Origin of the sequence: Saccharobesus litoralis, assembly GCF_003063625.1 — a bacterium.
In the GTDB taxonomy this organism is placed as follows: Bacteria; Pseudomonadota; Gammaproteobacteria; order Enterobacterales; family Alteromonadaceae; genus Saccharobesus; species Saccharobesus litoralis.
Genome location: NZ_CP026604.1, coordinates 1,153,427 through 1,268,769 on the forward strand (window position 1 = coordinate 1,153,427; position 115,343 = coordinate 1,268,769).

Below are 115,343 nucleotides of genomic sequence, written 5' to 3' on the forward strand. Positions count from 1 at the left end.
CAATTGCTTTAATTCATTGGCTTTTAGTCGCTGTTGATAAGCCTCTGGTTCAGGATCAACAATCAAATTGACTAAGGCATTGTCGTGTAAATACTGGATCACCTTAGCCGAGGCTTCGGATTGTACTTGGTCAATATAATGTAATTTAATTTCCGCTTTATTCATTAACTCCATTGGGTAACCAATGCCAGTTAATAAAATGACTGGAAAAATATAGCTAAAGAATAACGCCGTTTTATCGTATCTCAGTTGCAGCATACGTAACTTAAAGAAAATCCAGGTTTTAGTCATCGCGCAGCGCTGCCCCCGTGTTGGAAATAAATACGTCTTCTAAATTCGGTAATTGCACATCAAATTCGGTAATTTCAATTTGCCGTTCTTCAGCGTGATTAAACAAAGATTTGATTGTTTCGAGTGACTTAACTGTACTGACCACAATCGAATCACCATGATCTTTATGATCAACCACACCTGCGGCATGTTTGACAAATTCGCCATCAAACTGACCATTTTTGTATTTCACAACAATATTTTGATGACGATTAAGTGAACGGACTAACTCAGACGGTGAGCCTTGCTGAATAATTTTGCCGTGATCCATAATCAATAACTCATCACACAAACGCTCTGCTTCATCCATATGGTGCGTGGTGAGTAATATGGTTTTGTCTTTATCTTGTTTAATCTGCTCGATAAAGTCCCATGTATAACGGCGGTTTTGTGGATCTAAAGCTGAGGTTGGCTCGTCTAAAAATAGAATTTTTGGATCTTCTAGCATGGCGATGGCTATCGACAAACGTTGCTTTTGACCACCAGATAACTCTTCAACCTTAACCTTTTTCTTATCCAGTAAAGAGACTTTATCCAGCATGGCGTCAATGGCTTTTTTATCTCGATACTTATTGTTAATCGATGCCGCGCGGAGCTCTTGGAAAAAGTCTAACAACTGTTCGACATTTAAAAATTGAAAGTAATTGTTGGTTTGTAACTGCACCCCTAGCAACGGCTGAATTTTCGCCAGCTCGGTAGCAACATCCAACCCAAGAATTTTAATCTGCCCGCTGCTAATTTTATGGATCCCTTCCATCATACCGAGCAACGAGGTTTTGCCTGCACCATTAGGCCCTAAAATACCAAAACAAGTGCCAACCGGAATTTGAAAACTAACCCCTTTCACGGCTTGAAAATCGCCGTAACTCTTTTTTACATCTATCGCTTCAATTGCGTATTGCATCGCTAATACCTCTACTATCCCTGTTCTTTTGTTGATACAAATTGCTGGCCTTGATGCTCAACGGCAAATATCTCAACAAAAGCTTGGGCGATTTGCTCAACATCCTCTGCACTAACACCAGAATGAAATACCGCACGATAGGCAATCTGGTTCGCCAACAAATGTACGCCATATTTTTCAAACTCAGGAATGTACTCAGTGGCGGGTTTCGCTGGATTGCGCAAAAAGATATACACAATGTTTGTACCCTGTTCAGTGGGTTTAACATCAAACTGCGCATAAGGAGATAACAGCTCAACTAATTTTGCTGCATTGGCGTTGTCAACACTGAGTTTGGCTTGGTAATTTTGTAATCCTTTTAGCGCCATGTGTGCCATAACTGAAGGTTGGTTTAAGCTACCACCCAGTAATTTTCGAATACCTTTGGCTTGCTCAATAAAATCGGTTTCGCCGATTAATAAAGCCCCCATCGGCGCACCTACCCCCTTGTTTAAACAAATCATGATACTGTCGGCACAATTAGCAAAACTATTTGCCGCTATATCATATTTGGCACAGGCATTTAACAAACGCGCACCATCAAGATGGACAGGTATATTGTTTTGTTGGGCAAGTTGGTAGATAGGCTGTAACGCGTCAGGTTTATGCGCGATACCGGCTTTATCGTTATGAGTATTTTCAAGGCAAATTAAACCGGTTTTGGTCGAAAAAAAAGCACCATCACTGATTGCTTCAGCCAGTTCGTTTAAATCAAAAATGCCGCCTTCATCGTCAACGGGTTTAAGTGGAATACCGCCTAATACCGAAGCATTGCCGCCTTCATGGGCAAAAATATGCGAACTTTTCCCGACTATAGCTTCTTGGCCTTTTGGGGTATGCACTATCAAAGCCGCTAAATTAGCCATGACACCGGTAGGAAATAATAACGCCGCCGGTTTACCAAATAAGTCCGCTGCGTAGTTTTGTAATAAATTAACCTGTTCATTTTCGCCAAACACGTCAACGCCATAATCTAGGCTGGCTAAGTCTGGCAGCATATCAGCGCTCGGCTCAGACATGGTGTCTGAGCGTAAATCTATCTTTTTGTTTTGCACTTGTTTGTCCATATTGTTGTTGTATTTGCCTTTGCAATGTCGGTATGACCAAGCAGCGTCAGGAACAATGCTCGGAGACCGACATAAAATCCCAACCGACTTAATCAGTATTTTTTACTAGTTTGTCGTAAGAAAAATGGCCTTTTAACTCTTCCATATTACGCTCTCTAAATGCCGCGTCTGACAAACTACGGATCGTAAGAAACTCGTCATCAATGGCTACGTTAAATACAATTTGTTCTTTATCTAAAATCGAGATGCGTTTGGTGATTTTGTTGTTCATTATGGTTTTACGTGAATACCAAATATCACCTTGTTGCTGCCAACCGACTTGGGTTTTCTGTTTTACGTAAACGCCTTTACGGTCGTAATACTGCACCTTGTATTCTTGAAAACGCTCACGGTCGACCCAAACCACCATTTTGCTGTAATTACTGTTGCGCGCACGTTTTTCAGTTGGCGTCATTTGAATAATCCAACAAGGACGTTGGTTATAGGTAACCTCTTTCAAAATGCTGTAGGTGTAGTCTTTCGGGCGCACTTTTTCCATGTCTTCAAGTGAAAATTCAGAGCCAAACAAACTACCTTTTTTTGGCTCATCTTCATCATCCGCATTCCCCGTTGCCACGCGCTTAGGTTTACCTAAAGCCGATAAATATATCCACTGATCTGAATCGCGACTCACATCACCATAGTCATATTGCAAAATACCAATACCACGCTCGGCAGCCGGCTCAATTAAGACAGTGAGTGATTTAGCGTCTTCACCGTTGTCACCAAAGTCTTTGCCGTAGCTTTCCGATACCTTAATACGCGGCGTTTCTGAACAAGCAATTTTGCGATTACTAATGCCGTACTTACAGGTTGAAATACTTTGACGACTCACCCGTGTTTCACCATCGTATAAGGTGTAAACCTTGTGCATAATTTCTTCGGGTAAAAGTTGATCCGCATTGGCAACATGGCTAGCACTTAGGCCAAGTGTTGCGACTAAAAACCAAGTTAACTTATTCATATGCTTTTTCTAATCCTTGCTCTTGTGCATCTTGTTGTTTGTCGTTGTCTATTAATACGGATTGGCTAGGTTTAATTTTGCTGAGTAGGCATAGCGCTGGGAATAAAAATAAGTCAGCGATTAAGGCAACAAAAATAGCCACCGCACCTAATAAACCTAAGAAAGTAAAGCCCATATGCGAGCTGTACATCATAAATAACAAGCCGCCGCTTAACGTACAGGTTGTTACAATTAACGCTTGCCCCACTTCACGAATAGCTGAGCCAACCGCTTTTTCAATATCGCCTGTTTCTTTCATAACTAGGTTGTAATGGGTAAAGAAATGAATGGTGTCATCCACCACAATACCAATCACAATTGGCGCAATAATCAAGGCGACAATATCTAGCGGTATGCCAAACCAGCCCATTAAACCAAATGTCACTAACACAGGGATCACATTAGGCACCATAGCAATTAAGCCTAATTTCCATGAGCCAAATAGTAACAACAGCACTAAGGTGACAATAATAAAGGCTAAGCTAAAACTCTTGATTTGCGCCCAGCTCATCATGTCGTACATTTCCATTTGCACGGCTAAGTCACCGGTAAATTGCACTTGCATATCAGGGTATTTTTCGTAGAGCGGGGCAAACTTGCGCGCCGCTTCAGCTTTTAAATCGGCGATCACATCCACATACGAGGCCGAACCTTCATTAGTCAAAATAATGCCAATATGCGCTAGGCTATAATCTTCACTCACCAACATCCGATTAGACTCGGGATCGGCGTTTTGGAATAAGAAGAATAATTGATTGGCCAGTTCCTGAGTTTCAGGCATACGGTAGTAAGTTAAATCGCCATGATTTACCGCTTTATAACTATTTTTCAGCGCGATAAGTAAAGAGCCAGCGTCAACCAAATACTCTGACTCATGATTAATGACATACTGCTCCATATCTTCAATCACTTGCAGCACTTGCAGATCACGAATACCGCCAGACACCTTAGTATCGATCAAAATATGCATACTCTGACTGCCACTCATCGCGCCTTCCATCACTTCAAAGGCTTGGCGGACTTCGGTGTTTTCTTTTAACGCTAATATCGGATTAGTATCCACCTTGACCATAGTGACACCCGGAACCAAAACAACAATTAATGCAAAAGAAACCGCAACTATGGTTTTCGGCCGCGCTATAACAATGGCATTAACCTTAGCCAACATTTTTTGAATGAAAGAGCTTTTACTAATGGCTGACGCGGTAAATTGCGCGTCTTTTTTCATTGGTGCCCAAAGATCCAGCATAAGCGGTAACATGAGTACGGTTAAGAAAAACGCCCAAAAAATGCCTACGGCGGCATACACACCAAATACCCGTAATTCAATTAAATCAACCGAGGATAGCGCAACAAACCCTATGCCTGTGGTTACCGTGGTTAAGAAACAAGCCACACCTGACTTACGCATAGTCGCGCGTAATGATTGCCTATGGTCGCGGTTCAGCTTACGCGAGAACATATAACCCGAAATAACATGCACCGAATCGGCAATACCGACAATTAAGGTAAGAAGAATAATTGGGTTAATCAATTCACTCATGGTTGTACCGACCCACCCCATGGTACCCATCAACCAAATAACCGCTGCGACATCTATGACTAACGCCCAAACAATCGCACTACCACGGCGGAATAAAACCGCAAGAATGACAAAGAATAACAAAATGGTACATGAGAAAATCATGCCCACTTCCGGACCAATTACATCATGGTCGAAGGCGTACATGGCAATATCGCCAACATAGTAAATATCAAAGACTTGTTTGTATTCTGGCTTTTCCAATATGGCGCGGATCTCAGCCATAAACTTAGAACACTCTTCGTTATCAATTTCTTCAAATTCGACTTTTTCTACTACGGCATTTTCGTTTGAAACGCTCATGTTACCCAGAGCAAATTCTTCTTCTTCAAAAAACACCTGATCTTTGTCAAATCCTTTGGGAATTGCACCAAAATCTGTGGTTAAGAAGATCAAACCATATTCATTGTTCTTGTCGAAAAAGGTTTTCGGGTAGTCTTTGTGCTCATTGGCTTGAAAACGGATAAAGTCACGCCCAGCTTGATCATTGGGTAGATCCTTACCAATAAAGTGACGCGATTTCATCACGGTTTCTTGACTGCTTTCTAAAAAGCTAACATTGATTAAATCGATAATTTGGTCGATATGTTTTAACGCAGACGTTTCCCGTAGCTCAGGATTGTCACGATATTCAACCAAATCATAGTGCATGGCATGCAAGGTTTTCAGTGATTGCTCAGAGAATATATCGCCATCTTTTGCACGATATAAAATACTCAAAACCTTATCGCTACCAAACTGCTCGCGAAACTCGATATAGCTTTCCCGTACAGGATGCCCTTCAGGAAATACCGAATCCATTGAGGTATCAACGGTTATTTTACTAATACCGGCAGCCATAAACACAGTACCAGCAATAAAGAATGTCCAAATTGCCGCTTTATAGCGCAACGACCAATCTGGCACCTGCTCGAAAAAATTTCGCAATGTCACCAATAATTTCATTGCTTAACTCCAAACTTATTCATTTTGTATTCCTTAGTGTTATTAGGCTTCGTCGTGCTGACAGAAGCCGGCAATGACTTGTTGAAACGTGTCTAAATTAATTGCTAGGTCAGTTTCTAAGCTGATGTGTAACTCGTCATCGACTTGTGCGACTTCACACAATAAACCGCCTAGTTGCCGTGATGGATTAGGCGTATTGCTATCCTCAGTTTCAAGTGAACTAGTGACAGCGTCATTTGCATAATTGGCCATCTCCGGCAATTGCCCTTGATAGTTAAAACGCAATAAACAATTAGCCGCATTTTGTGCATAAAGCAGTTGGCTTATTTGCTGCCACGCTGGATTTTGCTTAACTATTGACGCCGATTGCAAAGCAAAGAAGTTAACCCCAGCCCCCACAGATTGAGCTAAATGACTTTGTAATAAATCTAGTTGCTCGGTTAATGGTTGGCTGCAATCAAAAATGCTTGGCACATGATCCAAAAACTCACCAACCACATGATAGTAAGCTGGGTCATGGTATTTACGAGTATCAGTCACCAAGGTAATGGGTAACCTATCTAACCCTGTTAATTGTTTTGCAAACTGGCTAAATAAGGTCAATGCCCGAGTAAAACCATTGCCATTGTCATTACTGAGATCGTCTGCTTTGAGTTGCTTCGCGTCATGTTCGATATCATGTGTTATGTCATGCGCACAATTATGTATTAAGGCCTCATTTAACGGCACAACAAATTGCACTTGTTGACTCGCCGGAACAAGATGTGAACTTGGATTAGCGCGAGTTTGTTCAACCCAAGTCAACCAAGCATTCTGAGCTTGAGCAAACTTGTCAGCAAAACTGTGCATACTGGCCGATACCATCTCTGGGAGCCTGCTAGAATCCAGTGCGTAGTCAAAATAGCTAAGCTGTTTTTTACCCTTATTAGTACTGCGACTAGGATCACTTTTAGTCACAACACCAAGTTGTTTATCGTTTGCCAGCTCGCCATATAAGGTTTGCACCCGAGCGCGTATAACATCTAAACTTCTAGCATCTGTAATTAAGTGGTCAGCCGCAAATAATAATTGATGCTGTCCTGTCGCCATTTTCACCACGAGCAAGTAATAAGGTAAATTGTAGTCTTGAGCTGTGCTATTTTCAGCGATATAACCTTGCACAAAACACTTACCGAGTTCAGATCCAACGTACTGGGCGATTCTCGTCAACAAACTGTGTTTTTGTTGTTCAGTAACATTGGCTAAATCCAGATAAGGCACAGCAATTCTAGGCTGGCGGTCTTTTTCAATGTCTTTAGCACTATCTTGAGCGCCTAATTGCAACATAGCTGATTCGCCACCGGAAGAGTCAAGAACCGTTGGGTAATAATGCCAACTGGCCTTTTGTAACTCGTCTGCTTTATCCGTCACCAGAATACTGGTTAATAATTGCTGTTCTGCAACCGTAAACTGCACCGCTTTTATTAACGCTTCACTATCAGGGGTGTAACCTAAATCCAAAACCCCGCCCGATAATCTGTCAGCCAAACTAAGATGTTTTTGCTGTACAGCGCTTAGCGCGAATTGTTCAACGGACGAAGATGTTTGACATATGCTAGCGTTGAAATGTGTAAACATTGTCAAAGTTTCAGCAAATAACGCATCAATATCTATGCTCTGACTAACGAGTGGTTGGTTTTGCTCTGGCATTACTTGGCAGCTACCTTGCGCAACACGCTGATCGACTAACTGAGCTAACTGCCGTACGCTTGGGTATTGGAAAATATCAACCAGACTAACTGGCAGATCTTTTTGTTTACTTAACTTAGATGCGATCGCAATCGCATTTATCGAATGACCGCCAATTTGGTCAAAAGCATCCGTCACGCCTATACCGTCACGGTTTAGCACTTCTAACCAAGTATCAAGAATTAACTGTTCAGTTTCTGTCTCAGGCGCGACAAATTCTCGTTCTGGCTCTTGATATAAAGGATCCGGTAATTGTTTACGGTCGATTTTACCGCTGATATTTAACGGCATTTCATCCATTTTAATGAAGAAAGATGGCACCATATAATCGGGTAATTGCTTAGCCAGCATGCTTGCCAGTTCATCATTGAATACCAAAGCGTCAACCGGATGATTACAAGTGTAATAAGCCACTAATGCTTGGGTTGCATCGTTAAGCTTAATCGTCTTAACCAAAGTTGAACAAACATTGGCATGGCTTTGTAAAACTTGCTCTATTTCTGCAATTTCAATTCTAAAACCGCGAACTTTGACCTGAAAATCTAGTCGACCGCTATAAACAATTTCATTGTTAGCATCAAAATTAACTAAATCGCCAGTTTTATAAACTCGCATAGCCAGTTGTTCAAGCTCAACAAAACGCTCCGCTGTCAGTTGCGGGTTATTGATATACCCACGTGCAACTTGAATACCGCCTAAACACAACTCACCAACAACGCCGTGCGGGACAAATCGTCCTAATGGGTCAAGAATAAAGCAGTGACAATTGTCAATCGGCTTACCTATCGTCACCTTGGTATCTTCAGGGTAAACCTGACTGGCTGTCACTTCGATAGCCGCTTCTGTCGGCCCATACAAATTGTGTATCGCAACATTAGGCAAGACACTAAAAGCCAAGTTTTTATCGGCTACTGTTAAGGCCTCGCCACTACAAAGCATAAATTTGAGGCTGCTGGTTGCCCGCTGAATGTCATCTGCCAAATGTCCGTTTTGTCCGGCGTTTTGTCCTGCGTTATGAGCTAAGCCTTGCGCCATATACTGGGTAAAAGCATTTAGCATTGACGGTACAAAATGGATAATACTGACTTGCCATTTTTGTACTGCTTGTAGCAAGGCTTGAGGCTGCTTTTCCGCTCCCACTTCAGGTAGAGCCAAGCTAGCCCCGCAAATGAAAGGCACAAACAATTCAAAAACCGAAACATCAAAGGTGAATGCCGTTTTTTGCAAAAAGACATCTTGCTCAGTCAATGCAAAACTGCGCGCCATCCACTGTAAACGGTTAATAATAGATTGATGCTCTACCATCACCCCTTTAGGGCGGCCTGTCGAACCAGAGGTATAAATAACATATGCCAGCTGCGCAGGTGTGACTTGCGGTAATAAACTCGCTAAACGCTCACCAACACTCGGGATCTGCCGTTGTATATCGAAAATTTGCCCGTTAAATATATTGGCGGCCGCCATAGGTCGTGAAGTAATAAGCGCAATAGCATCAGCATTGCTCAGCATGTAACTTACACGATCATCCGGCAATTTAGGATCTAACGGCAAGTAAGCCGCACCCGCGCGTAATATACCTAAAATACTCACCATCATTTGTTGGCAACGCTCAGTCATCAAGCCAATAACGGCATCCGGTGTTACATGCAATTTTGCGCGTAATTCAACAGCCAAATCGCCAGCCTGTTGCCAAAGCTGCTGATACGTCATTTGCTGATCAGCAAAATGTAAGGCTATCGCATTTGGCGTTTTTACCACTTGTTGGGCAATTAAAGAGACTATGCTTTGTCCTGCCGGATAGTCGTAATGACTGGCATTTAAACTAACTAATTCATTAATTTGCGCGTGACTCAGCAATTGCAGATCTTTGCACAACAAGGTTGTTTGCTCGCTAATGGCGTTGAGCAATCTATTGAGCATTTGCTGTAAATGACTTTGAATATTAATAATGCTCTGTTGACTAAAGCGATTACCATTATATGAGTAACGAACTTCCAGTGACTCGCCCGGCACAACGACAATATTAAAGTCGTAGTTAACCTGCTCTTTGCCACCAAGCATTTCGATTTGTAAGGCTTGATCAGCTTCGTCTTCAACCACTCCAACTGGATAGTTTTCAAATACGAAAATATGATCCAACCAATCGGCCGGTAAAGACGCCTGATCTTTTATTTGGTTAAGGCCAACAAATCCTTTGGCTTCACCTTGTTTAAAATCCGCTTGAATAGCGCGAGCTGTATCAACAAAGCTATCATCGGCGCTTAATTGCACCCGTAATGGAATCGTATTAACAAATAAGCCTATGGTTTGATCGGCACCGATAAGCTCAGTTGGCCGGCCAGAAATAACATTCGCAAATACCACATCAGAGCTAGCGTTATAGTTAGCTAACTGCAATGCCCAAAGGGTTTGCATTACCGTGTTTAACGTAACCCCTTGTGTTGCCGCCCATTGCTCTAGTTGTTGAGTTTGCTCTGGCGCTAAGCGCAAAACTTGTTGCTTAACTAGGTAATCATCTTCATTTGACTTGGCTATTTCATCCTTAATTGGCTTAGCAATTACCTCACTAGTTTGATGCTCAATAAAAGGAACATGAGAGACTTGCGCAAAATCGCCTAATTGCTTGCGCCAATAATTAAGTGCCGCAGGCTGATTTTGCTCGGCAAGCCAACTTAAGTAATCACTGTAGTGATACACTTGAGGTAAATCAGCTGCCATGTGCTGAGTATTGGCCTGATATAGCTCCATTAGCTCGCTAAAGACAGCACCAATACACCAGCCATCCATCATAATATGATGGCTAAGCATAATCAGGCGGTATTCTTGTTGTTTAAGCTTTAGTACAGCAACTCGAGTTAAATTATCAGTCGCTAAATTAAAGCCTCGCGTCCAGTCTTCCAGCTTAAAGTTTTCAATATAATCTTGTTGCGATTGCTTGCTTAAATCACTAATGTCAAAAAAGACAAACGGCATTTGCCGCTCACGTAAAATCACTTGGCGTGGTTGTTTAAAACCATCATGTAATACCGCGGTGCGTAAAGCTTGATGACGGGCATTAATCGTTTGAAAAGCACTTTTCAGATGCTCAACTTCGACTTCACCGCGAATAATTACTTCATTCTGGATCAAATAATCGCCACGGCTAGCATCCAACACATAGTGATACAACATGCCGGCTTGCATAGGCGTCAGATTATGAATGTCTTCAATCTGCTGCTGTGGGTATTGCTGGCCAATAAGATCTAATTCGTAAGCGTCTAGTCCTGATGCACTGTAGTCAGATGCCGTGCGTAGGCTTTGTTCTTGAGCGCAACACAGTGCCACTATAGCCTGTAATTCTGTTGAAAATGCCTCTGCTACCGCATCTATCCACTGTTGACTCACTTGAGTTGGATCGTAATCCCAGCTAAATGACAATTGGTTATTAAAAATTGAACCATTGATATTGAGCGCACAGATGGCTTCACTTTCTGCGCTCATTTCAAAACCAGTCGATTTATCAGAAACCTGTAGGCCTGACTCTTCAGCATCTAGGTTAAACTCACCTAGATAGTTAAAACTAATTTGCGGCTCGGCCTTTAACTCAGCATAGAACCCGTTATTTACTGGCGTATTGCTAGCAGAGTCAGTGGTAAATTCAGAGTCAGAATTTAGAGCTCTTAAATAACGCAAAATGCCAAAGCCAATACCTTTATTTGGGATCTGGCGCAGTGACTCTTTCGTCGTTAATAAATGTTCAATCACGCGCTTATCATTGCTAAGGTTATTATTAGCTACCTCAACGTTTCGCGTTGTCAGTCGCACTGGGTAAGCCGAGGTAAACCAACCTACAGTGCGGCTGATGTCAGCAGCAAAACCTAAAGCTTCGCGGCCATGTCCTTCTAAGTTAACTAGGAAATGACCAACACCACTAACCTTGCCAACAGCGGCGGCTAAAGCGGTTAATAACAAATCATTGGCATCAGTATTGAAAGCTTGGTGGGCAGCACTGATAAAAGTTCCCGTAAACTCAGGGGCAAATTGCTGAGTGACATTAGCTAAATCGCCTAACTTACCTCTAGTACTAGCAGCGCCTTGCTTTTCGCATTGCTCATCACTTGGGTTAAATAGCGGTTCGGTTGTTTTGCTATTACACACATTACGCCAGTAGGCTAATTCACTACGAGCCTGACTATCCAAACTATAAGTTTTAAGTTGCTCTGCCCAATACTGCATAGAATGGGTTTTGTTTGGCAATTGAATGGCTTTATTGGCTAATACATCAGCATAAGCTTGCTTAAAGTCATCAAATAAAATGCGCCACGACACACCATCAACCAAAATGTGATGAATAGAAATTAGCAAATAATCTTGTACTGCGGATGCGCCCTCTGGTGACTTAATCAGGGCTACCGCCATTAAGGGACCACGCTGAAAATCTAGGCTGGCATGAACTTGTTGACCAATTGTTTCTAATTGCTGATTGACATCCTGATCGTTTGTCGCATCCAACTCAAACAACTTCACGCTCAGCTGGCATTGCTCCACTGGCATAATATGCATTTGCTGGTTAGCAAAGTCAGGAATAGCCCGCAAATTATCATGATGGGCCAAGATGGACTGCATTGCTTGTTCAACCGCAGCCAGCTCTATATTGTCAGCAGACAATAAAGCAGATTGATTCCAATGATGTGCCTGACTAAACGCTTGTTCACTAAACCAATGCTGGATCGGCGTAAACGGATAGGTGCCCGTAACCGCTTGTTGGTCGATAGCTTGATGGCTTAACTCAATATGCTCAGCCAAAGCTTCGATGGTCGGAAATTGAAATAGCAAACCGACTTCCAACTTGTAACCTAGGGTATTTAAATGTGCTGCTATTTGAATGGCTTTAATTGAGTCGCCACCCAAACTAAAGAAGTTATCGGTAATGCTGATGGCTTGCAGATTAAGCACTTTTTGCCAAGCATCGACCAATACCTGCTGCTCAACAGTTTCAGCCGCTACTTGTAAGTCGGCTTGCTGCGCTAATACGCTTTGTGGATCGGGCAACGCCTGTTTATCGACTTTACCATTGCGATTAATAGGGAACGCATCCAACTCCAGTAAATAAGCTGGCACCATATAATCTGGCAATTGTTTTAGCATAAACTGGCGAATTTGCTGGTTGCTAACCTTAGCACCCGCCAGCAAAGTATAATAACCAGCTAAATAGGCATTACCTTGCGCATCTTGACCTGCAACAACATAGGCCTGACTAATATCCTTATGTTGTTCAAGATGAAAGTTAACTTCGCTTATTTCAATACGAAAACCACGGATCTTGACTTGATCATCAACCCGACCCAGGAAAATAATATTGCCATCCGCCGTCCATTTACCCATATCGCCCGTTTTATAAATCAGGCCTTTGTTTTGCGGTAAAACATCACTAAAACTATCACTAATAAACTGGCTGGCGTTTTTTTCTGGCTCATTAACATAACCACGCGCAACACCCAAGCCACCAATACAAATTTCCCCTTCAACCCCAATCGGTTGTAACTGATTTGCCTTGTTTAAAATATATACCTGAGTATTGGTAATAGGTTTACCAATACAATTACTGGCGATCAAATCGCGATCACTACGCCATTCGGTAGATACCACTGTGGTTTCAGTTGGCCCATAGGCATTAACATAAACCAGCTGGTCTTTAAGCTTGTCGATGATTTCAGGGTTAGACGAAGAACCCGCAGCCAGCAATACTTTTAAATCTTTGGCTTGGCTAAAGTCGACGTTAGCTAAATACGGCGGCGGTAAAGCCGTAAAATGAATAGCACGCTCAACCAAATATTCTGCATATAACTCAGGGTTGGCGATCACCGACATTGGCAATACATGTAAACAAGCACCATTCAATAAAGTGGTGAAAATCTCACCTGCCGAAGCATCAAAGGTATAAGGTGCAAATTGCGTGATATTATCGCCAGCACTAAATAAGCTCGAAAAATACAAACCAAGGTTAACCACAGATCTGTGCTCTATCATTATGCCTTTCGGTTTGCCGGTACTGCCCGATGTATAAATAACATAGGCCAAGTCATCGGATTTAATGGCGGGCAATTCAACATCAACAGGCGAGCTATTGATTAATTGTGCAACGTCCAAACACAAGCAAGTATCAACATAAGCGGACACAGCATCAGCTACGTCACTACTGTATAAAATACGTTCAGCATTAAGCTCATTTAATATGACTTGAATACGCTCTTGCGGGTAATCAGCGCCAAGCGGCACATAAGCAGCACCAGCTCGTACAACACCCAGAATAGCGGCAATCATATTGGTGCTACGCCCCATAATTAGGGCTACCACGTCACCTTTATTAACGCCATTAGCTAACAGGTTTTTAGCGACATTTGCCGAGGCAATATCCAATTCAGCATAAGTTAAAGATTGCTCTTGATACACCACTGCCGGTAAATGGCTAAACTTGGCGGCCACGGCATTAAACTGGCTAACAATATCGCTAAATGGCAAGGGTTGAGAAATCGGATTAAATTCAGCAACTAAGCGCTTGGTTTCGTTTTCTGCCAAAAATTTAACTTGGTTGATCAGCGTTTGCGGCTGCGCAATCACTTGACTGACAAAGTTAACTAAATGCTGGGCAAAGCTCTTAATAGCTTCAGCATCAAATAGTGGTGTTGCATACTCAATAAATAAATTAAAGCCCGTGCTAGCATCTAACTCGGTTATCGCTAGTAGCAAATCAAATTTTGCGACTGGGTTGTGGCTGTCTAACGCGGTAAATTTAGCTTGTCCTAGATCCTGCATTTGAGCGGCTTGCAACTCGTAAACAAACATACAATCAAACAAAGGGTTACGGCTTAAATCACGCGGCGGATCCAACTCATTAATCAAAGTTTCCAGCGGATAGTTTTGATTATCAAACCCAGCAAGCATAACCTGCTGAACCTGATTTAGGTATTGAACAAAGTTAGTACTTGCATCTAACTGAGTTTTGATTGGCAAAGTATTAACCAACATACCCACAATCTGGCTTAAATCACTATGGTTACGCCCTGTTACCGGCGTGCCCACCACCACTTCATCAGCTGCACTATAACGGCTTAACAAAGCTTGATAACAAGCCATAAAAAATATAGCTGGCGTGACTTGTTGCTGCTGGCAGAACTGACGAATAGTAGCACCAAGTTCGTCACTAAATTGCGTTTGATAATGAGCGGCTTGATATTGAAATACCGGCCGACGGGCTTGCGCATAGGGCAGATTGAGTACCGGAATACCCGTTTTAAATTGCTTAAGCCAATAATACTGCTGACGTGCAAAAACTTGCTGATTGGCTGGTTGTTTCTGCCAAACACAGTAATCATGATAATGCAGTTCGCTCGGTTCTAAGTCACCCTGTTGATAAGCAACCGCTAAGTCTTTTATAAGCAACTCAACCGAGGCACCATCGGTCACGATATGATGCATATCCAATAATAACCAAGTCTTGCTGCTATCATGAGTAACGACAAGTTGCGCGCGCACCAAGGTATCTTGGTTTAAATCAAACGGTTGAATAAAGTCGTCTAATAAGCTTAACGCTTGAGCGTCGTTAGCCACTTGCCGCTGCGGCAAGACAAAGTTAATTTGTGGACGAATTTGCTGAACGATTTCACCGTCTTGCAAGGTAAAACAACTTCGTAAAATTTTGTGTTTACGTATAGTGAGTTCAAAAGCATGTTGCAGTTTATCTGCGTCAATATAGCCATTTATCTCAAACACGTCAGGCATATTATACGCGGTACTTTGCGGCTCTAAGGCTTGTAATGAATATAAACGCTGCTGCTGCGATGATGTTGGATAAAAAGCCAAATTATCAGCTTTAATAATCGGCAAGCTAGCAAATATATTACTGCTATTAACGCTGGCTTTTTCTTGTGCTTTAGTGGTCAATTTAGCCACTAAATTATTAATAGTCGGATTTTGAAAAATATCACTAATATTTAAACGCCAACTGTATTGCTTTTTCGCTAAATTAACCAAGGTCATTGCCATAATAGAATGACCTCCGAGCTCAAAAAAGTCGGCGTTATAATCAACAGAATCTCTGTGTAACAATTCACACCACAGGCCATGCATTTGCTCAAGTACGACTTGTTGATCTTGGGTTAAATCAGTTTGCGTTGACTCTAATATTTTAACCAGTGCGGCTTGGTCGATTGTTTGGCCATCCTGACAATAGGGAATAAAATCGACTTCAACAATATGCTTAGGCACAGCATAGCGCGGCAAATAGGGTTGAATTAACGCTGCGACATCCAGTTCTTGACCGGCAAGATAAAAACAACATAACTGCGGCTTGCCTTGATAATCTAGCAAACAAGTTTCCGAGGTAATCACCCCATCAATCGAGTTGACTAAGCTTTGGATTTTGTTTAAATCAACAGAGAAACCATCAAGTTCTACTTGGTTGTTGCTGTTATTTTCACAGCTGTTATTTTCACATTTTTCAATTAACTGCTTAGAATTAAAATAATCATTCACTTTGCCAGCAAGCAAGTTAACTTGCGCTTGCGGCGCTGTCACCATAATACGCAAGATCAACTCTAACGCACCGCCAAGACTCTGCACTAAGTCAACAGCGTAAAGAGCCGGATTAAAGTCAAACAGAAACTGATATTGCTCGCCCGGAAAAATCGTTAAATTAAAGTCGACACTGGTTTGATCCAAACCATCTCGCTCAGTGATCACAAAACCAAGATCAGCATATTTGCCCGCAAACAAGCTGGCATCAATTGGATAGTTTTCGAATGTCAGTAAATGATCAAATAACAGGTGATTAGCTCTTTGCTGAGCTTGTACGTCCGCCAGTGGTATATAACTGTGCTTTTCGAGTATTTTGGCTTGCGCTTGCATTGCCTCAAGCAAGGTCTGTAGATCTTGATATTTATCCAGTTGGATACGCAATGGTAAGGTATTGATCATCATACCCACCATATTTTCCACTTGCTTAATATCTGGATTACGTCCCGACACAACATTACCAACACAGACATCCGTTTTGCCAGTTAAGCCTTGGATCAATATTGCCCAAGCAGCTTGAATTAAAATATTGTTGGTGATGCCTAGGCGTTGGCTTTTCGCTTCAAGTTGACGACTCAGTTCACTAGCTAGTTGATATTCAATGCTTTGCGAAGCGGTTTTAGTAGCCGTTTGACCTTGGGTTTGCTCCTGATTACTTTGCTTAAGATCTGCTTGTACCTGTTGCAATTTAGGTAACTCAGCAATAGCACCATAACCTGCAAACATGGATTTAAATTCAGCCAAAGCTTCGGTCTTATTAGCTTTAGTCACCCATTGAATATAGTGTTTAAACGCAACTGGCGGCGCTAACTCTGGCTTTGTATTATGTTGAATAGCCCAATAACATTCGATTAATTCGTCCAGCAAGATACTTAAGCTCCAACCATCCAGAATAATGTGATGGTTAGTGATCACCAGCTGATAACGTTGCGCTGCCGTTTTTATCAAAGACATACGTAATAGCATATCTTTCATAAAGTTAAACGGCGTAGTCAAATCGACTTGATATATAGCTTGGCAACGTTGTAACGTTTCTGCAGCCGATAACTCTTCTGTCGTTAAATCAATATAGTTCAGCTTAGCGGTTCTAAATTCAACAACGACCTGCTTAGGTTTCTTAATATCATTGTGTACAAATACGGTGCGCAGGGCGTCATGCCTGTCGACGAGTACTTGCCATGCTTGCTCTAACCAGTCTGGATTGATGTCTCCTTCAATTGGCAACACACCTTGAGTAATATGATCCTCGTTGCCAGAATGATGAAGATGATCAAATAGCATACCTGCCTGCAAAGGCGATAAACCATAAATATCTAGGGCTTTATTTTTTTTCTTGCTGTCGTTCATAAGCGTCCGGCTAACTATTTTGAAGATGCGCATAACCCAAAGGGGTGGCTATGCAGCATCAAGTCACATTTTTTCCTATAGTCTTCTCGCTCAGGCCTTATGGTTCATTGTCAGCGCTTACTCTCGACTTTGGCTCCTGCGTCGTCCTACTACCTAAATCCCTTTAGGCAGCCCCAATCACATAGTAGAGCATATGCTCATGGGGTCTCGAAGCTTGACGGCTTTGCCTACATGGATGTAGGTACTTAGGTTTCGTCTGGAACTAGAAACCTGCCACTAAAACCTGATCGCTTTGACTATCTTTCTATTATTCGATGGCATCTAATATCGACGACAAATCATCCATATCTATCTCGTCATCTGTGAAATCGCTCGGCGTGTATTGAGTTTGTTCCTGACTCATACAAAAGTTGATTACATCCACTATTGCTTGACGATATACAGTCATAAAATCTGCCATTTTCTGCTGCTCAAAACTCAAGCCATCAAAAGTCACCGCCACCTGTAAAGCGCCACGCTCGATAAGTGCGGTAATTTCTAACGGATAGAGTAATTCGCTATTCAAGCTAACATCTTGCCCAGCTAAACCTTGCGCTATGCGATAGTCCGACTGGATATGGCTTTCAATTTGGCCTAAATAGTTAAATAAAATATCACTGCTATTATGCTCAAACATTTGAGTCAAATAGGTCAGAACCCCAAAGCCAACGCCTTTATTAGGCACTTTGCGCAAGTGTTCTTTGGTAGTGATAATGATTTCGCCTATTCCATTGGCGTCAGGTTTCTTAAGTAATACTGGATAAAGTGAGGTAAACCAGCCCACCGTGCGGCTGACATCAAGCTCGACTCCTATATTTTCTCGACCATGCCCTTCCAAATCGACTCGATAACAACCTGATTTACACCATTGTTGTAACGCGACATTCAAGGCTGCCAACAATAGCTCTTGCGTATCTGTTCCAAAAGCTTGATTAGCCTGTTGTAACAGTAGTTCACTATTGTGTTCATCCAGAACAAAACTTAATTTTTTACCTTCGGCGACTGCGGGCGGCATATTAACACTAGGTATCAGTGGATTAACGGAAGTAGTTAACACTTTTTGCCAATAGTCTTGCTCATTTTGCAATTGAGCTGATTGACTGTACTGCAATAAACCTTGATACCAGTCTTTAACTGAATGACTTTTTGCGGGTAACTCAATAGTCTGCTGTGAGCGGGCAGCAGAATAAGCAGTAATAAAGTCTTCCACTAATATTCGCCAAGAATAACCATCAACTAAAAGATGATGAATAAGCATAACCAAGTGCGAACAATCCGCTTGCTCAACAATAACAAATTTATATAAAGGGTTATTTTCTAACTGAAAAGCGCTTTGATATTGGCTTAACCTAGTTGCCAAGTCTTGTGCAGTTTGGTCCTGCGCACTAATAACAGTCATTTCGACTTGGCTTTCAGCCACGCTATTAATAAACAGTTGGTCATCTAGCAAATTAGCTCGTAACCCATCGTGATGCGCAACCAAGGCTTGCAAAGCTCGCTGACAAGCTTGGTGATCAAGGCTTTGTTCACTGATTAAGGTCAAGCTCTGATTCCAATGATGCTTAGCGGTTTTGATATTGGTATTGAACCAAGTTTGCATTGGGTTTAAACCAAGCTGGCCGGTTAACTCGCTTTGATCCGCTTGCACAACTAAAGGTTCGATATAGTTCGCCAATTCACGAATGGTTGGGTAACTAAATAAATCTTCTAGGTTTAACTTGTAACCCTTATTCTGTAAACGAGACGCCACTTGGATAGCCAAAATAGAATCGCCGCGAATACTGAAAAAGTTATCATCTATACCGATTTCTAAATTGCTTAACACTTGTTGCCAAACTTCTAATAAAGCGGCTTGCAACTCGTTTTCCACTTCGGCAATTGGCTTAGCTATTTTTTGTTCTTTAACTTGAGCTAACGCTTTGCGGTCAACCTTACCGTTTTGGTTTTTCGGAATTGACTCTAATGCAATCAGCACCGAAGGCACCATATAAGAGGGTACATTCACCAATAATTGCTCACTAATATATTGGTAACTTAATTCGCTTTCAGCTGTATAGAAAGCCACTAAGTAGTACACACCAAATTCATCTTTACGCGCCATGACGACGGCATCTTGAATTTGACTAATTTGGCTTAAGCGGAATTCAATTTCACCCAGTTCGATCCGAAAACCACGGATCTTCACTTGGTCGTCCATACGCCCGAGATACTCGACTTCACCCTGTGTGGTCCAACAGGCTAAGTCACCCGTGCGATATAAAATTTCACCTGTTTCAAATACTTCTCGGGTAAAGCGTTCAGCCGTCAGTTGCGGTCGGTTCAGATAACCTCGCGCCAGTTGCACACCGCCAAGGAATAATTCGCCAGCGATACCAACAGGTACAGGCTGATTCCATTTATCCAATATATGTAATTGCGTATTAGCCACTGGCTTACCAATAGGAATAGTCGGTGACTCAGGTTTAACCGCAAAGTAAGTGACATCAATCGCCGCCTCAGTTGGGCCATATAAATTGTGCAATTCAGCGTTGGGTAACAGCGCATAAAAATCATCGGCTTGCTGTTTACCTAACGCTTCACCACTACAGAAGCAACGACTTAAGCTGGCCATTTTAGCGACCAGTTCAGGTTGATCAAACATAGCCTGATTCATCACTGATAGCATTGCCGGTACAAAGTGCATTATGGTGACCGCATTATCGGCGACCGTTTGGGCAATTTGCTCAGGTAATTTTTCATCACCTGGCAATAATAAACACAACTCAACACCTTTAATAATAGGTAAAAATATTTCCCAAACCGAGACATCAAACGCAAAGGTGGTCTTTTGCAAAATAACGTCGGCATCCGAAATATTGTACTCCGCGGCCATCCATAACAAGCGGTTAATTAAGGCTTTGTCTTCCAACATGACACCTTTCGGCTTACCGGTAGACCCAGAGGTATAGATAACATAAGTTAAACTATCGTCTTGGCGTTGAACTTGAGCTAAGCGCGCTTTTTGCGACTCAGAAACCGCTGACAACTCAGCTAAATTAACCACCGATAGAACCGAAGCTAAATCTTGATTTTGCGCTAACCACTCTTGTTGCCAAACTAGGCCAATTGACGCGTTTACATCATCTATCAAGAAGCGAATACGATCACCTGGCAAGCTAGGGTCAATTGGTAAATATGCCCCACCGGCTTTATTAATCGCGACTATGGCAATCATCATTTCAAACGAACGTTGCGCGATTAATGGCACGACAACATTTTTACCAACCCCGGCAGCAAGTAACTTAAGCGCTAAGGCATTTGAGTAGGTATCAAGCTCAGCATACGTCATTGTTTGGCCAGCAAAACGTAACGCGGTTTTATCTGGGTGTTCGGCAACACAGTCGGCAAACATCTCGCTAATCGAGCGGGTTTCCTGATAGTCAATCTGAGTTAAATTAAAGCTTTGTTGCTGCGCGAGTTCATCCGAACTGAGCAATTTAACCTCAGCCAAACTGAGTTTAGGTTGGCTTAACAACTGATTGATTAAATTTTCAAGATGGCTAGCAACCCGCTGCATAACCTGAGCCGTATACACCTCAGGTTTATATTCAAAGGTAAACACCAGATCCGGCTGCTGTTGAACTAAAATCGTTAAGTCAAAGTTAGTCGGCGAGCCACCCTGTATATCCTTGAACTCAAAGCCTTTTACCCTTGCTGTTTGATTGAGTTCAGGCAAAGAAACTGGGTAGTTATCAGACACTAATACATGGTCAAACAAAGCTGCATTAACTTGAGCCACTTTTTGCACCTCAGCTAAGGATACATAACCAACCGCTTCAGCTTGTTTAAAGGTATTTTGTACTTGCTTGATTAACTCCAGCACTGACTCATGCTGACTCGCGTTAATCCGCACAGGTAAAGTATTGATCAAGGATCCTAAGATCTGCTCCACTCCGTCAATTTCAGGGAAACGACCAGAAGTCACGCAACCGACTACCACATCATCGCTGTAGGTGTAGCGTTGCACCAACATACCCCATAGCGTTTGAATGATGCTATTTACCGTCAGGTGATGTTGTTTGGCAAAAGCCGCTAACGCTTGCTGAGTTTCTGTCGCTAAAGCGACTTGATATTGTTCAACGCCTAACTCGGGGCGCACAACCACTTGTTCGTTGTCTTTAAGTTGCAGTGGGTTTTGCACAGTTGGTAATTTTAACGTTACCGGCTCAAAATCAACTAATTGCTGGGCAAACACATCTAATGCTTGCTGCTGGTCTTGACTGACTTGCCATTCAAGATAACGATGGAAACCAATCGCTGGTGCTAATTTAGCCTTACTATCACTACTGGCGCTGCCGGCGATACTTTCGATTTTGTTATTGCTGACGCAATCGTCTTGATAAAGCGCGACCAACTCCTGCAATAAGTTATTGACCGACCAGCCATCCAATACAATATGATGGCTAGTGACTAACAGTTTAAATTGCTGTTCACCAAGTTTAACCAACTTAACTCGCAACAAAGCATCAGCTTGCAAGTCAAAAGGCTGAGCAACGGCTTGAGTGACTAACGTATCGAACTCTGTTTGTTGCTGAGCATGGTCAAACTGGCTCAAATCTATTGTGGCAAATTCGATTTCACGGTGCGTTAACACAACTAACACAGGTTTTGTTAAACGCTCGTGGATCACACAAGAACGCAACGCTTCATGACGCTTAGTTAAGGCAAGCAAAGCCTGTTGCAATTTATCAACATCTAACTGACCGGCAACATCCAAAGTATAGCGACCGGTATAGGCGCCTGTCACTTCAAGCAAGTGATGGAATAAAATACCTTCTTGCAATGCCGATAACGGACAAAGCAAAGCAATATTGTCTGGGGCAACCGCTTTAAAAGCTCCCGACTTAATCATTAATTGATCCGTCGTCGATATCCAATCAGGAAGATTTAACTGCCGATTTAACTGCTGAATAGCATGAGAAGATCCGCCAGTCGCTGGAGCCGAACCACTATTTACCAATTGAATATAATTAGCCAATTGATTTAGCTCAGGGTGAGCAAAGATTTTATCTATGGCTAACTTAGCTTGGCTTAAACCTGACTCACGTCCCAGTTTAGCAACGAGAGCTGATAACTGAATGGCTTTAATTGAATCGCCACCTAACGCAAAAAAGTTATCGTCCCAGTTAATTGGCTGGCCATGAAATACTTCAAGCAAGGCTTGAGATAACAAACTTTGCTGAGGTTTTACTGATTGGGCTGTCATTGCCTGACTAGCAATGGCACCATCAATATTTTTGCTACTCTGTTGACTAATTAAATTACCCTTAACAGAATCTGCCATAGCTTGTGGTACAGCCATTTTGGCTAATATCTTGCGGTCGATTTTGCCATTATTATTAGTAGGCAATTCCGCCAAAAAGTTAAAGCGATGTGGCACCATATAACTAGGGACACGTTGCAGCATATGCTGACGCAACGCACTAGTATCAAGCGCCTGCTCTGCGCTATACCAAGCGACTAAACTTGACCCACCACTGTTATTGGCTTGCACAACAACCGCAACATCATGAATTTGCGCAAAATCAGCTAAGTGGTTGTCTATCTCACCTAGTTCAATTCTAAAGCCATTAACTTTGACCTGATGATCTTTGCGGCCATAAAATTCCAGTATGCCGTCTTCACGCCAGCGCCCTAAGTCGCCAGTCCGATACATGCGCACCGTGTCGCCTGTTTCGGCCAAAATAAAAGGATCAACAGCAAAGACCGCCGCAGTGCGCGTTGCATCATTGATATAACCACGACCGACACAAATACCAGAAACACAAATCTCACCCACAGCGCCAATTGGACAAGGTTGATTTTGTTCATCTAGCACATAAATGTTGGCATTTTGCGTTGGCTTGCCAATAGGAATGATTTTATCGGCTGGCAGCTCAGTAAATGTATGATGCGAAATGTCGTCCGATGCTTCCGCTGGACCATAAGCGTTAACCACAGGAATATTGGGATAGCGCGTCATCCATTGTTCAAGCAAGCTATATTTCAACGCTTCCCCTGTAATCGACAACATACGTAAGTGAGATAAATCAGGTTGCTTTTGATCGAGGTACTCGAATAACTCGGTAATGTAAGACGGTACTAGCTGTAAATTAGTCACCTTATCGTTTATAAAACATTGCTGAATAAACAACTCGGCATCTAGCTGTAATGCCTTGTTATAAATGACGGTTTTAGCGCCGACAACAAAACCTGAAAACAACTGCCACACAGATACATCGAAACACTGTGAAGCGGTTTGCGCAATGACACTATCGCTATCTAAGTAAAAGTCGTTCACTTCCGATTGGATGTTATTCATCATGCCAGCGTGTTCAATCATCACGCCTTTTGGCGTGCCAGTTGAACCAGAAGTAAACAACACATAAGCCAAATAGTCAGCGCGATAAGGCAAGTTGATATTTTCTGTGCTCAGTGAGGCAGCCATTTGACTGGCCAGATCAAAGCGAATAATCGAACTTACACCCGTTAATTTGTCAGTCGCTATGCTGTTTTCTTGATCAATAAGCGTAAACGCACAACGTGCATTGTTAATCACAGTATCAATACGTTCGATTGGAAAACTCGGTTCAACAGGCATATAAGCCGCGCCGACTTTCCAAACGGCTAAAATCGCTACCACCATATCCACTGAACGCTCCATGACAATAGCAACCGGTTGATCCTCAGCTACGTTCAATGTTTTTAGATAACGCGAAAATTGATTAACCCGATTGTTCAAAGCTAGATACGTCAGGCTTTGCTTGTCATCGCGGATCGCCAAGGCATTAGGTGTTTGTTGCGCATACTGTTCAACAAATTGATAAATAGTTTGATCAGGATAAGGTGCGCTAAATCCTGCAAATTGTTTAATTTGTTGCTGTTCATCATGACTGACAGCTTCAAGTGCCAGCGCTTTGTGTTCAACGGTGCAGCTGGTCATCGCCGCCAATAAATTCTGTAAATAGTTAGCCCAGCGCTTAACTGTGCTGGCTTTAAATTGATCGGGTGCGTAAGTCAAACGCAGACTTAATCCAGCCTCTTCTTCAATCACGTTTAGCTCTAAGCCGTAGTTGGTCATTTCAAAACCAGAGACAATCTGTGGTCGTGCAACTTGGGCTTGTGGATCGCTAGCACCCGCAGCGACATGACGATAACTTTCGAAATCGTAGGTGCAATCAAACAATTCCGTTAACTGATAATCGCCACTGGTTTGGCGTGCCATATTGGCCACTTCAGATAATGGGAATAAACAGTTGTCCAGTAAACCCGTCATTTGCTTATGGGTAAGCTGTAATAGCTCCGCCACGGATAGATCATGATTTAATTCAGCAACATAAGGTAAGGTGTTTAAACAACAGCCGACTATGCTATGACTATTCGCGACGGCGTCTGTACGACCCGAAGTAATCAGGCCCAAATTAATTTGGTTTTGTTGTTTAACAACCCGCAGCAACAGTAAGAAAGCGGTTAAGGTTACTGTATTTAACGTGACCCCTTGTTGCTTAGCTAATTGTTGCAATTGCTGATAACGCCCATCACCAATATTAACTGTGACTAATTGGCTTTTGTTTTCTGCTAGGCCCGCGTTGTTATTTGTTAGGCCAGAATCACTCAGTAAACCGACGCGCTCAAAATTGATTAATTGATTAACTTGCTGTTGCCAGTAATAGCGAGTGCTATCTAGCTGTGTAACTTGCTGCTGACCAACAATATAATCAACATAACTTGCGGTCACAGGAGGCAGTGATACAGGCTTATTAGCCAGTAAGCTAGCGTAGATAGCAGCAACTTCATCCAAAACAATGGCTAAGCTCCAACCGTCATGAATAAGATGATGAACACTGAGCAATAATCTAAATTGCTCGCTCTCATCTATATTGCTATCCGAACGGTTTTCTAAACTATGGGTCGGAAAAGCGGTTAAACGCAATAAAGGTTCAGCTTCTAAGCCAAATCCGCGTTGGCCATCTAACGCAAGGTAATCAGCAATAGTTAAGTCGATATCCTCAGCGCTCATGGCGCGCAAATCAACCTCACTAATAGCTAACTCTAGTTGACTTAATACCCCTTGTACCGGATGCGACAAACCGCTCGCGAAAATTTGTGTGCGTAGCGCCGGATGACGCGCAATCACGATTTGCCAAGCTTGTTGTAGCAAGTTGAGGTTGTAAGCTTGATTAAATTGATAAACCACTTGCACTTGATACATTTGCGAATCCGGTGCTGAAACACTTTGCAAGTAAATGCCAGACTGAATATCGGATAGAGGCAATACATTTTGCAAATTAGCCGGTAATGTAGCCAACTCTTCTGTGCTGAGCTTTGCTAGAGGAAAATCGCTCGGGGTACGTTGCGCACAATGCAAACTCTCGCAAGTTGTGGTTAATTCATTAAACTGTTCAACAATTAAATCCGCTAGTAGATTAGCTGATTGGTTATCGAAATAAGCCTGATGAAAATACAATTCAAAATGTAGCTCGCCATGACTAATAAAGGCCTCAATCGCTAACTCATAAGGGGTACGATTATCGGCATGGCTTTCAACCGCTGACATGTCTAAACGTTGCCAACCATCGGTTGGCGTATCTATAACACCTGAATAGTTAAAGATCACGTCGCTAGCTTGGTAGTCGGCAAAAGCCGTGTTTACCCGTTCAGAATTGACTTTTTCAGCTTGAGTTAAATAGCGTAATACACCAAACGAGGCGCCGTTACAGATTTTGGCACGCTTAGCTTCTTTTACCGCTAGCAAGGTGTCCGATAAACTTTGGCCTTTGGCAGTATTCACAGCTAATGGAAAAATACTGGTAAACCAACCAACCGTTTGATTTAAGTCTATCTGATCATTACCAAAGGTTTGTCGTCCATGCCATTCAACATCTAAGCAAACTTGGCTGCGCGCCATTAATATACTTAACGAACGATACACTGCCGCTAGGGCTAACTCTTCATTACTCGCGTTAAAATATTCACGCGCTAACTTAACCACTTGCTGACTTTGCTTTACAGTTAATTTAACCGTTTTACGTTGCAAACTAGCCGTTGTCGATAACCCTGGTGCTTGTTGGGCACGGATAATTTGTTTATTGCTTACGGCTAATTCTGGTTGCCATAAAGGTAAATAGTTTTCAACAAAGTCATCTTGTTCTGCTAATTGGCTTAAAAACAAAACCCAACTTGCATAAGCACTGGTTTTATCGACCAATTGTGCGGGTTTGTTGTCAATGAGAGCTTGATAACAGGTTTGTAGATCTTTGCTAATAATATACCAGCTCACGGTATCCACTAACGCGTGGTGCATCACCCAAATCAGTTGATAGCTTTGCTCCGCCAATTGACACAAGGCGATACTATGCATGGGTTTGTCTAGGCGAATATCACGGCGCAAACCTTGGCTGATTTCCGCAATCTGCGCTTGCTGATGCTCACGACTGAACGAGCATAAATCAACAAATTGAATGCTAAGCGGATCAGCTGAGTGATCATCAAGTAGAGCAGCTTGGTCTATAGTTTGTTGTTGTTGCTTAAGATCAATAATACTAAGTAACTGCTCATGGCGCTTAACAACCGTATTCACGGCTTGTTGCAACAAAGGTAAATTGACTGCTTGCTCTATCTGCCAAGCCATAGACTGATGATAATAACTAGGCTCAGCAAAGTTTTGTTCTGTAAACCACAGTTGAATGGGGGCTAATGGATAGGCCGTTGTTGGCGCGCGACTATCGATTTTCGCCTGTTGCTGTAACGGTTTTAATTGCGTCACTAGTTGGCCAACTTGAGGAAAATGTCCTATATCCGACTGACTAACAGCAAAGCCCAAATCGTTTAAAGCCGATGCCAAACGTAGTGCCGAAACAGAGTCACCGCCGAGTAGATAAAAATTATCCTGAGCTGTGACCTCTGCGACATTTAACACTTTGGCCATTGCTTGGCACAGTGCAACTAACGCCGCGGTGGATGAAACAGTCATATTACCATCAGCAGTGCTGGCAGATGTCGACCATTCGATGTCAGGCAAGCGGGCTTTGTCCACTTTACCACTGGTCGTCATAGGGATTTCATCTAGCCATTGGTAATGAAATGGCACCATATGCTTAGGCAAGTTCTGGTGACAAAAGGCCGCAATATCCTGCGTATCGATTTGTTGAGCTAAAGGGTTAACAACCAAGTAAGCAACTAAACGCTTAGTTTGATTGCTATCTGGGGTATAAACCACAAAAGCATCTTGCACTGCATTATGGGTTTTGATCAACTCACGTATTTCGCCTAGCTCAACACGCATGCCATTGATTTTAACCTGTTGGTCGGCACGGCCCACTATGGTCGCATTGCCATGCTGGTCTATCGATCCCAAATCGCCAGTACGGTAATAGGTTTTGCCTGCTAGCTTAATAAAGGCCTTGCTAGTTTGTTCGCTAAGCCCGAAATAACCCTGTGAAACACAATCACCGGCAATTAAAATCTCACCTGAATTATCGGTGTCTTTGCTATTTTCTGGGGCACTATTGTCTGTGTAAGTATGGACATCCAATACCACCAAATCTTGTTCGGTATCATGAGACACAATGAAACTAGCAATGACCAACTCACTATTAGCCACGGGTTGACCAATTGGCAATATTTGACTATCGGGCCATGCGTTAATTACAGCACTTTCAATTTCATAAGCAGTACAATAGACAGTGGTTTCGGTTGGCCCATAGATATTGACCAAGCGACACGGTGACAACACATCAAGATAATGTTTTGCCAAGCCAACCGGAAATGGCTCGCCGCCAACCAGCATGATCCTTAGCGTTGGCATTTGCGCCTTTAAGTCGGAAGTTAAATAGGATTTAACCATCTCTAGCGCTGTCGGTGAAAACGTCGCGACACTAATAGATTTGTCAGCCAACAATTGCACTAGATGCTTAGGCTCTGTGGTTTTCAACGAAGGGAAAATCACGACGTGAGCAGCATTTAGCAGCCCTGAAAATAGTTCGCCAATTGATGCATCGAAACTAAATGATGGGATCTGCGAAACAACATCGTTTACACCAACTTGATAAGCTTTTTGATAATGCAAAGCGAGATTTAAAATTTGCTGATGGCCGTTAACTACGCCTTTGGGTTTGCCTGTGGTACCAGAGGTAAACAGTAAATAAGCCGGATCTTGACCTTTAGTAACTGGCATTGGAAGCGAATCAATACTGGCAGGCACAGTATATTCGAGTTGTTGCCACCATTGACTAACATTAAAAAGACGGGCTGAGCTGTTGGCGTTAGCTAACGCCACGCTTGCTTTTTGATCGGATAAAATCAACTGACTTTGGCTAATCTCCAGCATGGTCGCGATCCGCTCGGCGGGATATTCAGGATCAATCGGCACAAAAACCGCGCCGGCTTTCAATGTTGCCAACACCGCCACGACATAATCTAAACCTTTGTCAAAAGCTAATGCCACATGGTCGCCTAGCTCAACACCTTGGGTTATTAATTCGCAGGCTAAGCAATCTGATAACTCATCCAATTGCTGATAGGTTAATCGCTGACTGCTAGTCGTATTTGCCGCAAAACTCAGCGCAACTTGCTGGCTGTGTTGTGCAACAATCTGCTTAAAAAGCTTAATCACTGACCATTCACGATTATACTCGTGCGATCGACCTACTAGTTGCGACTGTTCTTGATTCGGATTTGCCTGTAAACTTTCCATTGTAATTACTCTCCTATTACGACTTTGATTGCATCGCGTAAAATATCTAACCCTTGCATCAATACGCTTGATTCTGTGGTTAACGGCGGCATAATTTTTATCGCAGTGTCGTTACGCCCTGCACGCTCAACAATCAAGCCATTAGCAAAGCAGATATTTAAAATGGCACTGGTAGTTTCTTCGGCAAAAGCACTGCAATCCAACGCCCAGATCATGCCAATGCCGCGCACTGCAAGTTGCGGATTTAACACACTGATCTGGGTATCGATATATTCAGCAATCAAACGCTCATTGCTCTTGACCAAGCTACTTAAATTGTTGTCGTCGGCAAACTTCAACGCGGCAGTTGCCGCAACAAAAGCTAATTGGTTGCCGCGAAAAGTACCGTTGTGTTCTCCCGGTAACCAATTTTTGTCGAGCTCTTCGGTTAAACACAACAAAGAAACGGGTAGGCCATAACCACCCAATGATTTGGATAAAACCACCATATCCGGTTTGATATTCGCGCGCTCAAAAGAGAAGAAATCACCACTGCGATAGCAGCCGACTTGGATGTCATCGATAATTAAATAAATGCCAAACTTGTCGCATAACTTGCGTAGCCCTTGTAACCATTCAACTGGCGCAACGACTACGCCGCCCTCAGCTTGCACAGTTTCAACAATAACTGCAGCCGGTAAATCAACCCCAGATGAAGGGTCGCTCAGTACGGCTTCCATATAGGCTAGCGTATCAAATGACTTCATAAAGCCATGCGGGTAAGGCATAAACGTCGTGTCGGAAACAGGGAAGCTTGGATCTCTATGGTATTTATTGCCCGTGAGCGCAAGTGCACCCAAAGTCATGCCGTGATAAGCGCCCATAAAAGCAAAAACGTTGCGACGGCCTGTGGTTTTGCGCGCTATTTTTATCGCGGCTTCGACTGCATTAGTGCCTGTCGGGCCACAAAATTGCAATTTGTATTGTAAATCGCGCGGCTTAAGAATGAGTTCATCAAAGGTTTGGATAAACTCGGCTTTAGCTGAGGTATGCAGATCTAAGCCATGAATAATATTGTCTGAGTCTATGTAGTCTTTAATTTTTTGCTTGATCGCATCATTATTATGACCGTAGTTAAGTGAACCCGCTCCTGCTAAAAAGTCGATATATTGGTTACCGCTTTCTGAATATAAAAAACTACCTTTTGCTCGATTAAATGTAACCGGAAAACTTCTGCAATAAGAGCGTACTACCGATTCTTTCGCTTCAAATACCGTCATAATTTTATTCTCTAACTTACTTGTTAATCTGCTAATAATTCCACTGTCTGCTGCAGTGTTTCGCGGTTGCGACCAAACTGGTTGATCAGGGTAAATGCCTTAACATGGCGTGAGTCGCCAACACCATGTTTAACTAAACTCGCCAATGAACCAGTGGCACTCATATCGATTAAATTAAATTGGCCTATATCAATCGCGTTCACCGTGCTGATGAAGTGCACAGGCTCGCTAATCACTTGCCATAAATGTTCTGGGGTAAATTGTTCGACTTGTGCTTGGCTTAAGCAGGAGTGCAATGCAATTGCAGGATCGTTAAATTCAACCTTGGCCAGCTCTGCCAAATATTCACTTTCTATCGCTTTAATCGCATTACTGTGAAATGCATATTGCACCGGCAGTATTTGACTATGAATAGATTGACTGTGAATAGATTGACTATGAGTAGGCTGGCCATCAGTAATGGTACTGCTTAAGCTAGCTTGGATTTGGCTTAATGCTTGGCGATCACCACTTATCAATAAGTTGCCTTGATGATTAACGCCAGCAATATAAACATCTGGCCGCTGGCCAACTAAACGTTGCCAGGTTTGCTGATCTGTCATCACCGACATCATGGCGCCTTTTTCGGCTTTTTGTTCCAGCAACTGCGCTTGTTTTACCACTAATTTTAGCCCAGTAGTAAAATCAAACACGCCAGCAACAGTTGCCGCGACAAATTCGCCTAAGCTATGACCTAACACAGCATCGGGTTTAATCCCTTCGGCCAGCAAAGTTTGATACAAGGCGTAGCTGACGCAATAAATCGCTGGATGGCTACTTGCCAAGTAATCAAACTCATCACTCGCTGGTGACTGGTAAATTTCATCAATTAATGAATAACCAGCTAGCTCAATAAACGCTTGATCGCACAACTCTAGCTGACGTTTAAACTCTGGGTGATATTGATAGAGCTCTTGTGCCATGCCAAAGTATTGCGAACCTTGACCGGCAAACATCAATAGATTTTTACGTTGGCTGGCTGGCAACACAGGGCGTTGTTCAGATATTTGTTTAGCACGCTGTTGCTCTAGCAAATTAAGCTGCGACTTCGCCATCGGTGTGTCTTTAATAGTGCGCACCATTTTCGACAACACCATACCTGGGCCAATTTCTTCAAACTCTTTATAGCCTTGATCTAATAGCCATGAGACAGATTCATACCACAGCACTGAGCCAGCAATTTGTTGCTGGAGTAATGGGAAATAGTCTTGCTCTGGGTAAGGTCTGGCAGTGACATTAGCGACCACAGGTAGTTGTAATGGTTTGAATGCAAATTGCTTAGCAAATTCTGCGAACTCAGTGGCAACCGACGCCATATAACGCGAGTGAAATGCCGCACTGACTTTTAACGGTACGTAGCGCGCACCTTGTTCGCTAAACAGGCTCTCGGCGGCGCCAATATCATCAAATAAGCCTGAAACAATAATTTGTTCTCGGCTGTTGATATTAGCAATGTCGATGCCATTAAATTGCGAACCTTGCAAAGTGGTTACAACTTGTTCAAGCGGTAACGACATAACAGCAGCCATTGCGCCTTTCGGTGCCTGCGCCATAAGCTCGCCACGTTTTTGCACTAGCTTTAAGCCCGTAGCTAAATCAAACGCGCCGGCTGCATATAAAGCTGCGTACTCACCTAAGCTATGACCCGCCAAATAATCTGGCTGCTGACCGCCATTTTGCAAATAATCGTGATATTGCAACGCGCTAACAAAGAACAAAGCTGGCTGTGTGTATTGGGTTTGATTTAGCACGCCATTAGGATCCTGTAAGCATAATTCGACAATCGAATAGCCTAAAATCTCATCTGCTATTAACACCCAATCTGGATAACGTTCGAATAACGCTTCACCCATACCCACATGTTGCGAACCTTGGCCGGGAAAAACAAAAACCTGTGACATAACTAACCCAAATCTATAACATCATTTATTAAGTGGTCTAAATAAGTATCTTGACTTAGGCTGTCGCTTCGGCCATTTTCTTGGCGAAAACATCAATCACGTTTTCCAATGTGTAGATGTCACGTTTTTCGTAATCGTGAACTTCAACTTCTAATTTCTTTTCAATGTCGTACCAAATTTCCAGCATTTCACGCGAATCGATCCCTAAGTCGCCACCTAGGTAAAAATCTAAATCGACATTGGATTCGTCAAAGGCGGTTTTCTTGCATTCGTTTATGGCTGCGAATACGGTGTTGATAATGGTTTGTCTAACTTGGCTCATGATTTTTTTCCTTAATTATTAATATTCAGACTAAGCGCGAAATAGTCGAAGGCTTGGCTTTTTTATGGCCTTTCACTTCGACAGACTCAGCAAGAACTAAATGTTATTTTTTACTGTTAAGCAGGTTCTGCTTGTTTGATTGACTCTTTGGGCTCAGCCTCTAACACACCAAACTCGTTAGCCACTTGCTTAATCAAAGCTAATGCTTGTTCCATCTCTTGTTTGGTGTGCGTCGACATAATAGACAGGCGCAAACGCTCCAACCCTGGCGGCACCATAGGGTATTCCATAATATTGGCGAACAAACCAAGCTGGTATAAACGGCGGTTGAGTTGACGAGCGATACCATCTTTTAAGAACACAGGAATAATGCCTGACTGACCGCGAATGATGTTAAACCCTTCTTGTTCTAAACGGTCTTGCATATAGCGTACGTTAGCGTGTAACTGACCAACCCTGTCTTCTTGGCGATCTTCTAAAATATCTAAAGCGGCATTAATCGCTGCAATCGTTGGCTGGGCTAAGCCGGTAGTAAACACATAAGGATAAGAGAAGTTACGCAGCATAAAGATCAGCTCTTTACTGCCCGACACAAATGCACCTTGCGCGCCTAAAGACTTACTACAAGTCGACATACGTAAATCAACTCGGCCCATTAAATCTAAATGCTCCAACGTGCCTTTACCGGTTTTACCAACAGAGCCAAGACCATGAGCATCATCTAAGATGGTGATCACCTCAAACTCTTGACACATTTCGAGATAGCCAGCTAAATCGATAATAGTGCCATCGATTGAACGCACCCCTTCAACCGTTGAGAAAATTTGTACATCCGGTGTGCGGCGACGAATACGCTCAAGCAAGGGTCGTAAGGTATCTAAGTTATCCGGATCGAATGAATAAAAAGGTACGCCCGTCATTTTAATCGCATTGATTACGCTAGCATGACTATGCTTGTCGTAAACGATAACGTCGTTTTTGTTCATTAAGCCGTTAACCCAACACAAATTAGCCATGTAACCACCGGGTAATAACACGGCGTCCTCGTGGCCTGCTAATTTAGCCAAACGTTGTTCTAACTCTTTGTGTTGTTTGGTGTAACCAGAAAAAGCGGGCGAGCCACCTGAGCCAATACCATATTGCTCAATCGCTTCACATACTTTGCGTTTTACGTAGGGGTCGTTTGAACAACCTAAGTAGCTATTTGAACCAAAGACCAACACCTCTTTAAACTCGTCTGAGTGCAAGTCTTTGTATTGCATTTTGCTGGCAACAGGGCCATGACCTTCACGGCCATTGAGATAACCTTGCTCAACTTCATCAAGATAAAATTGATATTGTTTTGCAACCCTTTCTTTGAAAGGCATACGCTCTAGTTCAATTAACGTTTTAGAATCCATGTTGTCCTCTTATTTCTTACTCGTTCCAGAAATTACAATTAAAATTGCTCTTGTTTTATTCACTTTGGGCTGGTGGCAAAATGCCATTCGCTCGATACCAAGCAACACAATTACCTATCATTTGTTCTAGCTTGATTGGCTGATAACCCAGATCTTGTTCAGCCTTGGCTGACGAAAAATAATACTGGCCGCCAAATACACGAATGCGGTAGGGTTCAACCAAAGCATCTCGACCCAACAAGGGGTACAACCACTCTTTTAACTTTTCCCGCCAATACAAACGGCTGTAGTTGGTATTGGGTAAATCAAATTTAGTTTGTAAGCTGTCAGCGATAAGCTGCAAAAAGCTGCGATAGTCTCTGTCATCGCCAGCCAAAATATAGCGCTCGCCAGATTTGCCTTGCGTTAATGCATTAACATGGGCTTTGCCAACTTCGGCTGCACAGCAAAAGCTTGCCGCGCCGGGCGGTAAAAATGGCACTTGATTAGCAAACACCGCCATCACCAAACGCCCCCATTGAAAGTTATGATCAAACTCACCAATAATTTCAGCTGGGTTTAAAATCACCACTTCTAAGCCCTGTTTTTGTGCAGCCAACACAGCTTGTTCTGCCAAAAGTTTGGTTTTGGCATAGGGGCTTTTTGCTCTAAAACCTTGTAAGCGCGTTGCTTCATTGGCTTGATTTTGCGAGTTACGCTGCGCGCCTATGGTTGATGTGGTGCTGGTATAAACTAAGCGCTTTACGCCACTGGCTAACGCGGCATCAATCACGGTTTGTGTTCCCGTTACATTGACCTTAAACAAATGTTGATAATCACGCTTAAAACAACTGGTGTTGCCCGCGGTATGGATCACCGCATCGACACCTTGCATTGCCTGTTGCAAAGCCGCTAAATCTGTCAATTCGCCGGTATGAAAAGTCGGTGAAAACGCTTGTAAAAAATCACGCTTAGAACTTGCCCGTAAATAAACATGCGTGTCATGACCTGCTTGCTGCAAGGCTTTGACTATATTTAGGCCAACAAAACCGCTGGCACCGGTTACCAATACTTTCATGCTAAAATTCCTTGTCTTATTCTTGTCAGTTTCTTGCCCGTTTCTTGCCCGTTTCATATCGAACAGCGTTAGTCTGCTTTCTCTAAGTTCTGCCAAAATTTTTGGCGATACTCTTCACGCGTCATCAATGAAATCGCTGCCGGATTGCGTAACGGGTTAGCGACAAATGCTTGCAACGTCACTTCCAAATACTGCAACCAAGTATCAACTTGCTGCGCACTAAATTGACTATCATCAAATACCAAATTAAGTTCGATAGAAGCTAAGTCTCGCTCAACAATTAACTGCAATGCTTGAGTCGACGAGCCGTTAATCGCCTTAGGATTAAACTGCCAGCTATGGGGTTGAGCATGTTGCGTCGTTAGGTCAAACACAGTTACCGAGCTATCGATAGGCAATTGTTGTAATCGAGTTTGTTGCAGTACCTCACTTGGTACTTGCGCATGGTTTTGCAACTGAGCGGCACAGTGCTGAATATCAACCAACCATTCGACCACTTTTTGTCGTACCGAGGTTTTAATCACCTGTGGCCAGTTGTTTAAACTCGCCGCAAATGGCTCAACGGTTAGCAAGGCCTCAGAACCTGCCTGCTGGCTACACAATGTGTGATTGATGTCAGATAAAGCAGTCGCCGCTTGATTAACATTGATCGCGACGGCTTTGGCTTTTGCGTGACGCGCCAAGACTAGTGACCAGGCAGCCGATACCATGGTTTGCAAATCGATATGGTAATGCCAACCCAACAAGCGCAGTTTTTCAGCTAACTGGCTTGGTAATTTAACTTGTAGTTTAGGCGCGCTCGACCACAGTTCAGCAGCAACGACTTGACTGTCTAAGTTAGCCAAGTCAGGTAGTTGTTCTTCAAACGTTAAAGCTTGTTGCTGCCAGAACTCGCGATTCACTTGCTGCTGGGCTTCATCATTGCTCGGCATAACCGCAATTTGGCTATAGTCAGCCAATGACAAATCTTTTAATTCGATATCTTGCTGACATAGCGCTGCAAAAAGCTTCATTAAACGTAAGCTATCGTTGGCACTAAATACCGCGTTATCAAAGCTCAGAACCGCTTGCTGACTGCAATCATCATCACATAACCAAGTCAGTTGATAAGCAATACCGCTATTTATCAAACTCAACTGGCTTTGTTCCATGGCGGCATCAAGGCCAATACTCGCTTTTACTGCTCGCCACATGTCTGAGCAATCAAACGCATCGGCTCGACTAATAATGGCTTGATAAATCTTGTTACGATTTTTCGGCCATACTGTGCGCAGTACAGTTAATTGATTAGCCAGTTGTGTCCACGTTTTTTCTAGTAACTCAACATCCATCGCATGTGGCAAGTTAATTGACCATTGCTGAACTCGTGATGTTATGTCTGGCGCGAATGACGCCTGTTGGCTTGCCGTTGCAAGGTAAACTGCTTCAAAGTCACCAAACTTATGTGCCGATTTTGGCAATACTTTTTCAGCCTTAAGCTTTTGAGCCGGTTGCGCACTTTGATTATAGCGTTCCAGTTTACTGTTCAGCTGTTGGGCTATCTTGAACCAACTGCGCTTATTTTCCTGATGCTCAGTGGCAATTGGGTGTTTTTCAACCGCGACTTGCTGCTGACGCGCTGCCGCTTTGGTGACTTCGACGTCTTTTACAGCCAAGTGCTCAGCCGCTTGTGGTTCGCCCGCAACAGAGAGTAAGGTTTTTAAGCTGTATTCTTTTTCAGCAAAAGGGTAAGTAGGTAACGGTGTGCGATGCACGCCACGACCATGTAACATTTGCCAAGGAATATTACAGCCTTTAACCCATAGATCGGCCAATTTACTATGGTCTTTGGCTAACATGGTTGATTCAATAAAGGCTTCACCATCAGAGCCCGACAGCAAATGTAATATCTCTTTGCCTGCGGTTGTGTTGCCACTGTAACAAGCGACAATATTTGTCGTCTTGCTAGCAAATAATTCCAATTTATTGATCAGCTCATCTATCCCATCAGCCACTATAGCTAATCGCTCTGTGTAAGCTCGACGCCCAGTTTGCAAGGTAAACGCCACTGATTGGCAGAAATCCATATTTTCACGCGTGGCTTGGTCTTGCTGTTTTAAGAACTCCGCCAAGTTGCAAGCCATACGTTGTAACTGCTCTTGCGAAGGCGCTGATAAGACAAATATTTGTGGTTTTAAGCGGTTAACATCGACGATTTGACGAGGCTTAGCTTGATGCGACTCAACCACTAAGAAAGCGTTAGAACCACCTAAACCAAAAGAGTTAATACCGGCAATACGCTTGCCTTTCTGTTCGCGTGATGTCGCACTTAAGCGTTGATTTTCACTTGAGTGAATAGCGGTAGGCGCACGCCACTTTTTCGCCTCTTTCGGGAAATAGAAAGGCGACTGGCTAGCATCAAATGATGGATTAATTTCATTTAAATTGGCGCACGGTGCTAGCGTATTATGTTTAAAGCTAAGCAAGACTTTAATCAATGAACAGATACCCGATGCGGCCTCTAAATGACCTAAGTTTGCCTTACTGCCAATCGCACAATAGCTGGTATCTTGAGTATGGCGTTTAAAAGCATTGCTTAGCGCTTTTAGCTCAATCGGATCCCCTAATTCAGTACCTGTGCCATGACTTTCAATGTAACTAATATCTCGCGCATTCACGCCTGCGCTATCCAAGGCTTTTGTTATGTTATGTTCTAGCGCTTGAACGCTGGGTAAGTTTTGCGCAGGGCCGACACCAGAATGACCAATCGCAGAGCCAGAAATAACACCGTAAATAAAGTCGCCATCTTTCACGGCTTGGTCGTAACGTTTAAGAATAACCGCACCCACACCTTCACTTGGCACTAAACCATTTGCGGCGGCATCAAAGGTTTTTTCTTCGCCACTTGGTGCTAATACTTTCATCTGGTTCAACATCAAGTATTTACCCTGATGCAAACTCAAATTAACCCCACCCGCTAACGCCATTTCACATTCGCCATTAACTATCGCCGTTCTGGCTAAATGAATGGCTGATGAAGAAGAAGCACAAGCCGCTTCGACGGTTAGGCTGGGGCCTTTGACATCAAAAGCGTAAGAAATACGATTAGCAATTTCGCTGGCAAAGGCGCCTGGCCCTTGGTATTGACCGGTTTGGCGATAGGCCTCTGCCGCTAACCAAGTGTAGTCATCATTCATAACCCCGACGTACACACCAAATGGTACGTGCGCTAACGCTTCAGGGCTGTAGCCACCATCTTCTAGCGCTTGCCACGCCACTTTTAACATTAAGCGTAATTGCGGATCTAAGCGTTGGGCTTCAGCTTCAGAAATTTTAAATAAGCTTGGGTCAAAGAAATTAGCCCGCTCAATAAAGCCGCCCCATTGACTGCAGCTTAAACCTTGTCCGGCTGGCAAGCCTTGAGTAAAGAAGGCGTCTTTGTCCCAGCGATTGGCAGGAATTTCTCGCAGGCAGTTTTCGCCAGTTACCACTTTTTGCCAAAATTGCTGCAAGTTTTCAGCTTCGGGGAACATACCACTTATGCCGACAACAGCCACACGGTTGTCTTGCTGGCCACGGCCTGTCGCAAAACCTAAATTCATTTTTGCACTGTTGGCAACTTTTAGCTCTGCACGCTTATCGTCAAACTGGTTTGTCGTGCTCTTGTCTTGCTGTGGCTTGCTTAATGGATCATGCGCTATGTTCGCTGATATTTCGTTCGCCGATTGAAGGCTTTTTTCGCTGGCCGCTTGCTCGGGCGAATTACCAGAGAATTGCGCTAACGCATCAGCATGCTTATTGGCTAAATACGCTAACAAGCTATCGATTGAGTCATACTCAAATAGTACGGTTTTAGGTAGTTCACCTAAGGTATCGCTAAGGACTTTGTTAAATTCCATCAGCATGACAGAATCCAACCCATAACTTTCAAAACGCGCCGTCTTATCAATTTGCGAGGCAGGCATCTTGATCACACTTGCTAGTGACTCAAGTAAGAAATGTAACGCCGCATTGTCAGTTTGTGGCTGAGCTGAGGTCGTAGCATGCTTGGCAACAACTTGCGGTTCTGTGCTTACTGGTTTAGAGCTTGCTGGTTTTGTGCTTACAGGTTCTGGGCTAGCCTGTGATGAGTTAGCTTGTACTGAATTGACTTGCTCAACAGTCACCACCTTTAAGGTACGAGCGATTTTTTCACCATTACCACAAGCGACAAACAAATTGCTTTGGGCTGCACGCAAGCATGTTTCAAACGCGCGAATACCATCTTGTTCGTTCAAAGGAACCATGCCAGAGAAGTCATACACAGCTTTTTCATCTTCCGGAATAGTCATGCCACCTTCGGCGCTTTCACCCTCATGCCATAGCGGCCAATTAATGGATGTCACGGTTAATTCTGCTGCTAATTCTTGCTGACTATTAATAGGCTGAAGGCTCTGATGTTGATAAAACTCTGCCAAACCATTTAAGAATTTATTAGCATAGGCATAGCTACCGCTGCCTAAATCACCCAAAAGCGAAGAGATAGACGAAAATAGCACTAGATGATCGACCGCTTCGGCCTGCATGGCACGCACCAAGTTAACTCCGCCATGTACTTTGGCTTGTAAGGTTTGCGCAAAACCTTCACGGTCTAACTCTAAGGCATTCACTTCATCAACAACACCTGCACTATGAAGTACGGCTTTAACCTCACCAAATTCTGCTTTTGCTTGGCTTAACAACTGCTGCACACTGGCCAAGCTAGCTGTATCGCAAGTCAGATAAATAACTTTTCCACCAAGTTGATTGAGTTCATTTAACAATTGCTCTGTGCGGACATTAGCAGTTGAGCGACCGGTTAAAATCACATTGGCTTGCAACTGGGTTATCAAGTACCGCGCAAAAATCTGTCCCAGTTTGCCCATACCTCCCGTGATGATATAAGTACCCGCGAAAGTAAAGGCGGCTGGCAAGCTTTGTTGGCTTAGTTGGTCTTCATTTAACGCTTGGTAACGTTTAACTGAACGCGTTAGGCTAGCTGAATCATTTAACTGAGCCGTTTGCTCTTGTTGTTCTAGCTGTTGTGTAGTGAGTAAGGATGAGTCTTTAGATACTTGATAACGAATTTCAATTCCCGAATAAGCATCATCATTGTTCAATTCATTGCGCAGTAATTGACCAACCTGCTCAATGGACAAATCGGCGTTGTTCGACGGTAAGCCAACGCTGATCACGCTAAATCTATGATTTAACCCCAATAAGGATTTGGCAAAGCCGCTGATCGCTTGGTTATGCGGTAAACAAATATCATGCTGCTGTTGGTGCAAATACAAGTACTGAACCTTAGCTCCAGCATTGACCGCTTCAGATGCTTGGAACAAATACAGGGTAGTGTAAATACTAAAGTCCAGTGTGGTTTCTAGCTCTTGTAACGCTGGCTTGTCTGCTTTAGCTTGGTAACAAATGAGGTTGGCTTCATCTGTCACTAAATTTAAGCCATTAATCACAGTCGCGGGCTGTAAATCATGCTCGGCTAAGTCACTAAATAACAGCTTAACTTGCTGACTATCGGTAAAATCGAGCTCGTAGCTATTGTTGGCTAATTGCTGATAATTGCTTGATTGAGTCGCAATTATCATATTCTCGGCTAATTTCAGCTCGGTTAACTTTTGCCCTGGGTAGGCAATTAACAAGCAAGGCTCATCAATTGGCTGATTGTTTTTCTCCATCGAAGTCGCACTATCGGTGCTCTGCCACAATGATGAAAAATAATGGTTTTTGTTCGAGTAATCAGGCAATTGCCGCGCAGCAAAACCAAATATCTGTACACAAATATTGCCTTTTGCGTCACAAATTTTAATGTCATAGCGTTTAAGGCTAGCGCCGCTTTGCTCTTGGCTTGACTCTAAAGTCGCGTAGGCATAGCAAGATTGATTAACGGGTGCATAATAATGCAGTTCTTCCAACGAAAACGGCACAATTGGGCTAGATAACTGCTGCAGACCATCTATGGCTAAACAAGTGCGTAATGCCGCATCCATTAATGAAGGGTGTAACAAATAGCTTTGACTACCCGCTAACAAAAACTCAGGTAAGACTAAATGGCTTAATGCCCAATTATCTTGAGTATAAACCTCAGCAGTGACTTGAAACGCAGGACCATATTGATAACCGATAGAACGGTAGTAGTTGTATAGCGTGTTGCCATCATAACGGCCAGATGCTTGAACTCGAATCGCTTCTATATCTAGTATTTCACCGCTATTTTGCAATTCGCTGGCATAAATAATTTCGCCACTGGCATTAACCGCTTGCGAGCCATTAAGCTCGCTAACAATTTCAAATTTAAGCTCGTGATTTTGCTGCTGGATATTGGCAAATACCGCTTGTGATTGACCATCAACAACAATCGGCGACATCCACATTAAATTACGAATACCCGTAACATAAGCCTGTTTTGCAAAAGCATTTTGTGCCGCAGCACGGGCCATTTCGATATAAGCCACACCAGGCAGGATCATCTTCGCTTGATCCATACCAATGAGGTGATCGCGTAAATAAAATTCACTGCCGGTTAAGGTTTTCTTGTATTGTTGGCTAAATAAGCTAGATAAGTTCTGATCGATTAACGGATGTAATCCTTCATTGACAACCGCCGTTGATGTTGATTTTTGTTTGATCCAGAAACGCTGAGTTTGCAGCACGGTAACCGGCAAAGATACGCGGCCAGGCTGACGCTGTGGGTATAAAACGTCAACGACTTGGTTCCAATCTAGGTTAATCGAAGTTGCCCACGCAGATGCTAAACCCAGTAAGTTTTGCTTATTGATAAATGAGTGAACTAACTCGACCTTTTGTTGGCTATCTAAGCTCAACTCTAATTGACTGGATTGACCGTCCACGACACCGGCAATAACATAACTATCAGAGCCTGTCTCTAACCAGTTATTTAAACTAATCACTAGCTGCTCGACTGAGCTAGCTACTACTGCTAAACGATGAGCAGCGTGACTACGACCGACTTGCAAGGTAAAAGCAATATCAGCTAAGTGCAGTTCTGGTGAATCTATCTCAGTTTGCGTCAAGAAGTCAGTAAGTGCGGCAACTTGCGCTTGTAATCGCTCTGCCGACATTGCTGAAACTGGAATGACAGTTTGCTGAGTTGAATTAACGCCAGCAAAATCGATACGATCAGCCGCTTGGAATTCTTCAATCAACACATGTCCGTTGGAACCGCCTGCTCCAAATGAGCTAACCCCAGCCCGCATTGGGTAATGTGTTTGATTGCGTTGAGCGGCATCGGTTGCGACAACAGGACGGTGCCATGGTTGCAACTGGCGATTGACGTTAAACGGTGTTTGCGCAAAATCGATATTTTCATTGAGGGTGTCGCTATGCAATGATGGCACTAATGTTTGGTGTTGCATTTGCAACAAGACTTTAGTGATACCCGCAATACCAGCAGCAGATTCTAGGTGACCTATATTTGATTTAACCGAGCCAATTGCACAATAACCCCGCTGTTCGGTATTAAATGCACGCGCTAAGCCATTGATCTCTATCGGATCACCTAAGCTGGTACCCGTGCCATGAGCCTCAATGTAAGACAAGCTTTCCGCTGGCCAAGCTGCTTGCTTAAGTGCAGATTTAATCACATCACCTTGCGCCAAAGGATTAGGCACAGTAAAGCCATTAGTGCGACCACCGTGATTGACTGCTGTCGCTTTTATTACGCCATAAATATGATCGTTATCGGCAATCGCTTTACTTAAGCGCTTAAGTAGAACAACACCAACCCCTTCACCCGGTACATAACCGTCACCACCTTGACCAAAGGTTCGACAACGACCATCCGTTGATAAAAATTGGCCTTGCGCTAATTGTTGATATTTATTGGGGTGCAAACTTAAATTAACACCACCCGCCAACGCATAATCGCACTCGCCCGCCAAAATGCTTTGTCTAGCATGATGCAACGCAGTTAACGACGACGAACACATGGTATCTAAGGATAAGCTAGGACCATGGAAATCAAACGAGTAAGAAACCCGATTAGCGATTGCAGCAAAAGAAGATCCCGGTCGGCCATATTTTTCTTGCTCGGCATCAATGTCGAATAACTGATATTGGCCCCACATCACACCCACATACACACCAACCGCATGTTGACTTAAAAACTCGCGGCTGTAGCCAGCATCATCCAAACAATGTTGTGAGGTTTGCAGGAACAAGCGTTCCTGCGGATCCATTAATTCTGCTTCGCGTGGTGAGATGTTGAATAACTGGGCATCGAACTGATCGACACCATCAATAAAACTACCCCATTTGGCGTAAACCTTGCCTTTCTCATTCCGATCGGTCGAGAAGTTATCATTAGCGTTCCAACGATTGTTTGGCACTTCAGTGATGCAATCACGACCTTGGGCTAAATTCTGCCAAAATGCCTGTAGAGAATCCGCCTGCGGATAATGGCCACTCAGACCAATAATCGCGATATCGTCGTCAATTTGAATACGATGCTGCGCTTGACTTAGCGCATTAGCAATGCGTGAGTTAATGGGTAATTGATGAGATTGGCCAACATCAGAATGACTGGCATCTGATGCAATCACTAACTCAGTGGTTAAACTTGCCGAAGCGATTTGCTCAACCGGCTGGATAGCTAAACCAAACTTGTCACGTACTGTTTTAGCGTCACCAAACAATAAACTAACATGGGATAAAATATTGGTTTGTGCCTGCGCCCAACAATGCTCCACAATAGTAATACCTTGTTCGGCTGTAATAGCTTGCAAGCCAAATTCGTTTAGCGCTTGGCGCACTACCTCATCATCTTGCTGTACACCATCAAGTTGCCACAACGGCCAACCGATTGATAAACAACGCCCTGCGCGTTGACCTTTAATCGTTTGTAAATTGCGAGTAGCAGCAAAACTGTCTAAGAAGCGATTACCATAAGCATAGCTGCCCGCGCCGAAATCACCCATTTGCGCAGTAACCGATGAAAACAGCAGGTAGAAATCGAGTTCACATTGTTGACTCGCTTGGTCTAAATTCAACGTTCCCGCTAACTTAGCCGTAATCGGCGCGGCAAACTCTTGGTCGCTAGCATCCAACAAATTGACCGAGGCGCTCTGCCCTGCACAGTGCAATATGCCTTTCAGTTCGGCATTTTCGTTAATATCCGCAATGGCTTGCTCAACATTTTCAAGTTGGCTGATATCAAGCTGAATGTATTGGCATTTAACCCAAGAGGAATTTAGTTCAGGCTTATCCGCTAATCGTTGATTAAAAGCTTGGCTCGTTTGCGCTGAGCGACCCGCTAAGTAGATAGTAATATGACGTTGTTGCGCTTGTGCTTGGTTGGCCAAATAACTCGCCATCACGAGACCAATCGCACCTAAACCACCCGTGATCAAATAACTTGATTGGTTCGCCAGCGGTAATGCGGCTGATTTAACTAATTGCTGACTTACATCAGCTAGCTTATATAGTCGCGCTTGTTCATCTAAACCGTACTCGAAAATGTTCGCCTGTCCGGCAAAAACTTGGTTGGCGTACAAGGCGGTTGATGAAGTTTGCGCGGCAAAATGCTGGCTAACAATACGCTGCCATTTTTCGGTACTGTTGTACGATTTAGTGTCCGATTGAGAGCCCGATGTATGTGTAATTAAGCCCGGATGTAAGCGGATCAGCTCAATTTCTAGTTGTTGCGAAACCGCTGGCAGAGCGTTAGCTAAACCAATGACAGCGTCCATGTGCGGTTGTTGGTTATTAGCGAAGCCATAACTCCACACTCGCAATTGCACTGCAAGAGTTAAATCAGCTTGACGCAAACCTTGGGCAAAGCTACGAATTAACTTGAGTAATTCATCTGCTTGTTGCTGAACTTGCTTTGCGACACCTTGGCTAATGTCAGATGGCTTAGTAGCGGAGCTAGCAGTAGATACAGTGTAATCGACACGCTCAGTTTGGAACACATTCACTTGCAACGATGTTGGGTGCTGCTGAGCCAATTGTGCGAGTAATTCGCTAACTAAGTTTGGTTTGCTAATATCGAATTCAGCGGTTACCAGCTCGGCTTGCCAATCAATTTGCAACTCACCCGCTTCGCTTTGCACCAAGTTTAATAGACGGGCTTTACTCGTTTGCTGTAACTGCAATAACTGCGGTTGCGCTAAGCCAAAGCACACAATCCAATCGTCTTGCGTTAGTTCTTGGCTGCTTAGCTCAATTGCTTGGCTTTTATAGTTAATGTAAGTATAGCCAAGGTCAGTTTGTTTAGGGTCGCTGGCACTTAAAGCGGCCTGTTCTGTCGCAACCCTTGCTGGAACTGCATTATCAGCGGCGGCTGACTGTGCGCCGCCGACCAAGGCTGCAACTTGCGCACTGTGCTTATCGACTAAATAGCTTTGTACCTGCGCTAGGCTGTTACACTCGAAGAATAAGGTTTTTGATAACGGCTCGAAGTGTTGATCAAGAATACGATTTAATTTGGTGATGGTGATCGAATCGATTCCGAGTGCATCGAATGTTTGGGCAAATTGAACTTGCGCGGCAGCAAATCCGGTTGCTTGACTAAATGCGTCGGTTAGCAATTGCTTTAATGCTTGCTCTGCGGCCGCAGATACTGTGGTTACTGCTTGTGCTGCACTAAGTGTTACTTGCGCGACAGCGCGACTTTCTTGCTTGCTTAGCTCCAAGTCTTTAGCAATATTTTCAGTGCGACGAGCCTGCACGTTACCTGCAACTGCATAAAAGCCTGTTAACTCAGCCACTAAACGGCCATGCTGATCGTATAAATCAATATCAGCATGCACATCGGCTTGTAATTGATAGTCAACCTCAGCCAATTTTACATGGGCAAATGCCGTGGTCGGTATTTGACGATACCAAGTCAAACTAGTCAATGAGCGTGGCAACAATAACTGCTGCCATTTAGCACCATCAACCGGCGTTTGAAACACAAGCGCCATCAATACACTGCGTAGCGCGCCGTCTAATACGGCTGGCGCTAGCGTAAATTCTTGCTGTTCTTTTATATGTTCAGGGACAAGCTCTAGTTTGATTAGCGCCTGTTGAGAACGATTAATATTTTTATCAGCAGCGACTTGCTTCTGAGGAATAAGCACTGAGCGAATGGCTTGGTAACCACCCGACAGATTAAGGCCAAACTCGACAAAACTCTGGTTGATTTCGGCTACATTGTTAGTCGCTGGTAACCAGGTTTGTTGCATGGTGACTAAATCTAACAATGGTTTGGCGGCAAGCTCTACCTGAGTAAACTGTCCTTGAACTGCAACAGTGCGACTGACTTTTGAATTGAAGTCATCAGCTTGTTGAAGCGTTTCTAACTCATCGCTGCCAATCATTTCAAAGCTTAAACTTTGTGGCTCATCGGCAAACAAAACCGTAGTCACAGATTTGCGCGGAGCGGCAATGAATGGCTTGTACCAGCGAATATGACGCGCTTGATTAAACTCACCCAAACCTTGGCCTGTTTCTTCGCTGCTTTGAGCGTTTGAGATGCTTTGGCCGCTTGAGCATTTTAGCGTCGATGAAGTTTGCGCAAGCTTGGCTGCTTGTAATGCGGTTTCGAGTAAGACAGTACCCGCAATAATAGTTTGTTCACCAACTTTATGATCGGCAATCAGTGGAGTTCTATCACTAAATTCTGACTGATAAGCTTGCCAGTTGAAATTTGATACATTACTGGCAACTAAAGGCGCTAAACGCTTGCTAGCAAAGTCAGCTTCAGTTGCCTCTAACCAATATTCTTGCAACTCAAAACTATAGGTCGGTAAGGCGATGCGGCGAGCTGGTAAGTTTTTGCTAGCAGTGTGATTTAACAATGCAGCGAACTGTTGCCAATCAATCGCTTCGCCATTTAACCAAGCACTAATTAACTGCTGGCGGTTGGTAATTGCAGCTGCATCAATATGGCTGAAACTCCAACCTTTATCACGAGCATTCGCTACATAGCTATACTGAATTTGCGTAGTGTTTGCTGACCAAACATGCGTTTTTAGTATCGCAGAATCAGCGTTTAACCTAGTCAACTGCTGGTGACACGAGCTAAGCGCAGCTCGTAAATCCGCAATATTAGTCACACTAAAAGCTAAACGATGGCTAAGCGCAGCACGGCCAACCTGCAGTGTATAAGCAACATCAGCAAGACGGATATCATTTGCGGTTGCTAACCAGTTTTCTAGCTTACTAATTTGGCCCTGCAAGCTAGTGAAGCTTTGTGCCGACAATACAATAAGTTGCTCGTTAAGTGCTTCATCTCCGCCAGTTTGATGCTGTTTTTCTGATTCTGAGCGTTCGATATTCGAGTACTCTTCAACAACCAAATAAGTATTGCTGCCGCCAGCACCTAGTGAGGCAATTGCAGCACAACGTTTTTGGCCTGATTCAGCTTGCCAAGCAGTAATTTGCTGCGGAATGTATAACTGCGAGCTATTGAAATCTAATGCTGGATTGAGCTTGTCTGAATGCAATGACGGCACTAAAGTTTGATGCTTAAGCTGCAACGCCACTTTAGTTAAAGCGACAATGCCTGCCGCGCCTTCTAAATGGCCAATATTGGATTTAACCGAGCCTAACGCGACAGATTGCTGCGCTTGGTCATCGGCTTTTAATAAACGATTAAGCGCATTAAACTCAATTGGATCACCAAGTGCAGTGCCAGTACCATGCGCTTCGATATAGCTTAAGTCTTGTAAACTAACACCGGCATTTTGCAATGCCGTTTGTAAACCTTCGCTTTGGGCATTTGGGTTTGGCACGGTAAAACCATTGGTTTTACCGTTGTGGTTAGTTGCACCACCTTTGATGACCGCATAAATTTGATCGCCATCGCGCTCAGCGTCGGCCAAAGGTTTAAGTAATACAGCGCCAACACCTTCGCCCGGCACGTAACCATCACCGCCTTCACCAAAACTGCGGCAGCGACCATCACTAGCCAGCATCTGCATTTGGGTTAAAGTTTGGTATTTGTATGGATGCAGCGATAAGTTAACACCGCCAGCAATCGCCGCCTTACACTCACCTTTTTTAATACTCTCGCATGCTTGATGGATCGCTAACAAGGACGATGAACAGGCTGTGTCGATACTGACGCTAGGGCCATGTAAATCAAAGAAATACGAAACACGGTTGGCAATAGATGCATCCCAGCTGTAGGACATACTCGGCTGGCCTTTGGCTGTATTTTCCAAACCTAGCTGCGAATACTGATTCCACATGCTACCGGCAAAAACACCTACCTTACGTTCGCGTTCAGCCTGACCAAAATAACTTGGTGCATAGCCAGCATCTTCTAATGTTTGCCAAACGGTTTGCAGGAATAAACGTTCCTGCGGATCCATCGTTTTGGCTTGCTCTGGCAAGATATTAAATAGGTTAGTATCAAACTCAGCAATACCATTGATAAAGCCACCCCATTTGCCACTCGACTTACCAAGCTCAATGGTGTTTGCGACATACTCTTGATTTAGATCCCAACGCGATGCGGGGATCTCTTCAATACAGTCTCTAGCGGCCAGTAAGTTTTGCCAAAATTCGTCTAGGTTGTCAGCCTTAGGATATTTACCACTAATACCAACTATTGCGATATCGCCTTGTGGTTGGCCGTTTGCTTGTGAACCACTAATTTGAGCACGATTGTTTTGCAAACGTAACTGGGCAAAATCCCAACGCAAAGCATGTTGGCTTGGCTGGTTGGCTTGCTTTTCTGAAACCTTGCTAACTTGTGCCGAATTTGTAACCTCAACCTCAGTGTCTAAAGGGCTTTCAACAATAACTTGAGTTAGCTGTTCGCTATGTTGTTCAACAAAGTAGCCCGCCAAACTTGAGATGTTCTGATATTCGTAGAATAACGTTTTTGATAATTCACCAAACTTAGCTTCTAACGCTTCGTTCAATGCCATTATCATCACGGAATCGATGCCGTATTTTTCCAGCGCAACAGCTGAATCAATATCAGCTACATCTAGCTTGGTGACTTTGCCCAACGCTTGCTTTAAATACAACTCAACCGCAGGCAATTGCTCGGACTCACCTGCTTGGGCTGAACTCTCTGCATTGTTCTTTTTAACTGGATCAGCTTCTGAATCACTTAACGACGTACCTAAATTGCTAATGGTTTGTGTGGTAAAGCGCTCAACAATTGCAAACTGCTGCCCTTGCTCATCAACTAACTGCAGTTGGTAATGGTTTTGGTACTGGTTTTGTGCAGAGCTCGCTGGTGCTCCCGTACTCGATTCGGTTGGCAATTGGGTCGCCAATACATAGAACTCTGCCGGTAATGCATGAACACTATATAAATTGCTCAACTCGCGCGGCACCTGCAATTGCCCAGCTGTACCATTAGTTTGCTGGCCAATAAACAAGCATGTGCGCAATGCGCAATCAAGTAATGCTGGATTTAGGTAACAATCAGATTGATCAGTGTGCTGACTGCCTCCAGTGCGAACATGTGCTAGTGCGAAGTTAGGACTTGACCAAATGGTTTCGATTGCTGTGTATTTGCCACTAAGCTCAATAGCAAATTGACTAAAGACACGTTGTACATCGCCACTGGCTAAGATCTGACCTTTTTGCTGATAGGCATTTAAATTGATTTGCGCCGACGTTTTAGCTGCTATTTGCTGCTGTTCAGCCAACGCTAAACGCGCTTGCATATAAACGGTCTGCTCACTGCTTTTTGCAATAGCCGACTTTTGGGCTTGTGACGAGAAAGCGTGTTCTTGTGCTGAGAAAGCGTCTGGGTGCGCTGTGCGCACTTCGCACAGTGCAAAGTTAGCTGGATCACGTACAACTTCAGTATGTAGCGCCACTGAAGCGCTATCAGCATTAAGGTTAATAGGCGCTAACCAATCGATTTGGCTAATGTGCAAACCGACTTGCTCAGTTACTTCGTGACCTTGAGCTAAAGCCGCTGCTTGCACGGCTAATTCAGCTAATGCCGCACCGGCAACAATTGCTTGGCCGTTAACTAAATGACCTTGATAATGCGGCTGCTGGGCATTGAGTAAACTTAGATACGTTTGTTGTTCTAATGTCGAAACATTTTGGGCAATTAAACTAGTTAACTCACCGGCGACTTGACTGTTTTTAGAACTTTCGTGCGGTAAAGGCGTCCAGAAACGTTTGGTAGTGAAGACATAGCCCGGAATATGAATACGCTTAGCGTTACGGGTAATTTGACTCCAATCAACGTCGCCACCATTAACCCAAATAGTTGCTAAACTAGCTTGCGCATTTTGCTGATACCAATCGCTCAGCATTTGCTGACCTTGATTGATAATTTGTTGAATACCCGCAGCTTTTGATGCTTGTCCGACTAAGATATTGTCAGTTGCTACCTCTGTGTTTTCTGCATCTAAATAAGTTGCAATTACGGTAGTTAACTCGGCAATATTATTGGCAATAAACGCTAAACGAAACTCGAAGTTTTCACGCCCCACTTGGCTGGTATAGGCTAAATCAGCTAAGTTAATCTCGGTATTTTGTTCAATAAAGCCAGCTAACTGCGCAGCAGCTTGCTGCAATGCTTGCTGGTTATGAGCCGACAACAACACAGCTTGGGGCTGCTGTTGCACGCCATGTTGCTCACCAACGACTTTAGTTTCAGCAAGCTGTTCAGTGACAAATTCTTCGATAACAATATGCGCATTGCTACCGCCAGCACCAAACGAGCTAATTGCCGCTAAACGCGGTACTTCAATACTTTGCTGATTATCTGGATCGACAAATTGTGGGCGTTGCCATTGACCCAATTCTTGTTGCACGGCAAACGGTGAGCGTGAAAAATCGATATTGCTGTTTAGTTCAGTGGAATGAATCGATGGCGCAATTTGTTTGTGCTTGAGCTGCAACAATACTTTAGTCAGCGCTGCAATACCTGCCGCCGCTTCTAAGTGGCCGATATTGGCTTTAACCGAACCTATCGCACAATATTGCTTATCATCCTGCTGGAATGCTTTATTGAGACCTATCATCTCAACTGGGTCACCCAAGCTAGTGCCTGTGCCATGTGCTTCAACGTAACTGACGTGACGTGGATTTACACCCGATTTAGCAAAGGCATCTTTAATGAGTGCACTTTGGCGATTAGGGTTTGGCACGGTAAAGCCACTGGTTTTACCTCCGTGGTTTAACGCAGAGCCTTTAATAACCGCATAAATATCGTCGCCATCTGCTTTTGCTTGCGCCAACGGTTTAAGTACCACTGCACCGACACCATCGCCAGGTACATAACCATCACCACCTTCACCGAAGCTACGACAGCGACCATCAGTCGATAAGAACTGCATTTCAGATAACAAGTTGTACTTGTTTGGGTGCAATGTCAGGTTAACGCCACCGGCAATCGCAACGTCAACTTCGCCACGTTTTAAGCTTTCACAAGCCATATGAATTGCCGTTAATGAAGATGAACACGCGGTATCAATGGCTAAACTTGGGCCAGAAAAATTGTAAAAATACGATAAGCGGTTAGCGATAGCCCAATAGAAAGAACGTGGGGTTGTCCATTGGCTGGCATTTTGGCTTTGCACACCATGCAACTGGTAATCACCCCACATGACACCGACAAATACACCGACTGGATTGTTATCACCCGCTACCTTTTGTTTGGCGTTAGCACGTTTTGACAAGGTTTGAGGTGTGTAACCAGAATCTTGAATAGCATGAGTTGCGGTTTGCAAGAACAAGCGCTCTTGCGGGTCCATCGTCTCGGCTTCTTTTGGCGAGATGTTGAAATACATCGCATCGAACTGATCAACATCAGATAAGAAGCCACCCCATTTGCTATAACTCTTGCCCGCAGTTTGTTTACCCGGCTGATAGAACTGCTGCCAATCCCATAAATGCTCAGGCACTTCTTGCACACTGTCTTTGCCACTGGCTAAGTTTTGCCAGAACTCATCTAGGTTGCTAGCTTGAGGATAGCGGCCAGAGACACCAATAATGGCAATATCATCGTCATTGATGCTTTGTTCTAATCGATCAGCTTTTGCAAACTTTTGAGTCGGCTTAACCACTTTAGTCGGTGCCAACTTAGCGGAAAAACGCAACGATTGCTGTGCTTGGTCAACATTTTCAATAGCAAAATCAGACTGTACTGTTGCGGTTTTAGCGGGTTGTTTAGTGCCTTTATCTGCTGCCGAGCTACCTTCTGTTTTAGCACTAAAATGTTCGCTGTGATTAGTTGCAAAATAATCGGCTAATTCATCTATCGTTTGGTATTCAAAGAATAGTGTTTTTGGCAGGCTGGTGAATTGCTTTTCCATGATATTGATAAGATCAATCATCACGATAGAATCAAAACCGTAGCGCTCAAATGAACTGGTTGGGTCAATTCGCTCAGCTGGAATTTTTAACTCTTGGGCAAATAATTCACTTAAATATTTTATGGCTGCAGGTTTTGCACTTTCAGTATTGTCAGAACCTTTGTCAGCATTGCTTGCTGGATTTTCTTGCGGATCAGGTTCAGTCAAACCAAGCACCGACTGAATTTTTGCTTGATCGCCTTCAAGTACCGCTAACTGATCAATATTGGCTTGCAAACCATCGATTAGCGCTTGAATGCCAGTATCATTTTCTAATGGCGTAAAACCAAAGTTGCGCGTCAGTACTGCTTCTTCTTTGTCGGTTAAACGCATACCGCCATTTTTCCAATACGGCCAGTTAATCGCTAAGCTGCGGCCCGAACGCTCGCCCTGCTCGACTAGTTGATTACGCTGGGCACAGAAATTATCTTGGAAGGCATTGGCATAACCATAGTCAGCTTGGCCTAAGTTACCCAAAATAGCCGTTACAGACGAGAACAAGCAGAAGAAATCGAGTTCTATATCGGCAGTCAGTTGGTCGAGTAAGCTAGCGCCAACGACTTTCGGTTGAGTCACGCGGACAAACGCATCTGCCGTTTTCTTTAGAATGAAGTTATCTTCAATCGTACCTGCAGAATGAATAATACCGTTTAATTGCGAACCAATGTCGCTTATTACTTGGCTCAAGCTTGTTTGGTTGTTGACATCACAGACAATGTAATGCGCTTGGCCAAATTCAGTTAATTGGTTTAACTGATCAAGTTTTTGCTGTTTGTTGTCATCAAGCTTTGAACGGCCAGTTAAGTAAACTTGCGCATTGAAGTTTTCTAGCAAGTATTTGGCAAACACTAAGCCAATACCGCCCATACCGCCGGTGATCAAATAATGACCTTGGTGGCGTAATGCGGTTATGTCTTCTCTGATCTCAGCTTTGGCTAGTTGACTAAAGCTGCGGCTAAAACGCTGTATTCCTTTATTGTTAGCGTCTTCAAGCTTTGTGCCTTGATAAAGTACTTCAAACCCTTGACTCTGAGTTTGCCAATCAGTTGTAATAAATTGATTAAGCGAATTAAAGTCTGCCGTAACATTTTCTAGTAATGATTGCTCAACAGTGAAAACTCTGCCTTTAAAGTTTGGCTTCTCAACTTTTAAAGTTTTAAATAAACCCGCCAGTGCTTGGATATAGGGTAAGGCAGCTGTATTGTCTTTTGCGGCTAATACGCTAATCTGCAACGACTTACATTGGGTAATTAACGATTTAATTAACAAGAATACATTGAGACCAACATCTGTGAATTGAATGTCTGAATCAGCTAGTTGGCTGAAATCGAAAATCAAACGCTGTGGCAATTTACCTATCGTTTTTAGTTGCTCAACAACGGCTTGATAACGTTCTAATTGGTTAGCTTGAACCTGATAAACTGTATTCGTTTGAGCTGCGTCGATTTGAGCTGCTTGGCTATCTGATTCATTAGCGACAATCTGTAACAACTGACACGTATCTGTTGCCGTAATAGAAGTGCTAACCGTGGAAACGTATAAGGTTTGTTGTGCATCAAGGCTTTTCTCTGTTTCACCTGATACTTCACCTACTACCTCAGCGGCTTTAGTCAAAGCAGAGGGTAACCAGACTGGGTAATAATAGTGCTGTAAAATGTCAGTCGCTGTTTCAGCTTCGCCTTCAGGAGCTAGTGCAACGACTTGTTGTTTATCGCTAACCGCTGGGTTTTCACCATCACCTTTCATTTCACGCAAAATAAAGTTATCGACTTGTACCAGTGGTTTACCTTCTAAATCCGTTAACACTAAGTCGAATTGCTTTTTCGCTTGGTCGATAATACGTGAATAAACCAAGACTTCAGTTTGCATTGGCGCAATCAGTTTTACGCTAGAGAAATGGAACGGCAATATTTTAACGTCGTAGTCGTTAGTGTATTGCACATGCATCATTGCGGTTTGCACGATGCCATCCATTAATGCGGGATGAAAAGCAAATTGTTCAAATTCAGCCAATAAATTATCAGGCAACACAAGCTTTGCTATTGCTTGGTCGCCATTAAACTGCATGCGTTTTAGCACTTGAAAACTGCGTTTTTGAATGATGCCAGTTTCAATAAACTTAGGGTAAACATCGCTGATTGCCCATTCGTCATTCATTTGTGCTTGTAGTGCTGGAACATCTAATTGCGCTACCGCAGTTGGCTGGTAATCAGCATCTGGCCAAGCGATTTTGCCACGCGAGAAAATCGTCTCAGTGACTGGATCGTGTATTTGATAATTCAGGTCTTGCTCATCAACGGTTAAATCAATTTCAACTCGACGCTCTTCAGGAACCGAAATAACGTTAGAGAACCAAACATCGCGAATTTCCACCGCCATTTCAGCCACTGCTTCTGACGCACATTTGCGCGCCATTTCTAGGTGACAAACACCTGGGATCACGTAAGTTTCATTAACCAAATGGTCGCGCAACACAAACTCGCTGGTGCGGAAAGTTTTAGCGAATTTTTGCTGATAGACAGTCGAAATATTTTCATCGACTAACGGGTGCAACAAATTGTTATTTGGCGTTAAATCCACCAATGGCACAAGCGGATAGCCTTCTAACAACCATGAACGTTCTTTAGCAAAAGCATAAGTCGGCAATGGTACTTTTCGGCTGTTTTGCTGTAGCGCGCTAAATAAAGCTAAATCAGTTTTTTCACATTCACCGCTAACCCAAGCTTTAGCCCAGTCAACAAGCTCAAGTTGTTGCTCTGCCGAGCCGTCAGTTTGATTATCTTTTGCCGTTGCAAGCAGTACGTAGTTAATGGTTTGCCATTGTTCAGTTTCGGTCGCCGCCAATTGATTCAATTGTTGTTGTAGCTCGTCAATTGATGAAGCCAAAATAACCAGTCGTTCTGTTTCGGCTTGGCGTCCCGCTAACAAGCTGCTGGCAATATTAATTAGACTGTAACAACTGGCTGTTTCGGCTGGTAATAAACTGACTTCGGTGTTAAAGAAGTCTGCTAAATCAGCAACCATTTGGGCTAGTTGCGCTTGGCTTTGCGCAGATAGAACGACGGGTAATTGACCAAAGTCTTTTGAAGTGAAATTTTGCTCACTTATATAGTTTTGAGCAATTAAATGCGCGTTTGAGCCGCCTGCGCCGAATGAACTTAATCCAGCGACCATAGCTGGGGCATCGGCTTGGCCGACGCTATTATCAACGTGGCTAGCAGCCCACTTTTGGTTTTCTTTAACTAAGTAAAATGGCGAATCTGCTAATTTTAATTTCGGGTTTTCGTTCTCTGCATGCAAGCTTGCCGGCAAGGTTTGGTTTTGCATCGACAGCAAGATTTTAATCAAGCCTGCGACACCAGCTGCCGCTTCTAAATGACCAATATTTGATTTTAACGAGCCAATCGCGCAGAACTGTTTTTGCTGATCTGCTGCTGCAAGTGAATCCGGCGCAAATGCATTAGTTAGGCCGGTAATTTCAATTGGGTCGCCTAACTCAGTACCTGTGCCATGACATTCAACATAATTAACCTTGTTAGCGGCAATGCCCGCGCGATCGATAGCCGTTTTAATTAAATCTGTATGAGCCACTGGGTTGGGTACGGTATAGCCAGTCACTTTGCCACCATGATTGGTAGACGTACCGCGAATAACACCATAGATGAAATCACCATCGCGTTCGGCTTGCGCTAATGGTTTAAGTAACACCGTGGCAACGCCTTCACCTGGTACATATCCGTCACCGCCTTCACCAAAACTACGGCAAAGACCTTCTGAGGATAAGAAATGGTTTTGACTTAAAAATTGGTACTTAGCTGGGTGTAGATTTAAGTTAACCCCACCAGCAACTGCCATTTGACAATCGCCATTACGTAACGCTTGGCAGGCATCATGAATAGCAACCAATGAAGATGAACATGCGGTATCTAACGCAACGCTCGGGCCTTTGAAATCAAGAAAGTATGATAGGCGGTTTGCTATGCCCCAGTATAAAGAGCCCGGCCCTTTATAAGCTTGCTCCATTAAATTGGCGTCACGAACAACTAGTGAAAATTCGTTCCAAGTAACACCCACGTAAACGCCAATGTTGTCGGTGTTACGCAATTCTTTGTCAGCGTAGCCCGCATCTTCCATTAACTCCCAGCCACATTGCAAAAATAACTTTTGCTGTGGATCCATCAGCTCAGCTTCGCGATAGGGGATCTGGAAAAACATCGGGTCGAAATATTCGATGCCGTCAAGGAAGCCACCCCATTTGCCAAATATCGCCTGACGATCGGTTTGGTCATCTGAAAAGAGTGCTTCAGCATCCCAACGCTTTTCAGGTACAGGAGTAACCGAGTTACGATTTTCAATTAGGTTGCGCCATAATTGGCGTGGGTTACTGGCCTCAGGAAAATGACCACTAATACCGATTACCGCAATAGCATCTTCGCTGCTAACTTGCTGATCGAAACTTTCAGTACTTTCTGAGCTTTCAGTGCTGTCCGCGCTATCAGTATTGGCAACGTCGACTTCATTATTGGCTAACGATTCGCTTGCTACTTGCTCTGTTTTTTCTGTTTGTTGCGTGCTTTTTGTTTGCAGTATGTCAGAAGATTGCTGCTCAGAGGGCGATTGTTGATTAACAGCTTCGTTATCAGTCAACCACTCTATGATAGGTGCATTTTCAAACTCTGGTGTTAAGTTAGCTAAGTGCTTAGCCAACTTAGTCACTGAGGGTTGCTCAAACAATAAAGTTGAAGATAAGCCATCAAAACTCAGAGCAAGTTCAGCTAAAATTTCTTCACTGACCAATGAAGAAACACCAATACTAAAGAAAGGTTTCTTAATGTTGATCTCTTCTCGGTCAACGCCCATTTTATCGGCGATGATATGCTGGATATAACTGGCAATACTTGCAACTGAAAATTCCATGACTCAATAAACTCGTTGTTCAACCTAATGCTTTTTTCTCGATTTTTCTTTGTTTTGCTACGTTATTCCACAGCGCACAACACAAGCACTCACATTAAGTGGATATATTTTTTAAACAGCAGAGAATCGATCACCTGAGGGGTGATAACTCTCTTAATATTTTTTGGTTGTTACTTGGTTTTCGCTTTGGCTTTTTTGCTTTGTTTTTTTTGCTTTAGTGGCGAAGTTTTAACCTTGCTAACCCTTAGTTCGTGTTGACCACAAGGTTTGCTGGCTCTGCAAGCATAAATGCTCGCCTACAACACAAAGTACGCATGGCAATATTTTTTAAACCGTTAAAAACCAATAAAACCTTATTTGTTTAGCTGAATAGCCTTAACTAACAAGTTAAGCCACCATCAATTACTATGGTTTGTCCGGTAACAAATCGAGCTGCGTCAGACAGCATAAACTCGACAACACCGGCGACATCTTCAACTTCTCCCAAGCGCCCTAACGGCGTGCGGCGTTCAATTTGTTCTTTGCGCGCTTGGGCCATGCCATGCGTCATGTCAGTGGCTAAAAAGCCCGGTGCAATTGAATTAACCCGAATTTTTTTACTGCCCAGTTCGCGCGCTAAACTACGTGAAAAGCCATCCAATGCTGCTTTAGTCGCCCCGTAAACCGAAACACCTTTAAAACCACGCACACCGAGTACCGAGCTAATATTGATAATGCTGCCCGATTGTTGGCGCAACATAACCCGTGATACTAAGCGTGATAGGCGCATGGAAGAGGTTAAGTTAAGCGCTAAAGTACGCTCCATTTCTTCGTCTGTCGTGATTGGTAAAAGTGCATCCAAGGTCGCTCCTGCGTTATTCACTAAACCATCAATACGTCCAAATTTTTGATAAACCTGATTCACAAACAGCTTTAACGCTTCAGCATCAGTAATATCCAAAGGCGCCCAAAAAAAGTTGTCTGGATTAGCGGCTTGTGCAGTTTCGACAAAATCTGTTTTCGAACGGCTAAACGTTGCTACCGCGTGGCCACTTGCCATTAATTGTTCTGCAATACCACGCCCTAAACCTCGGCTACCACCACTGATGACAATAACTTGCTTATTTGTTGACTGTGCCATTTTCCTTATGCCTCTGTTGTTTTTGTTGTTTGTTTGCGGGATTTTTTCAGACGATCACTCATAAAACTGTTTTGTGAGATCATCACTAATTTAGGAACTTTAAAAACTTCTAGCTGATCTTGGCAGTGCGCTACAACGCGTTGGTACAAGGCTTTGCGTTCTTCCGGCTGTTCTAATACAAACGTCGCCAACACAATGTTGCCAGTAACCGGGTTCGCTTTACCTTGTACTAGCACTTCTTTCACGTTTGGCATTTCCAGCAATACACTTTCAACTTCTGCCGGATAAACCTTTTCACCGCCAACATTAATAATCTCGCTTTCGCGACCTAAAATTCGATAGTAGTCACCATCGACTTCAACCCGATCACCCGTGTTGTACCAACCATCAGCAGTGAATGGCGATGGTGCATTGAGATAGCCCAACATCGCGGTTTGCGTTTTGATAAATAAGATGTGGTTTTCCACTTTAGTCGCGACACCTTCGCCACCAATTTTGACCCAATCCGAGTCATTCGATTTTGATTTAGTCGAGAAAATACCCAGCTCAGTTAGGCCATAAGTTTGCTTTAAGCGCACTTCAGGAAAAACCTTACATACCGACTTAAGCGTCGACATTGGCATAGGCTCAGTACCATAGGTAATCACCTTTAAGCTAGATAAGTCGTACTGCTGATGTAAACCAGACAATAACAACATATTGAGAAAGGTAGGAGTTGTCGGTAGTAACTGAACTTGATAGCGTTCGATGACTTCGCATACTTCCGCAGCCGAGCGATCATATGTTGAAACAGCCGTGCCGCCAGAAAACAAGATGGAAAATAAAGTGTTCAACCCACCGATATGATCAAGCTTTAAAAAGACTAAACAGCGCAGCGCTTTATCAGGATTAACCGCCATATTTTCGAAACGCGTTAAAATACGCGTTGCCGATAACACCGCGCCTTTACTTTCGCCAGATGTACCAGAAGTAAACAACACCAAACCCGCTTCTTGGCTATGCTGCAGTTCGCCAATCAATTGATGGTTATGAGTCGGCGTTACAAGGGTTAATTGCCAATTTATGCAACCATCAGTCATAGGTGTAGCCGTAAAGCAAGTTTGCACATTGGCTAATTCAAAAAAGCGTTTATGCTTCGCTTGTGTTTCCGTGGTTAGTGGCACCACAATCGCGCTACGCATTAACAAGGCAATAATTAAAGCCGCACTATCTGGACTGTAATCGGCAATAACCGCCACAACGTGGCCTTGTTCAATATTTTGCTCGTCTAAACGGTTTTTCCAAGTCGCGATTTGCTCTAATAACTCGCTGTATGTGACTTGCTGCTGATGATTGATAAAGGCGGTTTTGTCAGCAAACTGCTGCAAACGCGCTAACATCCAGCTCATATCCTTTCCCCTTATGCTATTACCAATGAATTAAGCTGGCTCTGCAGATAATGCGTTTTGGTATACGGCAATCAGCTCACCGACTGAGTGAACTTCCATGATGGACACGCCTTGACTAAACGGGTCAATGCCAAACTCCATTTCTAGTACGGCGACTAACTCAGCCACGTCTAATGAACTAAAGCCTAGGTTTTTAACGACTTTAACTTCTTCGTTGATTTCTTTTAACGGATAACCGTTGCGCTCTTGGATCTCACGTAATACTGAATATATGGTTTGTTGTACTGTACTCATCGAAAACTCCTTATCACTGTTATTATTTTCCATCGGGTTAAGACCACAATGGCTTGGTCAAACATGACCTAAATGGGTTGATTCAACTGGTTAATTTTTCGCACTAAATCTGGAATTAAATCTTGCTCTTGCATAGGTACGGCAAACACTTTCTTAGCTTTTGCCATGGCAATTAAGGTGCCGGTACGCTTTTGATAGATCTCAAAGCGAATATTCAAAAAAGCGGCTGCCACAAAGTCGAGGTCATCACTCAACTCATCATCTTCTACTGACTCAATATTGCCAGCGAGATAGACAGCTAACTCTTCACCTGCATAACAGTTGCCATAGTAATAAATTTCACGTTCTAAAATATTTAGGTGACTTAGCATGCCATCGGCAATACCCGGCTCTATTTGATGCGCTAAAAAGTCAGCTTCGGCTAAATCCATCACTTCACTAAATTTGGCGAATATCATGGCATGACCCGGCATAGCATCACGGCCTTTAGCAATGGAGTAAATATAAGGCTGCGAGCTAGTAAATTCGCCTATTTTATCTGCTGCTAATAAATTCGCCGCGCGCACTTTACGCGATTGGGCAATACCTGCTGGTGAGCGACGCGCCTTTACTAGCTCAGTTATTTTATCTGGGTTGGGGTTTAGTACTTGTCTTTTAGTCCCACCGCCATTTATTTCCTCAGCCACTAATAAGTTATTACCCGCCATGGTAATGAATTGCGCTGATTGCCATTGTTCTAGGTCATCAGGTACTTGACCTTCACTGGCAATCACGTAGTCAGATTCCAATAATGTGTCACCAAATTTACGCACATCAACCCCGACAGAAACCTTATCCCAAAGCTTGATAGACGGTAACAACTGCGTGAGCGGCACCTTTAAATGCGTCATAAAATACGCCGGATACAAGGTCGTTCCATCCATTGCCTGAATATCATTTGGGGTAATCGACAATCCGCGTACCAAATGGTGTGAATGGGCGTTACCAAATAACACCATCAATGCATATTCGTTTAAATCACCTAACCCTAAATGGCTCATGGTTAATTCAACATTTTCTACTAACATGATTATCCTTTTCTGCCGCAGCAGATTTAACTATCCCTGAGTACTATTATCTTATTAACAATAATATTGCGTGGATTTTAGATTTAATCCAAAAAACTGCAATCACCAGCAACGACATTTTTGTCACAACATGGTGATTTTTATAACCAGTTCACAATTAACTAAATATTAGATTAGGCTCAATTTGCTGTCTAAGATCATGCAACAATGCTTGTCTGCCAGGCTCTAAATAAAAATGCCCACCAGCATACGTTTTAACACCTAAAAATTCAGTTGTTAACTCCTGCCAACAAGCCATTTGTTGTGGTTTGACAACATCGTCATCAACACCGCAAAAGCCTTGTATTGGACACTGTAATTTGACTACTGGCGCGATATAAGTCTCGGCAATTTTAAAATCGGCTCGGAACATAGGCAGCAGCATTTGCATAAATTCAGCGTCGCGCAAGATAACCTCTGGTGTACCATTTAAACGACTAATTGCCGTGATCAGCTCGTTATCTGGCAACTGATGAATATAACAGCTTTGTGCTTTTCCCTGATGCGCAGCTCGACTAGCTGAGACAAAAAAGCATTCAGGTAAAGCTGCCGATAAGCGCTGAATTTCACTTAAAACAGCGTAAGCAATTCTCGATCCTAGGCTATGACCAAACACAAAATAAGGCACACCTGATAACGCCAATACAACCGGCAACAACTCATTGACCATTGCCTGTATGTTGTCATAAGGAGGCTCATTAATACGCGCTGAGCGACCTGGTGGTTGAATTGCAATCACTTCAATATCTTGTGCTGACAAGCAAGACCATTGTCGATAAGCACTGGCATTACCACCCGCATAAGGGAAGCAAATTAGCCTTGCACGCGGATTGGCCACTGAGTTGATTTTAACTAATGCTTGGCTGTTCATTTTTTTATAATTATTAATGTTTGATTAATTAAATAAGTGACTATTTGTCTTCTCGCTCAGGCCTTATGGTTCATTGTCAGCGCTTACTCGCCCCAATCACATAATAGAGCATATGCTCATGGGGTCTCGAAGCTTGACGGCTTCCCCTAAAACCTGATCGCTTTGACAACAGCTGACCGGCGAACCACTTAACTAATAGATGCGCCACCATACATAAATAACTCAACTAGTTAACCACAAAAGTAAGTGGTCAGAGCTGTGAACAGTATATTAGCGTTAACTAATTCACTGTTTTTAGCCAAATTGGCTTAGTAACCGCTCTTTTCCGTGTTAACGATTGATATTCATAAAAGTTAACAGCCTCAATTGCACCATCATATTTAATGGCTAACGACAGCTGATAATTAGCTGCAAACTCAAAATTGTAAAAATGATACAAATTCGCCTCTACCCCGAGACTGCTGGATGCTTTGAACTGTATTTTTTCTGATTCCAAAATAAAGCGAAACTTATCTAGGTTAATCGACAGCCCTTTACCTTCTGCTTTGATAAATGACTCTTTCAATGTCCACAAACGATAAAACTCTGTGATTTTCTGTGGCTGAGGCCATTGTTCTAAATATTTCGCTTCTTGCTTAGTAAAAAAACGGGGCGCTAGTAAAGTCAAATCGCGACTGGATTGCTCTTTCTCTATATCAACACCCAACTCTAATGTGACGTCTTGCTGAGGAAAGCAACAAATAGCACAAACAATATAATCGCCAGCATGAGAAATATTAAAAACTAGCTGGTCGCGGGTTTGATTATCAACTAAGGGTTTACCCCAGCGATTTTGCGTAAATTGCCACTCTTTTGGCGTAATTTCAGGTGCTACATCACTTAACAATAATCGAATGAATATGCGCGTTAACAGATAACGCGTTTGATCTTTGGCAAAATGAAAGCGCTTAGCTTTACTTACTTCATCTACTGTTACAACGTCACCAAACGAGGTGAGCAATTCATCAAAATAAAAATCTGACGTATTAATATAGCTTAGCGCTATTATGGGTTTATCCATGTTCTGGTTTTGTAATCCTTGTTGTTTTGTATTCATGACTCGACCTTGGCCATTTAATCCATCATCGTTAAAAATAAGTATGTCAACAATGCCGACATACTTTAACGCAACAGGAATATACAGTAAGAATTACAAGGGGATTAACAAAAATATTGCTAACGTTTTAAATGTGAGGGGTAATGCACAAATTGAAATTCATGCTTAATTAAACACGAATATTCCATAATTTGTGCACAATCTTCATGTTTGTATAATATTTGAAAATATTTCGCGTAATTTTACCGCGTTATCGATTTATGTGGCTTTTAGCGACTCATTTCATGTCGGAAAAGTAGGTGGCGGTTTATATAACACTAAACCACCACCAAGCTGTTACTGCGTAAACAGCTACTTATTTTTCGCTACTATACTTTGTAAAAGACCTTTTTCTTGTCCCGAAATATCGCCTTGCTTTTTAAGGCTATTCAAAGCATGAGAAAGACAACTGTTATATTGACCACTATTTTTAGCATTTGCTAGACATTCAGTATCAGCCATCGAAATTTGAACAGCTAAAGGCACACCATTAGCATTAACACGATTAACAATACCTGAGTCAGCGCCGCTAATAAAAACATTGCCAGAAACTAAGCCTAAATGATGATCTAAAGCATCTTCCACACCGTCGTTATCATCATCATTATCGGCATTATCGCCAGTGCCATCACTGTCGAAGTCAGCTGATTCTGAGGCATCTAGTGGGAACAAGTCTTCACTGTCAATAACATTGTCATTATCGTCATCGTTGTCGGCATTGTTGCCAATACCGTCGGCATCAGTATCTATTGTTTCTGTTGCATCTAATGGGAATGCATCTAATACATCAGCAACACCGTCGTTGTCATCGTCAGCATCAGCGTTATTGCCTAAACCGTCACCGTCAGTATCTAGCCACTCGTTTTTATCTAGCGGGAAGGCATCCATTAAGTCGCCGACGTTGTCGCCATCGTCGTCTAAATCAGCATTATTCCCTACACCATCGCCATCAGTATCGATTGACTCAGTTGCGTCTAACGGGAATGCATCTGCGCTATCAAGAACTTGGTCGTTGTCATCGTCATTATCTGCATTGTTGCCAATACCATCGCCATCAGTGTCTAACCACTCTATGGCGTTAAATGGGAAAGCATCTAACGCATCAATAACACCGTCATTATCGTCATCGTTATCAACCACATCAGCTTCACCATCGCCGTCAAAATCAGCAATAATAGTAACTGGGGCTACACCACCAATTCGTTGGGTAGTACCATCAGTTGAATCAAATAATGCGTATAGGAAGTAGAAATGACCTTCTGGTAATTGATCACTAGGCAATAACCCTGTTAGAGGAATAGTCACGGTTGAAACACCTGTTTGCACACCAATTACACTAGTGTCTTCTACCTTAACATCACGCACGACTGTCCAATTTGCGCGCATTTCTCGAAGGAAATAACGAATACCATTTTTACTAGCGGCAACAGTTTGACCTGCACCCGCTTCAAAATTGGTGGTTACAGTAATACTGCTATTTTGGGTAAAAGGTGTGTAGTAGTAACTCGCATCATCTAAGGTTAATGACGGCTCAACTAACTCGCCCTCTATTGTTATTGGGAATACACTTAGTGTTTTGGCTTGTCCGTTTGTATCAACATAACGCACAAATAAGTAGTAAAAGTGCCCGTCTGCTAACAACGCAGTTGGTGTAACACTAGACAGTGGAATGCTTACGCTTGAAGTACCACTTTGCTGACCAATCGCACTTGCATCATCAACTATTACGTCTTTTTCTACTGTCCAGTTTGGACGTAGTTCACGTAAGAAATAACGAATACCACCAACTTCATCGCTAATTTTAGCACCTGTACCCGCTTCATAATGGGTGGTTACATCTAATGTTTCGCCAATTTGATAGGCTGTCGTTTTGTACTTTGCTACGTCATCAAACGTAAATTCAGGCTCAACAATTGGGGCTGCGGTAATGTTAATGCCGCGTACGCCTGTTGTTTTCGTCACACCATCAGTAGAAGTAAACTTAACAAATAGATAGTAGAAGTTGCCCTCTTCTAAATCCGCTGTCGCCGTGACGCCATCCAGTGGAATATTAACAGTTGAGGTACCGCGTTGCTGGGTGACTACCGTTTTATCTGTGACCACAACATCTTTCACCACAGACCAGTTTGAGCGTAATTCACGCAAGTAATAGATAACACCGGCATTGTTCACGCCTTGATCGGTACCCGCCTCATATTGAGTACTGACTTGCATCGACGTACCCGATTGATATTCGGAATTACGGTAAGTATTAACATCGTCAAACTTAATAGACGCTGCGACAGGCTCTTCAACTGTAATCACGCTTTGTGCAGTAAAGTTACCTTCTTCAGTAGTCACAGTGATGTAAGCTGTACCTTGACCCACAGCCGTGACTAAACCTTCCGGCGTGACGGTAGCAATAGCAGTGTCGCTAGAGCTAAACGTATAGTTACCATTAGTCGCATAAAACGGGCTAACCGATGCGGTTAAGCCAACGGTTTTACCCACAGTTAATAACGCCTGCTGCGGAGCCACAAACGCGCCTGAAACCGTAGCATTTTTGTTACGAACATCGGCACTGAAATTTAGCACTTCCAACGTCACACTGGTTACGAAGCCACCTGTATCACCAAAGGTTACGCTAATGTTGTTATCTTCTTGCAATAAGTCGTATGGTACAGCTAATTCAGTCATACCAAAGTACTGATCCCGAGCACGTTGGTCATCACCAATATACTCAAATGGCACATCGATTTGCGTACCATTTACAGTAACAACCGGCTGCTTAGATAGCTCATGGTTGCGGCCAAAACTTAAACGTAATGTCGCATCACCATATTGACCCAGAGCCACGTTATCAATCGCGAAAGTATTGGCTTGATTAGCCGTGATCGGCTGATGATAGCTGCTGGCGTAGTATTTAGTTTCATCCGCAGTTTGATTAATTTGAATATCACGATCAAAGGTATATTCAATAATCGCAGTCGCTTCTGAGCCTAAATCAAATGCAGAAGGCGCTGATACTTGATTAGTTTCAGTTAAAACAGGCGTGTTAAAAGCCGATGCATGTAAGTGCTTAATATTAACCGACTGCACTTGCGCATCTTGCTGGCCAAAGGTGTTTAAATAAACCTTTTCTTCACCCGGCTTAAGATTAGAAACAATAACGTAAACTTTGTTTTGATCGACATAGGTATCAAGCAACACATCTGGGTTGCTAGAACGCGTTTCAACCCGCGTGCCTTTTACATTTGCCCATAACTCGTAGAATTTAACCAGATCGGTAAATACCCACTCGTCGCCGGTTTTGCCTTCTTCTTCCTTAACTTGACGCACAACTCGCGTGCCATAGGCAAAACCTTCGGCATTGGTTCCCCATAAGGCTTTATCAACAATAAACGGGATCGATTTAAGAATTTGATCCGGCATTTCAAGGTATTGCATCGTCATGGCATTAATGGTTTTTAAATCGTGCCAATCTCGCTCTGGGCTCCAGCCTTTGTTCTCTAACGTGTGGTCGCGACCGCCATACTCAGAGATCAAGAAAGGTTTAACTTCACCTAAAGTTAATTTGCTGTACTGCTGGATCATATCCATAGTGGCCTCCATACGGCCACCTTTATAGTTTTGCGGGCCTACGTAACCACCAGCAGTTTTGCTCCATATTTGGTTAAAATCGTAGAAATGCAGTGAAAAGTAGTCCATATGTTGACCACTGGTATCGATAAACAATTTCATGCGTTCATCCCAGCGGGCAAAATTTCTTTCATCAAAAATAGGGAAAGCTGTGGTATAGCCACCAATCAAGGTTGTATCGTTAACACTACGAATACCTTCAGCCACTTCGTTGTGGAACTCAAACACTTCCAATGGACTACCGTGATCTGATGCGGTAACCAATTCATACAGAGGCTCGTTTAATACTTCAATAAAGCGTGGACGCGGATGCCCCTGTGTGGCGTCTTCACCATCATTACGGTAAAACTCGTTTAAAAAGTGACCCATGAATTCACCGCTAGCTTGGCCGCTAGCCACTTGCCAAGGTTCACCGCCACAGCAAGGCTTAGTGATATGGTCGTACCAAAACGCACTTAATTGGCCACCGATCATCACATCCGCTTTGTCATCAAATGCGTGGCGAGAGGTGGCAGCGCCATATTTATTACGGTTGGTTTGACCGCGCGCAGCAATATCGACTGGATCAGCATAACCGGCACGGGTTGGATCTTGCTTAACTTGGTTCATGTGCCAAACCATAGAGCCGTTATCACGCCCCATGTAAACATCCAAGTCATTGGCTAAATATTCCAACTTATCTTCAATGTCGTCCCAATAACGCGAGTCAGTGGTTGAATGCAACGTAATGTACTTACGGCGATCAAATTGTGAAACGCCTGACACACTGTGCTTAACATTAAGGTTTATCTCGGTTTCGGTCTGCGCGTTAACCAACGCACTTGGCGCAGCCATTAACGCAGACGTTGCAAACCAAGTTGCCAGCCTTGTTTTGGTCATTGTTGATTACCTTTATCGTTGTTTATACGTGTACAAAGTTTATATTTTGTAAATACAACTTTGATAATTGTTAACAATATATCACTATTAATCTACAAATCAATAAAGATGGAGCAAATAACATCATTTAATATCAATCATATTGAAGCATGGTGGAACGCAAAGGTTTGGTTTGCAGGCTTTGCAAGGCATAAATGCCCGCCCACTAAAAGTTTGTTGGGAACTGAACTCTGATGTCTTAATTTTTGAATAGAAAAGCTTGCAGGCTCTGCAAGCATAAATGCTCACCCACAAAAAACTTGATGGGAGCTAAACTCTGTTGTCTTATCTTTTGGGACAAAAAGAAGAAGAGTAATACTAGATAGAAACTTAAGCGAGCAGAAAAGTGACAAGATTAAAAGAAATTAGCAGCTTGAATCTTGCCAATTCAAGCCACTTATTTTTACGCAGATACTCAGTAACGCACTTTTTGGCGTTATTGGCGGTTAGCTTTTCTTATGCTTACCCGCTTTCAATTTATGCTTGTTCGGCACAGCTACCAAAAATTCCGGTAACTTACGGCATGTTGCGTCCAACTCATCACCGCGTCGCGTAGTAAATGAAACTTCTTGCCCTTCTGCTTTACCTTTGCAAGCTTCAATCGCTTCCGGTGGCGGGCCAAATTTACGCTTCTTTTGTGGTTCAGCCATAGATGAAACAGATAAACACAACCCGCAAGCAATTAACAACCAACACACTTTTTTCATAATACCTTTCCTACTCTCCAATCTAATGTCGAACCTAGACTAAATCTGAAATAAGCAGGAAATGTGCAGCTAACGTGAAACTATTGTAAAGAGTGGTTTGTGCTTAATGGTTGCCCATGCAATAAAAGCCACCAAGCACATCAAATTGTTCCGGCAATTAAGCGACAGCCTGCACCCTATTATTAGGATCCGTAAATTGAGGTTGGGCGTTGTGCTCAAATTTAACAACAAAATCCTCAATAAAGGTTTGTGGCGACATACCAGTATCAAAAGTAAAAGCTTTTGCAAATCCGCGTTCATTAAAGAAACCACAGTCATCGGATACAGTTTCAACATCATGACCTTGCAATAGTAACTGCAGCGCATAGGCAATGCGTTTGTGTTGAATATATTGCTTAGGACTAATATTGAGCGCTGTTCTAAACTTTCGAGCAAAATGCGGCGGCTCTATATTCAAGCCACTGACTCGAGTTAAATCTCCTATACTGGGCGGGTTGCTCATATTATCGGTAATATGGTGCGCGACTTGTAATATTGTTTGATACCGTAGCGCAGCACTAGGACACTTTACCCCTTGTAGCTGGCTAAAATAAGGTACTAACATTTGCTTAATCAGCGTTTGCTGTTGCTGATTACTAGCAACAGACGCTTTTGTTGCGAACCCGTCTAACGCGCGATAAAACAAAGGAGTAAGCTCATCAACTTGAGAGGCCGCTATCTGGCTTATATCGCCATTTAATAACATGATCGCCAACTCGGCTGGCGTGCTAAGTTGAAACGAAACATCAAGAATATTAACCCCTCGCTGATCTTGAAAAGAGGCTGAAACGTAAGGCGAAAGTAGGTAGGCGCTACCTTGCTCTAGCGTGACCTTTTGCCGCTTAAACACCACATCAACTCGGCCTGAGCTCACATAAATAAGACGACAGTAATAGTTAAGCCTAGACTCATGCTGTTTAAGTAACTCAAAAGACATCATAGTAGCCGAACAATAGCTTATTACAGCCTGTTGTAATACTTGCTCTAATTGTATGTCGTCGTGCACTAAACAGGTTTTGCTTCCGAGAATTTTATCTTGTCGCATGTCTACGCCCTCTTTTAAAACCGCTAATAACTACAACTACCCATTATTAAAGTTATTGGCATCAGTGCTGTAACGCTGATTAAGCTTAGGTTTAATCAATTGCTTAGTTTCACCGTTACGCCAAACCACGCTAACTTTTTTCACTTTACTTTGTTTGGCAATACCAAACTGTAACGTGTTAATCACCCCTTGCGAAAACACTTCGCCCGCTGAACCAACACGTCGAACTAATTGCGTCCCATCATCAAGGCTAACCACAACTTCAGCGCCTAGCGGATCAATGCCGTCTTTAGCGCTATAGCCTATATGGATTAATAAGTTGTTACCTTGGTTAGATGACACGTTTTTATATAAGTACCAATGGCCTTCTTCTTCACTGCCATTGAGCAAATCGATTTGGCCGTCTAAATCAAAATCAAACGCCTGCCCCATATCACCATGCCCTGGATCATTAACGTCGTGCGCGCCATGCATAGTGGTTATCGCAAAGCGTTTGCCTTGCATATTTAGCAACATTAAATCGGTGACTCTGTCATCCAAAAACCCGTAACGATGAACAAAAAGATCGGTCCAGCCATCATTGTTAAAGTCACCATGAGTGACCCCCCAATGGTTGCCTCCTTTAGGGATCTGCCATTGCTGTGAAGCGTTTACAAATCGATCACCTTGGTTAATTAACAAAATATCTTGCACGTTCCGGTTATTGGCCGGCCAATCATATGCAACGTTAGTTAAACCGCTAAGCTTGAACGATACGTTCCAATAAATCGTTTTATGTCGCACCCACTCCATTTGCCATTTACCATTACCTAAATAACCAAGATAAAAACCATTTTCAGCCTGTGAATCGGCCCAACCTTGCGCTTGTTCAGCTTGAATGGTGAGTTGTGCAGGCGCGGTTTTCATCTCTTCTGGGATCTGATTTGGCTGAAAACCCGATGCCTTTATGACAAGGCGTTTTTTATCCTTACCAAGGAAGATTGGATAATTGCCACGGTATTGACGAAAAACTAAATCGACATGCGACAGGTTGATCTGCTCACCCGCATCAAACGTGATCAGTGTACGGCCTTTTTTACCTTGATCGCGCACATCCAGTTGCTGGGTTAGCGGGTTAAAATCGATAGACTTATTAGATAATTGGAAGTGCGGTAAACCGCGTGATAAATACAGGTCAATTAAGCCATCATTATTAACATCAACATCTGTCACTGCCGTGACTTGCTTGGCATTAACCACAGATTTTGGCACCAGCTGTTGCGTGACATTGGTAAATGTAAAATCGCCATGGCCTTGCCAAATGGAGAAGGGGGAATACAACACCACATCATCTTTGCCATCGCGGTTAAAATCGGTGATCAGTACGCGTTCGGCATTAAACGTTTCTAACCCTGGTACAGAAACCGGTTCAAAAGTGCCATCCCCTTGGTTGCGATAAAATAACTGGATAGCGCCTTTTTTCATTGGCGTTTTTGCATTAAATAAGGCTAAGTCCAGATCGCCATCTAAGTCAAAATCAACCCAACGCGGTGAACGACCACGCGCTGGCGTATTAATACCTGCCGCATTAGACACTTGCTTAAACTTGCCATTGTCGTTGCGCAATAACTGGTAAGAAGTCGGATTAGTGCCATTAGCCCCGCCTTTCGCCACCATGATATCGAGATCACCATCTTGATCGTAATCACCTAATGCTGAGCCGTGAAAATCAAGCGAATGTTTAAATAAGCGTAATTCGGAAACCGATTTACCTTGATGGTTAGTAAATAACTGGGTTGGCACATAGTTGTGGTTATTAGTGACAAAATCTAAATAACCGTCGTTGTTAACATCACCTACCGAGGGGCCGCCATATTTAAAAGTTTCGTCGGTTTTCAAGCCAATCGCGGCTGAATGGTCTTTAAATTGAGGAAGGTTAACATTGTCAATGTTTTTCACGTCAAAAGACATCAGGTTGATTTTACCACCTCGGCTACGAAAGGTTAGTGTTTGTTCACCAAGCGCCGGAAAATCAACAAGATAAGTTAATTTGTGTTGGCCCGATTTCGGTATATCTAGGTTATCGATAAGTAATGTAGCACCAGACAATAAACTTAAGTGAGCATAATCGGCAGTAATACTCAAATCTATCGTCACCAGTTTAGTCGTGCTGTCTTTTATATTAACTCTATGCTCTAGGCTTTGCGTATTACTCACTACGCTAGGGAAGCTAGGGCTACTTTTATCCAAGGGTGTGCTACAGCCACCTACGACCAGAGAAAACAAAACCACAGCTAATGGGTTAAATCGACGTTTAATTGCGTGACGCATTTTGTAAAACCTTTACCACTTATCGCAAGTGTCAACGAACATAATTGTAGACAATATACTTTATATAACGAACAACCTTCAATTATAAAGCTCAAAAATCATCAATAAACAGCCAAACTTTACATAACTACAAGTTTGTTTAATTTTTTGACAGATAAATGATGGTTTTAACAGTGATATCATATACAATAGGTCAAAAGACCTCATTGTTAAAAGTTAAACGGGGAGTATATGAAAGTCACGCTTGATGATGTAGCACTAGAAGCCGGAGTCAGCCGCGCCACAGTCGATAGAGTATTGAATGAGCGTGGTAATGTTAGCCCAATAACCATTGAGCGCGTCAATCGTGCTTTATATAGCACTAATTATTTACTCGAGCCTGTCGCCGAACATAAAACCGCGTTTTACACTTTTGACTTTATATTCCCAACACCACATAGCCGTTATTTGGATTTTTATTCGCGCCAAGTGGATGCCATAAAAGATTGTTACCATGCGTCGCATATCAATGCACGCATCCATCGTGTTGAAGCATTTAAACCACAAGCGCTAGCCACCAAGTTATTAGAAATAGGCGATAACACAGATGGCATCGCATTTGTCGCCTTAGAGCATCCTGCGGTTAAAAAAGCAGTTGATCTTCTCGTGGCACAAGGGGTTGGCGTGATCAGTTTAGTTTCTGATATTACCAATACCCAACGCTTAGCCTATGTCGGTATTGATAACCGTGCCGCTGGGCGCACAGCAGGCTTGATGATGGGCCGTTTATTAGACAAAGGCGAAACCGGTAAAATAGGCCTGTTTATCGGCAGCCATGCATATCGTGGACACGAAGAGCGTGAAGCTGGGTTTAGAGGGGTGATCCGCGAACGTTTTCCCCATTTGCGTTTATTAGAAATGCCTGAGTTACTCGACAATGACGCCCGTGCGCAAGAAGTCGCCATGGCCACGTTAAAAGAAGAAAACTTATTAGGCATTTATAATGTTGGTGGCGGTACAGAGGGCATAGCTCAAGCACTTAAGAAGCTTGATCGCGCTAATGACACTGTGTTTATTGCCCATGAATTATTTGATCATACCCGAGAGTATCTGATTGATGGCACCATAGATGCCATTATCAATCAAAATATCAAACACGAAGCTTACAATGCGGTAGAAATGCTGATCAATTATAAATCAGGCCAATCTATTCAATCAGGTTTGCTTGAACCTAGAGTTGAAATCTATCTAGCTGAAAACGTATAGTCTTCTCGCTCAAGTTTTATGGTTCATTGTCAGCGCTTACTCTCGACTTTGGCTCACAAACCCCTACTTTTGGTGCTTATATGGATGTAAGTACTTAGGTTTCGTCTGGAACAGGAAACCTGTGGTTCCTGCGTCGTTCTAACAACTAAATCCACTTTCTTCCATTAAGAGCAGCGACCCCAATCACATAATAGAGCATATGCTCATGGGGTTTCGAAGCTTGCCTGCATGGATGCAGGTAAGGGGCGTTAGCAGGACGCGGTAGCTTTGACGGCTTTGCTTACATGGATGTAAGTACTTAGGTTTCGTATGGAACTAGAAACCTGCCCCTAAAACCCGATCGCTTTGACTAAATTTTAAGCCATGGCTGAGACTAATAATTAACATTCAGTCTCTGTTAATTAACTCTTTACAAACGGTTTAATAGCTAATTGCCGCGCCAAGATACAAGGCGCTGGCTTGCCCTGGAAAATACCTATCTCCGGAAAAACCACTAAAGTCCGCACGCTCGGCGTAGGCTTTGTTAGAAACGTTTAACCAACGCAAGTACACATCCACTTCCGGCGACCATTGATATTTAGCACGAAAATTAAGCACTTGATGACCAGGATAGCCATGTTGGTTTTCGGCATCTGTATAGTATCGGCCTTGATACAAGGTTTCGGCGACTAAGCTAATTTCATCAACCGGTTGCCAAGTTAATGCTAGCCTACCAAAGTGTTTAGGTGCCGAATCCACTTGATGACCCACAATATCAATTTCGCGATACGTCGCCGCGTTGCCATACTCATGCTCACCATAATTCGCGGTGAGCTCAACAAACCAAGTATCGCTCAAGCCATATTGAGCATAAAGCTCTAATCCGCGGCTGGTCATTTTGCCATCAGCCACATTAAAGTAATTGGCATCTCGAATAATAATGTTATCGCGTTGCATGTCATAAGCCGCCAGCTCGTAATTTAATTTACCCAGCTCGCCTCGCATGCCAATTTCAATACTATCAAGCTGCTCAGCATCGAGATCCGCCACGCTTTGCTCTCGTTGTAAACGATACAGTTCAGTGGCTTGAGGGGCGCGATACCCTCGAGCTAGATTGGCAAACAACTGGTTAGATTCATTTAGCTGATAAATAAAACCGAGTTTGGGAGAAAAATGGCTAAAACTATCATCGCGACTTTCAGGGCGGCTAAAACGACAGCCGCCAAATCCACAAGCCTCTCCTTGATCATTAGTGCGCCCTGCCAGCATATTGTTTTGATAGTCGTAACTAACATGCTCAAAGCGCAAGCTAGCTGTCATACTCAGCACTTCGCTTAATTGACGCTGATACTGCATAAAAGGCGCAACAACGGTCGCGCTAACATCGTAATCATAATGATAGCCAGTTGGGATCGTCGCTTGTAAAAACTCCGAACCTTGAGTCGGTTGCGCTTGAAACTCTTGTAAAAACCCTTGGGTATATTCAGAATCCAAGCCAAATTGTAAACTGGCTTGCGACGATAATTGCATATCTATTAACGACTGCACGCCAATACTCGCGTGACCATTTTTTTCAAGCGGTGTGCCCGGTAAAAAGTGCTGTAAAAACTTCATGCTGGTATATCGTGCGTAAGGCGTGATTTGCCACGAAAAACCTTCATTAAGGGTATTCTCAACCCGCGTATACCAACGTACAGATTGCGCATCACGATACGCCTCGGGGTTAGGGTTAGTTGCCGCCAACTTTCTGTTTTTATAGCTATCCGTTCCGACCAAGTAACCTGCGGTTTCTTGATTCAAGTTACTCAATGTCAACTGACTAGTCACAGAAAAACCACCATGAGTATATTCGTGGCGCGCTAACAATTTTTGATTGGCATAACCTGAATCGTCTCGCCAGCCTTCATCCTTACCAACCGCAGCGTCAAGTCGAAAGCCATGTTGCTGCTGTTGATAGTTAGCACTCACTTGACCATTTAACTGGCCATGAGGCCCGACATTAACCGCGAGGCGATCAGCAAAAACATCCACTTTAGGCGATACAACATTAACAACACCATACATGGCGTTTGAACCATACAAAGCTGACCATGGGCCACGGATCACCTCTATACTTTCGGCAACCTCAAACGGCGAATCAAACAACTCATTAATATTACAAAAACCCGCGGCTCGCAGGGCAATACCGTCAACCGCACTCAATACACTACCACACGCACCAGCACCGGTTAACACGGGAGAACGCAAAGCCGGTAAGTATTCTTGCCCTTCACCTCGCGCGAAGTTAGCCCCCGGCACTTTACTTAACGCCTGTTGAATATGACTGGCACCGGTTAACTGTAGATAGGTTTTATCCAAAACCGCGACGCTACCAACTTGTTGGCGGACCTCGGTATCGATCCGATTTGCCGTCACTTTGATATGTTCGATCACTTGCCCCTGTGCAACCGAGGCCAAAACAAAAGTAGGAAGCAAGCTAAAAAGCGGCTTAACAACAAACCGCGTGACTGACAATTTCATGACTGATTTTCAAGATAAACAAAGCTTGGCAGCATGATAACCACGTCTGCCAGCAATGTATACATGACCTAATACGCCACCGGAAAATCACTACGTTTTATACTGGCACCAGCGTTAAACACTCTGTCTTTATCCGCTAACGTATCACCTTCCCACGCGCCGCGGGCAATCGGTGCTGAACCGGTAATACCCACAATTGATGTACCGTTGGAGGTTTCATCTACTCCACTTTTCAACCTAAAATTGTGACTGGTTGGGTTTTCAAATACTTGGCTAAATTCAGCTTGGCTCAACTCAGTATTGTGCGATTGTTTGATGGTGTAACCGTATGGCGGGTTAGCAATTTCAGCGACATAGTCAGCTAAACTAGTCTCTTCAATTTTCGAAATACTACCTGTAGCAGATGAACTGTAATTAGGTAAGGTAATAGTCATATACGTGCCGCCCAGCTTATGCGCTTTGCCCGCCATCATAATATTGTTTTTAAAGTTACCGTCAGCAATTAAACCGTGAATATCCTTATCTTTATCCGAATGATGCCAAATGTTCATAAAGCTATCGTAGTTGTAAAAAGTATTATTGAAGTAATTAACTGGGCGCGTCATGCTGCGTGCTCTTGGCCCTAAGTAAATCATGCTGCCATCGGGCTGCACTGCGGTGCCCGGCGTTTTTCGCGTATAGCCAGCACCACTGACGTTGAACACCAAGTTATGATGCACAGTGTAATTATCGACGTCTTCCAAATAGAAGGCCTTGACCGTTTGGCGGTTGTAGCTGGGCTTGATATCCATAGCTGGAATACCATGAATATCATGGATTTTGTTGTAGGCGATCTCTGTGCCTTTTAGATCGAGATAATTGGTTTTAGCAGTACTTGTCATCATGATCACACCGGCATCTTCCCCCATCGCCATGGCTTCAAACATATGGTTATCGGTGATGGTCGACTTAACCGACTTAGTGGTGCGGATATGAAAACGCGACGCGCGCCCCATGGTGTTTTGACTAATTTCGGTATTATTGGCTTCGTTAAAAATCGCGACGGTAAACTGCCCTAACCAACCGATATCTTCAATGATATTGTTATGAATTTTATTATTGTTACCCGAATTTAAAATAATACCGCTACCCCAAGTATGGGCAATTAAGCTGTTTTCATACACACCATTATCAGAGTTATCAATAACGATACCTTCTTTAAGAACACCATAGCTGCGACGATATAAAAACGGATGTAAATACTGGAATGAACAACCTGTTACATGTAAATCATCCGAGCTATCAACCTGCATTGCAGCCGCTTTAACATGAATATTTTCTAAAGTGATATTGTGTGAATTGCTGAGTTGGATCGCCCATTTACGTTTTTTAGCTTCAACCGTTAAGCTATTCATTGAACCGCTAGCTGGCTTGTAATACAGCTCATTATTATCGCGGCTATAAAACCATTCCCCAGCACGATCTAATACGGCTAAATCAAAAATGAAACCAAAACCTTCCGGTGAGCTATAGGCATCATTGCCTTTCCAATAGCCATTATTAGTGCCTTTAAAGCTTAAAAGGCGGCTGTCTTCACGCTGAATAGCCGCACCATCACTTGAGGCAGAAAAGATATTGTTGCGCAATTTGCCAATTAAGCCACGTACTACGGCTTCGTCAGTGAAAGTAACATTGGGGATCTCGCCGATGCCGCCGTGCGCGGTAAAGGTAACCGTCGAGCGCGAAGAGCTGCCAGCAGGCTTACTCGCATTAGTGATAATGGCGTAACCACTTTGCGGATCCATTGGCTTCATCATTTCGCCGCTAATATTGTCCGGATAGCGCGCCATTTGTTGGAATTTACCATCAACAAATACTTGGGTGTAATCCGTCTCTATCGAATTGCTATTCAAGCTGGTTTTAAACACCCCTGGCTTGTTTGGGTCTTCGCTCCAACTGCTGGTGATGAGATCCGCTCCGGATATAGTAACAAGCTCATAGCCATAAGCTTTGATGGCAATATTTTGTTTATTGCTAATCGACACTTTTTCACGATAGGTACCAGCGCGCACTAAAATGACATCGCCACTTACCGCTTGATTTACTGCTTGGCTAATTGTTTGATATGGCATACTCTCGTCACCGGTATTGGCGTTATTACCATCAGGTGCAACATAAATATAGCGACCACTAATTGGTGGCAATACAGGTGGCGTATCGGGTTGTTGCACCGCCATCACATTGATGGTGACTTTGGCTGCAGTAGACACAGCGCCTTTATCATCGGTAACCGTAAACATAAAAGAATCAGTGCCAGTAAAGTCATCATTCGGATCATAGCTATAACTGCTGCCTGAACCGCTTAACGTACCATGACTCGGTTGCTGGCTTATTTGATACTTAGACACAATGCCATCGCTATCACTACCAACCAACGTCAGCGCCAATATTTTATCTTGGTCGACTTGTTTAGATTGAGCGTGCGCTATTGGCTTTTTATTAACGGGTTGCTGCGGTGTATCTTCAACCTTATCTCCTCCACTAGGATCAGCACCATTATTATTGTTACTAGACGCACCACCGCCTCCACCGCACGCTGTTAGCGCCGCTAACGCCATGAGTACTGTTGCCAACAGCAGACCACGTGATGTTTCAAATTTCATATTTACGCCTTTGTTGTTTTGAGATGTTTTGTCGGTCGGACGTGTATGTCCGACACAACGAAGCCTCAGCTTCGATTTTTAAAATCAATACCTATTATCTAAATATGTAATAGAGCATCATAAGTAACACTTTAAATTTAAATATAATTAACAAAGGTGTAACAGGTGGGTTTTCGAATTGATTTTGTTTGGGTGATGTAGGGTGATCCGAGTACAACGAGGCGCACCTTTTAGCGAAGACTATTTGGCGATGGCAAGAATAGTTTAATGGGAAAATTTCAGGGTAATGCACCGTACACGTTGCACTTACAGGGAAGTAAGAAGTGCCGAGTAGTAAGGAACGATCTTCGGTGCACTTACAGGGATGTAGGAAGTGCCGAGCGTTCGGGAATAAGCATCGGTGCACCTACAGGGATGTAGGAAGTGCCGAGTAGTAAGGAAGGATCTTCGGTGCACTTACAGGGAAGTAAGAAGTGCCGAGCGTTCGGGAATAAGCATTGGTGCACCGACAAGCACTTAGCAAGTATGAACCTCCAGAAAAGAAGTCCCGATTAGCCGGTATAAAACCGGCCCTACATTAACTATCAGTATCTATTCTCGCATCTAATTCTTGCGCGCGAATATAAGCAGGCCGTTGAATGAGCCGTTGCCAATAGGCTTCAAACGCTGGGCGTTTTTCAATTAAGCCAAACAACATCCCCATACCGATTTGCGAACCCATATACACATCCAGTGCGGAAAATTTGTTGCCAGCTAGATAGTCTTTTCCCGCTAGCGCATTTTCAAGTGTATCTAACACTCTGGCGTAACTACCATAACCAATCGACTGGCTTAATTCATCGGGTACAGTTACACCTAACATATTATTGGTCATCGCCGCTTCCAAAGGCCCAGCTGCAAACAGTAACCAACGATAATAATCACCACGATTTGATGGTTTTGGTGCCAATCCAACATCAGGAAATATATCAGCCAAATATAAACAAATAGCCGCAGCTTCAGTAACCACAACGTCACCATGCACCAAAGCGGGTACTTTACCCATAGGGTTTATTGTTAAAAATTCAGCATCTTGGCGTGTTGTGCCAGATGCCATTACTGTAGTTTGGTAAGGAACACCCAGCTCTTCTAATAGCCAACGCACAATACTGCCACGCGAATTAGGGCTGGTGTAAAAATTAAGATCTGTCATATCAACCTCCTAGTTATGTTACGGGGTAACTATTTTGGGTAACTATACGAGGTGACTCCTGACAGCGTGCTGTCAGTAGCTATGACTTTTGTATCATTTTGTACAGCAAGTTTTAATTTGGTTGATAAGTTATTTATCGAATCACGCTGAACTATAGTCAAAGCGATCAGGTTTTAGGGGCAGCCGTCAAAGCTACCGCATCCGTGCTCACGCTCCTTACCTACATCCATGTAGGCAAGCTTCGAAACCCCATGAGCATATGCTCTATTATGTGATTGGGGTCGCCTAAATGGATTTAGGTGTTAGAACGACGCAGGAGCCAAAGTCGAGAGTAAGCGCTGACAATAAACCATAAGGCCTGAGCGAGAAGACTATATCTGCGGTTAAATTAAGCTGGTCAACAGGGTTGATAATGTGTGTAAAAAACGCGTAGGAAAGTGCCGACTGAGATAACTAGTCGGCACTTATATCCAAGTATTGACTTTGTATTAGCTCAGAATTATCCAAGCACTACACTTTATTCAACATACGGCGCATTTGGCCCTACATCGCTAGCCGTTAGCGGTGTCGGTTTATTAATAGTTGGTTGCGAGCTTAATACCTGTACTTGCGATGAGCTTAAAGCACCGCCATCAACGGCAATCGCATCGCCCGTTGCATAAGCTTGGTTATTTGACCAGATATTAGACGCATCATCTGCAACATTGTTAAACAAGATCCCCTGGCTACTAACAACAGTATTACCATCAACCGTGATATTAAATGGCATTTTATTGTATCTATCGCCACCCAAGTGAATGCCACCACCAACACTGTCGACAATGGTATTGTTGTAGACTTGAATGTTGCTCGATACTTCATGACTATCGTTACCCGTACTGTCTGACGTATCACCGGAATCAATTAAAATAGGACGACGCCAGCTAATACCCGATAAGCCTTCCATATAGTTGTCATAGATTTCATGACCTGAACCATACACACGAATACCACCGGTTTGGTAGTTTTCGTCACTCACTTCAACACTAGCCCCAACACCATAGAAGTAGTTACCGTAAGCTTTATTGTTTGAACCTAAACGGAACGACAGCGAGCCCATTGAGTTTTTAAAGGTGTTATGGCGGAACGTATTGTTGGACGTTTTAACCGTGATAATTTCATTTTCACCGTCACAGTTTTCAAACAGATTATACTCAACAATATTGTTGGTGATCACGTCTTGCGAGTCGGCAATGCCCATCGCTATCGCTTCACGATCTGAATCGCCAGCAGGTGCGCCGCCTGTTTCGAACGGGGCGATAAAGTTAAAGTGGTTACGATAAACATGCAGGTTTTTGGTCATTAACGGATCATCAAACTGAGTTTTGATAAAGCTACCGGTAATTTTTGAACCATTCACATCATCAATATTTTTGTTTTTAAATTCGTTGTAACCAATTGAAATGCTGTCACTGGCTTGGGTCGTAACAATTGACGACTGACTATTGGCAACATCTTTGTGATCAAAGCTATTTCTTAATACCTTGATATTGGTTGAATTGACAATTTTTAATAAGGTACTTTCTGTTGATGGTCCAAATACAAAGCCATGTAAGGTGACATTGTTAGTGTTTTTAATGGTAGCGTTAGTTAAGGTGACACTACCTAGGCTGGCCGCACGCACAAGAACCGGATAACTAAAATCATAGTTAGATATGGTTAACTCACCTGAACCTGTCACAACAATTTCGTCACCTGCTGAAGCCGTTGCTAATACATCACTAAAGTTATCGACCGTGGCATTTAAGGTTGCACCGGTTACCGGATCAACATCACCACCTGTTGCACCGCCATCGTTGCCGTTTCCGTCTCCATTTCCGTCACCGTTGCCATTTCCGCCGTCATCACCGTTGCCGTCAGTACCGCCGTCTGGGCTGACTGCCATCTCGGTAATTGAATTCCAATTGTTGGCACTGTTACCAAAGCCTACAAAGCGTACGTAACGAGCATCGGTTGTTGGAATAGCAAAATCTTCTAAATTCGTTGATGAGCCATTGCTAGTTGCGCCAGCAAGAGAGGTTGTCCAGCTATTGCCGTCGTCGCTAGTTTCAATATCAAAATTAGCGCTGCGTTGATCGCCTTTAAAGAATGCAATACTTACGGTACCAACTTGTTGGCTAACACCTAAATCCAGTTCTAACCATTCACCATGACCTAAAGAAGACCAACGAGTATTTAAATCACCATCGAGAACGTTGTCAGCAATATTGCCATCATCGCTGCTGGCAGTTGCTACAATCTGACCTGTGCCGCCATTCTCACCATTACCATCGCCGCCGTTATCAATAGCTGAAGTATTAATGTCCACCTCAGTAATACTATTCCAGCTATTGGCACTATTACCGTAACCCACTATACGAACAAATTGAGCATCTGAACTGGTTAGCGCAATGTTCTGTAGTGCTGTGGTACTTTCAGCTTGAACACCACTAAATACCGTCGTCCAATTCGATGCGTCTTCTGACGTTAGCACATCAAACGTAGCACTGCGTTGATCACCTTTGTAAAAAGCAATATCAATCGAATCAACTGAAAAACTGTCACCTAAATCATACTCTATATATTCACCTGCACCGTTGGCCGACCAACGCGTAGCAAGATCATTATCAGCGGTATTTTCAGGTACATTTCCATCATGACTACTGGCGGTTATATTGACGGGTTCAGCCGCATTAGCCGAACTGAAACCTAAAGCGAGCAGTATTGAACTTAATAAAAACGATTGCTTAGTTAACATCTTAATTCCCTGTTTATTGTCGTTAAAATTAAACGTTAGGCAAGCGAAAGCACCAAACCAGAAATAACTGACTTGTTGTTAACACTTACGGGTTGAAATTGGGTTAGTTGTTTTGATTCCGTTAAGAATTTAATAAGGCAGGTTTAGCCTTGCTTGACCTGCGGCAAACATAGTTTGCTGACTTTGCAAGCATAAATGCTCGCCCACAAAAGAATAAAATGTAGGTTAGATTTCGATTAAACCACCCAACCTACGATAAATTTGAAAGTCATTACCCCCACCTTGCTAGTTACACAAAGCAGGAGAATTTTTTAGTTCAGCTTATTGATGGTCTACCCAGAAATCGTAAACAACCACTTCACCATAGTTATCAGGATCATCTGTATAGCTTCCCTCTTTTTCAGAATTACTTTGCGTATAGTTACCTATTTTAAAGTAGGACTCGCCATAGCTAAGATCCATCAAGTAGTCGTTTGAGCCATCTTTAACTAAGTATTGTGACGCATTGCCAGCGGCATATGCACTTGCTAGGTTGCCGTCTTCACTGTAGTAAACATAGTGCTTACCATCGATAACTTCGAACATAACCTCGTGCGTTGTACCTAACACATAGTCGGTTTTAACCGTCACATTGCTGCGAAGCTTACCGCCATTAAAGCTAAGGAATAGATGCTCGTCTTCCAATCTAAGTACTAATGAATCATCAATACCTGCTTCTTTGTTACCATGGATTTGCGTCGCAACTAAATGGCTCTTAACAATAGGTAAATGCGTAATCGCTTGTTTTGCATAAACCACATGCTTGCCATCTGTTGTCCAATAGATGTCTTTGCTGCCATCAGCTTCACGCTCACGTAATTCAGAACGAATATAGCTAGAGTTAGGCGTTGTACCATTGTTACTTCTAACCGGTGCGTAAAAAACAATGCCGTCTTTAGCGTCGTTTACGTAGAAGTACTCATTAGTCGCTTGATATAAGGTTTTATCCTCAACACCGTCAGGGTAAGTGATCTTCCATTGATTATAGTTACGCATTAGATCAGATGGGTATTGTGCTGTGCCACCACCATTATCTCCGCCACCATTATCTCCGCCACCATTATCTCCGCCACCATTATCACCACCGCCGTTATCACCATTAGAGCCACCATCAGCGCTAATTGTTATTTCAGTTAACGAGTTCCAGGTATTTGAGCTATTACCTTGACCCACATAACGAACATAGCGAGCTTCACTTGTCACAACCGAGAAAGGCTCTAAAGCCGTTGTATTACCCGCACTAGTCGCGCTGGTTAATACTTTAGTCCAGCTTGAACCATCAACACTGGTTTCAATATCAAAGTAAGTGCTACGTTGATCACCTTTAAAGAATGCAATATTGACTGTACCAACAGGCTGAACAGCACCAAGATCCAACTGTAACCAAGCACCGTTACCATTAGCAGACCAACGTGTATTTAAATCATTGTCTAATACGTTTGCTGCAACGTTGCCATCATCAGCACTTGCCGTCGCAGTGATCGTGACTGGGTCACCGCCACCATTGTTGCCATTATCAACCGCAGACGTATTAATATCGACTTCGGTAATGCTGTTCCAAGTGTTAGCTGAGTTACCATAGCCCACGATTCGAACAAATTGGCCTTCAGAGCTAGTCAATGCAACATTTTGTTGGCTTGCAGTACTTTGACTTTGCACGCCACTGAACACTGTCGTCCAGTTAGTGGCATCAGCAGACGTTAATACATCAAACGTAGCGCTGCGTTGATCGCCTTTGAAAAAAGCAATATCAAGCGAGTCGATAGAGAAATTCGCCCCCAAATCATACTCAATATATTCGCCGTCACCGTTTGCAGACCAGCGAGTACCTAAATCATTATCTAACGTATTTTGCGGAACATTACCGTCATGACTGCTGGCAGTAACGTTAACTGGATTAGCTGCATTGGCAGAACTAATACCAAAAGCTAAAAGAATTGAGCTCATTAAGAATGACTGCTTAGTAAGCATAATGTATTTCCTAATCATTTGTTGTTTGAGTATTAACGAAGAGTTATTGAAGAAGGCGCAAAGATTTTTTTAGCGACTTAACTTTTAAAGTAACTCAATCCAAACTCATCGTTTTGTGTTGTTGTTATAGCGGTAGTGATCATCATCAGCACAGGATGTGTCACCACTCGTTCACTGACCACCAACAATCTATATGACCAATTAAAACCAAACCCTTCCTACCGGCCAAACAAATTATAGTAAACAGCGATTTGATTTATAACTAACAAATAGAGATCTATCAAACACAATATTTTTACAAAATAACAACAATTGGACATACCAAATGTTTGCAAATACGCTAAAACCCGTATTAACACTGAATTTTGATAGCTTTTAGCAATATATTTTAAATAACAAGGCTATATAAGAGTAAATTAAACGTTATAAAAGGATTGACAACTTTAATATTGGACATACCAATAAAACTTACAAAACAGCTTATTTCACTGTTACATTTTGCCAATTTGCAATTTGGCTCACATTTGTAGGATGGGGTAATGAGCTCGGTGAACGTTTCCTGATGGCTTAATGGCTTGTCAGCTTTTTTGTCAAGTAGAGAAAGGTTTGATCCACCACTCAGATCGAGATTCAAAATATACTCGCAACAAATTTAGAAGGCTATTCGATAAGAAGCCCAGCAGGACATTCTGAGTGACATCCCCCCTGTTTTATACAGTACTTGGCTTCATTCTTATTTAGACTACAAAAGCCCAAATGAATATGAAGTTGTAATGGCAAAATTACAAAACGCAGCTTAACTGCATGCTCACAAAATGGTTAACTAGGTCAAGAGGGATAGTTGTAAAAATTCAGCATCATTGTTTATTGCGCCAGACGCTAAAGCTATGGCTTGGTTTGGTTTGGTTTGGTTTGGTACAAAAAAAGCTCTTCTCATATCCACGAACATAAAATAATCAGGGCGCAATGAAAATAAATAACCAGTACTTTATGAACTCTAAATTTTACGACTATAGTTAAAAGGATTAGCGAAATTATGAAGGGATGTCGACATGTCAGCAGCCAGCTCAGATTTTTTTTTCGGTGATAAAAAACACCTAGAATTACGCAGTATTTGCGGCCTAAGTGACACAGTCAGTGATAATCACTTTTCAGCGCAAGTTAATCGATACTTGGCTGAGAACAATGGCAAAATGGATATTTTTTGTAAAACCACTCACCCACAATTCTCTGTCCTGTTAGGCAAATTAAATCGAGAACAGATCGGCAATTTGAAAATTATTGCAATAAAGGATCGCGTTCCGTCGATAAAAGCCACGCTAACTTGCTCAATTCTATTAGAACAGGGCATCATCAATATTATTCCATTGTGGTGCGCGTGCAATAAAGGTAGAGCAGAAGAAATCATTAGTACCTTGTTGATCCCCATCCACTTGATGAATCTTCAATCAAGAACTTTTCTCAAAGAAGGTAAAAACCTTGTTCGGTTAGATAATGATTTAGAACACGAGGTTCGCTCTGTATTGGCGTTAAGCCTATACCCTGAAAATTTCTCATTTAAATTTGTCGAGCTATTAAAAAGCGCCACGCAAATTGGTAACCGTAACTTATCCATGCAAGACGCATTAAATAAACTCATGATGCGGGTGTGAACCTAGCTTTAAGTTACGAACGATAAATAAAAAGTCGGCCTGAATCGTAGGTTGGGTTAGCGAAGCGTAACCCGACAGTTGGAAGTTAACTCTTAAACCAATTAAAACGTGTCTTACGCCTTCGGCTAAAACACCCTACCCAAAGCAGCAAAGTCGACCCGAGGGTCGACCTACAATTCACATCCAAGTACTAATAAACCGGAAAATCCGTTGCCGAAATTGTCGCGCCGGCTCTAAATATTCTGTCACGTTGCCACTGAGTTTCACCTTCCCATGCGCCGCGTTCAACTGGTGAGCCACCGGTAATGCCATTGATCGCCGCACCATTTGAGTTCTGAGCTGAGCCTGTAAATAAGCTAAAGTCGCCAGTGCTTGGATTGACAAAGTTGCTGCTGTATTGCGACTCTGAAAACGCTGTATTGGTGCCTGTATGCAGAGTGTAAAAATACGGAGCTTTGGCGATTTCTTGGGCAAAGTCGTAAATACTGGTTTCTTCAATTCGTGAGATATTGCCACCTTGTATGGCTTTATGAGTACTGGTATCCGTTATTTCAGCGTAGTCACCTTTAAAGTAGTATTTTTTGCCCGACATCATAATGTTGTTTCTAAAGCTGCCGTTGGACATATGACCACCTAAGTTTAAGTCTGGATCTTCCATGTGCCAGATATTCATAAAATCGTCGTAGTTGTAAAAGGTATTATTGAAGTAGTGGACCTTTTTATCCATATGCTTGGTGCGTGGTCCTAGGTAAATGGGTTTACCATCAGGTTCAACTGGCTTACCTTGGGTAACCCTGTCATAAGGGGTCGCGTTAATGTTGTAGATAAAATTATGATGTACCGTATAGTTATTTACGTCTTCCATATATAGCGCTTTGACCGTAGTACGGCTGTAGTTAAAGCGGTCTGAGTCCATGGCCGGTATACCGTTAATATCGTGAATGCGGTTCCAGGCGATAACCGTATCTTTTAAATCAAGCGGCACACTTTTCGCGGTGCTAGTCATCATAATGGCACCCGCATCTTCACCCATCGCCATGGCTTCAAAAAAGTCATTGTCTGTGATGGTAGATTTAACATGCTCAGTGGTACGGATATGGAAGCGCCCTGTACGGCCAAAGGTATTTTGGGTAATGGTGGTATTTTCCGCTGTATTCCAAAGCGATACGGTAAACTGACCTAACCAACCAATATCTTCGATAATATTGTTGTTAAGCGTATTGTTTTGCCCTGACTCTAGAATAACGCCACTGCCCCAAGTATGGCCAATTAAATTGTTTTCGTATAAGCCGTTATCCGAGTTGTTAATAACAATACCTTCTTTTAATACACCGTAATCGCGACGATAAACAAACGGTGTCATATATTGAAATGAACAGGCATTGACGTGCAGATCATCCGAATTCGTGACTTCCATTTGCGCAGCCACCACGTCAATATTTTCGATTTTAATATTGTCTGAATTGATAACTCTAATGCCCCATTTACGGCGCTTAGCTTCCACTGTTAAGCCATTCATTGTGCCGTTAGCGGGCTTGTAATAGAGAACATTTTGATTGCGTTTATAGAACCACTCGCCTGCCCTGTCTAACACGCTTAAATCGAATATATAGCCAAACCCTTCATGCGCAGTATAAGCCGCTTCGTTTTTCCAAGGACCATTATTGGTGCCGATAAAACTTAGTAAGCGATGGCCTTCGTTTCTAATATCAGCGCCATCTTTTGAGGCTGAAAATATGTTGTTTCTTAGTTTACCGATAAGACCACGTACTATAGCTTCGTCTGTGAAAGTTACGTTTGGTAGTGGCGTAGTACCGTTATGCCAAGTAAACGTTACGTTGGAGCGAACATTAGTACCCTGAGGTTTAGAACCATTGGCGATCACCGCATAGCCACTTTTTTGATCCATAGGGTTTAGCATTTCACCCGTGATATTGTCGGGGAAACGTGCCATTTGTTCGAACTTACCGTTGACGAAAACTTGGGTGTAGTCAGTTTCCACCTGATTACTGTCTAACCAAGCTTTAAATACGCCGGGACGATATTGGTCTTCACTCCAAATGGTATTAACTTCGTTGGCACCTGAGATGGTGATTTGATGCGGATCATGGCCTTTAATCGTAATGTTGTTTTTGTTTTCGATTTTAACTTCTTCGCGATACGTACCGCCCTGAATTAATACGGTATCGCCACTGACCGCCTGATTAACCGCATGACTAATGGTTTGGTATGGCTTGTCCCAAGCACCAGTGGCTGAGTCACTACCCGTGGTTGAAACATGGATAGTTTTGGCCAAAATCGGCGTTGAAATTAGCGACAGTGTTAGTGCTGACAAAGCCAGTTTGCCTATGTTTTTTCCCATCGTTTTTGTAACGCTATATCTATTTTTTCCTTGCATGATATTGCACCCTCGTATGTGTTGTTTTGATCATCAAGCTATAAACCTGATGCCGAATTATTTTGCTTATTGATAAATAGCCACTTTGAAATTCTTAAGCAGCGCAAACAAATTAACCACCACATTGCAGATTGTAAACAATAAACAGTAGAGTAATATCAGCTATATATAGATTAAATATAGCTATAAGTGATAATTTACGTAAAGCAGTTAGAAAGTGAGGTAAGTGGTTGATTACGAGTTAACGGGCGAAAAAAAGCCCACAAAAACAATTGTGTAATTTTGACTGTTAAATTTTAAAAAGATTAGCCAGCTAAACTAACTTTCACCCTGAGCGTAGTTCGACAGGCTCACTATAAACTGGTGCAGTCGAAGGGTCGTGTGTATCAAATGAACACAATCTCTTTCGGCTTAAAACAAGATAATTTATTAAAAAATCTAAGGGGCTAAAAAAAGCATAAGATCTATTGGATAGTGTTATTATGATCGACTAGCTAGATTTGAGCGTAAGTGGAATTAAAATGAAAGACTACTATGTCTATATTTTACTTTGTAATGACGGCAGTTATTACACTGGAATGACCTCAAATATGGATGCTCGGTTGTGGCAACATAACAATGCATATTTCCCAGAATGCTATACCGCTAGCCGTCTCCCTCTTAAACTGGTTTATCAAACCACCTTTAGTGATAAATACCAAGCATTTGATTTTGAGCATCGCATAAAAGGTTGGAGTAGAAAGAAGAAACAAGCTCTTATTTCTGTAGATTGGAACGCTCTCTCAAAGGTGAACAATTAGCTTATTGAATCACAAATGGTTAATTCTTCACCCTGAGCGTAGTTCGACAGGCTCACTATAAACTGGTGCAGTCGAAGGGTCGTGTATATCAAATGAACACAATCTCTTTCGGCTTTTAAAAAATCTAAGGGGCTAAAACAAGCATAAGATTTATTGGATAGTGTTATTATGATCGACTAGCTAGATTTGAGTGTAAGTGGAATTAGAATGAAAGACTACATTGTCTATATTTTACTTTGTAATGACGGCAGTTATTACACTGGAATGACCTCAAATATGGATGCTCGGTTGTGGCAACATAACAATGCATATTTCCCAGAATGTTATACAGCTAGCCGCCTCCCTCTTAAACTGGTTTATCAAACGACCTTTAGTGATAAATACCAAGCATTTGATTTTGAGCATCGCATAAAAGGTTGGAGTAGAAAGAAGAAACAAGCTCTTATTTCTGGAGACTGGAACGTTATATCGACTTTATCGAAGAAGCGCCGATAGTGTATCAATTGTCGGCATTTGATTCTTTACCAGAGCGCAGCTTGACTGGCTTACTATTTGACAATCGTCTTAGGGAAAGTACAGAGGTTTTCTAATTAAACACACGACCCTTCGACTGCTTCGCGCTCAGGGTGAAGATAAGGTCGATAGCGTTATGATCTATCAACCTTTTTATCTTGCTCTATCGGTTTTATTTACGGCTAAAACACCGGAAAGTCAGCTGCGGTTACACTCGCCCCTGCTCTGTATACGCGTTCTTTATCCCAAGTGGTTGAGCCTTCATAGGCGCCGCGGGCGATTGGTGCAGAACCTGTGATCCCGGTAATTGACACACCGTTCGAGTTTTGCGCCGAGCCGCTGTATTGCCTAAAGTTACCGTTTGCTGCGTCTTGAAAATTATTACTATATTGGGTTTCGGTAAATACGGTGTTGTTCGAAGCATTAATGGTGTAGTTGTATGGCGCTTTGGCGATCTCGGCAACGTAATCCGTTAAGCTGTATTCTTTAATATCCGAGATTTTGCCTGTCGACTTAAACTTATGCTGTGGCAAGGTTAAGGTCACGTAGGTACCACCCAGTTTATGCGCCTTGTTCGACATCATAATATTGTTTTTCATATTACCGTCAGCGACTAAACCATGAATATTCTTATCAACATCTGAATGGTGCCAAATGTTCATAAAGCTATCGTAGTTATAGAAGGTATTGTTGTAGTAATTAACCTTACGCGTCATGCTGCGTGAGCGTGGGCCAAGGTAAATAATGCTGCCATCTGGCTCTATCGCGTTGCCTTCGGTTTTACGTGTATAGCCAACGCCGCTGATGTTATAGATTAGGTTGTGATGCACTGTGTAGTTATCAACATCTTCTAAGTACAGGGCTTTGACCGTTTGGCGGTTGTAAAAAGGCTTAGTATCCATCGCCGGAATACCATGCATATCGCGGATCTTGTTATAGGCGATTTCGGTATCTTTTAAATCAAGGTAGTCAGTTTGGCCTGTGCTGGTCATCATAATCGAGCCTGCATCTTCACCCATTGCCATGGCTTCAAACATATCGTTGTCGGTAATGGTCGATTTAACCGACTTAGTGGTGCGAATATGGAAGCGTGACGCACGGCCTAATGTGTTTTGCGTGATCTCGGTATTTTCTGCTTCGTTAAAAATAGATACAGTGAACTGACCTAACCAGCCTATATCTTCAATAACGTTATTGTGGATCTTGTTATTATTACCTGAATTTAGAACAAAGCCACTGCCCCAGGTATGAGCGATTAAGCTGTTTTCATAAACACCATTATCGGAATCGTCGATCACTATACCCTCTTTCAACACACCGTAACCGCGACGGTAAAGGAATGGATGCAAGTACTGAAATGAACAGCCATTAACGTGCAAATCGTCTGAGCTATTTACCTTCATGGTCGCTGCAACAACATGAATATTTTCGATGGTAATATTGTCTGAATTTTGCAGATTAAGCGCTAATTTACGCTTTTTCGCTTCAACGGTTAAACCATTCATATTGCCGTTGGCAGGCTTGTAGTACAGTACATTGTTGTTGGGTTTGTAGAACCACTCTCCAGCTCTGTCTAATACTTCTAAATCGAAGATAAAACCAAAACCTTCTGGCGAGCTGTAAGCATCAGCGTTTTTCCACACACCGTCATTGGTGCCAACAAAACTCAATAAGCGATTACCATCTTTTTGAATAGCTGCGCCATCGGTATTGGCCGAAAAGATATTATTGCGTAACTTACCGATTAAGCCACGCACCACTGCATCTTCTGAAAAAGTCACATCTGGCAAATAAGGTACACCATCATGCCAAGTAAAAGTGACTTTAGAGCGCACGCCTGTACCTTGCGGTTTGGTGGCGTTGGTGATCACTGCATAGCCGCTTTGGACATCCGTTGGGTTTAGCATATCGCCGCTGATATTATCCGGAAAACGCGCCATTTGCTGGAATTGACCATTGACAAAAACTTGGGTGTAGTCGGTTTCGATCTGGCTGCTATCTAGCCAAGCTTTAAAGATACCCGGACGATATGGATCTTCATTCCAAGTACTGCCGACCACATCGGCACCCGAGATTATCACCTGTTGAGTGCCATTAGGCATAATGGTGATATTGCTTTTATTTATGATATCAACTTGCTCACGATAAGTTCCTGCACGCACTTTGATTACATCGCCACTTTGCGCCTGAGCCACTGCATGATTAATAGTTTTGTAGGGTGCATCCCAAGCACCCGATGCGGAGTCGCTACCATAAGTGGCGACATGGATATTTTTTGCCAATACCGGTGTTGCTAAAACGGCTAATGACAATAAAGAACAACTAAATGCTTTAGCACTTTTACGACTAGCGCCTTTGCTTTTAGCGCTAATTTTATGAGTTGTTTGATTTAGTGTTGAGTAGCTAATTATTTCCTTCATTACATTGCACCTTTTAATTGTGTAATTTTGATTATTTACAATTTCCATTTGAACTTAATTATTTCTTTTTACTTATTTAATACTGACTTTTTTATAGATAACCGCACAACGTCACATATGCAGTGATAAATAATTTAGATCGTATATCGCAGATTGTAAACAATAAAAACTATGTCAATATCAAATATATATAGAAATAAATATAGCTATAAGTGATATGTAAATGAAGGGTAGGTTAATCAGGAAACAGTGAATAACATTAAAATTGAACGCAGCAAAAAATACACGAAATTAATTGTGTTTTTTTGATAAATAGAAGGTAGGCGGTTTATCTAATTACCTGACGAGTAAAAAGATAAACCGCTTGTTGTAAAGTGAATTAGCGTTTAGCGAGTACTATTTGTTTTTAGCTACAATACTTTGCAAATGGCCTTTTTCGTGGCCCGCAATGTCACCTTGCGCTTTTAACGTATTAAACGCTTTTGCTAGACAGCTATTATACTGGCCAGCATTCTTACTAGTCGCGGTACAATCGGCATCTGCGGTTACTACTTGTACAGCTAATGGCATACCTGCAGAGTTAACGCGATTGCCAATACCCGTATCAACACCTGCAACCATAACATTGCCTGATACAACACCAAGATGAACGTCGACTGTATCGGCAACACCATCATTATCGTCATCAAGATCAGCGTTATCGCCCTGACCGTCACCATCAAAGTCTGCCCATTCAGAGCTATTAAGCGGGAACACGTCATCACTATCCGCTACTGAATCACCGTCGTCATCTTCATCGGCATTGTTGCCAATCCCATCTCCATCAGTATCCACTGATTCACTGGCGTCGAATGGGAAAGCATCTAGTGCATCTTCAACTCCGTCGTTGTCATCGTCGTTATCCAACGCATCAGATACACCATCACCATCAAAGTCGCCTTCTATGTTGATGCCTCTGATCCCTAAGGTCTTACGATCACCATTGGTGTTGTCAAACAAGGTATATAAGAAGTAGAACTGACTAGCAGGAAGCTCCGCAGTTGGGGTTAAACCAGCTAATGGGATGGCTGCGTTGGCGATACCGGTTTGTTGGCCGATGGCGCTGCCATCTTTGATTAAGGTTTCGCTTTGCATGACCCACTTATTTTTACCTGTTGCTGGATCAGTTACTACCTCAATCAAACGTAACGATATGCGCACACCACCCAATGTATTAGAGACAGTATGGCCTGTGCCTGCTTCATAGCTAACCGCAACATTTAATGTTTCGGATTGTAAGAAGCTAGTAGCGGTATATTGCTCGCTATCAACGAATTGAATGCTAGGGTCAACGGCTGGCTCTGGTTCTTCTGGCTCAGGCTGCGGTATAAAGTCCATTTCGTCGGCATTAGGAAATGCATCACGCGTTACACTACTACCCGCATTAAATACACGCTCTTTATCTTCAGTTGTCGCACCTTCATAGGCACCACGCGCGATTGGCTCTGGTCCGGTAATCCCTTCAATTGGTTCGCCATTAGAGTTTTGCGCCGAACCATTGTACTGTCTAAAGTTGCCGGTGCTGATATCTCTAAAGTTGTTATTGAATTGAGTTTCGTTAAATTCAGTATTGCTAGATTGATTAATGGTGTAGTAATACGGCGCTTCAGCAATGGCCGCAACATAATCAACAATACTGTACTCCGAAATATCCGAAATTTTACCCGTCGCTACCGATTTATGCTGAGGTAGCGTCACTGTCATGTATGTGCCACCAAGCTTCGACTTTTTATCCTTCATCATGATGTTGTTGACGATATTACCGTCGGCAATCAAGCCATGAATGTTTTGCTCGACATCAGAATGATGCCAAATACCCATAAAACCATCGTAGTTGTAGAAGGTGTTATTAAAGTAATTAACCTTACGTGTCATGCTACGGGTTCTTGGCCCAAGGTAAATAATGCTGCCATCTGGCTCAACTGCTTTACCTTCGGTGATCCGCTCGTAACCGACGCCGGTAATGTTATATACCAAGTTATGGTGAACCGTGTAGTTGTCTACGTCTTCTAGATAAAACGCTTTAATGGTTTGGCGGCTGTAGTATGGCTTGGTATCCATAGCCGGAATACCATTTAAATCATGAATGCGGTTGTAGGCAATTTCAGTATCTTTAAGATCAAGATATTCGGTTTGGCCCGTGCTGGTCATCATGATCGCACCCGCATCTTCACCCATCGCCATCGCTTCATACATATGGTTGTCGGTAATGGTCGACTTAACGGATTTAGTGGTACGAATATGGAAGCGAGACGCTCGACCAAAAGTGTTTTGCACAATTTGGGTGTTTTCCGCTTCGTTAAATAACGCCACAGTAAACTGGCCTAACCAACCAATATCTTCGATAATATTGTTGCGAATAACGTTATCGTTACCCGAATTAAGAATAAAACCACTACCCCAAGTTTTCGCAACTAAGTTGTTCTCGTAAATACCGCGATCAGAATTATCAACCACGATACCTTCTTTCAACACACCATAACTACGACGGTATAAAAACGGGTGTAAATACTGGAATGAGCTGCCACTCACATGCAAATCATCTGAGTTATTCACCTTCATCGAAGCGGCCATTACATGGATATTCTCAATTTTAATATCGTCTGAGTTATCTATGTTTAGTGCCCATTTACGCGTTTTTGCCTCTACTGTAAAACCATGCATTGAGCCAGTAACCGGCATGTAATACAGTGTATTGTCTTTGCGTTTGTAGAACCACTCACCCGGTCTATCAAGCACTTCAAGATCGAATATATAACCGAAACCTTCCGGTGAAGTGTATGCTGGCGAATTTTTCCAAACGCCGTTGTTAGTGCCGATAAAACTGACAACACCCGAGCCATCGGTTTGAATATCGGCACCATCGGTTGATGCAGAAAAGATGTTATTGCGTAATTTACCAATTAAACCGCGAACGACAGCTTCGTTAGAAAAATCGATATCGGGCAAGCTAGGCACACCGCGATGCGTGGTAAAGTTGACTTCAGAATAAACGCCCGTACCTTCAGGTTTGTTGGCATCAGTAATGACAGCGTAACCACTTAACGGATCCATAGGATTAAGCATGTCGCCACTGATGTTATCAGGGAAACGAGCCATCTGCTCAAACTTACCGTTGACAAAAACTTGGGTGTAGTCGGTTTCAATTTCACTGCTGTTTAGCGTGGCTCTGAAAACACCAGGACGGTTAGGGTCGGCACTCCAGTTACTTTCAACAATATCAGCACCCGAGATGATGACTTGTTGATTGCCATTTGGACGCAGGGTAATACCTGTTTTGCCTTTAATATTAACTTGCTCGCGATAAGTACCTGCGCGGATTAGAACTACATCACCTTCATTTGCTTCTTCTACTGCACGATTAATGGTTTGAAAAGGCGCATCCCAAGCACCGCTAGCGGCATCGTCACCATAAGGTGCGACATGAATGTTTTTAGCGTAAATTGGCGCTGAAAACGCAAGAGTTGAGGTTATCCATAACAAGCATTTGCAACGAGAGATATTTTTATTAACAAGCGTCGTTAAACGCTTGGTTTTATTGGGTTTTATTTTTTTATATGTAAAGCAACTTGTTAACAAAACAACACCTTTAATAAATTCAGTCAATCATAGGGCTCATTTATTAAATGTATTGTGAACAAGAATGTAACACATCGAATTAAATTATTTTTAACTTTTATTTTACAACAGAAAGAGTGTTTTAAATTTATTAGTTATTTATCATGTAGTTATGACAATAAATAACAAAAAACTATTTTTAACTCTATTATTAAAAACCAACGCTCAATGATAATAATTAACAATAAAGTTTTAAAAATTCACCTAACATGTCAAAATACAGATAATTCAATTTAGCGATTTCTATTTTTATATATAAATAGAATCACTTGATAACCTAACCCTCAGACGATGGAGTGATTAGTTGAGTATCGAACAAGACTATGAACTGATCCGGCTAGCACAAAACGGCGACGTTAATGCGTTTTCCGAGCTGGTTAGCAAATATGAACGCGAGATCAGGATTAGTTTAGCGACAAGATTGGACTCACACCATGAAGCAGAGGATTTAGCACAAGAAACCTTTATTGTGGCGTTCCGCAAAATTAAAGACTTTGTGCCTGAGCGTCCGATTAAATATTGGTTTAAAGCCATAGCATTGAATTTGCTCAACAATCACAGGCGCAAGTCAGTACCATTAGCGGTTGGCGACGCAATGGATTTAGAAAGCATTATCGAATCCAAAATTGAACACAAACTCGAAGTACAAACAGAATCCGGACTGTATGCCGCGCTAACTGGCTGTTTAGATTTTTTAAATGACAGCCTGAAAAAACTGGTTATTCAGCACTATGGCGAAGGCTACACCATACGTGATCTAGCCAAAATGACGGACACCAAATATTCAACGTTAACCATGCGGTTACATAGAGTTCGCGACAAATTACGCAATTGCATATCAGATAAAATGGCAGGTGACTCATGATCAGTACGGAACACCAACAACTTGTCGCCCGATACTTAAATGGTGAAAAAGTAACACAAGAGCTTGAGCTCGCGTGCCAACAAAACCCAGCACTAATCGATTACATTGCCGAGCATAAATTAATTGCTCGTATAACGAGGTTTAAACAGCGTGATCACGGCACTAGCCACTTTGTACAGCAATTCAAAGCAAGTGCTGACATACCGAAAATCAATGAGTCGCCTACCGAACAATTTGTCAATACAGTTACTGCGCCCCCACAAAAGCTATTATCAAACCGTACCGCCAGTAACCAAACACTGTACAATCGCCTATTTACTGGCACTGCTGCTGGTAAAGGTGCTGGTACTGGAGCTTTAATAGCCGCCACGCTTTTATTCGCTATTCTAGCTTGGGTGTTTCTACCAGCGGATCCTCAGCACAATGTCATTGTCAATCACAATGGAAAAGCTTCATCAACCCTAAATAAAATCGAAGTCAGTGAGAGCTTACACACAAAAAGCTATTGGATTAAACAAGGACAACATCAACTTAGACTCGATTCCGGAGCGCGAATTACTGCCCACGCCCCGACTGAATTTAATTTAGATAAAAATCATTCACTGCAGTTGATTAATGGTCAAATCAATATTAGCTTAGCAACCAATACCATGGCACATATTTTAACCAAGGATGCACAATATATATTGGCAAACTTAGCGAGTCAGCCAAGCGCTGAGCCTGTTGTTTCCACGTCAAATATACCCGCATTTCAATTGACTTGGGATGGCTCACAACCTGTCAATATCAGCCTTAATCATAAGGGTAATATTCAATATGGTACCTTTACGCCTAAACCTGTGATCCGCCACCTTAAAACAACAAAAACCAAACAAGCTCAAAACCCGAATTCAGCCAACAGCAACCAGTCAATCGACTTGCAATTTGACAATTTACATTCACAAGTAAAGAGCGCGCCTTTGCCTCTTAGCAATCATAAGAATTTGCTGAAAAATTTAAACGCAGGCTTTGAAGCCGGCAATCTCAACAACTGGAAGTTACATTTTAGCTCAGTAGGTTATGCCGAAGTACAAACCGAGGCCGCCAAATCTGGCAACTACGGGTTATACGTCAATACACAAGCAGGTAAAGTGACACTGCGCTTTGACCACCATGTATTACCACAAGACTTTATGCGTAATGGCCGACTGTTTAGGTTGAGCTTTGATATTAAATTAATCGGTAAACAAACCGAAAATCCCGGCATATACGCGCGATTAATCAATACTAAAGACAAGCTATTGGCTACCGCGTATGGTGCGTGGTTTAGGCCTCAAGCTCATGGCAATTGGCAACGAGTCAACAAACTCATCACAGGTGAAAACTGGCCAAGTACACACACGGGAATCGAGCTCGCGTTTTACACTCCATACGACGAGTTCTTTATTGATAATGTTCGCTTAGAGCCTGTAGTTAATCCAAAAAACTTGCTAGCCAATAGCAATGCTGACTTTGAAAGCGGGGCCTATGGTGACTATATTGTTGAGAAAGTTGCGACAGGAAAAGACAACTACGCCCATATAGAAGTCAATAAAACAGCGGCTATCACGGGGGATTTTGGTATGCATGTCGACACTTATCAAGGGCCGCTGGCAATTAAGATTAAACACAAAGCATTTAAAGGCATCACATTTGACCAAGAGTCAGACTATATTTTTAGCTATGACTTACGTCTAGTCAAAGGACGAATATCAACCCAGCACATTACATCAACCGGCTGGCACAACGCCAAACCAGGGTGGCCACCCAACAGCTTTCATTTAGAACATGCTAAAGTTGGCGAAAGCGGCTTAATTAAAATACGGGCAAGGATCCCCAAACAATTTATACCTGATAACGATAGTTTTCAGATAGGGATCCATGTCGATACGCAAGCAGTTTTCCATTTAGATAACTTTGAGTTTTTTCCTGCTAATCAGAAATAACTGACGTTAAACGCAGTTTAAATAAGCCGTAGGTCGCCATGAGTACAACGAATCGCGACACGACCATGTTGCAGCCTTATGCCTCAAAAATAGAAATGACAAAATTTATATGTCCACAAAGATTAGGATTTCGTTAGCGACAGCCAGCATTTAATTCAAACTTTGGCTGGCGGTGGTTTAATCCGTGTTGGCGGATGCTTAGGTGTTATGCAGATAAATCTGCACCTACAGGGATGTAGGAAGTGCCGAGCGTTCAGGAATAAGCATCGGTGCACCTACAGGGATGTTGGAAGTGCCGAGCGTTCAGGAATAAGCATCGGTGCACCTACAGGGATGTTGGAAGTGCCGAGCGTTCAGGAATAAGCATCGGTGCACCTTGCACTTAAAATCTACCCAGCAATTTCGTATTAAGAAAATGCTGGGTAGTTATCGGCGTCTTAACTAATTTTCTGATTTAAAAATAGTTTTTGCCTAACTCCTCTTCGACAAAAACAAATAAGGAGCAATAGTAATAGCAAGGATGGGCACGCTCAAACTAATTCAGAGAATCACTTTGACGGCTTTATCCACCCAATAGATTTATTAACAAAAGATACTAAAAAAACTAACCATAAAGTGGCATAAACACTAAACCAAGCCAACAGTATCCAGCCCTTAGTTTGCATAATGCTTATTGATAAAGATGCTACCTCTATCATCATCAAGAAAAGCGCCTGTAATACCAATACTATAAATAAGGCTAGTAAATCAACAAGTCTTAATTTGCTTTTTATGTTCAATAGATAAAAAGCGCTTAAAGCTAGAAACAAGATACCGCCTAAGCTAATAAGCAGGTCCTCTCCGCTTCCTTGACTTGCCAAGCTTCTAACTGGAATAACTTGCGCTCGTTCTTCGAGAAAGAAAAACAAGCTTCCAAATCTATAAAACAGATAGCTCAATAGAACTTGAAGAAGAACTAAAAGCATAAGTATAGGTTTAAAGTTTTTCATATTATCCACCTTATTTTAATGCGTCAGCGATAGCATCTTGATGTCCCCATGATCTTCTAGAAACAGGAGACCCTTGTGAGATTGGTAAATCCCTTGCAAGCGCATTTACCCCGGCGTTATGACCATATGTAGCTTCTTGCACGGATACAGGTCGGCCCAACCGTTCTTGGAAACTAGCTACATTAAGTGATATTAGTGATATAGCAGTTCGGTCATTTGCGAGAAGATTAATGATTTGGTTTCTTGTATCACTACTCATAGTGGAAGTGTCAACGCCTAAAAGCAGTGCCGCGGTATTAATATCCATTTCAGCTAAGCCTACGCTTGCATCATTGATCCCTACCAAGATCATCATCCAAGCGGGCACATTTTTTAGTTTTGCCCAAACACCATGATATTTCTCTTGGAAAATTATGCTGGCCACATGCTGTGGATCCACCCCCATAGATCGAGCTGAGCTGGAGATTGAATACTTATGCTCACTAATTAGATCTAGGGCTGCTTGTCCCTCTCGCGCTCTATCATGCCTCCTAGAGTTGTTCCTATACCTATGTATCCTTTCATAAAACTTAATCTGCCTTTGTAGTTCATAACTGCCATAAACAGTGTGACATTCTCCTGAGTCGCATTTCTTTTCAACTTTTTGACAGTTCCCGCCCTCACTCTTTCTTTGGCAGGCTTCATCATCGTTAGTATATCCACTCGGATCTGTGTACCTGAGTGGGTTATTCCACCCGTAAGTATAAGAGTTCCAACTTTGGCTAAAATAGGGAGCTTGTACAATCGGATCTGGGCTTAAAAAGCGACCGATAATAGGGTCATATACTCTACCCTTCATATGAATAAATCCTGTCGCAAGCATATCATGACCAGTGAAGCCATCTTCGGTGATGTTAGCCAAATTATAAGCCAAGGCTTCGGTCGATTCTTAAATAACAAGACACCCACCTAAAAATACCAATCTTTGCGGGACATATAAATTTTGTATTTTCTATTTTGATGTATAGGACTGCAACATGGTCGTGTCGCGATTCGTTGTACTCATGGCGACCTACGGATTTTTAATTAAGTTTGTGTCTCATACGCACCTACAGGGAAATATTTTCAAGCTACACGTAATTCCTTTTGCTCTTTTATAAACACAAAAAAGCCCGAGTATTTCTACTCGGGCTTTTTAAATCTGTTTTTAGACAGATAGGTGTTCAGACTATTTTGCTAAACAGTTGCGCTTTAGACAAAGCCGCCGAATGTTTCAACCCTAGGAGCATACACGGAAGTATGTGACTAGGGTGAAATATGAAGGCAATGCAGTAAAAAGTGCAAATGTGACGCAAAATTACATCATACCGCCCATGCCGCCCATACCGCCCATACCGCCCATATCTGGGGCTGCTGGAGCTGCGTCTTGTGGTACTTCTGCAACCATAGCTTCGGTAGTGATCATTAATGATGCAACAGATGAAGCGAATTGTAATGCAGAGCGAGTCACTTTAGTTGGATCTAGGATACCCATTTCTAACATGTCGCCGTAAGTGTCGTTACCTGCGTTGTAACCATAGTTACCTTCGCCGTTTTTAACGTTGTTAACAACAACTGAAGCTTCTTCACCTGCGTTAGTTACGATTTGACGTAAAGGCGCTTCCATTGCACGTAGTGCAACTGCAACACCGTGGTTTTGGTCTTCGTTGTCACCAGTTACGCCCGCAATTTTAGCGGCAGCGCGAACTAGAGCAACACCACCACCCGGTACTACACCTTCTTCAACTGCTGCGCGAGTCGCGTGTAATGCATCTTCTACGCGAGCTTTTTTCTCTTTCATTTCAACTTCAGTGGCTGCACCCACTTTGATTACGGCAACACCGCCAGCTAATTTAGCTAAACGCTCTTGAAGTTTTTCTTTGTCGTAATCTGAAGTTGATTCTTCGATTTGACCACGAATTTGCGCTACGCGACCTTGGATTGCATCTTCTTCACCAACACCGTCGATGATAGTTGTGTTGTCTTTAGAGATAACTACGCGCTTAGCTTGACCTAGGTCTTCTAAAGTGGCTTTTTCAACTTCTAAGCCGATTTCTTCAGAGATAACAGTACCCGCAGTAAGAGTCGCGATGTCTTGTAACATTGCTTTACGACGGTCACCAAAACCAGGTGCTTTAACTGCAGCAACTTTAACGATACCGCGCATGTTGTTAACAACTAAAGTGGCTAATGCTTCACCTTCAACGTCTTCAGCGATGATTAATAGAGGACGGCTAGACTTAGCAACGCCTTCTAACGTCGGTAATAATTCACGAATGTTAGAGATTTTCTTGTCTACAAGAAGAATGAATGGGTTTTCTAACTCAACTGAGCCGTTTTCAGCGTTGTTGATGAAGTAAGGAGAAAGGTAACCGCGATCGAATTGCATACCTTCAACTACATCAAGTTCGTTTTCTAACGCTTGACCTTCTTCAACTGTGATTACGCCTTCTTTACCAACACGATCCATAGCAGAAGCGATGATTTCACCAACTTCAGTATCAGAGTTAGCAGAGATAGTACCGACTTGCGCGATAGCTTTGTTGTCTGCACAAGGAACAGAGAATGCTTTAAGCTCAACAACTGCAGCAGCAACGGCTTTATCGATACCACGTTTAAGATCCATTGGGTTCATACCCGCAGCAACCGCTTTAAGACCTTCGTTTACGATGGCTTGTGCTAATACAGTTGCAGTCGTTGTACCGTCACCCGCTTCGTCGTTAGCTTTTGACGCAACTTCTTTAACCATTTGTGCGCCCATGTTTTCGAACTTGTCTTCTAGTTCGATCTCTTTAGCTACAGAAACACCATCTTTAGTGATGTTTGGCGCACCGAATGACTTGTCTAATACAACGTTACGGCCTTTTGGACCTAAAGTTACTTTAACTGCATCTGCTAAAATGTTTACACCCGCAAGCATTTTAACGCGAGCGTCGTTACCGAATTTGACTTCTTTTGCTGCCATTTTCTATATTCCTAAATTCTTTCAATCGTTAGATTTAATTCTGTTTGTTTAATACCCGACAATTTAACTTCAAAATAGTCGGGCTTTAGGCAAAGCCGTCAAGATTTTCGCGAGGGAGCTTATTCCAATAAGTGACCGAGCAAAAAGCGAAGACAATGCCGCATAAAGTCTGAATATGAAGAAGTTATTCAAATACCGCTAAGATATTGTCTTCTTTCATCACCAACACTTCTTCACCATCGATTTTTTGCGTGCTGTCGATAGCGAAACCAAATAGAACCGTTTCACCGACTTTAACGTCTAATTCTTGACGAGAACCATTTTCTAAAGCACGACCAGGACCTACGGCGATAACTTCACCTTTTGAAGATTTTTCTGCTGCGCTGCCAGTTAATACGATACCGCCTGCAGATTTTGTTTCTTCTTCTAAGCGTTTAACGATCACGCGATCTTGTAAAGGACGAATTGCCATTTTTCTTAATCTCCTAAGAACAAATGTGATATTGAAAAAATTTAGGCTCAACTCACTTTGTTGAGCCTTTACATTGTTGGGATGTTATTTGGGGATAGGCCTTTTGAAATACAAGGCTATTTTATAAAAATTTTTAAAAAAGAATGTAAAACGGCTGCAAAACGCAACTTTAACTAATCTTTACGCTCAAATTCACCATCAATAATGTCACCCTGCTGACTTGGGTTTGAACCTTTTTTAGGTTGGCGGTCAAACGGGTTAGCGCCAAGATCGTGTTGCCTTTTTTGGTGAAAGTCATGATGCTGAAAGTCTTGCTGGTGAAAACCTTGTTGAGAATGAAATCCGCCCTGCATATTCGATTGAACAACTAACTTGTCTTTAATTTGCGCATACACGGCCAAGGCTATCGGTTTACGCGTAACAGGGATTGTTAGCAAAAAGCCAATCGCATCGGTCACAAAACCTGGGGTGACTAACAGTACACCTGCAATAAGTAACATTAAGCCTTCAACCAAAGTTTGCGCTGGTAATTGCCCTGAAGCCGTTTGGGTTCGTAAACTGTGTAAGGTTTGTATACCCTGTTCCCGCACTAATTTAGCGCCAATAAATGCGGTTAAAATTACGATACCTAAAGTGGTCCAACCGCCAATTATTTCGCCAACTTCGAGTAACAGCGCAATTTCGATGATTGGCATAATGGCGAATAATATAAATAATTTTGCAAACATAAGTTCTCAATTTAAATTGATAAAAAATAAATTAGTCGGTGGCGCTGTAATATTGTCGTTGCTTTGCCTGTCTACTGAGGCAGTAGCGTAAGAATTTCTGTAAAGCATTTTACTGATTACTTGTGTAACGCGCCACGACACTGACATATTATGACATATGGGTGGCAAACGAAACTTTTCAAGTTTAATCTACGGTTATTTATCGACTGACATTGGTCGTTCACATGTTTAACTGCTGATTTGCAAGAACAATACTATGAAAAATGATATACAAGCCGATACACCAATATTGGTGTTTTGCACAACGCCAACCAAACAGGAAGCCCAAGAGCTGGCTAACGGTATTGTGCGCCATAAACACGCTGCATGCGTGAATATAGTTGATGCCATTGAATCAGTATATTCTTGGCAAGGCCGTATCGTCATGGACAACGAATACTTATTAAAAATTAAAACATTGGGTAGACATTTCGAAGGATTGCAAGCTTTTATCAAAAGTCAGCATAGTTATGATGTCCCTGAGATAACGGCAGTTAATATGTGTGCTATTTCCGACGAATATGCACAATGGCTGATCGACAGTCTTACCCCAAGTTCCAATCAACAACAAGGCCAAACAGAATGATGTTATTAAAAGTTTGTAAGCCGTCACTTTTAATAAAAAATTTGCCATTGTGGGCGCTAACGCTAGCACTTTTCGCTGCGTTGTTATTCACAATGCAATCCGTTAACGCACAAAACAAGACATTAACCCAACAGCCAATTGCTAATAATGCCGAACCACTCTTTTCAAGTAACTCGTCTTCTCTGGATGATTTATTTGCTGAAGAAAGCGAGCAAGAGCCGGACTTTTTACCCATAGACAAAGCGTTCGCCTTTAACTTTATCCAGAATGGTGACAAAGTCGATATTCAATTTGATATTGCCCCCGGATATTACCTTTATAAAAAACAATTTAAATTTGCCGCAGATAACGCAAGTTTTAGTGACGTAATTTTGCCTGAGGGTTTACCTTACGAAGACGAATACTACGGTCAAACTGAGATCTACAAACAACAATTTAGCGCGCAGATCCCACTCAATTTTGCGCTTGAACAAGGCGTTATTAAAATACGTTATCAAGGTTGTGCCGAAGCAGGATTATGCTATCCACCCAGCGTTAAAGAAGTTTTGCTAACTCCGATAAATAGCGGCGCTACGGGGGGACTGAATGCAAGTACAGATTTTTCTGATTTGAGTACCGATGAGTCAAGCTTAAGTTCGTTTTTACAAAGCCAAAGCTGGTTTATTGTGTTATTGGTATTTTTTGCGTTAGGTGTCGGATTAGCTTTAACGCCTTGTGTTTTCCCTATGTACCCTATCCTTTCTAGTGTATTAGTCGGTCAAGAAAAGCTAACCAATAAAGCTGCGTTTTTATTATCGCTTAGTTTCGTGCAAGGCATGGCACTAACCTATGCGGCTTTAGGGTTACTCGCAGCACTAGCAGGAGCCAGCTTTCAGGCTGTATTACAAAGCCAAGCTGTGCTTATCGGCTTATCTATTATGTTTGCTGCTTTGGCAGGTTCCATGTTTGGTTGGTACGAATTGCAGCTTCCGAGTAGCTGGGTTAATAAATTAAATGCCAAAAGCATGGAGCAAAAACAAGGTAACTTTAAAGGTGCATTAGCCATGGGCGTATTGTCGGGGTTAATAGCTTCGCCTTGTACCACAGCGCCTTTGTCTGGCGCGCTGCTTTACGTTGCTCAAACCGGCGATGCATTATTCGGATTTGTTACCTTATACATACTGTCAATTGGTATGGGCTTACCTTTACTGATTATTGGCGCTAGCAGTGGTAAATGGTTACCGAAAGCCGGTGGCTGGATGGAAAGCGTTAAAAAACTCTTTGCCTTTATATTACTGGCAGTACCAATTATGTTGTTCGCGCGCTTTATGCAAGAGCAATATGTATTGTTGTTGGCTGCGTTACTGGCCATGGCCTGTGCGGTATTCTTTGGTTTTCAGTTTAAACGACAACAAAACATTAAGTTATCCGGTGGCATCACTTTAGTCAGTTTGTTGGTAGCCATCTACTTTGGTCAAGCGGCACAAGGCTACAAAAAGCTAGAATTACCCTTTTTAGTCACCACTTCTGCAGTGCAAATTCAGCAAGAGTTAGATAAAGCTAAGCAAGCTGGTCAACCCGTATTACTAGACATTACCGCTGAATGGTGTGTCGGCTGTAAAGAATTTGAACATATCACTTTTGCTAACGCCAACGTACAAGCAACACTAAAAGACTATCAATGGCTACAATTGGACGTGACCGAGTTTAATAGTGAACATGATGCGTTAATTAAGTCGTGGGGAATTGTTGGCCCACCGGCTCCTACTGTGATGATCTTTACTACACAAGGCATTGAGCTTAGTAACCAAAGGATCCGCGGATTTTTACCCCCTGACGAATTTATAGGCGCAGTCAAACAAACACAGCAATAGCAGGTATACAGGGCAATAATTCATGTTATTGCCCTGTAGAATACAATAAAAACGTCTATACTTTTAAACCATATCAAGCAGTATAGTCTTCTCGCTCAGGTCTTATGGTTCATTGTCAGCGCTTACTCGCCCCAATCACATAGTAGAGCATATGCTCATGGGGTCTCAAAGCTTGACGGCTTTGCTTACATGGATGTAAGTACTTAGGTTTCGTCTGGAACTAGAAACCTGCCCCTAAAACCTGATCGCTTTAACTATAATTAACAAGCAAGGGGCGGCAACGTTGTCGTATTATTACCACGAACAAATTATTCAACTCACTGCGCAAATTGATGCCGAAGGTTTGCATGATACATTTGTCCAATTGGTTAAAGGATTGTTCCCCGATGCAGAAATACGCCTATACAATAATCGCTTGCCCGCATCGCATGGCCATTACGAGCTACTGCATCTGTCCCCAACACTCAGCCAAGATGAGTTAAAATCTCAAGTCAGCCAAGACACCCAATTACTCGATGCACTCATCAAAGAGCACGCATCAATAGAATTTGATTTAAGCCAAGACCAAATCGTTTATCCATTAATGGCTAGAAACTTATATTTTGGTGCGTTAATTATTGATGGCCACGCCATTGAAGATTTAGACAAACAAACCGTTCTCGCCGCCTACATTGCTATATACAGTAATCAATTAAATTTATTACGCACCAGCAATCATGACGCCCTAACCGGCTTATTTAATCGCCAAACCTTTGATGGCACGCTTAACAAACTGTTATCGACAACTGAGCATAGGCGAAACCAAGACGGCAGCGAAGAACCTCACCGCCATTGTTTTGCCATGTTAGACATTGATCACTTTAAGCGCCTAAATGATAATTTTGGCCACTTGATTGGCGATGAAGTGTTACTAACCCTAGCGCAACTGATGCAAAAATGCTTTCGAGACGAAGACATGTTGTTTCGTTACGGGGGCGAAGAGTTTGTGATTATTATAAAACGCGTCGACTTGGCAATGGCTGGTTCGGTGTTAGAAAGGTTTCGACAACTAGTCGAAAACCATTATTTTCCACAGGTTGGCCGTGTCACCATTAGTATCGGCTATACCCAACTCGTAGACAACGTACTACCGACAACTATCATTGGCCGAGCCGATAAAGCCTTGTATCACTCCAAAGAGCTAGGGCGTAATAAAGCAAGTTGTTACGAAACCCTGATCGAACAAAACAAACTAGATGAAGCGCCTGGCGCCTCAAATGACATTGAATTGTTCTAATTTAGTAGACAAAATCTGACATCGTGCAAATTTTTCAGGTTAGACCAGTGTTTTGCGAGTTTTTCGTTTCAAATTGTTGTAAAACCCGTTATATTTAGCCGAAAGATTTAAACTTGTATGATTTCACCGAAGATATCTGCAAATTAGCTAAATTTAAGGTCACTTAATGTCAAATAACGCTAAGCATATTTTATTGGTAAATGGTCCTAACTTAAATATGCTGGGTAAACGTGAACCCGCTGTTTATGGCCATCATACTTTAGCCGACATTGAGCAAAACCTAGCTAAGCAAGCCGCTTCTTTAGGCTTATCACTTGAAAGTGTCCAGTCTAACTCGGAAGCTGAGCTAATTGAGCGCATTCACGCTGCATTTCAACAAGTTGACTTTATTATTATCAACCCAGCGGCCTTTACCCACCAAAGTGTGGCGTTGCGTGATGCTATTTTAGCGGTTGATATTCCTTTTATTGAAGTGCACATATCCAACGTGCACAAGCGCGAAGCATTTCGCCACCATTCCTATTTTTCAGACGTTGCCCAAGGCGTAATTTGCGGTTTGGGCATTGCCGGTTACAGCTATGCGCTGCAATCAGCACATGAGTTTTTATCCAAAGCAGAATAACTTTTATTACAAGAGAGAATAACCACTATGGCTATGGACATTCGTAAAGTTAAAAAATTAATCGAACTAGTTGAAGAATCAGGTATCTCTGAATTAGAGATCACTGAAGGTGAAGAGTCTGTACGCATTAGCCGTGCGGCTCCAGTAGCAGCGGTTGCAGCTCCAGTAGCAGCGGTTGCGGCTCCAGTAGCAGCACCGGCCGCAGCACCTACGGCTCCAGCAGAAGCTGCGCCTGCAGCTCCAGCAGGCCCAACTGGTCACGTAGTTAAATCACCTATGGTTGGTACTTACTACTCATCTCCTAAGCCAGACGCTCCTTCTTTCGTAGAAGTTGGTGCTCAAGTATCTGTAGGTCAAACATTGTGTATCGTTGAAGCAATGAAAATGATGAACGAAATCACTGCAGACAAAGCCGGTACAATTAAGACTATCTTCGCGCAAAACGGCGACGCATTAGAATTCGACCAACCACTATTCGAAATCGAATAATAAGGTCGGCTTACTATGTTAGATAAACTAGTCATTGCAAACCGAGGCGAGATCGCGTTGCGTATTTTACGCGCGTGTAAAGAGCTCGGTATTAAAACGGTTGCGGTTCACTCGCAAGCCGATAAAGAGTTAAAGCACGTTTTGTTGGCTGACGAAACCATTTGTATTGGTAAAGCACCTTCAATCGACAGCTATTTAAATATTCCTCGCATTATTGCGGCGGCTGAAGTCACCGATGCCGTGGCTATTCACCCCGGCTATGGTTTCTTATCAGAAAATGCTGATTTTGCCGAGCAAGTAGAACAAAGTGGCTTTATTTTTGTTGGTCCAAAAGCGGATTCAATTCGCATTATGGGTGACAAAGTTGAAGCGATTAAAGCCATGAAAAAAGCTGGCGTACCTTGTGTACCTGGTTCTGATGGCCCACTTGGTGAAGATGCGCAAACTAACAAGCAAATCGCTAAGCGTATTGGTTATCCGATCATTGTTAAAGCTGCCGGTGGTGGTGGTGGTCGTGGTATGCGTGTTGTGCGCTCTGAAGCTGAGTTAATTGAGTCAATTGAATTAACGAAATCAGAAGCCGGTGCTGCATTTAACAACGACATGGTTTACATGGAAAAATTCCTTGAAAACCCACGTCACGTTGAAGTTCAAGTATTAGCAGATGGCCAAGGTAACGCAATTCACTTAGGCGAGCGTGACTGTTCAATGCAACGTCGTCACCAAAAAGTCGTTGAAGAAGCGCCAGCGCCAGGTATCACTGAAGAAATGCGTAAGTTCATTGGTGAACGCTGTACGCGTGCTTGTATCGAAATTGGTTATCGTGGTGCGGGTACGTTCGAATTCTTATTCGAAAACGGCGAATTCTACTTTATCGAAATGAATACGCGTATTCAGGTTGAGCACCCAGTTACTGAAATGGTTACCGGTGTTGACTTGATTAAAGAGCAATTAAAAATTGCCGCTGGCCAGCCATTATCGTTAACTCAAGACGATATTAAAATTAAAGGCCATGCGATCGAATGTCGTATTAACGCTGAAGATCCAGAGCGCTTTATTCCTTCACCGGGTAAAATCACTCGTTTCCATTCACCAGGCGGTATGGGTGTACGCTGGGATTCGCACATTTATGCGGGTTACACAGTACCACCTCACTACGACTCTATGATTGGTAAGCTGATTACGTTTGGCGAAAATCGCGGTATTGCGATTGCCCGTATGAAAAATGCACTAGACGAGTTAGTGGTTGAAGGTATTAAAGTTAATGTACCTTTACAACAAAAGATAATGGATGACGAGAACTTCCAAAATGGTGGTAGCAATATCCACTATTTAGAGAAAAAACTCGGAATGGATCACTAGTTTCCTTTCTGGACTTGTGATTTGGCAGTAATCTGCCGACAAAAGGCGTCGCTTGTAATTTAAAGCGTCGCCTTTTTTGTTTAGCCAGTTTAGGCTAAAATCCCCGCCTTAAAATTTTAAACACCAATCGAGACCCGCCATGCCTTGGATCCAAGTTCGTTACACGACAGATAAAGAATCAGCCGATGCCATTTCCGACCATATGACAGGCACGGGCGCCGCAGCAGTCACCTTTCTTGATGCAGCAGACACCCCCATTTACGAACCTATGCCTGGCGAATTTTTATTGTGGGAAGCGACAACCGTAGTGGGTTTATATGATGCTGAAGTCGATGTTGATAAAATCTTACTGCGTTTACAAGCATCCAATGCCGGCAGCAAAGGTTTTTATAAAGTAGAGCAGCTTGAAGATAAAGACTGGGTACGCGAATGGATGGATAGCTTTCATCCTATGCAATTTGGTGAGCGTTTGTGGATCTGTCCATCGTGGCGCGATGTCCCTGACGAACAAGCCGTTAATGTCTTGCTCGATCCCGGTTTAGCTTTTGGTACCGGCACCCATCCAACTACAGGCTTATGTTTACAATGGCTAGACAGCCACATTCAAGATGACCAAGTCGTGGTCGATTTTGGCTGCGGTTCAGGCATATTAGCTATTGCCGCACTCAAACTAGGAGCGCAACGGGTTGTCGGTATCGATATTGACCCTCAAGCGATTGAAGCGTCCAAAGAAAACGCTAAACGTAACCAAGTTGAAGATAAAATCGAATTATTTTTACCGAATAACCAACCCAATCTGCAAGCCGACGTCGTCGTAGCAAATATTTTAGCGGGACCACTACGTGAATTAGCACAAGTGATAACCGATTATGTAAAACCTGGCGGTAAGTTAGCCCTATCAGGCATACTTGCTAGCCAAGCAGAACAAATTTGCGAGATATATGCCCAGTGGTTTGACTTAGACCCAGTCGCTCAACAAGAAGATTGGTGTCGAGTATCTGGTACTAAACGATAATTAATCCTAGGTAAAGGGTTACGCTAACGGGCTGTTCCATGTTAATTTGTAGTCAGTAAAAACGTTAACTATAGTTGACGATGACGAGCCACAAAACGGTTGGGCTGTAAACGGTCACAAATGCTGAAAATGACAATTACCCGTACTCTTATGCTGTTGCTTGGGCTGTTGCTAATCACATCAGTTCAAGCCAAAACATGGCGTTTTGCTGTGATCCCAAAAGATCAAAGCAACCCTTTTTTTCAACAAGTCAAAATAGGCTGTGAACGAGCCGCCAAAGCCCTTGGCAATGTTGAATGTGTATTTGAAGGCCCTAATAAAGCCAATGCCATCTCCCAACATTTGATCCTTGAAAAACTAATTGACCAAGGTATAGATGGTGTCGCTTTTAGCGTTTTATTAGACAGCTATGTTGCTCGACGCACCCTACCGGTTTTAGTCAAAAACGATATTCCACTCGTCACTTTCGACTCAGATATTGACGACTCAACAGCAAAACGCTTTCCTAATGTTCGCAAAGCCTATATTGGTACTAACAATTTTGATTTGGGTGTCAAATTAGGTTTAACATTAAAATCCATGCGCCCAGAAGGAGGCACATTGTGCATTCAAACGGGACGTAAAGACTCAGTAAACTTAGATGAGCGTATCTCTGGTATTCGAGCCGCTTTATCTGTCGCCGAGCCTAAGTTGATTAATCCAGCGCGGATCAGACGCCTAGTCAATATTAATGGCTGGACAGAACACGCTGATTGTCCGCTATATAGTTGGTCAGACCAAGAAAGAGCCGTTAAGCAACTACAAGACATGTTAACCCGCCCAGATAATATTGCAGTCGTGGCTGTTGGTGGTTGGCCGCAATATCACAGCTCATATCCAACTATGATGAAACAATTAAAGGTTTCTCACCCCAACCATACATTATTGGTCGCAGACACCACTCAAGAGCAATTAGATTTATTACAGCAGGGATTATCGAAAATCAACGTAGGGCAAAAACCAGCAAAAATGGGTGAGCAAGCAATCCACACCCTGTATAAAATTGTGACTGACCAGGCCTATGAACCGCAAATATTCACGGAGTTAACCCACTGTACACAAGACAATTATGCAAGGTGTACGCAGTAAAATTATTGGAATAACTTGGTAAAGGATGAAGGAAAGGCATTCCCTACATCCGTGTAGGTCGCCGTGCGCAGTTCCGGACGCTTAACGGCATTCCCTACATCCGTGTAGGTCGAAATTTATTTCGACATTAGCAGCTTTGCTGCTATTGGCTCGTTGTTATCGCTAACAATAAGCCTAAAACAAGAGCATCAAAACCCAATCTAATACTGCCAGTATGGTATTACTTTTAGAGCGCTGCGTCGTGACTGTTCCATCACTGAAATAAGCGAGCTCTTTTTATTAGCACTCCAATCTAACAACTCAGCTCGACCATCTAAATCCATTTCATTGTTGTGACTCATCAAATGACTTTGTAAAATTTCAAAAGTGTACAAATCATTGATGCCTTGCATAATATCCAACCAAGGTCCACGAAATGAACGCCATTCGTCATCTGGATATAAGCCGCCAACACAGATCCCAGTTAACAAACCATGATTTAGGCTGTCTTTGGCATCAATATAATTATCAGCACTAAACTCTTGTTTACGTGGCATTGCCTGTTTTAATTCAGACCAGCTTTCTTGCTGAAACTGATCCGCAACCGACAGCAAATAAGCATTTAATTGCGCTTCGTCAATATCCGCATAACAGCGCCACGCTTTTTCATATAACCACTTAACTAAGTTAATGATCAGTCGACTGTAACGCTCACTATAAAATAACGCGATGGGATTATGCTGCTCAACAATCTGCTTTTTACGCTCACTAAACTCTTCAGTGACTTTACTTTGATTACTTAAACGCTTTTTAAACGTACCTTTGGCACTCGCGAGTTGATGGCAAGCACAAGCCTCATCAACCCAAGCAAATTCTTGGCTTAGCCAAGCTAATTCATTATCAATTGATTGACTGGCTTTGGCTGGGATCAGGTTTTGATAAAGCTTTAATGTATGTTGGATTAAGTTAATACCCTGCGCCATATTGCGTAATGACGATACCTTATGTGACGACAGGTAAACTTCTTCATGATACTGCCAATAGCTTAAACCATGCTGAACCGTATTGATGAAAGCCTGTTCAATACTTATATCTCGCTCTACTTTAACAGCTTTAAGCTCGGCATGGTTTGCCAACTTTTTACCATGGAAAAGGCGATAGCCACGCGCTGCTTTAGAGTCATTCGATAAACGTAAATGCAATTGCTCGGTTAATAGATTAGCTAACTCAAAAATCGCTCGCACATCGCCGTCAATTAATTCTATTTCAATTTCGCGAATGTCTTGTTTATCATCATTGGCTTCGACTGCACCTAAGTCCAGCACCAGCTCAAGCTGAGTATCAGCAAAAATGAGTTCCCACTTTGTACGGGTAAAATCAGTAGTAAATAGCGGTTTAATTTCTTGTTGCAGATCGTAGGGGGAAATTAATTCAGGCCATATTTTACTAGGAAATAAACTTAAATCCGGACGCTGGGTGTCGATATCTACGTTGTATTCTGGTCGCTTATGCAAACCACCAACGACTGTACCCGCGGTTTTGATCGTTTGTTCAGATTGACCATCAACCGTACGAACTCGCAGGCCAAAATCAAGTTGTCTAAGCGCTTGTTGAGGAGTATCGAAATACGTATTAACCAAGCGCTTGGTCGACTTTTGGAGTTGCTTAGCGCTCTGTTCAAGTAGAGTATCGATTGCTTGAATGACTTGATGGTTATTCTTGTCTGTAAAAGGAGCGATAAAGAACTTCAGCTCTATCTCAGTATCCATAAAGTTTATTTTTACCTAATTACGAAGCGACAAAATACATAAGTCTTGCGTCGAACGCAATAGTAACCAAGAAGTGATAGGCTGTTTTTTGACCAGAACAATTGATTTTGATGATTGACTAACTGTTTTATTAAGATAAACGTAATTATTCAGCGTAGTAGATTTACAAACCATAGTTTTGCTATTTACCCTCGTCATTGCCGCGAATGCGGTAATCTAGCGACTTTGTACCGTACACATAGTTGAATTTACTTTAACAAAGGCGCTGGATACCTGATTTCTCAGGTATGACGATAATTTTTAATACCGGTGGTAGAAATTCTCCCTCTATTTAAAAACACGCTGAATAGTTACAGATAAACAAACCTTATATATCAATACCTAACAATAATTTGCTTATCAAAATCGAATAGCATAGGCTATGTTACACGCTACAATAATAACTACACTAGCTGCTCTCTTAGCAGCAATATGTCTCGACAAGCGGTATTGACTATGTTGCGCAGAATACTATTTACTTTATCCCTTTTATTGGTTGCCTTTTCAGCTTCTGTTCAAGCCGAAAATGAAGATAAACCAGATGGCTATGTAGCCGATGATCTATTTATTTATATGCATACCGGACCAAGCCGAAACTATCGTATTTTAGGTAGTATCACCGCGGGTTCGCCACTCAAAGTGTTAGCAACTAATGACGAAAACCAATTCAGCCAAGTAGAAGACGAAAAAGGTCGCCAAGGCTGGATAGAAAACAAGTTTTTATCATTACAAGCGGGCAAATCGCAACAAATCGAAATCCTCAATAAGCAACTCACCGAACAAGATAAAAGCCTGCAAGCTACCCAATCGCAGTTAACGAATACAAACCAAAAATTGGCTAGCATCACTCAGCAAACCGAGCAACTCAGTCAACAAGTCAATCAATTGCAAAATGAACTGCAAGCGAAAACTGAATCACTTAACGTATTGCAAAATGAAAAACAAAACCAAGCGCATAAAATTCAATTAGAGTGGCTAATGAAAGGCGGTGGTGTTTTATTATTTGGCATGATTATCGGTTACATGCTGCCGTTTTTACCTAAACGGAAGAAACGTCGTGACTTTGGTTATGGCGATTTATAGTCAATAAAATGTATTGGGACTGGCATCTATACAGTCCCACAACTTACATAATATTTTTACCCCTTTCCTCTATGTGTATTTAGTACCTTTTCAATTTAATTTTGATGAGTTGAAACAATGCCAGCTATTTTTGTAGGTTCGACGCTCGCTTAAAGCGCCTACTTTTGGTGCCTCAACAATGGCTGTTGATATTAGGCAATATTGCGCCTAGAAACCAAGCCTGAAGCAGCTCTGCTGCTAATGTCGAAATAAATTTCGACCTACATTAA

Annotated in this window: 52 protein-coding genes and 1 pseudogene (1 of these 53 cut by a window edge); 16 read left to right on the top strand and 37 right to left on the bottom strand. The window is 42.7% G+C overall.

All coding sequences use genetic code 11. From position 1 onward, the window contains the following. From C2869_RS04215 to C2869_RS04325, 23 genes are all read right to left on the bottom strand, one after another. On the bottom strand, positions 1-291 hold the beginning of the coding sequence (locus C2869_RS04215; RefSeq protein WP_108601764.1) for an ABC transporter permease. The gene continues 792 nt to the left of window position 1, outside the view; 291 of the gene's 1,083 nt are visible here — the first part of the coding sequence; it begins with the start codon at positions 289-291; its stop codon lies beyond the left edge, outside the window. Further along, positions 284-1,234 carry an ABC transporter ATP-binding protein gene (locus tag C2869_RS04220; protein WP_108601765.1) on the bottom strand — a complete coding sequence of 317 codons (951 nt, stop codon included), beginning with the start codon at positions 1,232-1,234 and terminating at the stop codon, positions 284-286. Before C2869_RS04220 ends, C2869_RS04215 begins: the two co-directional genes overlap by 8 nt. Positions 1,235-1,248: 14 nt before the next feature. Further along, positions 1,249-2,328 (bottom strand): threonine aldolase family protein, encoded by a 1,080-nt coding sequence (locus tag C2869_RS04225; protein ID WP_159084027.1) that lies wholly within the window; start codon positions 2,326-2,328, stop codon positions 1,249-1,251. Between the two features lie 100 nt (positions 2,329-2,428). Next, complete coding sequence (locus tag C2869_RS04230) at positions 2,429-3,343, bottom strand: outer membrane lipoprotein-sorting protein (protein ID WP_108601767.1); 915 nt, start codon at positions 3,341-3,343, stop codon at positions 2,429-2,431. Then, positions 3,336-5,909: an efflux RND transporter permease subunit gene (locus C2869_RS04235; RefSeq protein ID WP_108601768.1), complete on the bottom strand. Its 2,574-nt coding sequence runs from the start codon at positions 5,907-5,909 to the stop codon at positions 3,336-3,338. The genes C2869_RS04230 and C2869_RS04235 overlap by 8 nt, the downstream gene beginning before the upstream one ends. Positions 5,910-5,951: 42 nt before the next feature. Then, complete coding sequence (locus tag C2869_RS04240) at positions 5,952-17,537, bottom strand: non-ribosomal peptide synthetase (protein WP_159084028.1); 11,586 nt, start codon at positions 17,535-17,537, stop codon at positions 5,952-5,954. 307 nt (positions 17,538-17,844) lie between these two features. Continuing rightward, on the bottom strand, positions 17,845-29,289 hold the full coding sequence (locus tag C2869_RS04245; RefSeq protein WP_108601770.1) for a non-ribosomal peptide synthetase: 11,445 nt from the start codon (positions 29,287-29,289) through the stop codon (positions 17,845-17,847). Positions 29,290-29,294: 5 nt separating this feature from the next. After that, on the bottom strand, positions 29,295-30,548 hold the full coding sequence (gene ectB / locus C2869_RS04250) for a diaminobutyrate--2-oxoglutarate transaminase (RefSeq protein WP_108601771.1): 1,254 nt from the start codon (positions 30,546-30,548) through the stop codon (positions 29,295-29,297). Positions 30,549-30,571: 23 nt separating this feature from the next. Further along, positions 30,572-32,488 carry an ACP S-malonyltransferase gene (fabD, locus tag C2869_RS04255; RefSeq protein WP_108601772.1) on the bottom strand — a complete coding sequence of 639 codons (1,917 nt, stop codon included), beginning with the start codon at positions 32,486-32,488 and terminating at the stop codon, positions 30,572-30,574. Positions 32,489-32,543: 55 nt separating this feature from the next. Further along, the gene (locus C2869_RS04260) at positions 32,544-32,810 is read right to left on the bottom strand and encodes an acyl carrier protein (protein WP_108601773.1); all 267 of its coding nucleotides are present in this window, start codon (positions 32,808-32,810) and stop codon (positions 32,544-32,546) included. A gap of 116 nt (positions 32,811-32,926) precedes the next feature. Next, positions 32,927-34,210, bottom strand: a complete 1,284-nt coding sequence (locus C2869_RS04265; RefSeq protein ID WP_108601774.1) for an aminotransferase class I/II-fold pyridoxal phosphate-dependent enzyme — start codon at positions 34,208-34,210, stop codon at positions 32,927-32,929. 55 nt (positions 34,211-34,265) lie between these two features. Continuing rightward, on the bottom strand, positions 34,266-35,267 hold the full coding sequence (locus tag C2869_RS04270; RefSeq protein ID WP_108601775.1) for an NAD-dependent epimerase/dehydratase family protein: 1,002 nt from the start codon (positions 35,265-35,267) through the stop codon (positions 34,266-34,268). A 68-nt stretch (positions 35,268-35,335) separates the two neighbouring features. Next, complete coding sequence (locus C2869_RS04275; RefSeq protein WP_108601776.1) at positions 35,336-57,478, bottom strand: SDR family NAD(P)-dependent oxidoreductase; 22,143 nt, start codon at positions 57,476-57,478, stop codon at positions 35,336-35,338. 379 nt (positions 57,479-57,857) lie between these two features. Then, entirely contained in the window at positions 57,858-58,598 is a 741-nt protein-coding gene (locus C2869_RS04280) for an SDR family NAD(P)-dependent oxidoreductase (protein WP_108601777.1), read from the bottom strand. A gap of 5 nt (positions 58,599-58,603) precedes the next feature. Next, complete coding sequence (locus C2869_RS04285) at positions 58,604-59,986, bottom strand: class I adenylate-forming enzyme family protein (RefSeq protein WP_108601778.1); 1,383 nt, start codon at positions 59,984-59,986, stop codon at positions 58,604-58,606. A gap of 30 nt (positions 59,987-60,016) precedes the next feature. Beyond that, positions 60,017-60,280, bottom strand: coding sequence for an acyl carrier protein (locus C2869_RS04290; protein WP_159084029.1), 264 nt, complete (start codon positions 60,278-60,280; stop codon positions 60,017-60,019). 68 nt (positions 60,281-60,348) lie between these two features. Beyond that, positions 60,349-61,347, bottom strand: a complete 999-nt coding sequence (locus tag C2869_RS04295; protein WP_108601780.1) for an LnmK family bifunctional acyltransferase/decarboxylase — start codon at positions 61,345-61,347, stop codon at positions 60,349-60,351. Between the two features lie 157 nt (positions 61,348-61,504). Beyond that, positions 61,505-62,257, bottom strand: a complete 753-nt coding sequence (locus C2869_RS04300; RefSeq protein ID WP_108601781.1) for a thioesterase II family protein — start codon at positions 62,255-62,257, stop codon at positions 61,505-61,507. 280 nt (positions 62,258-62,537) lie between these two features. Beyond that, on the bottom strand, positions 62,538-63,353 hold the full coding sequence (locus tag C2869_RS04305; protein WP_108601782.1) for a 4'-phosphopantetheinyl transferase family protein: 816 nt from the start codon (positions 63,351-63,353) through the stop codon (positions 62,538-62,540). Between the two features lie 351 nt (positions 63,354-63,704). Further along, entirely contained in the window at positions 63,705-67,889 is a 4,185-nt protein-coding gene (locus C2869_RS04310) for an Ig-like domain-containing protein (protein WP_108601783.1), read from the bottom strand. Between the two features lie 485 nt (positions 67,890-68,374). Next, positions 68,375-68,635 (bottom strand): hypothetical protein, encoded by a 261-nt coding sequence (locus C2869_RS04315; protein WP_108601784.1) that lies wholly within the window; start codon positions 68,633-68,635, stop codon positions 68,375-68,377. A gap of 157 nt (positions 68,636-68,792) precedes the next feature. Continuing rightward, positions 68,793-69,719, bottom strand: a complete 927-nt coding sequence (locus tag C2869_RS04320; protein ID WP_108601785.1) for a helix-turn-helix domain-containing protein — start codon at positions 69,717-69,719, stop codon at positions 68,793-68,795. A gap of 36 nt (positions 69,720-69,755) precedes the next feature. After that, positions 69,756-72,029: a CRTAC1 family protein gene (locus tag C2869_RS04325; protein WP_108601786.1), complete on the bottom strand. Its 2,274-nt coding sequence runs from the start codon at positions 72,027-72,029 to the stop codon at positions 69,756-69,758. A 231-nt stretch (positions 72,030-72,260) separates the two neighbouring features. Between C2869_RS04325 and C2869_RS04330 the strand changes: the two genes are divergently transcribed. Further along, a complete protein-coding gene (locus C2869_RS04330; RefSeq protein WP_108601787.1) occupies positions 72,261-73,274 on the top strand; it encodes a LacI family DNA-binding transcriptional regulator in 1,014 nt (337 codons plus the stop codon). 420 nt (positions 73,275-73,694) lie between these two features. Here the strand turns inward: C2869_RS04330 and C2869_RS04335 are convergent, their stop codons facing one another. From C2869_RS04335 to C2869_RS04355, 5 genes are all read right to left on the bottom strand, one after another. After that, a complete protein-coding gene (locus C2869_RS04335) occupies positions 73,695-75,773 on the bottom strand; it encodes a TonB-dependent receptor (protein WP_108601788.1) in 2,079 nt (692 codons plus the stop codon). Positions 75,774-75,841: 68 nt separating this feature from the next. Continuing rightward, positions 75,842-78,415: an Ig-like domain-containing protein gene (locus C2869_RS04340; RefSeq protein WP_108601789.1), complete on the bottom strand. Its 2,574-nt coding sequence runs from the start codon at positions 78,413-78,415 to the stop codon at positions 75,842-75,844. Between the two features lie 577 nt (positions 78,416-78,992). After that, positions 78,993-79,607, bottom strand: a complete 615-nt coding sequence (locus C2869_RS04345; protein WP_108601790.1) for a glutathione S-transferase family protein — start codon at positions 79,605-79,607, stop codon at positions 78,993-78,995. 517 nt (positions 79,608-80,124) lie between these two features. Beyond that, positions 80,125-82,383: a discoidin domain-containing protein gene (locus C2869_RS04350; RefSeq protein ID WP_108601791.1), complete on the bottom strand. Its 2,259-nt coding sequence runs from the start codon at positions 82,381-82,383 to the stop codon at positions 80,125-80,127. A gap of 321 nt (positions 82,384-82,704) precedes the next feature. After that, positions 82,705-84,393 carry a discoidin domain-containing protein gene (locus C2869_RS04355; protein WP_108601792.1) on the bottom strand — a complete coding sequence of 563 codons (1,689 nt, stop codon included), beginning with the start codon at positions 84,391-84,393 and terminating at the stop codon, positions 82,705-82,707. A 674-nt stretch (positions 84,394-85,067) separates the two neighbouring features. Here C2869_RS04355 and C2869_RS23105 point away from each other — a divergent pair. Both C2869_RS23105 and C2869_RS04360 read left to right on the top strand, forming a co-directional pair. Further along, positions 85,068-85,193, top strand: a pseudogene (locus C2869_RS23105) (IS3-like element ISAma1 family transposase); the annotation flags it as partial. Positions 85,194-85,445: 252 nt separating this feature from the next. Next, positions 85,446-86,045: a hypothetical protein gene (locus tag C2869_RS04360; RefSeq protein WP_108601793.1), complete on the top strand. Its 600-nt coding sequence runs from the start codon at positions 85,446-85,448 to the stop codon at positions 86,043-86,045. A 190-nt stretch (positions 86,046-86,235) separates the two neighbouring features. On the opposite strand, the gene C2869_RS04365 is transcribed toward C2869_RS04360, so the two are convergent. After that, the gene (locus tag C2869_RS04365) at positions 86,236-88,407 is read right to left on the bottom strand and encodes a right-handed parallel beta-helix repeat-containing protein (protein ID WP_108601794.1); all 2,172 of its coding nucleotides are present in this window, start codon (positions 88,405-88,407) and stop codon (positions 86,236-86,238) included. 557 nt (positions 88,408-88,964) lie between these two features. Here C2869_RS04365 and C2869_RS04370 point away from each other — a divergent pair. Then, positions 88,965-89,243, top strand: a complete 279-nt coding sequence (locus C2869_RS04370) for a GIY-YIG nuclease family protein (protein ID WP_108601795.1) — start codon at positions 88,965-88,967, stop codon at positions 89,241-89,243. A gap of 207 nt (positions 89,244-89,450) precedes the next feature. Continuing rightward, entirely contained in the window at positions 89,451-89,738 is a 288-nt protein-coding gene (locus C2869_RS04375; RefSeq protein WP_108601796.1) for a GIY-YIG nuclease family protein, read from the top strand. A 200-nt stretch (positions 89,739-89,938) separates the two neighbouring features. On the opposite strand, the gene C2869_RS04380 is transcribed toward C2869_RS04375, so the two are convergent. Beyond that, the gene (locus C2869_RS04380) at positions 89,939-92,176 is read right to left on the bottom strand and encodes a right-handed parallel beta-helix repeat-containing protein (RefSeq protein ID WP_108601797.1); all 2,238 of its coding nucleotides are present in this window, start codon (positions 92,174-92,176) and stop codon (positions 89,939-89,941) included. A gap of 396 nt (positions 92,177-92,572) precedes the next feature. Then, entirely contained in the window at positions 92,573-95,698 is a 3,126-nt protein-coding gene (locus tag C2869_RS04385; RefSeq protein ID WP_228710760.1) for a NosD domain-containing protein, read from the bottom strand. A gap of 439 nt (positions 95,699-96,137) precedes the next feature. On the opposite strand from C2869_RS04385, the gene C2869_RS04390 reads away from it, so the two are divergent. Beyond that, entirely contained in the window at positions 96,138-96,698 is a 561-nt protein-coding gene (locus C2869_RS04390) for an RNA polymerase sigma factor (RefSeq protein WP_108601798.1), read from the top strand. After that, on the top strand, positions 96,695-98,662 hold the full coding sequence (locus C2869_RS04395; protein ID WP_108601799.1) for a carbohydrate binding domain-containing protein: 1,968 nt from the start codon (positions 96,695-96,697) through the stop codon (positions 98,660-98,662). The genes C2869_RS04390 and C2869_RS04395 overlap by 4 nt, the downstream gene beginning before the upstream one ends. 548 nt (positions 98,663-99,210) lie before the next feature. Here C2869_RS04395 and C2869_RS04400 read toward each other — a convergent pair. The 5 genes from C2869_RS04400 to C2869_RS04420 all read right to left on the bottom strand — a co-directional run bounded on the left by C2869_RS04400 (position 99,211) and on the right by C2869_RS04420 (position 103,834). Then, on the bottom strand, positions 99,211-99,651 hold the full coding sequence (locus tag C2869_RS04400) for a hypothetical protein (protein ID WP_108601800.1): 441 nt from the start codon (positions 99,649-99,651) through the stop codon (positions 99,211-99,213). 10 nt (positions 99,652-99,661) lie between these two features. Continuing rightward, on the bottom strand, positions 99,662-100,552 hold the full coding sequence (locus C2869_RS04405; RefSeq protein ID WP_228710761.1) for an RHS repeat-associated core domain-containing protein: 891 nt from the start codon (positions 100,550-100,552) through the stop codon (positions 99,662-99,664). A 435-nt stretch (positions 100,553-100,987) separates the two neighbouring features. After that, the gene (groL, locus tag C2869_RS04410; protein ID WP_108601801.1) at positions 100,988-102,634 is read right to left on the bottom strand and encodes a chaperonin GroEL; all 1,647 of its coding nucleotides are present in this window, start codon (positions 102,632-102,634) and stop codon (positions 100,988-100,990) included. A 184-nt stretch (positions 102,635-102,818) separates the two neighbouring features. Further along, positions 102,819-103,106 carry a co-chaperone GroES gene (locus C2869_RS04415; RefSeq protein ID WP_108601802.1) on the bottom strand — a complete coding sequence of 96 codons (288 nt, stop codon included), beginning with the start codon at positions 103,104-103,106 and terminating at the stop codon, positions 102,819-102,821. 173 nt (positions 103,107-103,279) lie between these two features. Continuing rightward, a complete protein-coding gene (locus C2869_RS04420) occupies positions 103,280-103,834 on the bottom strand; it encodes an FxsA family protein (RefSeq protein ID WP_108601803.1) in 555 nt (184 codons plus the stop codon). Between the two features lie 256 nt (positions 103,835-104,090). On the opposite strand from C2869_RS04420, the gene cutA reads away from it, so the two are divergent. The 8 genes from cutA to C2869_RS04460 all read left to right on the top strand — a co-directional run bounded on the left by cutA (position 104,091) and on the right by C2869_RS04460 (position 112,204). Beyond that, positions 104,091-104,459 carry a divalent-cation tolerance protein CutA gene (gene cutA / locus C2869_RS04425; protein WP_108601804.1) on the top strand — a complete coding sequence of 123 codons (369 nt, stop codon included), beginning with the start codon at positions 104,091-104,093 and terminating at the stop codon, positions 104,457-104,459. Between the two features lie 92 nt (positions 104,460-104,551). After that, positions 104,552-106,312 carry a protein-disulfide reductase DsbD gene (gene dsbD / locus C2869_RS04430; protein ID WP_159084030.1) on the top strand — a complete coding sequence of 587 codons (1,761 nt, stop codon included), beginning with the start codon at positions 104,552-104,554 and terminating at the stop codon, positions 106,310-106,312. A 283-nt stretch (positions 106,313-106,595) separates the two neighbouring features. Continuing rightward, the gene (locus C2869_RS04435; RefSeq protein WP_108601806.1) at positions 106,596-107,588 is read left to right on the top strand and encodes a GGDEF domain-containing protein; all 993 of its coding nucleotides are present in this window, start codon (positions 106,596-106,598) and stop codon (positions 107,586-107,588) included. 166 nt (positions 107,589-107,754) lie between these two features. Beyond that, positions 107,755-108,210 (top strand): type II 3-dehydroquinate dehydratase, encoded by a 456-nt coding sequence (aroQ, locus tag C2869_RS04440; RefSeq protein WP_108601807.1) that lies wholly within the window; start codon positions 107,755-107,757, stop codon positions 108,208-108,210. Positions 108,211-108,243: 33 nt separating this feature from the next. After that, the gene (gene accB / locus C2869_RS04445; RefSeq protein WP_108604960.1) at positions 108,244-108,699 is read left to right on the top strand and encodes an acetyl-CoA carboxylase biotin carboxyl carrier protein; all 456 of its coding nucleotides are present in this window, start codon (positions 108,244-108,246) and stop codon (positions 108,697-108,699) included. Positions 108,700-108,714: 15 nt separating this feature from the next. Beyond that, complete coding sequence (gene accC, locus C2869_RS04450) at positions 108,715-110,061, top strand: acetyl-CoA carboxylase biotin carboxylase subunit (RefSeq protein ID WP_108601808.1); 1,347 nt, start codon at positions 108,715-108,717, stop codon at positions 110,059-110,061. A gap of 139 nt (positions 110,062-110,200) precedes the next feature. Continuing rightward, positions 110,201-111,076 (top strand): 50S ribosomal protein L11 methyltransferase, encoded by an 876-nt coding sequence (prmA, locus tag C2869_RS04455; RefSeq protein WP_108601809.1) that lies wholly within the window; start codon positions 110,201-110,203, stop codon positions 111,074-111,076. A gap of 120 nt (positions 111,077-111,196) precedes the next feature. Beyond that, positions 111,197-112,204 (top strand): substrate-binding domain-containing protein, encoded by a 1,008-nt coding sequence (locus tag C2869_RS04460; RefSeq protein ID WP_108601810.1) that lies wholly within the window; start codon positions 111,197-111,199, stop codon positions 112,202-112,204. A gap of 200 nt (positions 112,205-112,404) precedes the next feature. Here C2869_RS04460 and C2869_RS04465 read toward each other — a convergent pair whose 3' ends face one another. Next, positions 112,405-113,952 (bottom strand): CYTH domain-containing protein, encoded by a 1,548-nt coding sequence (locus C2869_RS04465; protein ID WP_108601811.1) that lies wholly within the window; start codon positions 113,950-113,952, stop codon positions 112,405-112,407. Positions 113,953-114,447: 495 nt separating this feature from the next. Here C2869_RS04465 and C2869_RS04470 point away from each other — a divergent pair, with 495 nt between their 5' ends. Continuing rightward, positions 114,448-115,074: a TIGR04211 family SH3 domain-containing protein gene (locus C2869_RS04470; protein WP_159084031.1), complete on the top strand. Its 627-nt coding sequence runs from the start codon at positions 114,448-114,450 to the stop codon at positions 115,072-115,074. Positions 115,075-115,343: the final 269 nt, after the last annotated feature.

Bases quoted from the DNA above. Each gene is read 5' to 3' on its own strand.
- C2869_RS04245 (WP_108601770.1), bottom strand. From the start codon at position 29,289: ATGGAAAGTTTACAGGCAAATCCGAATCAAGAACAGTCGCAACTAGTA.
- C2869_RS04305 (WP_108601782.1), bottom strand. From the start codon at position 63,353: ATGAATACAAAACAACAAGGATTACAAAACCAGAACATGGATAAACCC.
- C2869_RS04345 (WP_108601790.1), bottom strand. From the start codon at position 79,607: ATGACAGATCTTAATTTTTACACCAGCCCTAATTCGCGTGGCAGTATT.
- C2869_RS04460 (WP_108601810.1), top strand. From the start codon at position 111,197: ATGCTGAAAATGACAATTACCCGTACTCTTATGCTGTTGCTTGGGCTG.
- C2869_RS04265 (WP_108601774.1), bottom strand. From the start codon at position 34,210: ATGGATTCTAAAACGTTAATTGAACTAGAGCGTATGCCTTTCAAAGAA.
- C2869_RS04415 (WP_108601802.1), bottom strand. From the start codon at position 103,106: ATGGCAATTCGTCCTTTACAAGATCGCGTGATCGTTAAACGCTTAGAA.
- ectB (WP_108601771.1), bottom strand. From the start codon at position 30,548: ATGACGGTATTTGAAGCGAAAGAATCGGTAGTACGCTCTTATTGCAGA.
- C2869_RS04315 (WP_108601784.1), bottom strand. From the start codon at position 68,635: ATGAAAAAAGTGTGTTGGTTGTTAATTGCTTGCGGGTTGTGTTTATCT.
- C2869_RS04340 (WP_108601789.1), bottom strand. From the start codon at position 78,415: ATGAAATTTGAAACATCACGTGGTCTGCTGTTGGCAACAGTACTCATG.
- C2869_RS04370 (WP_108601795.1), top strand. From the start codon at position 88,965: ATGAAAGACTACTATGTCTATATTTTACTTTGTAATGACGGCAGTTAT.
- C2869_RS04230 (WP_108601767.1), bottom strand. From the start codon at position 3,343: ATGAATAAGTTAACTTGGTTTTTAGTCGCAACACTTGGCCTAAGTGCT.
- prmA (WP_108601809.1), top strand. From the start codon at position 110,201: ATGCCTTGGATCCAAGTTCGTTACACGACAGATAAAGAATCAGCCGAT.
- C2869_RS04270 (WP_108601775.1), bottom strand. From the start codon at position 35,267: ATGAAAGTATTGGTAACCGGTGCCAGCGGTTTTGTTGGCCTAAATATA.
- accC (WP_108601808.1), top strand. From the start codon at position 108,715: ATGTTAGATAAACTAGTCATTGCAAACCGAGGCGAGATCGCGTTGCGT.
- C2869_RS04235 (WP_108601768.1), bottom strand. From the start codon at position 5,909: ATGAAATTATTGGTGACATTGCGAAATTTTTTCGAGCAGGTGCCAGAT.
- cutA (WP_108601804.1), top strand. From the start codon at position 104,091: ATGAAAAATGATATACAAGCCGATACACCAATATTGGTGTTTTGCACA.
- accB (WP_108604960.1), top strand. From the start codon at position 108,244: ATGGACATTCGTAAAGTTAAAAAATTAATCGAACTAGTTGAAGAATCA.
- C2869_RS04380 (WP_108601797.1), bottom strand. From the start codon at position 92,176: ATGAAGGAAATAATTAGCTACTCAACACTAAATCAAACAACTCATAAA.
- C2869_RS04260 (WP_108601773.1), bottom strand. From the start codon at position 32,810: ATGAGCCAAGTTAGACAAACCATTATCAACACCGTATTCGCAGCCATA.
- C2869_RS04310 (WP_108601783.1), bottom strand. From the start codon at position 67,889: ATGACCAAAACAAGGCTGGCAACTTGGTTTGCAACGTCTGCGTTAATG.
- groL (WP_108601801.1), bottom strand. From the start codon at position 102,634: ATGGCAGCAAAAGAAGTCAAATTCGGTAACGACGCTCGCGTTAAAATG.
- C2869_RS04275 (WP_108601776.1), bottom strand. From the start codon at position 57,478: ATGGAATTTTCAGTTGCAAGTATTGCCAGTTATATCCAGCATATCATC.
- C2869_RS04470 (WP_159084031.1), top strand. From the start codon at position 114,448: ATGTTGCGCAGAATACTATTTACTTTATCCCTTTTATTGGTTGCCTTT.
- C2869_RS04360 (WP_108601793.1), top strand. From the start codon at position 85,446: ATGTCAGCAGCCAGCTCAGATTTTTTTTTCGGTGATAAAAAACACCTA.
- C2869_RS04350 (WP_108601791.1), bottom strand. From the start codon at position 82,383: ATGTTAACTAAGCAATCGTTTTTATTAAGTTCAATACTGCTCGCTTTA.
- C2869_RS04420 (WP_108601803.1), bottom strand. From the start codon at position 103,834: ATGTTTGCAAAATTATTTATATTATTCGCCATTATGCCAATCATCGAA.
- C2869_RS04355 (WP_108601792.1), bottom strand. From the start codon at position 84,393: ATGCTTACTAAGCAGTCATTCTTAATGAGCTCAATTCTTTTAGCTTTT.
- aroQ (WP_108601807.1), top strand. From the start codon at position 107,755: ATGTCAAATAACGCTAAGCATATTTTATTGGTAAATGGTCCTAACTTA.
- C2869_RS04465 (WP_108601811.1), bottom strand. From the start codon at position 113,952: ATGGATACTGAGATAGAGCTGAAGTTCTTTATCGCTCCTTTTACAGAC.
- dsbD (WP_159084030.1), top strand. From the start codon at position 104,552: ATGCAATCCGTTAACGCACAAAACAAGACATTAACCCAACAGCCAATT.
- C2869_RS04400 (WP_108601800.1), bottom strand. From the start codon at position 99,651: ATGAAAAACTTTAAACCTATACTTATGCTTTTAGTTCTTCTTCAAGTT.
- fabD (WP_108601772.1), bottom strand. From the start codon at position 32,488: ATGTCACAGGTTTTTGTTTTTCCCGGCCAAGGTTCGCAACATGTGGGT.
- C2869_RS04330 (WP_108601787.1), top strand. From the start codon at position 72,261: ATGAAAGTCACGCTTGATGATGTAGCACTAGAAGCCGGAGTCAGCCGC.
- C2869_RS04240 (WP_159084028.1), bottom strand. From the start codon at position 17,537: ATGAACGACAGCAAGAAAAAAAATAAAGCCCTAGATATTTATGGTTTA.
- C2869_RS04295 (WP_108601780.1), bottom strand. From the start codon at position 61,347: ATGTTAGTAGAAAATGTTGAATTAACCATGAGCCATTTAGGGTTAGGT.
- C2869_RS04375 (WP_108601796.1), top strand. From the start codon at position 89,451: ATGAAAGACTACATTGTCTATATTTTACTTTGTAATGACGGCAGTTAT.
- C2869_RS04365 (WP_108601794.1), bottom strand. From the start codon at position 88,407: ATGGGAAAAAACATAGGCAAACTGGCTTTGTCAGCACTAACACTGTCG.
- C2869_RS04300 (WP_108601781.1), bottom strand. From the start codon at position 62,257: ATGAACAGCCAAGCATTAGTTAAAATCAACTCAGTGGCCAATCCGCGT.
- C2869_RS04335 (WP_108601788.1), bottom strand. From the start codon at position 75,773: ATGAAATTGTCAGTCACGCGGTTTGTTGTTAAGCCGCTTTTTAGCTTG.
- C2869_RS04325 (WP_108601786.1), bottom strand. From the start codon at position 72,029: ATGCGTCACGCAATTAAACGTCGATTTAACCCATTAGCTGTGGTTTTG.
- C2869_RS04395 (WP_108601799.1), top strand. From the start codon at position 96,695: ATGATCAGTACGGAACACCAACAACTTGTCGCCCGATACTTAAATGGT.
- C2869_RS04290 (WP_159084029.1), bottom strand. From the start codon at position 60,280: ATGAGTACAGTACAACAAACCATATATTCAGTATTACGTGAGATCCAA.
- C2869_RS04285 (WP_108601778.1), bottom strand. From the start codon at position 59,986: ATGAGCTGGATGTTAGCGCGTTTGCAGCAGTTTGCTGACAAAACCGCC.
- C2869_RS04320 (WP_108601785.1), bottom strand. From the start codon at position 69,719: ATGCGACAAGATAAAATTCTCGGAAGCAAAACCTGTTTAGTGCACGAC.
- C2869_RS04280 (WP_108601777.1), bottom strand. From the start codon at position 58,598: ATGGCACAGTCAACAAATAAGCAAGTTATTGTCATCAGTGGTGGTAGC.
- C2869_RS04220 (WP_108601765.1), bottom strand. From the start codon at position 1,234: ATGCAATACGCAATTGAAGCGATAGATGTAAAAAAGAGTTACGGCGAT.